Here is a 111,048-nt window from a genome sequence, read left to right as displayed (position 1 = left end):
GCTCCTGATGAAATGGGCGAGTTGAAAGATATCCAGAAGGTTCTGGGCACGACCATTCCGGTTGCCTCTGGCCGTCCGTGGGAAGTGTTGCCAGATCCGAAATCGCCCAAGCCCGCATCTGCGCGCGGCGGTCCGCGTCGTCGCAGTGGCGGCGGTGGGTTTGGCGGCAGTGCACAACATGGCAAGCCGCAAGGCAAACCCAGTGCCGGTGCCGGTCGTCGGCGCAAGCCGGGTGGCGGCGGCAGCGGTGCGCGGTCGAACGCGGCCTGAATAAGACAAGAACGCCGGGGCATGCCCCGGCGTTTTTTTATGTGCCGCAAAAGGTGTTCTCAACGACCTCTGCCGGCGTGGGCGGACGTTTGAGGTCGGCGGCCTCGGGTTGATCCACGTAGGGATGCGCCAAAACGCTGAGCAGTCGGTGAAATGGCGTATAATCGCCTGCGACGGCGGATTCGATCATTTGCTCGACCCGGTGATTGCGTGGGATGAGGGCGGGATTTGCGGCGCGCATCACGGCCTCGGGGTCATCCTCTTGCGCGATGCGGGCGCGCCAGAGCGGCTCCCATGTATCAAAGGCGGTGCGGTCGAGAAACTGATCGCGCGCGGTGCCGTCGATGAGGCCGCGGAAGGTATTGGTGAAATCTGCACGTCCCTCGGCCATGCGCGCGAGCAGGTCGGCAATCAGGGGGGCGTCTTGGGCGTTGGCCTCGGCAATCCCGATCTTGCGGCCAAAGGCACGGCGCCATTCAACTTCGATCTGGTCGGGCATGGCATGAACCAGCGCGGTGAAATCCTCGATCGCCTCGTCCTGATCGGGCATGAGCGGCACCAGTGCGGTGGCCAGTTGCGCCATGTTCCAGACGATCACATGCGCCTGATTGTCATAGGCATAGCGGCCACGCGTATCAATCGAGCTGAACACGGTCTGCGGATGATAGGTATCCATAAAGGCGCAGGGACCATAGTCGATGGTTTCGCCGGAAATCGACGTATTGTCGGTGTTCATCACACCGTGGATGAAGCCGACGGACAGCCAGCCCACCACCAGTCGCGCTTGCCTTCGGATCACTTCGGCCAAGAGATGCGCAGGGCCCTCGATCAAGGGATAATGCCGCGCGACGGTATAGTCATAGAGCGCTTTCAGCCCCTCGACGTCGCGGCGGGCCGCGAAATATTGGAAGGTGCCGACGCGCAGGTGGCTGGCCGCAACCCGTGTCAGCACCGCGCCGGGCAATCCACCGGCCTCGCGGTAGACTGGTTCGCCAGTCTCGACGGCAGCGAGCGCGCGCGTCGTGGGCAATCCAAGGGCGTGCATCGCCTCGGACACCAGATATTCGCGCAGGACCGGACCGAGCCAGGCGCGTCCGTCACCCATTCTGCTATAGGGGGTGGGACCCGAGCCTTTGAGTTGAATGTCCCGGCGTTGTCCGGTCCGGTCAATCACCTCGCCCAAAAGCAGGGCACGTCCATCACCCAACTGCGGAGAAAAGCCGCCGAATTGATGCCCCGCATAAACCTGCGCCAGAGGTGCAGCTCCTTGGGGCACGTCATTGCCCGAGAACGTCCGTGCAAGATCGGCGTCGGGAGTGTCTGGAATACCAAGCTCCGACGCCAGTTCCCGGTTGAACTGGATCAGGCGTGGGGCGCGCACGGCTAGGGCCGATTGCCGGGTGTAGAACCGCGCTGGCAATTGCGCGTAGCTGTTTTGGAACGGAATCTCGAGTGTCATGCAGGTTACCTAGGGTCAAGCGGGGAAAAGTCTACATTTCCCGCGTCAGAAGGCTGTACGCGTCACGCGGCAGAAACCTGAGTTTCTGATAAAGCTTTAACGCCTTCTCGTTGTCACGCCGCACTTCAAGATGCAATGCCTTCAATCCAGCACCGGCAAGGGCTTTGGGAAGGCTGATCATGACCTCGGTGCCGATGCCGCGCCCGCGCACGCCCGGACGGATGTAGAATTCATCAACGTAGCCATCAAGCCCGCCAAATTCGACCGACCAGCCAAAGCTCAAGACGATATAGCCAATGGGCGCACGTCCGGGGCCAATCAGATAGACCACGCCATGCGGGCTGCCTTCGAGCATTGGCAAAAGTGCTGCGCGGCGCGTGGCGTCAGCCTGTGAGATGCCGGCCTCGTCGTGAAAGGCGGCCACCAGCGGCAAAAGTCGGTCCAGATCGTCAGGCCGTGCGAGGGTGAGGGCGGTCATAGCCGAGCCAGCCTTTCGGTGAGCAGGTCAAAGAAGGCCTGTGCGTTGATATCGTGGACGAAGGTTGCATTGGCGGGTCGTCCTGTCACGCCCCACCAATCCACCACCGTCATACCCATCGTCAATTCCGATTGTGTTTCGATTTCGACATTCACCTTGCGCGCCGTGAAAAGGTCAGGCCGCAGGAGCCAGCAGATTGTGCACGGATCATGCAGCGGAGCAACGTCCGCGCCATGGCGTTCCGGATGATATCGCTCGAAAAAGCCAGTCAGGGCAGCAACAGCGCGACCAACCCGTGATCCGATGGCGCGAAACGCTGCGTTGCGGGCGGGTGTCACCAGCGCTTTGTGCGTGACATCGAGGGGCAGCATGGTCAGGGGCACACCCGAGGCCAGCACACGGGCGGCCGCCTCGGGATCGACATGGATGTTGAACTCTGCCGCCGGGGTCACATTGCCATGGGCCGTATGGGCGCCTCCCATCAGCACGATCTCTTGCACCCGCGCGACGATGTCGGGCGCCTTGGCAAAGGCTGTGGCAATATTGGTCAGAGGGCCGATGGGCACCAGCGTCACTGTACCCGGTGGCCTCTCGCGCAGCGTGTCGATGATGAAATCAACGGCGTTCCGGTCCTGCACGGGGATCTGAGGATCAGGAAGATCCGGGCCATCGATGCCTGAGCGGCCATGCACATGTTCTGCCGTTACCAGATCGCGGCCTAGTGGGCGGTCGCACCCAGCAAAGACAGGCAGATCGGGACATCCGGCCAATTCGCAGATCATGCGTGCATTCCGGGTCGTCTGCGCAAGTGACACATTGCCTGCCACGCAGGTGAGGCCCAGCACATGAAGCGTCTCGGGACAGGCCAGCGCCAAGAGGATCGCCACCGCGTCATCCTGTCCGGGATCGGTGTCGATGATGATCTGCCGTGCCGTCATGCGTGTCTCCGTCGCGCCGCGCGAACCATGCGGCGGATGCGTCCAAATGTCCACCAAGACTGTCAGGGTAATGCGGCGGATCGCCGATCCGAATCAATGGGCCTCCAGAGAGATGCCGCGTCGCAGCAATTCAGCGCATCCAGCAAACCGGCCCCATTGAGCCGCGAAGACCGCGTGAAAATCCGTGCGACCGGCAAAAAATCGCATAGATTTCCGCCTCTTGACCCGGCTTTCTGTTTGGGTTTCGCGGCATTCTGGCTATAGTCCCCTGCAACTGCCACAAAGTTACAAACAATAAGGCCGGGGGAGAGACCACCGATGATCCGATCGGAACTGATCCAGAAAATCGCTGACGAAAATCCGCATCTCTATCAGCGCGACGTCGAGCGTATCGTCAATACCATCTTCAACGAGATCACGGACGCGCTTGCCGAAGGCAATCGGGTCGAGTTGCGCGGGTTTGGTGCGTTCTCGGTGAAAAAGCGGGATGCGCGCACGGGTCGCAATCCACGCACTGGCGAAAGCGTGCATGTTGAGGAGAAATACGTACCCTTCTTCAAGACCGGCAAGCTCTTGCGTGACCGGCTCAACGGAAAGTAACTCATGCGCTATATCCGCTATGCCTCGATTGCCATCTTTGCCCTAGCGCTCGTGCTGATTGCATTGGCCAATCGCGGGGTCGTAACCCTGCGGGTGCTGCCTGACGAGTTGGCAGGCTTTGCCGCGCTCAACCCAACCTATGATGTGCCGCTCTTTATCGTGATATTCGGCGGCATTCTTATGGGGTTGATCGTCGGGTTCATCTGGGAATGGATCCGCGAGGCTGGGGAACGGGCGGCAGCGGCAAGGCAGGCGCGCGAGTTGGCAAGCCTGAGAGCCGAGGTCAAGCGTCTCAAGGGTGAGCGGCATCAGGGCAAGGATGAAGTTCTGGCGCTCTTGGATCAAGCAAGCTAAACCGCGCGCATGACCAGAGATGTTCGTGTCAAGATTTGCGGCCTGACCGCCGCCACCGACGTGTCTGCGGCGGTGGAAGCGGGGGCCGCGTATGTCGGGTTCGTTTTCTTTGAGAAATCGCCGCGTCATGTGACCCGTGCGCAGGCGCGTGGGCTCGCGCTTGACGTGCCTTCGGGCATTGCCAAAGTGGCGCTGACAGTGGATGCAGATAACGAAGCGCTGGACGCTTTGACGGAGCTCGTGCCGCTCGATTTCCTGCAATTGCATGGAAACGAGAGCCCGGCGCGGGTGGTCGAGGTCAAGGCGCGCTACGGCCTTCCGGTGATCAAGGCCATCGGGATTGCCGAAGTGGCCGATCTCGCGCAGATCGACTCTTATAGCGGCGTGGCTGATCAATTGCTGATCGACGCCAAGCCACCACCGGGGGCGACACGACCGGGGGGCAATGCGCTGGCCTTTGACTGGGGCTTGATCGCGGAGCGTGACTGGTCCTTGCCCTGGCTCTTGGCGGGGGGATTGACCCCCGACAATGTGGCCCTAGCGGTGGCGCGCACGGGCGCGCGGCAACTCGATGTCTCGACCGGGGTCGAGGCCGCGCCGGGGATCAAGGATGCGGGTCTGATCCGTGCCTTTATTGACAACGCCCAAGGCTAGGTCATGCTGGCCCCGCAAGTGGAGGCCGAGATGATGGACGATTTGAGCGACGTTTACGGGGCCAAGACGCCCGAGCAATCCCGCACGATCTATAACGGTTGGGCGCAGAGCTATGATGCCGATAATCTGGCGCGGGGGTTTCGGTTGCCCGCCCTCGGGGCCGCGATGTTTGCGCGGTTCATGGGAACCAGCGAAGGTCCGGTGCTGGATGCCGCCTGTGGCACGGGGCTGGTGGGCGAGAGCCTGACAGTTCTGGGCTATGGGCCGATTACAGGCTGTGATCTGTCGCCCGGTATGTTGGCGGCGGCGCAGGCAACCGGGCATTACGCCGATCTGGTCGAGGCGGAGATGGGCAGCGGTCTGCCCTTTGCCGATGACAGCTTTGCCGGGTTTGTTTGCGTGGGTGCCTTTGGCCCCGGTCATGCCCCGCCCGAGAGCCTTATTCATCTGGCCCGCGTGACGCGCCCCGGCGGTTTCGGGGTCTTTAACCTGCTGGAGGCGACGTGGAAGGCGCAGGGGTTTCAATCGGTGCTGGAATCGCTGGTCGACAGCGGCCAGATCCATATCGCGCAGCGCTCGGAGCCGTTTTTGCCCTTTCTGTTGGCCGAACCGGACCTCTGGTCGCGGCTCTATGTGATCCGCCGGCTCTGAAGGCCCCGCTTTTCGCTGGAAAATCCCCCGCGCGTCCCATATTCAACGTCAGACTTTCCCGAATGACAAAGGCCCGAGACAATGAACGATCTCTTCAACAGCTTTATGACCGGTCCTGACGAAAAAGGCCGGTTCGGCGATTTCGGCGGGCGGTTCGTGTCGGAAACCCTGATGCCGCTCATTCTGGAACTGGAAGAGCAGTATGAGCACGCCAAGACCGACCAGACCTTCTGGGATGAGATGCACGATTTGTGGACGCATTACGTGGGCCGCCCCTCGCCGCTCTATTATGCCGACCGGCTGACACAGCATCTGGGCGGGGCCAAGATCTATCTCAAGCGGGATGAGCTGAACCACACGGGCGCACACAAGATCAACAACGTGCTGGGCCAGATCATCCTTGCGCGCCGCATGGGCAAGAAGCGGATCATCGCGGAAACGGGCGCGGGGCAGCATGGGGTTGCCACCGCGACCGTCTGTGCCAAGTTCGGGCTGCAATGCGTGGTCTATATGGGCGCGCATGATGTCGAGCGGCAGGCGCCGAACGTGTTCCGCATGCGGCTCTTGGGGGCCGAGGTGGTGCCGGTGACAAGTGGGCGTGGCACGCTCAAGGATGCGATGAATGATGCGCTGCGCGACTGGGTCACGAATGTGCGCGACACCTTCTATTGCATCGGCACCGTGGCAGGGCCGCATCCCTATCCGGCGATGGTGCGCGATTTCCAGTCGATCATCGGCAAAGAAACCAAAGAGCAGATGCAGGCCGCCGAAGGGCGTCTGCCCGATACGCTGGTGGCGGCGATTGGCGGTGGGTCGAATGCAATGGGGCTGTTTTATCCGTTCCTTGACGATCCGACCGTGAATATCATCGGGGTCGAGGCCGGGGGGCATGGGGTTGACGACCGGATGGAGCATTGCGCAAGCCTGACCGGTGGGCGGCCCGGCGTCCTGCATGGCAATCGCACGTATCTCTTGCAGGATGCCGACGGGCAAATCCTGGAGGGCCATTCGATTTCGGCGGGGCTCGATTATCCCGGCATCGGCCCCGAGCATAGCTGGCTGCATGAGACGGGGCGGGCCAAATATGTCTCGATCACCGATGTCGAGGCACTGGAGGCGTTTCAACTGAGTTGCGCGCTTGAAGGCATCATTCCGGCGCTGGAGCCGAGCCATGCCTTGGCCCATGTGATGAAGATCGCACCGACACTGCCCAAGGATCACCTGCTCGTGATGAATATGTGCGGGCGGGGCGACAAGGACATCTTTACCGTCGCCAAGCATCTGGGCTTTGACATGAAGATCTGACGCGTCGCGCGGGGTTCAGACCTTGAAAGTGTCGTCCACCGGCACCTGCAGGGCTGTGGCGAGCGCGTTGGTCTGAGAGGCCATGCCGATCACCGCGAGGAATTCGCCGTGCTGGGCGGGCGTCATGCCCTTGGCGCGGGCGGCGGCGGTGTGGGAATGGGCGCAATATTCGCAGCCATTGGCGACCGACACGGCGATATAGATCAATTCCTTGGTCAGCGGATCGAGGGTGCCGGGGCCCATCACGATTTTGAGCCTCTGCCACGTGGCGCTGAGGAGCGCCGGGTCATGGGCCAGCGCGCGCCAGAAATTGTTGATGAAATCGCTGCCACGCGTGGCGCGGATGTCATCGAATATGGCGCGCACCTCGGGGCTGGCCTCGGCATCGGTGATCAGGGTTACGGTGGCCATGCTCTTAGCTCTCCGGGGCGGCATGCTCTTGCAGCGCTTCGAGCGGGACGATTTCGAGGGCGCGCACATGGGTGGCATCAAGCCGCACCATCGGCGCGCACCCCTCGTCATGGGCCTGAAGAAAGCGCGCGGCGCAGAGGCACCATTGATCGCCCGGCTTCAGGCCGGGGAACTGGAATTCCGGGTGTGGCGTGCTGAGGTCATTGCCTACATATTTGGAAAAGGCCAGAAACTCGGCGGTCATCAGGGCGCAGACCGTGTGGCTACCGTGATCTTCGGCGCAGGTGTTGCAATGGCCGTCACGGAAATAGCCGGTCAGCGGCTTGGAGGAGCACGGCTCCAGCGCCTCACCCAGAACATTGCGGGCTTCATCCATGATGGTCATTGGCGTGATCCTTTCATTCCTAGGCTGAGAGTGGCGGGTTTCTGGCGTAGTTACAAGCGGTTGTCAGGCGCGCTCCTCGGCTTTGGCCTGATCCCAGAGTGTGTCCATCTCAGCCAGATCCGACTCGGGTGGGGTTTTGCCGCGTTCGGCCAAAAGCGCTTCGATCCGCTCGAATCGGCGGGTGAATTTGGCGTTGGCGCGGCGCAGGGCAGTTTCGGGGCAAACCTTCATATGCCGGGCGAGATTGGCCATGACAAAGAGAAGATCGCCGTATTCCTCTTCGACTGCGTCTTGGGTCAACTCGGTCGCAGCTTCATGAAGTTCCTCAACTTCTTCGCGTATCTTATTGAGAACATGAGAAGAGTCCGGCCAGTCAAAGCCCACACGCGCGGCGCGTTTCTGGAGTTTGACGGCGCGCAAGAGCGCAGGCAGACCAAGGGCCACACCGTCCAGCGTGCCGGTCTTGGCCTCGGCGGCGCGTTCGGCGGCCTTGACCACCTCCCAGTCGCGGGTTTGCTGTTCGGCCGTCTTGTCGCGGCTCTCGGACCCGAACACATGCGGATGCCGTGCGACCATTTTATCTGAGATGGCGTTGGCCACGTCCTGAACGTCAAACAGGCCCCGGTCCTGCGCAATCTGGGAATGGAACACCACCTGCAACAAGAGATCGCCCAATTCTCCGCGCAACTCTTGCCAGTTTTCCTGTTCAATCGCGTCGGCCACCTCATAGGCCTCTTCGATCGTGTAGGGGGCGATGGTGGCGAAGTCCTGCTCGATGTCCCAAGGGCAACCCGTCTCGGGATCGCGCAGGCGGGACATGATGGCGATGAGGCGGGGCAGTCCGCCACGGGGATCGTGAATGAGCGTGTCGTCAGGCATTGCGGCGGCCTCGTCTTTGGGGTTGAGTGGACCCTGACGCGAGAATGAAGGGATGTCCAGAGATGGCCGTGATCAACCGAATTGCCGGATTCTCAGAGGATATGACGGCATGGCGGAGGCATCTGCATGCCAATCCCGAATTGGGGTTCGATTGCCACAAAACGGCGGCCTTTGTGGTCGAGCGATTGCGTGACTTTGGCATCACGCAGATCGAGACCGGGGTGGCGACCAGTGGGGTTGTCGCGGTGATCGAGGGCCAAGGCGAGGGGCCGTGCATCGGGCTGCGCGCCGATATGGATGCGCTGCCGATGACCGAAATCACCGGGCTTGAGTATGCCAGCCAGACCCCCGGCAAGATGCATGCCTGCGGCCATGACGGGCATACGACCATGCTGCTTGGCGCGGCTAAGTACCTTGCAGAGACACGGAATTTTGCCGGTAAAGTGGTCCTGATCTTTCAACCTGCCGAAGAAGGTCCGGGCGGGGGACGCATCATGGTCGAGGAGGGCGCGCTGAGCCGCTATGGGGTGGAGCAGGTCTATGCGCTTCATACTCTGCCGGGGGTGCCTGCCGGCACGTTCGAGACCACGCCCGGGCCAATCATGGCGGCGGTGGATACGCTGCATATCGACGTGATCGGGCGGGGCGGGCATGGCGCCATGCCGCATGAGACACGCGATCCGGTGGTGGCGGCCGTGGCCATTGTGCAGGGCATCCAAACGATTGTCAGCCGTAACCGTAACCCGCTGGATGATCTGGTTATTTCCGTGACGCAGATCCATACTGGCACGGTCGATAACGTCATCCCCGAGACCGCCTATATCAACGCTACGATCCGCACCTTTACGCCCGAAGTGCAGGAGATGGTGCATCGTCGGTTGCGGGAGGTTACAGAGGGCGTGGCCGTTGGATATGGCGTGCGGGCGGAGGTGCGGATTGATCTGGGATACCCCGCCACCTACAATGACGCAGACAAGACCGCCTTTGCCGCAGAGGTCGCGCGGGAGGTTGTGGGCGAAGGGTTGGTCATCGCGGATCGCCCGCGTGAAATGGGGGCCGAGGATTTTTCCTATATGCTACAAGAGCTTCCGGGGTCTTATCTGTTTCTTGGCCAAGGTGTAGGGCCGGGGCTGCACCATCCCGGGTTCAATTTCAACGATGCGGTGGCACCAATCGGGGCCTCGTTCTTTGCGCGGCTGGTCGAGCGCGCGCAGCCTCTTGGCTGAAGGAGACAAGCCATGGCACTGGAAGATGCGAAAACACAGATAGATCAGGCGTTTACGCGCGAAACATCACGTGGACTGAGCTTTGAGAACGCTTTTGGTGGGGCGCTGTCCTTTGCGCGCCGTCGCTATACCAAGGATCTGACGGATATCGATGTGGCGATCACTGGGGTGCCGTTTGACCAATCCGTGACCAACCGGACAGGCACCCGCATGGGGCCGCGCGCGGTGCGCGAGGCCAGCGCATTACAGGTTTATGATCCGCCCTATGGCTGGGATGGCTATGATCCGCTGTCGCATTTGAGCATCGTGGATTATGGAGATTTAGCGTTTGATTACGCACATGTAGCGGCCTTTCCTCATGCACTCTATACGCATGCCAAGGGCATTCTGGACGCGGGTGCCGCCTGTTTCGCGATTGGCGGCGATCACTATATTACCTTGCCGCTGTTGCAGGCGCATGCCGAAAAATACGGACCGCTGGCGGTGATTCATTTTGATGCCCATTCCGATACCTGGGTCGATGATGATCTCACGCGCATTGACCACGGCACGATGATGTACAAGGCGGTGAAGCAAGGCTTTGTCGATGTGGCGCGCTCGGTGCAGGTGGGGATACGCACCACCAATCCCGACACGATGGGTTTTACCACGCTCGACGCGCGGCAGGTGCATCTGGAGGGGCCGGTAGAAATTGCGCGCAAGATCAAAGAGATCGTGGGTGATGCTCAGGTGTATATGACGTTCGATATCGACGCACTGGACCCGGCCTTTGCGCCCGGCACCGGAACGCCGGTTTGGGGTGGGCTGAGCTCGGCGCAGGCGGCGATCATCCTGCGGGATCTTGCGGGCATTAATCTGGTGGGGGGCGATATGGTCGAGGTGTCGCCGCCCTATGATACCACAGGCGCCACTGCCATCGCTGGGGCGCATGTGGTCATGGAAATGCTGTGCCTCTGGGGCTGGACCCGGAGAGGCTGAGCCGTACGAATGTGCGGTCAAACCGTAAGGTTTGACCGACCCTTTGGGTCAGGCGTTCGCTTCGCGGATTTTCTCGGCGGCGTCCTTGTCATAGGCGACGCCGGATTTCGCGAACAGTTCGTCGAGTTCGCCGGAGAGGGTCATCTCGGTAATGATGTCGCAGCCGCCTACGAACTCTCCCTTAACGTAGAGTTGAGGAATGGTGGGCCAGTCGGAATAGTCCTTGATGCCCTGACGGATGTCTTCGTCGGCGAGGACATTCACGTCCTTGAAGTCGACGCCCATGTAATTCAGCACACCCGCGACGCGGGAGGAAAAGCCGCATTGCGGCATGTCTTTGGTGCCCTTCATATAGAGCACGACATCGGCGGATTTCACGGTCTCTTCGATGCGGGTCTTGGCGTCAGTCATGGCTTGTCCTATCGGTCTGTCTATCGGCTTTGGCCGAGGGGTCTGTCTCTTCGGGGTCATACCCGGTTTCGTCGTCGCCCAAAAGAGTTACATGGGTGCTGTCGGTTTCTTCGCAATAGCTGAGGCCGTATTCGGCCCGCCCATCGCGGCGGTAGCGCCGGATCTCATGCCACATCGTATAGGCAAAGATCACAGCAAAGGGCAGAAGCAGCAGGGCGACGATCAGTCTGGGTTCCATTCACTCAGTCGGGGGCCTTGGTTGTCAGCGCCAGGGCATGCACGGCGCCGTTGGGGCCGTCCATCTTGCCTTTGATTGCGGCATAGACGGCGCGTTGCTGTTGGACCCGGTTCATGCCGCGGAAACTCTCGTCGATGACTTCGGCGGCGAAATGCACGCCGTCTTCGCCATCGACGGTGATCTTGGCATTGGGCAGGGCTTGGCGGATCAGGGCTTCGAGGTCAGAGGCGAGCATGGCCATTGGGGCGTCTCCTTGTCACGTCTTGCCCAAGATGTAGAGCCCCATCGGCATGAGTGCAAGGGAGCGCGGGATGGCTTGGCTGTTCATCTGGCTCAAAACAGTTGAGGGAGCAGCGCCTAATGACTGAGGTCAGATCTCTTCGCCTTTCTTGAGCAACTCATCAATCAGCGCGCGTTGCAGCGCGCCGCTGTCGCCTCCGCCGTAGTGCAGCGCGCCGCCGGAATAGAGCGTGCCATAGCTCTGGGCGAGGTTGACGACCTGGCCCAAGCCCGAGATGAACTCGTCCTTCTCCAGCGGTTTCAGCGGATGGATGAAGGCGGCCCACAGAAGATCCTTGGCGATGGCGTAGCGGGCATCGAGGGCGGTGTCGAAATTGGCTTGCAGGATGCGATTGAGGTCTTCGGGTGTGAGGTCTTCGGCCTTGGCCACAGGGGTCATGGCGCGCATGCGGTCTGCGGATTCGTCGGTGACGATGAGCACCTGCACGTCGTTCACGGTCAACTGCCAGACGCTGCCGTTGCTCTCTGCCTCGGGATCAAGGGCTCTGATGATGGTATCGAGCCGCTCCAGCGTCATCGGCGGCTCTGGCGCGGGCGGGGTGTCCTGTGCTGTGAGGGGGGTGGCGAACAGGACAAGGCTGAGGGCGAGCAGGCGGCGGAGCATGGGCGATCCTTTCATGGCTGGTGTCAGCCTGCCACGGGGCTAGGGTCCGCGCCATGGGGCTCCGGAAAACGTGATGGGGTGTGGGGGGCGGTCGGGCGCCGCGCGGCGGTGCCTGCGGCGGTGCCTGCGGCGGTGCCTGCGGCGGTGCCTGCGGCACCTTGTTCCGCGCATTTGCAATTGGGACCAATGTCGGCTCTAGACAAAAAGCCCCCTCTGCGCCCGTTCCCCTTAGTCGAACGTCGTGCCGAAGGTGCTACGGAAGATGTTCGACAGGTCGGCGAGCGGGACCTCGGATTTGCCCAGACGCACGGTGTCGCCGGTGAAGCGGCCCACGGAGGTGAGGGGAAGGCCCGCGTGGCCTGCGGCGGTCATCAGCGCCTCGGCCTGATCGAAGTTGCAGGCGATGAGGTAGCGCGCCTGATCTTCGGCAAAGAGTGTGGTCGTGTCGTCCGCATCGAGATGGATGCCAACGCCTGCCGCCTCGGCCATTTCGAAGGCGGCCAAGGCCAGACCGCCATCGCTGAGGTCGGTGCAGGCCTTTATCAGCGCATGATTGGCGCGGATGAAATCGCCGTGGCGTTTCTCGGCGGCGAGGTCAACGGGCGGCGCGTCGCCTTCGACCCGGTTGAACACCTCTGCCAGAAGGGCCGATTGGCCCAAGTGACCGTGGGTTTCGCCCAAGAGCAGTGCCACATGCCCGTCGCGCGCCTGTCCGGTGATGGCGGTCGCGGGATCACGGATCAGGCCCACGGCGCCGATGGTGGGGGTGGGCAGAATGCCGGTGCCGTCGGTCTCGTTGTAGAGCGAGACATTGCCTGAGACGATCGGCATGTCGAGGGCCGCCACGGCCTCGCCGATACCTTTGATGGCACCGACGAACTGGCCCATGATCTCGGGCTTTTCGGGATTGCCGAAATTGAGGTTGTCGGTGGTGGCAAGCGGGACGGCGCCCAAGGCGGAAAGATTGCGGTACGCCTCGGCCACCGCCTGTTTGCCGCCCTCAAAGGGGTTGGCCTTGACGTAGCGCGGGGTCACGTCGGAGGTGAAGGCCAAGAGTTTGTCGGTGCCATGCACGCGGATGAGCCCTGCGCCTTGTCCCGGCGTGCGGGCGGTGTCGGCCATGACCATGGTGTCATATTGCTCATAGACCCAGTGCCGGGCGCAGTAGTTGATCGAGCCAATCAGCGCCTTGAGACCGTCGATGGGATCGACACCGGGCACGGTCGCGGGGTCGAGCGGCGTGGCAGGGGTGGTTTCCACCCAAGGGCGGTCATATTCGGGAGCTGAGCCTGAGAGGGTGGCCAAGGGCAAGTCAGCTTTGACGTCAGTGCCATGCAGGATGAGAAAGCGGTCTTCGGCGATGGTTTCGCCGACGATGGCGAAATCGAGATCCCATTTCTCGAATACGGCGCGGGCCTCGGCCTCAAGCTCGGGGCGCAGGACCATGAGCATGCGTTCCTGGGATTCCGAGAGCATCATCTCATAGGCGGTCATGTTCGCCTCGCGTTGCGGCACGGCGTCGAGTTGCAGTTTGACGCCAAGTCCGCCCTTGTCACCCATCTCCACGGCCGAGCAGGTGAGGCCCGCCGCGCCCATGTCCTGAATGGAAATCACAGCACCGGTGGCCATCAGTTCGAGACAGGCCTCCATCAGGCGCTTTTCGGTGAAGGGATCGCCCACCTGCACGGTGGGGCGCTTTTCCTCGATGCTGTCGTCGAATTCGGCGCTGGCCATGGTGGCGCCGCCGACGCCGTCGCGGCCCGTTTTGGCCCCGAGATAGACCACGGGCATGCCGACGCCAGAGGCAGCGGAGTAGAAAATCTTGTCCGCGTCGGCCAGACCTGCGGCAAAGGCGTTCACAAGGCAATTGCCGTTATAGGCCGGGTCAAACCGCACCTCGCCGCCCGCACAGGGCACGCCAAAGCAGTTGCCATAGCCGCCAACACCCGCCACCACGCCATGCACAAGTTGGCGGGTCTTGGGGTGTGCGGGTTCGCCAAAGCTGAGAGAGTTCATCGAGGCGATGGGGCGCGCGCCCATTGTAAACACATCGCGCAGGATGCCGCCCACGCCGGTCGCGGCCCCTTGATAGGGTTCGATATAGGAGGGGTGGTTGTGGCTTTCCATCTTGAACACAACCGCCTGACCGTCGCCGATATCGACGACGCCGGCGTTTTCGCCGGGACCACAGATCACCTGCGGGCCGGTGGTGGGCAGGGTGCGCAGCCATTTCTTGGAGGATTTGTAGGAACAATGCTCGTTCCACATGGCCGAAAAGATGCCCAGTTCTGTGAAGGTCGGTTCGCGTCCGATGATCTCGAGGATGCGGTCGTATTCCTCGGGTTTGAGGCCGTGGGACGCGATGAGATCGGGGGTGATGGACGGTTCCTGCATGGGGCGGGCTCCTTCGGGGATGTGCATGCGGCGGTCTTTAAAGCAGGACTGCGGCGGGGGGAAGGGGCGCGTGATCGGGGGTGGGAGATTTTGCGGCATCACAGCAAAACGGCCCGGCCTTTGGGGGCCGGGCCGTTGGCGCGCCGGGAGGGAGGAGCGCGCCGTGGAAAGACGAACGGTTATTGCGTCATCGTCGCGACTTTTTCCGCCACGGCGGTGCGCAGTTGCTCGAGGGTCATGGCATATTCCAAGCCGCCGTTTTCGCCGACGCTGAGCGAGCCTGCCTCAAAGCCGATACGCTCGGCCGGGAGGTCGGCATCCGCGTTCACATCGACATAGATAACGTGCTCTGCGGTTTCGTCGCCCTCGTGGGAGACGACTTCGCCAATGACCTTGTCATCCACGGAGGTCAGCGTGGCCCCAGTCTCGGCCTCGGTGAGAATATTCTCGACCAGGGTGTTGCCGGCCTCGCGCTGGCCTTTGGCCGTCAGATCAAGATCGGTGGGTGCGTGGATTTCGCCATCCTCGGCAACGGTGGCCTCGGACCAACCGCCAGCCTGTGCGTCTGCGGCAGTGCCCTGGGTTTCTTCATAGACGGCGTCTGTGCCGCTGTTCTCTGGGGCCTGTCGTTCGGTGCCACCATCGTTTGCGGCATAGGCCGCCAGGGCCGAAACACTTGTCAGGGCAGTCGCGAGAGCCAATTTGCGGAACGTCATATCGTCCTCCGTTTCTGCAGGGTCCATCCTGCGGTTTGCATCAACGCGCCAAATGCGCGCTTGATGGAACAACGCCGGAGGTGGGGTGCGGTTCCAAATCGGATAGAAAAAAATGATCGTCTTGGTCGCGCCGGAGGCTGCGCCCCCGAAGCGCAAGGCGAAACGGCTGCGGTTACTGGCCTTCTGGCAGCAGGGTTGTGACGCCCACTGCCGCCGCGCGCGCGAGATCAGGATCAAGCGACATCGGGATATATTCGCCGCGCCGCCAGAGTTGCGACAGGTTGTCGTAATAGCGGCTGAGGAAATGCCCCGATTGGCCGGTGGCGATGATGAAGACGCTGCTGTCGGGATCGGCAAAGTCATAGACACCACGGTAACCGGCCCCGTGCACATTCTGGAACGGATCCGGGCCGTCGCCGCCGCGCGTGCGTCCGCGCAAGAGCGTGTTGTCGCCGCCCGAGGTGGATTGGCGGATGTTGACGAAATGGCGCAGGAGAGGCACAACGCCCAGCACCTGATGATCATGGGTGGCCTGATGCGCGTCACCCCAGCGCAGGCTCTCGAGGGACTTGCCATAGCGTTCTGAAATCCCGATCAGCGCATCGTCGAGCGCCATGCGGGCGGTGTCGGTGCAGGTCTCGACCGCCGCCGATTGCTTGACATCGCACCAGGCGGCGGCGCCATCGACATTGCGGAACACCCGTTCGATGAAGATCGGATCGGGGTGGTCGAATTCTCGCGAGAGCGGCCCGAGGTCATCGCGAATGAGGCGGTCCATCAGGGCGCGCATCCACGCGGCATAGAGGAGTGGCTCTGGCAGGTGCTCGTTCATTTCGCCGTTCCAGTCGGCGAGCATTGCGAGCGCACGTTGGCGCAGGCGTTCGGGCGTGCCGTCGGGAGCGGATTCGCCGGTGAACCAGAGATCGGCCCCGATCAGCGGCAAGAGGGAGCGGGCGGTAAAGCTGACGGTGTCGAGTTGCGCCTCAATAAAGCTGTCGCGGGTGTGCACCTCGCGCCCCTGCATGAGCCTGCGCCAGCGGTGGACACGCTGGGTGTCGCCCCAGAGGTGGCTGACATGCATGGGAAAGGGGCGGTCCACCACCTTGTTGTTGGTATTGCCGAGGATGCCGCCCGAGGGGGCCACGAATTCGGGGTTGGCGGCAAAGGGCAGCATGCCCTGCCAGCGGTTTTCCGTCAGCCAGCCGCGTGCGGGCATGCGCCCCTCGCTCTCGTGGCGGGCGTCGCGGCGGGGCATGGCCCCGACGGTGCGCATCGCGATTGTGGACTGGTCCACCAACGTGAGGTTCTGCGAGGGCGCAATGTAGAGGCGGCTGAGGTCAATCGCGTCCTGCACCGATTGCGCGCGCATGAGCCCAATGGCAGAGGACATGGTTGTGTCATTGGGGCTGAGGGCGGTCCAGTTGAGCGATGCGACATGGCCCGAAGGGGTCACTTCGGCCAGATCGTAATGGCTGCCCGGCAGGACGGGGCCGTTATCTGTCCAGCGCAGGGTGAGGGTGACGGGATCGGCATCCTTGATCTCGATGATAGATCGGGTGGTGCGAAACGGTTTCCAGCCCTCCGGCGTGCGGTATTCATCGGCGTTATCGGGATTTACTTCCTCGATATAGAGGTCCTGATCGTCGAGATAGGACGAGGTGATGGCCCAGCCAAGACGCGCGCTGCGCCCGGTCAGGATCGCCGGGATGCCGGGAATGGTGCCGCCGATCACGCCGCCCGATGTCAGATTCAGCCGGGCGAGATACCAGATACTCGGGGCGGAAAAGCCCAAGTGCGGGTCATTGGCCAGAAGCGTGCCGCCCGAGGCCGAGCGCGAGCGTGCGGCGGCAAAGGCATTCGATGCCCCGGCAAAGGCGCGACGTTTGAAGGGGGACAGCGGATCCTCTGTCTCGGGCGTGGTTTGGGCCATGCGGGACCAGTTGGCACCGGGAAAGAGTGCCGCATAATCGGGCAGGGCGGCGATACCGCTGCCGGGGGAAAGAGGCATGATGTCCGCGAGGCGGTCAGCGTCTTCGAGGGCCAGTGAGGTGCGGGCAAAGAGCACCTCGTTTTCAAGATGCGAGGAAAGCTGCACCGCCATCAGTTTGATCAGCGCAATGGAATCGGCCGGTTGCCAAGGGGCTATGGGCGCGTTGAAGAGGAACTGTTCGGGGGCACCGCGCCCCAGCGCTTCGCGGTTGATCTCTGTGATGCGGGCGTTGACGCCATCGGAATACGCCTTGAGCGCGGCCAATGTTTCGGCATCCTGAGCCGCGACCGACTGGCGCGCCAGCGTATAGAGGTCAAAGCGGCGCAGGGTGCTGTCGATCTTGACGGTGCGGGGGCCGAATATCTCGGAGAGCCGCCCCTGCACGGTGCGGCGCATCGTCATCATCTGCCAGAGACGGTCCTGCGCATGGACATAGCCCAGCCCAAAGAAGCTGTCGGCGTCGGTCTGACCCAGAATATGCGGCACATTGGCATTGTCGCGCACGATCTCGACCGGGGCGGCGAGGCCGCTCACGGTGAGCGTCGTGTCATAGTCGGGCAACGAGCGGGAGAGCAGGAAATACGCGCCAAGCACGGCCAGAACCGCCAGCAGGATTGCCCCGCCCGCCAGCCGCAACAACCATTTCACCACCCCTGACATGCCCCGGCACCGTCCTATTTTCCGCTTGCATCACCAGCCGGGGATAGTCAGAAAACCTCGGCAAGACAATGGCACAAGATTGTAGGAGAGGACAGGACTATGGCAAAATTGGCGTTTTTGGGGCTCGGAGTTATGGGCTATCCGATGGCGGGGCATCTGGCGGCGGCCGGGCATGAGGTCTGTGTCTATAACCGCACCGCGGCCAAGGCCGAGAAATGGGCGGCGGAGCATGGCGGGCGACACGCGGTCACGCCGCGCGAGGCCGCAGAAGGGGCCGAATTTGTGATGGCCTGTGTGGGCAATGACGACGATCTGCGCTCGGTCTGTCAGGGGCCGGACGGGGCCTTTGCCGGGATGGCGTCGGTCGCGGTGTTCGTGGATCACACCACGGTGTCGTCGAAGGTCACGACCGAGCTCTATGCCGAGGCCAAGGCGGCGGGGCTGAATTTTGTCGATGCGCCGGTGTCGGGTGGTCAGGCGGGGGCCGAAAAAGGCCAGCTCTCGATCATGTGTGGCGGCGATGAGGCGGCCTATGCGGCGGCCGAGCCCGTGATGCAGGTCTATGCCAAGCTCTGCCGTCGGATTGGCGAGAGCGGGGCCGGGCAGATGACCAAGATGTGCAATCAGATCGCGATTGCCGGTCTGGTTCAGGGTCTGGCCGAGGCGCTGCATTTCGCCGAGAAGGCAGGGCTGGACGGGCGCGCGGTGGTCGAGGTGATTTCTCAGGGGGCTGCGGGCAGTTGGCAGATGGCCAACCGCTATGAGACCATGATCGACGACAAGTGGGAGCATGGCTTTGCTGTAGACTGGATGCGCAAGGATCTGGGCATTTGTCTGAGCACTGCCGATGAGACTGGCGCCAGCCTGCCGGTGACGGCGCTGGTGGATCAGTTCTACAAGGATGTGCAGAAGATGGGCGGCGGGCGCTGGGATACCTCGAGCCTTTTCGCGCGTCTGCGCAAGCTTGGCTGAAAGTGCGGCTGTCAGGCGATCTTGCGGTCGCCTGACAGCCATTTACGGGTGTCGCTGACATCAAGGATCAGCGAGATCACATCGACCGCGAGCAGAATCACGAGATAGGTCCGAAAACCATCGGCGATGTCTTGGCTCAAGAGCCACAGGATCAGGCCGAGCATCGGCGTCCAGATCAGCACATGCGGCAGGGCCATCACCTTGGAAAAGCCGCGCTCGATCAGCATCAGCACGCCATTGCAGAGCATCGCGCCGACCGCCATAACGGCGAGCCACAAGCCAGCGGGATGCGGAATGTAGAACAATGAGGCTGCGTTGACCGGCACCAGAATGAAGGCGACCCAGAGTTGCACCCAGAGGGGGAGGCGGCGGTAACTCTGCCAGATCTCCAGTATCATGCGTGCCCCCTGCGTTTCATCGTTCCAAAAATACTCAAATCCGACGCTGCCGCCCGCGCTCAGGCGTCCTTGGGGCGCAGGGTCAGCCATATGAGGGCACCGCCTGCCAGCATCAGGAAGGGTGCCATGGCAAGGTTGACCGAGGCCCAACCGGCCTGAGGCGTGCCGCCCGAGCAGTTCATCAGCCCACCCGACGAGAGCGAGGCAAAGGTCACGCCGCCGAAGACGATGAGATCGTTGAGCCCCTGCATGCGGCCACGTTCATGCGGAGCATGCGACCCTGCGAGCAGGGTGGTCGCCCCGATAAAGCCGAAATTCCAGCCGATACCCAAGAGGATGAGGGCGACAAAGAAGTTTTCCAGATGCACGCCGTTCAGGGCCACAGCCCCGGCACCCGCGAGGATGACAAGGCCGGTCGCTACGATCTTTTCCACACCGAAACGGGCGATCAGGTGGCCGGTGAAAAACGACGGGATGTACATGGCCAATACATGCGCCGTGACCACATCCGCCGCATTGCCTGCGTCAAAGCCGCAGCCCACGACCGCGAGCGGAGTCGAGGTCATGACCAGATTCATCAACGCGTAGGACACGGTGGCGCAGATTACGGCCACGGCGATGCGCGGGGTTTTCAAGAGTTCCATCCGCGTGCGCCCATGGGGGGCATCTACGGCGGGCACCGGCGGTTTCGGGATGTCGAGCATGAGAAAGAGGAAGGCCCCCGCGATATTGAGGGCAATGACCGCGAGATAGGTGCCCAAGAACGGGATCACCATGGCCTGCGAGGTGGCCTTGACCAGTTGCGGGCCGATCACGGCACTGAGGAGACCGCCCGCCATGACGTAGGAGATGGCCTTGGCGCGGAACGCGTCGCTGGCGGTGTCGGCGGCGGCAAAGCGGTAAAAGCCTTGGGCGGACATATAGGTGCCGGTGATCAAGCTGCCCAAGAGAAAGATCGGGAAGGAGGCGGTATAGAGACCATAGGCGCCAATCGCCCCTCCGATGGCCCCTGCGCCCGCGCCGATGAAAAACCCGGTGCGGCGGCCATAGCGTTGCATCAGATGCGAAATCGGCGTGGCCGAGAGCATCGAGCCCAGCACGATCAACGATATGGGCAGCGTCGCAAAGCAGATGTTTGAGGCCAGCGACTGTCCGGCAAGCCCGCCCACGACGAAAATCATCGGCATTTGCGCGCCCAAAATGGCTTGGGCTGCGACCAGAACGGCCACATTGCGCCGCGCGCGGCTATCGTCGGGTTGGAGGGTGATATCGGTCATGGCCGAAGTGCTAGACCCGTCGCGTGGGCGCTGCAAGGGCAATTCAGGCGCGGTCGATGAGATGCGCGAAGGAGCCACTGACACGGCCCAAGTGGAGACCCATGGGTGGCAGGGCTGTGCCTTCGGCGTCCTGCGCGGCAAAGAGGGCGGGGCCGTCGGCGCGCAGGGTGGTGGCGTAGTGGAATTCATGCCCGGCCCATGTGCCGGGGAATGGACCTTGTGTCGCGGTCAAGGTGCGGTAGCCAAGATGCAGGCTGCGGGTGGCAAAGCTGGTCGCAAGCGGCAGCAGCCCGGCCATGGCATGTTGCGTGCCGCTAGCGTCTGTCAGCCCCTCGCCCAGCACCATGTAACCACCACATTCCCCATATATATCTGAGGAGTGTGCGGCGCTCTTGAGGCTTTGCATGAAGATGTGATTGGCGGCGAGTTGACCGGCGTGCAGTTCCGGGTAGCCGCCGGGTAGAAAGACGAAACCGGCCTCGGGCACCGCATCGTTGGCTAGCGGCGAAAAGGGCCGGATTTCTGCGCCCGCCGCGCGCCAATCGGCCAGCATATGCGGATAGGCAAAGCCGAAGGCGCGGTCCTGAGCCACCGCGATGACCTGCGCCGGGGGGGCGAGACGCGGGGCGGTTGTGGCCGGCGGCAAGGGGGCGGCGATGGCCAGAAGCGTGGCGCGGTCGACGGTTGTGGCCAATGCGTCGGCGGCGGTGTTGAGGAACTGTTCAAGGTCGGGGCGCTCAATGGCCTGCACCAGCCCGAGATGCCGAGAGGGTTGCGCCAGTGCCGGATTGCGGCGGAGTGCGGCCAGAACAGGCAGGCCAAGAGGGGCAAGGGCGCGGCGCAGCATCGCCTCGTGCCGCTCAGACCCTACGTTGTTGAGCATCACGCCGGACACGCGCACATTTGGGTCAAAGCTTGCAAACCCTGCGACCAACGGCGCGATGGAGCCTGCCATGCGGCCTGCGTCCACCACCAGCACCACGGGCAGATCAAGATGCCGCGCCAGATCGGCCACAGCGCCGCGCCCATCGGGGGGGGCACCATCGAAGAGGCCCATCGCGCCCTCGATGATCAGGAGGCCATCGCCAGACGCAAGGCTGCGCAGGCGCGCAGGTGTCATCGCCCAAGCGTCGAGATTGGGGCAAGGCGCGCCGCAAGCGGCCTCGTGAAAGCGGGGGTCGATGTAATCGGGGCCGGATTTCGCCCCACGCACATGCAGACCCTCGCGGGACAAGAGGCGCAGCAGGGCGAGGGTGAGCGTGGTTTTGCCCGCCCCAGAGGCGGGCGCGGCGAGGATCAGCCCCCGCATGCGGTCTCGGCGGGTAGGCCACGCCCGAGCGGGTCGAGATCGCGGGGGGCAGCACCGGCGAGCATACCCTGCCAGTCGAGCACCTGACGCATGAGCACCGAACGCCCGATGCAGAGGATCGCGGGCGGCTCGAAGCCGCTGGATTCGATATCGGCGGCGAGCCGTCCGAGCGTGGTTTCCAGCACGCGCTGATCCGGGGTAGTGGCGGAGGACACCACGGCGCAGGGTTCATCCACCGGGCGGCCTGCGTCAAGCAGCGCGGCGCTGATCTGGGCCGCATGTTTCATGCCCATGTAGATCACGATCACCTGACTGCCCTGCGCGATGGCCTGCCAGTTGAGCGACGAGGGTGTGAGGCCGGATTGGTCATGCCCCGTCACAAAGGTCACGGATTGATTGACGTCGCGGTGGGTGACGGGGATACCCGCATAGGCCAGCCCGCCGATGCCCGCGCTGATGCCGGGGATGATGCGGATGGGCACGCCGTGTTGCACCAGCGTCTGCGCCTCTTCGCCGCCGCGACCAAAGACAAAGGGATCGCCCCCCTTGAGGCGCAGCACGCGCAGGCCCTCGCGGGCGAGGTCGACCAGTTGCAGGGAAATGTCGCGTTGCTTGGCCGAAGGTTTGCCGCCGCGTTTGCCCGCGTAGATGTGGCGGGCCTGCGGTGCCCAGTCGAGGATACAGTCCTGCACCAGCGCGTCGTAGATCACCACATCGGCCTGTTGCAGGGCATTGAGGGCGTGCAGGGTCAAAAGGCCGGGATCGCCGGGGCCAGCCCCACATAGCCAGACCCAGCCGGGTTCAAGCCGGGGCCAGTCATTGCCCGGCAGGGGCGTGGAGAAGGGAGGGGGCGAGTCGGTCATGTCTTTGTATGCCGCGAGTTTTATCCAGAGGAAAGGCGGCAAACGACCATGCGTGTAGGTCGGAGCGACATGGTGGTGTGGCCGGGCCGTGGGAACGGCCCGGCGCGGGGTGTTACATCTTGCAGTCAACCGCATAGGCGTCGGCGTGATCTTCCAGCGCCACACCGATGATCTTGTTGGTGTAGATGTCGCCTTCCTTGATCACCTCGCGGACATAGATGTCCTGAATCGGGTGATGGTTATTGCCAAAGGCAAAATCGCCGCGCGTGCTGGCGAAATCGGCGGCCTTGAGCGCGGCGCGGAAGGCGTCGGCGTCAGAGGGTTGTGCCTGATCCAGTGCCGAGATCAGGAGGTTGGCGGTATCGAACCCCTGGCTTGCATAGAGCGAGGGCAGGCGGTCATATTTTTCCTGAAAGCTGGCAACGAAGGCCACGTTGGTTTCGTTGTCGATATCCTTGGACCATTGCGAGGTGTTGACCACGCCAAGGGCCGCGTCGCCCACCGCCTGAAGGATGCCTTGGTCAAAGCTGAAGGCGGGGCCGACCACGGGCAGGCCGACGCCGCTGTCGGCATATTGCTTGAGGAAAGAAATCCCCATGCCGCCGGGCAAGAAAAAGAACACGGAGTCCGCACCGCTTGCGCGGATCTGGGCGATTTCGGCGGCGTAATCGGTCTGGCCCAGTTGGGTGTAGATCTCGCCTGCCAACTCGCCTTTGTAGAACCGCTTGTAGCCGGTGAGCGCGTCCTGACCTGCCGGGTAATTGGGCGCGAGGATGAAGCTGTTTTTATAGCCTGCGTCATTGGCATAGGCACCTGCGGCCTCGTGCAGGTTGTCGTTCTGCCAGGCGACGTTGAAATAGTTGGGCAAGCAGCCTTGGCCTGCCAACGCCGAGGGGCCAGCATTGGGCGAGAGGTAGAATTTGCCTTGGGCGACTGCACCGGGCACCACGGCCATGGCGAGGTTGGACCAGATGATGCCGGTCATCACGTCGACCTTGTCGGATTGGATCATCTTGTCCGAGAGTTGCACGGCGATGTCGGGTTTTTGCTGATCGTCCTCGATGATCACCTCAATGTCGCTGCGCCCGGATTGTTCCAGCGCCAGCATGAAGCCGTCGCGCACGTCGATGCCGAGGCCAGCGCCACCGCCCGACAGGGTGGTAATCATGCCGACCTTGATGTCAGCTTGCGCGGTGACGGCGGCGAGGCTGAGCGCGCCGGCGATGGCCAGTGTCTTGAATGTCATATGTCATCTCTCCCTGATGTCGGGCGGTTTGTCCCGTCCCGGTTTGCCCTTGGTCCCCCAGAGGGCGGTGCTCAATCCTTTCCACAGCTTTGGCAAAAGGTCCAGATGGCAGCATCTCGGGTCAGGTGCTGGTGTGGCGCGCCATGAAGCGGTCGGTTTCGGCGGGGGCCGGGGGATGACCCGAGAAATTCTCGACATAGGCGGGCATGCGGGCGATGCGGATATCACGGGGTTCGGCCACCATCATCGAGATATAGCCGATCTGGGTGTAATAGACGGTATGGGCGCGGGTGTCGGCGTGATCGGGGGCATAGCCGAATCGCGCGAACATGGCGCGGATGGCAGTGATGCGGGTCTCATCCGTGCGTTGCAGCTTGGCCTTGATCGTGGGATCGCCAAGCGCCCAGTTGCGGATCGCGAAATCGAGGCGGGAATCAAAGAGATCGCGGGTGAGCCAGCAGTCGAAGAGGTTGTAGAGCGCCTCGTTTATGGATTCTGCATAGGCCTCGGTGCGGGCCACGAGATTGCCAGTGTTCTGCGCCTCCCAGCGGTCGAGCAGGGCGGCCAGCAGCGCCTCGCGGTCTTTGAAATGCCAGTAGAAACTGGTGCGCGAGAGGCCGAGCATCTGGGCCAGCGGCATCACCTTGACCGCATCCACCCCGGCGGTGACGAGCACCTCGTAGGCGGCATTGAGCCACAGATCCTCGGACCCGCGCGTGGCGGGGTCGGGGGTAGGTTTGGGTCGGCGGGTGGTTTGGGCGCTGTTCATGGACCAAGACTAGACGGTTTTGGCATCGGTGGCAAATCTCTTGACAGGTTGGTGGATTTTCTCGACAGTAGTGTCGATTACGTTTTCACACCACCGCCGGGTGCTGCCCGGCCAGCCCAGGATCAGGCCGATGCCGCACGCCGTTTCCACCGACAGTCTTCTTGATATGCCCGCTCCGCTGGCCCGCCGGGCGCGCGGCGGGCGCGCCGCCATGCAGGTGCGGCGCGGCACTGGCGCGGGGGCTGGGGTGAACCCGCGGCATGTGCCCTATATCACGCGCGGCATTCCCACCCATGACATCGCGTCGGAGGAGGGACTCGATGCGATCATCGCGACCGCCGACCGGATTCTGGCTGAAATCGGCATCGAGTTTCGCGAGGACCCCGAGACTGTGCGCCTGTTTCAGCAGGCGGGCGGCAAGGCGTGGGAAGTTGGGCCAGAGGCGTGGAATGTGACCTTTGAACCGGGGCTCATTCGTGGGCTTTTGGCCACTGCTCCGGCGGAATTCACGCAATATGCGCGCAACCCGGCCAAATCCGTGCGCATCGGCGGCAAGTCGATGGTGTTTGCGCCTGCCTATGGCTCGCCCTTTGTGATGGATCTGGACAAGGGGCGGCGCTATGGCACGATCGAGGATTTCCAGAACCTGATCAAGCTGGCGCAATCCTCGCCCTGGCTGCATCATTCGGGCGGCACGATCTGTGAGCCGACGGATATTCCGGTGAACAAGCGGCATCTGGACATGGTTTACGCGCATATGCGCTATTCGGATCGGGCTTTCCTAGGCTCGATCACCGCGCCGGAGCGGGCAGAGGACAGTATCGAGATGTGCCGCATTCTCTTTGGGTCGGAGTATGTGGACAGCCATTGCGTGATCATGGGCAATTTCAACTCGACCTCGCCCTTGGTCTGGGATGGGGTCAGCACGCGGGGCATACGCGCCTATGCCGCCGCTGGTCAGGGTTCCATCCATCTGCCGTTTCTGTTGGGTGGGGCGGTCTCGCCGCTGACCATGCCGGGGGCGATTGCGCAATGTCTGGCAGAGAGCATGGTGGGCTGTGCACTGACGCAGTTGGTGCGGCCAGGGGCACCGGCGATTCTGGGCAGTTTTCTGTCGTCAATGTCGTTGCGCACCGGATCGCCCACGTTCGGGACGCCCGAGCCTGCGCTGGGATCTTTGGTGATGGGCCAAATCGCACGGCGGCTGAACATGCCCTTGCGGTGCGCGGGCAACTTCAGCACCTCGAAGCTGCCGGATGGGCAGGCGATGACGCAGGCGATGATGTCGATGATGTCGGCAGTCAATGGCGGTGCGAATTTCATCCTGCATTCGGCGGGGTTTCTCGATGGATTGCTGTCGATGTCCTATGAAAAGCTGATGCTGGATATGGATATGTGCGGCGCGCTGCATGCGTGGCTGAAGGGGTTGGAGGTCAACGAAGATACGCTGGGCTTTGAAGCCTTGGCCGAGAAGGGGCCGGGCGAGCATATGTTTGGCTGCGCCCATACGTTGCGCCATTACGAGACCGCCTATTGGGATAGCGGGCTGGACGACAATAACACCTATGAGACATGGTCGGAGGCAGGTAGCGTCGATGCGATGACCCGTGCCAATGGGGCGTGGAAAGAGGTGTTGGCGAAATACGAGGCGCCGCCTATGGACGCCGGGATCGACGGCGCGCTCTGTGAGTTTATCGCGCGGCGCAAGTCCGAGATGGCCGACGCCTGGTATTGAAACGACTTAGACGAAAGGCAACGCCCATGTCGCGTGACCCGCTGCTGCAACCCTATCAGCTCAAGCATCTGACCCTGAAGAACCGGATCATGACCACGAGCCATGAACCGGCATACCCAGAGGATGGCATGCCCAAGGCGCGCTATACCGCCTATCACGCCGAGCGTGCCCGCGCGGGCGTGGCGCTGGCGATGACCGCAGGCTCGGCGGCGGTGTCCAAGGACAGTCCGCCGGTGTTCAACAACGTGCTGGCCTACAAGGACGAGGTGGTGCCCTATATTCGGCAATTGACCGATGCCTGTCACGAGCATGGCTGTGCGGTGATGATCCAGCTCACGCATCTGGGGCGGCGGACCGGCTGGGCCAAGGGCGATTGGCTGCCGTCTGTGTCCTCGACCAAGCACCGCGAACCTGCGCACCGGGCCTTTCCCAAGCTGGCGGAGGATTGGGATATTGCGCGCATCATCACAGATTTTGCCGATGCCACCGAGCGGATGAAAGAGGGGGGCATGGATGGGATCGAGTTGCAGGTCTACGGCCATCTGCTCGATCAGTTCTGGTCGCCGCTGACCAATGATCTGGACGGGCCTTATGGCGGGCAGAGCCTCGAGAGTCGGATGAAGCTGCTGATGGACGTGCTGGCGGCCATTCGCAAGCGGGTGGGGTCCGAGTTTATCGTCGGTCTGCGCTATACGGCGGATGAGGCCGAGGCGGGGGGGATCACGCCTGAAGAAGGCATCGAGATTTCCAAGCATCTGGCGGCGACCGGCATGGTCGATTTCCTCAACGTGATCCGGGGGCGTATCCACACCGACCCGGCGATGACCGATGTGATCCCGGTGCAGGGGATGAAGAACGCGCCGCATCTGGATTTTGCGGGGGCGGTCAGGGCGGCGACGGGCATGCCCACATTTCATGCCGCCAAGATCCCCGATGTGGCCACCGCGCGGCATGCGATACAGGCGGGGCTTCTGGATATGGTCGGCATGACGCGGGCGCATATGGCGGACCCGCATATCGTGAAAAAGATCATCGAGGGGCGCGAGGATGATATTCGGCCCTGCGTGGGGGCCACATTCTGTCTGGACCGGATCTATGCCGCTGGTGAGGCGCTTTGTATCCACAACGCTGCGACGGGCCGTGAATTGACGATGCCGCATGAGATTGCCCCGGCTGAGGCGCGCAAGAAGGTGGTGATTGTAGGCGCCGGGCCTGCGGGGCTGGAGGCGGCGCGGGTGGCCGCAGAGCGCGGCCATGACGTGACGGTGTTCGAGGCGCAGCCCGATCCGGGCGGTCAAATCCGCCTGACGGCACTCAATCCCCGGCGACGCGAGATGATCAGCATCATCGACTGGCGCATGGCGCAATGCGCGGCGCGCGATGTGGCGTTTCATTTCAATACCTTTGCCGAGGCCGAGGATGTGACCGCGCTCAACCCCGATGTGGTGATCGTGGCCACGGGCGGGCTGCCCAACAGCGAGCTGTTCGAGAGCGGCAAGGAGCAGGAGTTGGTTGTGACCGCGTGGGATTTGATCTCGGGCGATGTGAAGCCGGGGCAGAATGTGCTGATCTATGACGAGAGCGGCGATCATCCGGGGTTGATGGCGGCGGAAGTGGCAGCCAATGCCGGGGCGACGGTCGAGGTGATGACGCCGGATCGGGTCTTTGCCCCCGATATCATGGCGATGAATCTGGTGCCCTATATGCGCAGCCTTCAGGATAAGGACGTGATCTTTACGGTGACGCGGCGGCTGTTGGATGTGACGCGCGAGGGCAATCGGCTGAAGGCCAAGATCGGGACGGATTACAGCAAATTCACCTCTGAGAAGACCTATGATCAGGTGGTGGTGAATTATGGCACGCTGCCGCTCGATGATCTTTACTTCGCGTTGAAGCCGCTGTCGCGCAATCGGGGTGAGGTGGATCACGACGCGCTGATTGCGGGGCATCCGCAGGCGGTGGCGAGCAATCCGGAGGGGTCATTCCAACTCTTCCGGATTGGCGATGCGGTGTCGGCGCGCAATACCCATGCGGCAATTTATGATGCGCTGCGGCTGATGAAGGATATCTGAGGTGCGGCTTGGGTTTCTGGGCACCGGCACGATTGCTGAGGCGGTCGTGCGGGGGCTGGCACCGGACGGGCATCAGATCGCGGTATCGGAGCGGAGTGCGGTGCGAGCGGCGCGGCTGGCTGGGGAATTTGCCAATGTGACCGTCGCGGGCAATCAAGGCGTGGTGGACGCGAGCGAGGTCGTGTTTCTGGGGCTGATGGCGGAGCAGGCGGCGGAGGTTCTGGGCGGGCTGCGGTTTAGGGCAGATCAGCGGGTTGTGTCCTTTATGGCCGGGATGGCGATTGAGGAGGTCGCGGCGCTGGTGGCCCCGGCGCAGGCGGTCGCCGTGATGCTACCCTATCCGGGGATTGCGCAGGGCGGTTCTCCTATTCTGGCGCTGGGCGATGTTGGGGTTATCGAGGACCTCTTTGCGCCTGCCAACACGGTTTATGCGTTGCGCGATGCGGCCGACCTAGAGGCGTATTTGTGCGCGCAGGCGGTGTTGTCGCCGGCGGTGCAAATGGTCGGCGTTGCGGCGGAGTGGCTGGGCGGGGAGAACGCGCAGGGCGAGGCGTTCCTTCGGCATCTGGTGGGAAGCAGCCTGATGAGTGGGGCGTGTGCGCCGATGCTGGCGGCGCTCAACACGGAAGGCGGTTATAATCAGCGGCTCAGGCAGCAAATGGAGAAGACGGGGATGCGCGAGGCTTTGGTCGAGGGTCTGGACCGGCTGGCGGGTAAGGCATGAGCGCGTTTTCGCATGTGTTTCGCCGTGTCGTGATGGCGGGGCATACCCTGCGCAACCGGGTGGTGTTTGGCGCGCATACGACGAATATGGCCGAGGATGGCCTGCCAGGGGCGCGCCATATCGCCTATTACGAGGAGCGGGCCATTGGCGGGGCCGCGATGATCGTGGTGGAGCCGATGCCGGTGCATCGCACCGCGGTTTTGACGCGGGGGAATTTCCGGCATTCCTCGGATGCGGTGATCCCGGCCTTTGCCAAGCTGAGCCGAGCGGTCAAGCGGCATGGGGCGGTGGTAGTGCAGCAGCTCTATCACGTGGGCGCGCATGGCGATCAGGACAATAGCTGGCACGCGGCGTGGTCGCCCTCGGGGCGGCCAAGCTGGCATGACAGTGATGGCAGCCACGAGATGAGCGGAGCGGAGATCGAGGAGGTGATCGAGAGCTTTGTCGCCGCTGCGGTGCGCTGTCAGAAGGCGGGGTTCGACGGGGTCGAGGTCTGGGCAGCCTATCACTGTCTGCTGGATCAGTTCTGGACACCGATGTCGAACACGCGCGACGATGAGTGGGGTGGGAGCCTTGAAAACCGCACGCGGTTTTCGCGGGAAATCCTGCGAAGGGTGCGCGTGGCCTGTGGGCCGGGGTTTATCATCGGGCTGTCGGTGAGCGATGGATCGAGCGTGGAGGCGACACTGGGGCATGAGGCGATGGCCGAGATCGTGGCGCTGCATGATGCGGAACGGCTGATGGATTATGTCACCTGCGGCTCGGGCAGCTATCTGGATTATCATCCTTTGATGCCGACGTTTCTATATCCCGAAAAGCTGGGGGTTGATCTGGCGGCGCGGCTCAAGCGTGCGGTAACACATGCGCTGGTGACAGCCGAAAGCCATATTCGCACGCCCGAGAATGCCAATACGGTGCTGGGGGCAGGTGAGGCGGATATGGTCTCGATTGTGCGGGGGCAGATCGCCGATCCGCATCTGGTGGCCAAGGCAGAGGCGGGAAGGCCCGAGGATGTGCGCGGCTGCATTTCCTGCAATCAGCAATGTTGGGGGCGGCGGAGCCGGGATTACTGGATTTCCTGCCTGATCAACCCGTCTGTGGGGTGGGAGCATGTGTGGGGCGGGGATCGGTTCAGCCCGGCGGAGCGCACGCGCGATGTGCTGGTTGTAGGCGCGGGGCCTGCGGGGCTGGAGGCGGCGCGGGTGGCCGCCGAGCGCGGGCACCGGGTGCGTCTCTATGAGGCGGGACCGGAGATCGGCGGTCAATTCCGGCTGGCAGGGTTGCAGCCGAGGCGAGCGCAGATATTGGACCTGCTGGGCTGGTATGAGCGGCAACTGGCGCGGTTGGGTGTAGAGGTGCAGTTCAACAGCTATCTGGAGCCAGGCGAGATTGCCGCGCTGGGGGCGGATCATGTGATCCTCGCCACCGGGTCCCTGCCTGCCGGCACCGGATTTCAGAAGGCGATTCCGCATGTGGCGGAATTGCCGGGGCTGGATGGCAATGTCTGGCCGGTCGAGGACGTGATGGGACGCGCCGCGCGGCTGGGGCCTCGGGTGATCGTGCTCGATGAGGGCGGCAATTGGCGTGGCGGTGGGACCGCCTGGCACCTGGCCGAGGCGGGGCATCAGGTGGTGATCGTGACGCCGCAAGCGGTGGTCGGGCGCGAGTTGGAACGCTCTGCTGCCGATGTGCCGCTCCGGCGGCGGCTGGCGGCGCTGGGCGTGCGCTTTCTGACTGAGAGTGCCATCACCGGCTGGCAGAACGGCGGGGCAGAGGTGGTGGACCTCTTGACCGGCGCACGGTCGCATGTGGCAGCGGATAGTCTGGTGTTGGCCACGACCAATCGGGCGGATGTGAGCCTGCGCCAAGAGTTGGCGGATCTGGGCATTGAGGCCACGCTGATTGGCGATGCGCATGCCCCGCGACTGGCGGCGCAGGCGTTTCACGACGGGCGCAAGACGGCGCTGACGCTCTGAGGTCAAGATCCTTGTAAGGCGAGCAGGGGCGAAATACGATCCGAAGGCAGGGGAGGCAGAGCGCGGCGGGAAGGCCGCTCTCTTGCGGTTTGCTCAAGCCGTTGGATCGACATGGAATTTCTGGAGTATTCGCATAACCTCTGGCTGGTGGTGGCGTCGCTGAGTGTGTCGCTCGTGGCGGCCTTTACCGGGTTCTCGCTGACCCGTGGCATCGCCGCGCAGCCCGTGGCCTTGCGTAAACTTTCTGTGACCTTGGCGGCGGTGGCGCTGGGCGGGGGCATCTGGTCGATGCATTTCGTGGCGATGCTGGGGCTGCAACTACCTATTCCGATTTATTACGATGCGATGATCACGCTGGGATCGGCGCTGATTGCGATCCTGATGGTGGGCGCGGCGCTGCTTCTCTTGCATTTTTATCCACGCACGCGGGCGAGCCTGACGGCGGCGGGCTGTGTCATTGGCCTCGGTATCGTGGCGATGCATTATCTGGGAATGTCGGGGCTACAGCTATGCCGGGCGGTCTATACGCTGCCGGGGGTGGCGTTTGCGGTGCTGGCTGCCTGTGGGCTGAGCGTGGCGGCGATCTGGGTGGCGTACGGCCAACGGCGGCCGCGCAATATCCTGCTGGGCACGCTGGCCTTTGGCTCTGCCGTGTTCCTTGTGCATTTCGCGGCGATATACGGCACGCGGTTTGTGGCGGTGCCGACGGTGCAGGAAATCGGGCCGCTGATGGGCAATGAGGTGCTGGCACTGGGGGTGTTGATCAGTTCCTTCGTTCTCTGTGGGGCGTTTTTGTTGACTGGTGTCACGTTTCTGGCGCAGGGGGGCAAGGCAGAGGGTCTGGCGGCCAAGCCGTCTGAAGCAGTTTCGGTGCTCCAGCGGATACCCTACGAGCAGCACGGGCAAACGCATTTCATCGACGCGCGCGATGTGGCGTTTCTGCGGGCCGAGGGGCATTACACGCTGCTCTATGCCGGGACCAACAAGCATTTCTGTACCTGGTCGATCACCGAAGCTGAGCGGCGGTTGAGCCCCGGTCCGTTTCTCAAGGTGCATCGCAGCTATCTGGTAAACCCTGCGCATGTGTCGCATTTCGAGCGGCGCAAGGACAATGGGCTGTGCCATTTTCGCCTTGGCGGACAAGATGTTACCACGCCTGTCAGCCGCTCGCGTCTGGGGGAGTTGCGTGAGGCGCTGGGTCTGTGAGCGGGGCACGCGCGGTCTGATTTACTTTCCTTAAACCTTTGACGGTCTGATGCCTCTCAAGCGGGCAAGAGGCCCGGCATGAGCGGGATCAAGGAGAGCAGCGCGATGATACTGGATTTCTTTCGGCAAGGCGGCACTGCGCCGGACGCGGCACCCGAGCAGAAGGCAAGTGCCACGGGCCGCGTGATGGCCTGGCATGGCGCGGGGCGTGTGGCCTGGAGCCCGCGCGATACGGTCAGCCTGACGCGCACCGGGTTTGCCGGAAATCCGGTGGGGTTTCGCTGTGTCAAGATGATCGCCGAGGCGGCGGCGGCGCTGCCGCTTGTCTTGCAGGATTGCGAACAGCGCTTTGCGGTGCATCCGGTGCTGAGCCTGATCAAATGCCCCAATCCGGCGCAGGGGCGGGCGGAGCTATTTGAGGCGCTTTATGGCCAGCTTTTGCTGACCGGCAATGCCTATGTTGAGGCGGTGGGCGCAGGCGGCGTGCCGGTCGAGTTGCACGTGCTGCGCTCGGACCGGATGAGTGTGGTGCCGGGGTCGGATGGTTGGCCCGTGGCCTATGAATATGCCGTCGCGGGGCGTAAGCATCGGTTCGATGTACGCGAGGGCGTGCCTTGTGTCTGTCACATCAAGAGCTTTCATCCGCAGGATGATCATTATGGGCTGAGCCCGCTTCAGGCGGCGGCGCAGGCGGTGGATGTGCATAATTCCGCCAGCCGCTGGTCCAAGGCGCTACTCGACAATGCCGCGCGGCCTTCGGGTGCGATTGTCTACAAGGGCCCTGAGGGACAGGGCGCGATGTCGGGCGATCAATATGACCGGCTGGTGAGCGAGATGGAGGCGCATCATCAGGGCGCGCGCAATGCCGGGCGTCCGATGCTTCTGGAAGGCGGATTGGACTGGAAGCCGATGGGGTTCAGCCCGTCGGACATGGAATTCCAGAAGACCAAGGAGAGTGCGGCGCGCGAGATTGCGCTGGCCTTTGGGGTGCCGCCGATGCTGCTCGGCATTCCCGGCGATGCGACCTTTGCCAATTATCAAGAGGCGAACCGGGCGTTTTACCGGCTGACAGTGTTGCCGCTGGCGATGCGCGTGGCGGCGACGATCTCGGCGTGGCTGGGGCGGATGAGCGGCGAGGTGTTGGACCTTGCGCCCGATCTCGATCAGGTGCCGGCGCTTGCGGTAGAGCGCGATGCGCAATGGGCGCGGGTGAGTGCGGCGGAGTTCCTCAGTGAGGCGGAGAAGCGGAGCCTTTTGGGCCTGCCTGCTGTGGCGGCGGAGGGTGTCGATGGCTGAGCGGGGTGCGCCGCCGCCGCGCTACGGGTTCGAGGCGTTTGATTGCGCGCCGGGGCTCCGATTGGAGGCGCATGAGCGCGTCTCGGACTTGCAGACCCGCGCTATGACCGAGCGGTTGGAACGCACCGAAGCGGCACTGGAACGACTGGAGCGGCGGCTGTGGCTGGCGGTTTACGGCGTGGCGGCGGCGATATTGGCGCAGGCGTTTCAGCCACTCTTGGCGGTGTTGCCGGGGTGAGGCAGAGCGAAAGGATGAGGCGGATGGAAATGGAATTGGGACTGGAGCGCAAGTTCGCGCGGCTGGATGGCACGATGCTGAGCGTGAGCGAGGCGGGGCAGATCGAGGGCTATGCCAGCCTGTTTGGCGCGCCCGATCAGGGGGGCGATATTGTCGAGCGCGGTGCCTATGCGGCCTCGCTTGGGCGTTTGGCCAAGGAGGGGCGGCGGGTCAAGATGCTGTGGCAGCATGATCCGGCGCAGCCCATCGGTATCTGGGACGAGGTGCGCGAGGATGCGCGCGGTCTCTGGGTCAAGGGGCGGCTTTTGGACAGTGTGGAGCGGGCGCGTGAGGCGGCGGCACTGATCGCGGCGGGGGCGATTGATGGTCTTAGCATCGGCTATCGCACGCTGCGCGCGGCAAAGAATGACAAGGGCCAGCGGCTCTTGCGGGAACTGGAGCTGTGGGAGGTGTCGCTGGTGACATTCCCGATGCTGCCCAGTGCGCGGGTGACGGCCAAGGGCGATGCCCTCGACACCCAAACCCTGCGCGAGATGGCGGCGGCGTTTGACGCGGCCCGCCGGGAGATGGCGCAGGTGTAGCGCCCGACGACGACCCAAACCTGAAGGATGGAATGATGATGACCCAAGCAAAGGCTCGGGCCGGGGAAAATCTGTCTCCGGTGGCCGAGGTGAAATCCGCAGTAGCGGGGTTTCTGAGCGAATTCAGCGGCTTTCGGGCCGAAGTTCACAACCGACTGCAACAGCAAGAAGAGAAAATGATCATGTTTGAACGCAAATCCATCGCGCTTGCGCGTCCCCATCTCAGCGCCACCTCGGACGGGTCGGCACCGCATCGCAAGGCGTTTGACGCCTATTTGCGCGGCGGTGACGATGACGGGCTGCGTGGGCTGGAACTTGAGGGCAAGGCGCTCAATACCGCGATTGCGGGGGAAGGCGGCTATCTGGTTGACCCGCAGACCGCCGCGACGATCCGCTCGGTTTTGAGCACGACGGCGTCGATCCGGGCGGTTGCCAATGTGGTGGCGGTCGAGGCCACCAGCTTTGACGTGCTGGTGGATCACAGCGATGTGGGCCATGGCTGGGCCACGGAAAGCGGCACGGTGTCCGAGACCGACACGCCGGTGATCGACCGGATCAGCATCCCGTTGCATGAGCTGAGCGCGTTGCCCAAGGCCAGCCAGAGGTTGCTGGATGACAGCGCCTTTGACGTCGAGGGTTGGCTTGCGGGGCGCATCGCCGACAAGTTCGCGCGCGCAGAAGCGGCGGCCTTTGTGTCGGGCGATGGGGTGGACAAGCCGCGCGGGTTTCTGACGCATCCGAGCGTGGACAATGACGTCTGGGTCTGGGGCAATCTGGGCTATGTGCCCACTGGGGTTGCCGGCGCGATTGCCGGGCCTGATCCGATTGTCGATCTGGTCTATGCCTTGGGCGCGCAATACCGCGCCAACGGCACCTTCGTGATGAATTCCAAGACCGCAGGCACCGTTCGCAAGATGAAGGATGCCGATGGGCGGTTCCTTTGGTCGGATGGTCTGGCGGCTGGAGAGCCTGCGCGGCTGATGGGATACCCGGTGCTGATTGCCGAGGATATGCCCGATATCGCGACGGGGGCCAATGCCATCGCCTTTGGTGACTTCCATGCAGGATATACCGTTGCCGAGCGCCCGGATCTGCGGGTGTTGCGCGATCCCTACAGCGCCAAGCCGCATGTGCTCTTTTACGCGACCAAGCGGGTGGGCGGCGATGTGTCTGACTTCAAGGCCATCAAGCTCTTGAAATTCGCCGTCTCGTAAGGGGCCGCGAGGAGGGGCGGGGGTGTGGTGGCCCCCGTCCCGAGGCGCGTGCCGTTCGGGTGTGGCGTTGTCCAGCTTTCCCCTCCGTCCGTGCAACGCCGGATGGCGCGCGCCTGAACCACCGGAGGGGTCCGGGAATATGGAGTAGGTCCATGATGTTAATCGAAGAAACCGCGGCACCCCCGGCCGCGCTGCCGCTGGCGGAATTCAAGGCGCATCTGCGGCTGGGCACGGGGTTTGCGGATGACGATATCCAGGACCCGGTTCTGGAGAGTTTTCTGCGTGCGGCGCTGGCCGGGATCGAGGGTCGCACGGGCAAGGTGTTGCTGGAGCGTGAGTTTTCATGGGCGCTGCGCGTTTGGCGCGATGCTGCGGGACAAGCGCTTCCGGTCGCGCCGGTGCGTGCGGTTCTGAGCCTGAGCCTGCGGAACCGGGTCGATGAGGTCGAGGTGATTGATCCGGCGCTTTACCGTTTGGAGCAGGATGCGCACCGGCCGGTTCTGCGGCCCGTTGGGGCAGTTTTGCCCACGATTGAACGCGGCGGTGTGGCGGATATCCGGTTTCGCGCCGGTTATGGGGCGGCTTGGAGCGATTTGCCTGCCGATCTCGTGCAAGCGGTGCTGATGCTGGCGGCTCATTATTATGAATATCGGCATGAAACGGGTCTGAGCAGCGGGTGTATGCCGTTTGGCGTGGCGAGCCTGATCGAGCGCTATCGAACGGTGCGGCTGTTGGGTGGGGGCGCGCGGTGATGGCGCGCCCGAGGCTGAACCGGCCCTTGGTGCTGGAGGGCGCGGTGCGTCTGCCGGATGGGGCGGGCGGTTTCACGGATGTCTGGGAGGCGCGGGGCACGCTCTGGGCCGAGGTCAGCGCGCGTTCGGGCCGAGAGGCCGAGGCCGAGGGTTTGGCTGTAGCACGGGCGGGCTACCGGATCACGGTGCGGGCCGCGCCACAGGGGGCGGTATCGCGGCCAGAGGCCGGGCAAAGGCTGCGCGACGGGGCGCGGATTTTCGCGATCCTGTCGGTGACGGAGGCCGATGGCGCGGGCCGATACCTGACCCTCTGGGCGCAAGAGGAGGTGGTGCCATGAGCTATGCGATGGCGGCGGGATTGCAGGCGGCGGTGTATCAGCGGCTGGCGCAGGATGCGGCGCTGAGCGCGCTGGTGGGCGGGGCGATCCATGATGCGGTGCCACCCGGACGGGTGCCGCCGCTTTATGTGACGCTTGGTCCCGAGGAGGCGCGCGCGCGTAGCGATGGCACGGCGGGCGGGGCTTGGCATCGGTTCACTGTCACGGTGGTGAGCGAGAGCGCCGGATTCCAACAGGCCAAGGCGGTGGCGGGCGCTGTCAGCGATGCGCTGGTGGGGGCTGAGCTTTCCCTCGTCCGCGGACGGGTGAGCTGCCTGAATTTCCTGCGTGCCCGCGCGCGGCGCGAAACAGGCGGACAGGCGCGGCGGATCGACCTGACCTTTCAGGCGCGCGTCGATGAGGACGTGTAACTTTAATCTCTGGAGTGACGACAATGGCGGTACAGAATGGCAAGGACCTGCTGGTTAAGATCGACCTCAACGGCAGCGGCAATTTTCAGACGGTGGCGGGGCTGCGGGCCACGCGGGTGAGTTTCAACGCTGAGAGCGTGGACGTGACGAGCCTCGAGTCCGCCGGGGGCTGGCGCGAGTTGCTGGCGGGCGCGGGCGTGAAATCGGCGAGCATCAGCGGCTCGGGCATTTTCCGCGATGCGACAAGCGATGCGCGGGCGCGGCAGATCTTCTTTGACGGGGAAATGCCGGATTTTCAGGTGGTTATCCCGGATTTCGGCACCATCGAGGGGCCGTTCCAAGTGACGGCGATCGAATATGGCGGCACCCATGATGGCGAGGCGACCTATGAGTTGGCGCTGGCCTCTGCGGGGCAGTTGACCTTTACGGTGCTGTGATCTGATGGCCAACCCCTGGGCAGGTGAGGTGGCGTTGGTGATCGGCGGAGAGCGGCAAGTGATGCGGCTGACTCTGGGGGCTTTGGCCGAGTTGGAGGCGGGGTTGGACAGCGGCTCGCTCGTTGATCTGGTGACGCGGTTCGAGGGCGGCGCGTTTTCCACCCGCGATGTGCTGGCGTTGATCGTGGCGGGGCTGCGTGGCGGTCGCTGGCGCGGATCGACGGCGGATCTGCTGAGTGCCGAGATCGAGGGCGGGCCGCTGGCAGGGGCGCGGGCGGCGGCGGCGCTCTTGGTGCGGGCTTTTGCCTTGCCTGAGGTGAGTGGATGAGCGGGCGGTTTGATTGGCCCGCGTTGATGCGCGCCGGGCTTCAGGGACTTGGTCTCAAACCTGCGGAGTTTTGGGCGCTGACCCCGATGGAATTGCGCCTGATGCTGGGCGAGCGGCAGGGCGTGGCCCCAATGGCGCGCGACGGGCTTGAGGCGCTCTTGCGCGCCTTTCCCGACAGTGAAGGAGAGATGAGAGATGGATGATCTGGAGCGGGTCGATGAGCTCGAGGCGCAGATTGCAGCACTCGATGATGCGATGGGGCAGGCGACGGGGATGGCGGCTGCCTTTGGTGCGGAGCTGGCACGGGTAAAGGGTGGCTTTGCCAGTGCGGGGCAGGATGTGCAATCGCTCGAGCGGGGGCTGAGCCGCGGATTACGCGGGGCCATACGCGGCGCTGTGGTCGATGGCGATAGCCTGTCGGACAGTTTGCGGCGGTTAGCCCTGAGCATGGTCAATACCGCCTTCAACGATGCGACACGTCCGGTGACAGATCAACTGGGTGGCCTGATTTCGCAGGGGATCGGCAGCCTTGTGGGTGGGCTTTTCCCCTTTGCCAAAGGCGCGTCGTTTTCGCAGGGCCGGGTACAGCCCTTTGCCAATGGTGGCGTGGTGAGCGGGCCTGTGAGCTTTCCGATGCGCGGTGGCACCGGGTTGATGGGTGAGGCGGGGCCAGAGGCGATCATGCCGCTCAGCCGTGGCCCCGATGGGCGTCTTGGCGTGCGCGCGCAGGGCGGCGGGGGCGTGAGTGTGGTGATGAATATCCAGACGCCTGACGCCGAAGGGTTTCGCCGCTCTCAGGGGCAGATCGCGGCGCAGCTTGGCCGCGTGATCGGACGCGGTGGGCGCAATCGCTGAAAAGGAGCAGGACATGGGATTTCACGAGGTCAGATTTCCGGCGAGCCTGAGTTTCGGCTCGCTTGGCGGGCCGGAGCGGTTGACGGATATCGTCACGCTCGCCAATGGGTTTGAGGAGCGCAACACGCCTTGGGCGCAGGCGCGCAGGCGGTATGACGCGGGCGTGGCGCTTCGGTCGCTCGACGATATCGAGGCGCTGATCGCGTTTTTCGAGGCGCGGCGTGGGCAACTTTTTGGCTTTCGCTGGAAGGACTGGACCGATTTCAAATCGGGCCGGGCCAAGGCCGCGCCGGATTACCGGGATCAGGAGATTGGTGTGGGGGATGACGCGACGGTCGCCTTTCAACTGCTCAAATCCTATCGGTCTGGCGATGAGGTCGCGCTGCGGCCAATCGTCAAGCCGGTCAAGGGCACGGTGCGCATGGGTCTTGATAATGTCGAGATGCAGGAGGGCGTGCATTACGAGGTAGATACTTTCACTGGCGTGGTCACGTTCTCGGAGCCGCCCAATCGCGGCGTGCCGGTCACGGCGGGCTATGAATTCGACGTGCCGGTGCGGTTCGATACGGACCGGATTCAAACCAGCCTTGCCAGTTTTCAAGCAGGCGAGGTGCCCAATGTGCCGGTGGTGGAGATCCGGGTATGAGCAGCCTTCTGGAGCATCTCAAGTCGGGTGTTACCACGACCTGCCGGTGTTGGGCACTGACGCGCCGCGACGGGGTGGTGATGGGGTTCACCGATCACGACCGGCTGTTGGCGTTTGAGGGCGTGGCGTTTCGCCCTGATACCGGGCTGAGTGCCTTGGCCTTGCAGCAGACAACTGGGCTGTCGGTCGACAACACCGAGGCCTTGGGCGCGCTGAGCGATGCGGCCATCCGCGAAGCGGATATCGAGGCCGGGCGATATGACGGCGCGGAGTTGCGCGCGTGGCTCGTCAATTGGCAGGATTTGACAGCGCGCAAGCTGATCTTTCGCGGCACGATGGGCGAGTTGCGGCGCGCAGGCGGGGCGTTCGAGGCCGAGTTGCGCGGGCTGACCGATGCGCTCAACGTGCCGTTGGGGCGGGTCTATCAAAAGGCGTGCAGCGCCATTCTGGGGGATCGGAGCTGCACCTTTGATCTGGATACGCCGGGGTATGTTGCGGAGCGCCCCGCCGAGACAGTCGACGACAACCGCGTGTTTCGCTTTGCCGAGATGAGAGGGTTTGAAGACGATTGGTTTCGGCATGGGGTGATCCGGGTTTTGAGTGGGGCTGCGGTGGGGCTTATCGGATTGATCAAGCGCGACCGCAGCGATGGCGCGGGGCGGGTGATTGATCTCTGGCATCCGTTTGGGGCGACGGTCGCGCCGGGGGATGCGCTGCGGATCGAAGCGGGCTGCGACAAACGCAGGACGACCTGTCAATTCAAGTTCGACAACCTTCTGAATTACCAAGGGTTCCCGGATATTCCCGGCGATGACTGGACGATCACGGACCCGACCAAGAGCCCGCGTCTGGATGGCGGGAGTCGCAGATGAGCGAGCAGGGAGCGCGGATTGTCGCGGCCGCTCGGGGCTGGATCGGCACGCCCTATCGGCATCAGGCGGCCTGTCGTGGGGCGGGTTGTGATTGTCTGGGTTTGGTGCGGGGGCTGTGGCGCGAGGTGTGCGGTGCTGAGCCGGAACGCCCGCCCGCCTATTCGATGGATTGGTCCGAACCCGCGCGGCAAGAGGCGCTGTGGCAGGCAGCGGCGCGGCATTTGCTGGCCAAGGATTTGGCCCGAGAGGCGGTCGGTGATGTGATCCTCTTTCGCATGCGCGAAGGGTCGGTTGCCAAGCATCTGGGCGTGGTCGCTGAACTGGGCGCGCGCGCCCGTTTCATTCACGCCTATTCGGGGCATGGCGTGGTCGAAACCGCGCTGAGCGCCCCTTGGCGACGGCGCATCGTGGCGCGATTTGCATTTCCCGAGGAGGGCTGACTCATGGCAACCATTCTGTTATCCGCCGCAGGGGCCGCGATTGGCGGGGCCGTGGGGGGCACCGCGCTTGGCCTCTCGTCGGTTGCGATTGGGCGATTTGCCGGGGCCGTGATCGGCCGTTCGATTGACCAACGATTGTTGGGACAGGGATCGGAAGTGGTCGAGACGGGGCGCGTCAGCCGGTTGCGCCTGACCGGCGCAGGGGAGGGCGATGCCATCCCGCAGGTTTACGGGCGCATGCGTGTGGGCGGTCAGGTGATCTGGGCGACCGAGTTTCGCGAGAATGTGACCGTGACCCAAGGCAGCCGGGGCGGCGGCAAGGGCACGCCGCGCCCCGCGACACCAGATACGCGGGCGATCAGCTATTCGCTAAGTCTGGCGCTTGCGCTCTGCGAGGGCGAAATCACCCGTGTGGCGCGCGTCTGGGCGGATGGGACCGAGGTGGCCCCAACCAGCCTCAACATGCAGGTCTACAAGGGCACGCGCGATCAATTGCCCGATCCCCGGATCGAGGCGGTGGAAGGGGCAGGCAACGTGCCCGCCTATCGCGGCACCGCCTATGTGGTGATCGAGGATCTCGACATCAGCCAGTTCGGCAATCGCGTGCCGCAGTTCAGTTTCGAGGTGTGCCGCCCGTCGCAAGCGGGCAGTCCGGGTGCGGATCTTGATCCTGTGCGGGCGGTGCGGGGCGTGGCGCTGCTGCCCGGCACGGGCGAATACGCGCTGGCCACGACGCCGGTCACGATGAATTTTGGCCTTGGGTCGAGCGGGATTGCCAATATCAACAGCCCCTCCGCACGCGCGGACATGGCTACGGTGATTGAGGGACTTGTCGAGGAATTGCCGGCCTGTGGGGCGGTGTCGCTGATTGTGAGCTGGTTCGGTGACGATCTGCGCTGCGGGGTTTGCCAGATCAGGCCACGGGTGGAGCAAAAGCAGTTCGAGGCGTCGAACATGCCATGGCAGGTTTCGAGCCTGAGCCGTGCAGAGGCAGGCGAGGTGCCGATAGATACACAAGGCCGCGCGGTCTATGGCGGCACGCCGACCGATCAGGCCGTGATCGAGGCCATTTTGGCGCTGCAACAGGCGGGGCAAGAGGTGCTCTACTATCCATTCATCCTGATGGAGCAGATGCCGGGCAATGGCCTGCCCGATCCGTGGAGCGAGGCCGAGGATCAGGCGGTGCTGCCGTGGCGAGGGCGCATCACGACTTCCAAGGCACCGGGTCAGGCGGGCAGTCCTGATCGGACGACAGAGGCTGAGACCGAGGTTGCGGCGTTCTTTGGCACCGCGCGGGCTGCGGATTTTATCGTGACACCGATTGCGGCGCAGGTGGTGGAAAACCCTGGCACCGGCGCGCTGGATCTTTTGAGTTTTGGTGGTGCGGTCAAGCTGAGCCCGGTGGCCTATCATGGCCCCGATGAGTGGTCCTATCGCCGCTTTATCCTGCATCAAGCGGCGCTCTGTGCCGCCGTAGGCGGGGTCGAAAGTTTCTGTATCGGGTCGGAAATGCGGAGCCTCACGCAAATCCGGGGGGCGAACAACAGTTTTCCGGCGGTGGCGCAGTTGATCGCCTTGGCGGCAGAGGTGCGCGCGTTGTTGGGGCCGGAGGTCAAGATCAGCTATGCGGCGGATTGGTCGGAATATTTCGGCTATCAGCCGGGGGATGGGGATCGGTTCTTTCATCTCGATCCTCTGTGGGCGGATGGCAATATCGACTTTGTTGGCATCGACAATTACATGCCACTCAGCGATTGGCGCGAGGGGGACGATCATCGCGACGCGCGCGATTGGCGGTCGATCTACGATCTGGGCTATTTGCAAGCCAATATCGAAGGGGGCGAGGGCTATGACTGGTTCTACCCCACTCCCGAGGCGCGCGCGGCGCAGCGGCGGGTGCCGATCACCGATGACGCTTACGGCGAGCCGTGGATCTGGCGGTTCAAGGATCTGCGAAGCTGGTGGGAGAACCGGCATTTCGAGCGGGTTGGGGGCCTGCGTGCGCCGGAGCCAACCGCTTGGGTGCCGCAATCGAAGCCGATCCGCTTTACCGAATATGGCTGTGCGGCGGTGGACAAGGGCACCAATGAGCCGAACAAGTTCCTTGATCCTAAATCATCGGAGTCAAGCCTGCCGCGCCAGTCCACGGGGCAACGCGATGAGCTGATCCAGTTGCAATATCTGCGGGCCATGGCGGGCTACTGGAGCGATCCTGTCCACAATCCTCTCTCGGAGGAGTTCGACGGGCGGATGGTTGATATCGATCACGCCTATGTCTGGGCTTGGGACGCGCGCCCGTTTCCCTATTTTCCCGGCAATCTCGACCTCTGGTCGGATGGCGCGAATTATGCGCGGGGCCATTGGATCAATGGCCGCGTCAGCGGGCGGCGGCTGGCGGATGTGATTGGCGAAGTGGCGGCGCGCGCGGGTTTGCGTGAACTGGATACAAGCCGCGCCGAGGGGTTCTTGCGCGGCTATCTGGTCGATCAGGTCAGCGAGGCGCGCGCGACGTTGCAACCTTTGATGCTGGCCTATGGTCTTGATGCCATCGAACGGGACGGTGTGTTGCAGTTTCGCGGGCGCAATGGGCGGGTGGATCATGCGGTTGATCTCGATCAGGTGGTCCGCGACCCGGAACTGGGGGGCGTGATAGAGGAATTGCGTGGCAGCGATCTGGAACTTGCGGGCCGGGTGCGGCTGCGGTTTCTCGAGGCGGATGCGGATTACGAGGCGATTTCGGAAGAGGCGATCTTGCCCGATGAGGCGACGCATGCGGTGGCGGCGTCAGAGATGCCGCTGGCGCTGACGCGGGCCGAGGGGCGGCAGGTGGTGGAACGGTGGCTCTCGGAGGCGCGGGTGTCGATTGATACGCTGCGCCTGACGTTGCCGCCGTCGCAATTGGCTGTCGGGGCAGGTGATGTGCTTGCGCTGCCAAAGGGCGAGGGCGGTGCGCAGTTTCGCATCGACCGTGTCGAGCAGATGGGCAATGCCCAGCGCGTCGATGCGGTGCGGATCGACCCCGAGAGTTATCGGCCTATCCTGATCGAGGATAACCCGGCGCGGCTGCGCCCCTTTGTGGCGCCGGGACCGGTGACGCCGCTTTTCCTCGATTTGCCTCTGCTGACCGGCGGGGAGGTGCCGCATGCGCCGCATATCGCGGTGCTGGCCAATCCTTGGCCCGGTACAGCGGCGGTCTATTCTTCGTCGGAGGATGCCAATTACCGGCTCAACACCTTGATTGCAGCGCGCAGCACAGTGGGGGTGACGCAAACGCCGCTCTTGCCAGCACCCATGGGGCGGATCGACCGGGGAGATGGGTTATTCGTGCGGATGCGGTTCGGGGCGTTGGAAAGCGTGGGCGATGCGGCGCTGTTGAACGGTGCCAATCTCTGCGCCATTGGCGATGGCACGCCGGGGGGCTGGGAATTGTTCCAGTTCCGCGATGCAGAGTTGGTGGCACCGGAAACGTATGTTCTGCGCCATCGGCTGCGTGGGCAGGCGGGAACGGAACGGGCAGGCGGTGGCGTCTGGCCTGCAGGGTCACTCTTGGTGCGGCTCAACGGCGTGCCGCACCAGATCGAATTGACCGAGGCGCAGCGTGGACAGGCGCTCCATTACCGGATCGGGCCGGGGGGACGGCCAGTGGATGACCCGAGTTTTTCGCATGCTGTGATTGCCTTTGACGGGGTGGGTCTGCGCCCTTATGCGCCGGTGCATCTGCGGGTTGTCGGGGCGGGGGGGGATCTGGCGGTAAGCTGGATCAGGCGGACGCGGATCGGCGGGGATCGTTGGGATACGCCCGAGGTCCCGCTTGGCGAGGAAAGCGAGCGCTATCTCTTGCGGGTGACGCGGGGGGCGCAGGTCTTGCGCGAGGTCACTCTTGACCGTCCCGACTGGATCTATCCGGCAGCGGCGCGCGTGGCCGACGGGCCGGACGCTGGCAAGCAGATCGACGTCGCGCAGATGTCGGCCATGTTCGGGATTGGCACATTCGCAACCCGTGATCTCTGAGGCGCGCGTGGCCTATTTGAGTATTTAGAGAACGGTGAAGCAGGGGCGGGGAGTGATCCCGCCCCGTTTTCACATCAGCTTGAGGTTTGCGGAACGCAGCTATTCGTTGAGGCATCCCACGCGGTGCCCGCAACGCAGGAAATCGCCTGTTTCTGTTTGCTGTAGTTACAGCCCCCCGTGGCCAAGGCCAGACTGGGTGTGACGACAAGCGCGAGGGCGGCCAATCCGAATTTCAACTTCATCATACGTCTCCCTGTTGGACAGGGGGTCAGGCTATCACGATTCCCCGAAAACCCGGGCAAAAATCGTATTCACATGCTTGGTGTGATAGCCCAAGTCGAATTTTTCATCAATTTCCGCCGGGCTGAGGGCGGCAGTGACCTCTGAATCATTCAGCAATTCGGTTTTGAAGTCGCAGCCGGTTTCCCAGACCTTGAGCGCGTTGCGTTGCACGAGGCGATAGGCATCCTCGCGGCTGACGCCCGCTTGGGTCAGGGCCAGGAGAACGCGCTGCGACATAACGAGGCCGGGAAACTTGTTCATATTGGCCATCATGTTGTCAGGGTAGACCAAGAGTTTGTCGATCACATTGGTCAGCCGCGCGAGGGCGAAATCAAGGGTGATGGTGGCATCCGGGCCGATCATGCGCTCGACAGAGCTGTGCGAGATGTCGCGCTCGTGCCAAAGGGCAACGTTTTCCATGGCGGGCACCACCGTCATGCGCACAAGGCGGGCAAGGCCCGTCAGGTTCTCTGTCAGCACCGGGTTTTTCTTGTGCGGCATGGCGGACGAGCCCTTTTGCCCCATCGAGAAAAACTCGGCGGCTTCCAGCACTTCGGTGCGTTGCATGTGGCGAATTTCGATGGCGACATTTTCGATGCTGCTGGCCACGACGCCAAGCGCGGCAAAGAACGCGGCGTGGCGGTCGCGCGGGATCACTTGGGTGCTGATTGGCTCGGGTGTCAGGCCAAGCTGGGAGCAGACATGCGCCTCGACGCGTGGGTCGACATTGGCAAATGTGCCGACGGCGCCGGAAATCGCCCCTGTCGAGATCTCTTCGCGGGCGGTGTGCAGGCGGCGCAGGTTGCGCTGCATTTCGGCGTAGAAGCGGGCAAAGGTCAGGCCCATGGTGGTGGGTTCTGCGTGGATGCCATGGCTGCGCCCGATGCGCAGCGTGTCCTTATGCTCGTAGGCGCGGCGCTTGAGCGCGGACAAGAGCCCTTCCATATCCGCAATCAAGATATCGGCGGCGCGGGTGAGCTGGACATTGAAACAGGTGTCGAGCACATCCGACGATGTCATGCCCTGATGCACGAAGCGTGCCTCGTCAGAGCCCACATGCTCGGCCAGATGGGTGAGAAAGGCGATGACGTCGTGCTTGGTTTCGGCCTCAATCTCGTCGATGCGGGCGACGTTGAACTCCACCTCCCTGGCTTTCCAGACCGCCTGCGCATTCGCGCGCGGGATAACACCGAGATCGGCCATGGCGTCGCAGGCATGCGCCTCGATTTCGAACCAGATGCGGAATTTGGTGGCGGGTTCCCAGATGGCGACCATGTCGGGGCGGGAATAGCGGGGAATCATGCGGCGATCCTTGATCTGTCGGAAATGAGGGTTCGCCGCGCTTGTAATGCGTGCAGAGGAGGGCGGCAACCCGCGCCGCTCTGTCGTGACTGGATCAGGCCGCGAGCAGCAGGATAGGCAAAAAGGCAAGCGCCAGTGCGCCAAAGCCGAAGTCACCGCCGCCGCCGCCGCTGTCATCGTCGGAAATGGCTGCGTGTTCTGGTCCTTCGTTCTGATCTTCGGTGGCGGGCAAAGTGGGGATCAAGCTGTCATCGGCATCCGGCGACGTGCCATTGGACTGCACGATATCCGAGATGGTGAGGATAGTTTCGGGCGTCTCCGCGTCCACGAAATCGGGGATTTCTGTGGCGTCTTGGGTCAGGTTGGCGAACTCTGCAGTAAAGGTCGGATTGTGCATCTCGATCATCAGAATTTCATGGGGTGCGAGGTCGGCGATGAGGATACCATCCTCGATCAAGTCGTTCGGGTTTTCTTCGGTCACGACCGGCTCTGCGGTTGACAGGCTGGGGTTTTCGCCGTCGGCCACGCCCAGGCGTGTGATGGAAACATCTCCCAGATCCCGAAGGATATTCATGAAATCCACGACTTCTTGGCTCGATTCATCGCTGGTGGAGGCAATGAAGGTCACCATCCGGTCCGGCGCAAAGAAGACATGCACATCAGCGGTTTCGCCAACGACCTCTGTCTCGCGGCCCACGCTATCGGCCAGCGCAAGCGGGCGGGTGCCGGGCAGTGTCTCTTGCATCATGCGGAACATTTCGCCGGGAACGCGGATATCGCCCTCGCCCTCGCCATCGGCCAAGCCGGTGCGACTGTTCATCTGGAGTGGCCAGACATGGGCGGCGTCCACGCCCCCCCAAGAGAACGCTTCGAGGACGTTCAGCATCTCATGCGCTTGTTTCAGCCCGAAATCCGACTCTTCATCCTCGGAGACACTCCGTTTCAGGTTCCATTCCGTCGCGTAGATATCAAGTTCCGGCATTTCTTCGAGCCAAGTGTCCTGAATTTGCGAAAGTTCGAAATAGCGGCTGCCCGGCGTGTCGATCCCTTTGGAGTAAATATGCCCGACCACACCGTCGATTGCCTCCTGCTCGGTGGTCGTATCGAATTCACTCATGATGATCGCATTGGCGACTTTGGTCCAAGCGATGTTGCCGGACGAATAGATATACTCTTCGGCGGAGAGGTTCAGACCGTGGATTTCGTTCAGCGACGCCAACTGCTCTTCGGGTGTGCCAGAAAAGGTCTGTGAGAGACTGTCAGCTCCGTAGTTCATGCCCATCTGAACGAGAACATCGGTTTCGGAGAATCGTTCCGCTTCGGGATGGCTGGTCATCTCGTCCTTGACGATGACGGCCATATCGGCGGCAAGACGCCCGTACTCAAAGGTATTCATGCCGCCGCTGCCCCAGTATTCGTTGCCGAGCTCGATGGCTTGAATGTCAGGCGAGCCATAACGTCCGTCGAATACGTCCCGCAGAAACCCGCGCAATGCAGGCTCGTCGATTTCGGGCAGGCGATTGCCTTGGGCATCCACCTCGTCGCTCAACAAGCTACGGGTTGGCAGTACGATGGTCACCGAAATCCCTTCATCCTCGGCAAAGCCAAGGGCATCACTTATCGCCAGAAACGGCTTCTCTTGGCCGGTCAGGTTGTCGATGGCAAAGTCTCTGTCGGGATTGTTGATGTCGAAGTAATATTCCGTGAGGCTGCCACCCGGATACCGCAGGTGTTCGACGCCAAGCGTGCGGACCACATCGTCAAATGTTCCATCTGAGCCGACGCGGTCCTTGATGCCCAGAATGTTCGCACCGAAATGCGCCTGCGAAAAGGCGGTGTCAGACAAGGACCCTGCTGAAAGTGTAAATGGCATCGCAACCCCCGGCATCCTACAGACTGCAATAGGGGGGCGCCGTTCACCTTTGACGGGTGGGTCGAACCTTGGTGGCGTAGAACCCTACTTGCCAAGGAATTTCTAAGGAAAACAGAGATTTATGATACTATTCAGCCGGATAGCCAATGCTTCCGTATAGGGTGTTAACCATGTCTCAAATCTTGGTCTGGAAGTTGCAATTTCTGACCCGGTTTCATCCTCGGAATGTGAGGTGGCACGATTCGTTTCTGGCAAATATGGATGAAAAACAACGTGCTATTTGAGATGATGCACATTGGATGATGGTAAATTCGGCACAGGTTTTCGCAGAGGTCACAACGCGGCAAAGTAGCACGGAGCTCGACCAGAGGTCAGGCAGATGTCGACGCATCCGGGTTGAGGGCGGTCCGTCTGGGCGATTCGGGTGCGGGACCACTCTGCGGGAGGAGAGTCGGGCTATGGTCTGACGCAAATTCCCTGGGTGGGCACAACGCCGATGGCGTTTGATGCGACCGTGACTTGTCCCGAGCGTCAAGCGTCAAACGACAAGGAGCAAAAGCGGAAGCAAGGCCAAAGCGATTGCGCCGAAGCCAAACTCAAAACCGCCTCCGTGTTCGTCGGTTGAGGGCTCAGGGTCCGCGTCCAGCGGCTCGTCCTCGGGGGATGCCGGCAGGGTCGGGGGCAGTTCGGGATCGGGATCTTCATCCGTTCCAGCGGGAGAGGCCGTCGTGTCACCCAAAGGCTCATCCGGGTCCGGATCAGCCCCTTGCGTGATCTCTGGAATGACTGGCAGGGTTGCGGCCAGCGCCTCCACAGGGGACGAATAGGTCGGATTGGACATTTCGATCATGAGTATCTCATGGGGTGCGAGATTGGCGATTAGAATTCCGTTCTCGATCAGGTCTGCCGGGTTTTCTTGGGTCACCGAGGGAGTGGCTGCCGAGTGTGTGGGAGACTCACCCTCGGCCACTCCGAGGCGGGTTATCGTAACTTCACCCATCGTCGTGACCAGCTCTGAAAAATCCACAGTCTCTTGGCTCGCTGTGTCGCTTGTGGAGGCCAGAAATGTCACCAGCCGATCTGGAGAGTAGAATACATGGGCATCGGCGGTCTCGTCCTCGATCTCGGTCTCGCGCCCTTGGCTGTCTGTAAGCGTCAAGGGGCGCATACCGGGCAATGTCTGTTCCATCAGGCGGAACATTTCGCCGGGCACGCGGATATCGCCATCGGTATTTGCAAGGCCGGTGCGGCTGTCCATCTGGAGCGGCCAGACATTGGCGGCGTCAACACTACCCCAGGCAAAGGCCTCCATCAGATTGAGCATTTCATGCGCCTGCTTGAGGCCAAATTCAGTCTCTCGCTCTTCGGACACGCTGCGCTTCAGGTTCCATTCGGAAATATAGATGTCGAGTTCCGGGAATTCTTCGCCCCAGGTGTCGGATATCTGCGACAGTTCGAAATAGCGACTGTTTGGGGCGTCGGCCCCTTTTGAATAAATATGTCCTACGACGGCGTCGATGGCGTCTTGCTCTGCGGCTGTATCGAATTCGTTGACGATAATGGCGTTGGCCACCTTGGCCCAAGCGACATTGCCAGAGGAATAGAGATAGACATCTGGCGCAAGGGTCAGCCCGTAGGTCTCGTTCAAGGCAGCCAGTTGCTCTTGGCCCGAGCCATCAAAGCTGTCGGAGAGGCTGGCGGAGCCATAGTTCAAACCCATCTGGACGAGCACATCTGTTTCGGTGAACAGCTCGGCATTCGGGTGGGCTGTGATCTCTTCGTTGACGATGACGGCCATGTCTGCGGCCAGACGCCCGTATTCGAACGAGTTCATCTCACCGCTGCCCCAGTATTCGCTACCGAGCTCAATGGCCTGCAAATCTGGCGAACCGAATTTTCCGTCGAACAGATCGCGCAGAAATCCGCGGAGCGTTTCCTCGTCAATGTCCGGCAGGCGGTTGCCGTGAGCGTCGACCTCTTCGCCGATAAACATACGCGTGGGAAGAACCAGTGTCATTCCAAGCCCCTGAGTCTCGGCAAAGCCAAAGATCTCGCTGATGGGCATGATCTCGACCTCTTCGCCGGTCGTGTGGCTGGTCGCGATCTCGCTGTCGGGGTCGGAGAGGTTAAAGAGATCTTCGGTCAGACTGCCGCCGGGATAGCGGAGGTGATCCACAGAGAGGTGGTCGACGACATCATCGAAGGTGCCGTCCTCGCCAATGCGATCCCGAAGACCCAGAACATTCGCGCCAAAATGCGCCTCAGAATAGGTCTCGTCGGATAATGATTTCGCCTTGAGCTGAAAACTCATGGTGACTTCCTCCAACTGTCAAATGTCTACGGACGTGAGGCAAATTCCCCGGTTGCCTCGCACAATCTGCGCGGGACACGCGTCAGCCTTTTGACCCGTTAGATTTAGTCAAAACACGAAAAATGAACTATTATCCGGTTGGATAGCCTATCCAGAGGGATATATCGGCCCTGCGCGAACAGACTTTTGTTCCGGATTGGGCGGTGGATTGTCATGTGCCTAAGGGTATTGGACGCGGTCCTGTCAGAAATCCGCACTTGCTGGCCTCAGCCACAGATGTCTTGTCCTATGGGTGGTTGGGTGAGTTTGCGACTGGGGCCAGACATGTCCCGGTAAATGCGGCCTTTACGGTCTGGCTTGCGAATCGTGCGGCGCTGTCGCAGGGGTGACATATGAGAAAATCTGTCATCCTGAACGATTTTGAAGGTGTCTGGCTCATTGAGCGGGATATCCGGCATGCGGATGGCACGACAGCGCAGTTCACGGGTCGCGCGGTCTGGAGGCCTGATGCAGCAGGGGCTCTGGCCTATCACGAGTCCGGGCAGATGCTGCTTGAGAGTGGTCTGCGTTTCGAAGGCGAGCGCCGCTATGTCTGGACCCACGATCTCTCGGTTTGGTTCGCGGATGGCCGGTTTTTTCATGCCGTGCCCGCATCGGGGGGAGACACCGGGCATTGGTGCGATCCGGATCAGTATGAGGGACATTATGATTTTACCGAATGGCCCGCGTTCAGGGTCACGTGGCATGTGCGTGGGCCGCGCAAGGATTACCAGATGGTGACGCGCTATCGCCGATCGGATGATTTAGCGGATGCAGCACATGGGGCGCTTGGCTAAAGTCCTGCCATGACAGAGATTCTCCAGACCCGACTGCCCTATGATCCCAAAGGACCACATGCCTTGCCGGGGGTTTCTCCGCTCGACATGGCCGATTGGCTTGTGGTTGATGAGGCTTTCTCTGGCCAAATGGCAGAACGGGCGCGTTTGCTCGCCGCCGCGCGCTCAGAGGTGCTCGCGGTCACGGAAGGGGCTGATCCCGCTGCGTCGGAGCTATTGCAGTTTGTGTTGGGCTGGCTGGATCAATATGCTCAGGGCTACGAGATTTCTGCAAAGCATGTGCGCCGCCCGGATGGCGCGGTGGTGCCGATTGATCGCGGCGACCCGATGGGCACGCTGGGGCATCTGGTGCAAGAGGATCTGTGCATCCTAGAGCGGCGTGGCGATGAGCATGTGCTCACGGCGGCGGTCCTGTGCTTTCCGGCGAGTTGGCATTTGGCGGATAAGATTGGCCGTCCGTTGACGACAATTCATGTGCCGGTCAAGGCCTATGATCAGGGGCTCGCGCGTCGGGTTCAACGGCTCTTTGACGGGGTGCAAGCTGGGCGACCGCTCTGGCGGTTTAACGCGCTGCGCTATGCGGATGCGACATTGCATCAGCCACGGGCGCGTGTGCAACCCAGTGCCAGTGCCGATTACCCCTATTTGCGCAGTGAGCGGCAATGCGTATTGCGGCTTCCTGAAACGCGGGCCCGCGTGTTTTCGATTCACACCTATATCCTGTCCCGCCGCACGGTCGACGTTTGACGGCGCACGCGCGGCGCGCGGGGGCTGTCCTTGGGTGTCTAGCTGAAGAGCGGCTGCGCCTCGCGTAGGGTGGTATACGTCAGCAGCGCCGCGCCAAGGGGGGGCGCATGCAGGAACAGAGTGAGGCCAAAGGTTATAATCGTCAGGCGCATGGGAACTGAGACACCGGGAACGGCCAACTGAGCCTCTTCGGCCTCGGCAGGAGTGCGGTGTGGCTTCGGTCTGAATTCTGTTTCCGGGTCTTCGCGTTTGCGCCTTACGGTAGATTTCCCCACACCATGGGCTGGACGGCGTGTGCGTGCGGCATCGCTCGCGCCGCCCGCCAGCAGCTCGAAGGTCATGTCAAGAAGGGTGCTTCCAACGGGGCGGTTGGCCGCCCCATGCAGAACCGCGTCAAACGGCAGATAGCTGCGCACCCGCTCAACCAGCCGTCGCGTCAGCATCTCATAGGCTTCGGGGTCAAGATGAACCTCGCGCTTGGTGTTGCGCGGACCGACTGCCAGCACCAGATAGCTTGGCCGGTCCTCGGTCGCGGCAGGTAGCCAGCCGAGCGCTATGCGCACGGCGTCCCGGTCGATAAGCGCGATGTCTTCGCCATCCCACGTCAAGCGGCGCAGCTGCGGCGCAAGGCGTTGGGATGCGATGTCAAATTCCTCGACAATGTCCGGAAAGGCCATTTCTGGCGGGTCGAAGAATTCCAATGCAGCAATCTGGCCGAAACTCTGTCTGCTCATTTCATGCCCCGTTCTTGAGAGGGTTCAGATGAAACCGGACATACTTGGCACGTTTACAGTGAGAGAGGGGAGAGCGCGATAGCGCGTCACCCTCCATCGATTTGCGCTGCCATGAGGGCAATCGCCTTTTGGTAGACGCTTGCAGCGTTCCATTGTTGGATGACTGCGAAATTTGGTTGGCCTTCCTGGTACCCCTGTCCGGGTTGCCATCCCTTTTGGCGCAGGAAATTGGCGGTGGAGGCCAGCGCGTCGGTGAGGTTGTAGAAATCAACCCGGCCATCGCCATTGGCGTCGACACCGTAGCGCAGCGCATTGCCCGGCAAAAATTGTGTGTGACCGAGTTCGCCGTGTTTCGCCCCTTTGGTCTGAGCCGTGATCGCTCCCTGATCAACGAGCTGTAGCGCGCCGAGGGCGTGCGGTCGAAAAAAGTCCGAACGTCGGCAATCATAGGTCAGCGTCACGATAGCCGAGACCACCGCACTATCGCCCATAAAGCCGCCAAAACCGGTTTCCATCCCATGAATGGCAATCAGGACACCGGCTGGCACGCCATATTGCCGTTCCAGCGCGTCGTAAAAGGCGGCGTCATTCACGCGTCGCTTGCGGCCCTGTGCCACAATGGTCGGACCGCCACGGACCTGCAGGAACTTTTCGAGACTGTACTTGAAACTCTTCTGGTTGCGATCGGCCGCGATGGTACTGCTGGCGTATTGTGAGCCTGCCAATGCGTCGAGACCGCGTTGCCCCACGCCTTCGGCGGCGGCTTCTCTGGCAAAGGCAGCCTTCCATGCCGAAAACCCGTCGGCGCTGTTGCCGCAAGGGGCCGCCGCTGCACCGGTCGCGGCAAGGCTCAGCCAAAGACCAAGTGCCATAGGCCGCAGTCGGCGGTTATCAGTGTTGAACATTACAAATCTCCCGTAAAACAGCTTTCGGGTAGAGTGTAACGCCCCCCACGCGCACCACAAGAGCGGTGCGGGTGGGAATTTACGCTGATGCGTCATCCCAGTAGATCCTGAACCGCTTGGAGCGCCTGTGCCGTTGCTCCATGCACCTGCAACGTAAGAAAAAAACCGCTCAGGGCCGCAGCCTGCGAGGCCAAGCGCAGGTTCTCGCCGCGTAGCAGATTTACGACAGCGAGGGCCGCCGCCACGGGCAACGCAAAGAGGGCCAGGGTGATCGTCATCATCCAGACGGCCAAACGCAAAGGTGCCGTGCTTTCGCGAACTCCGTCAGCCGTAGGATTGTCGGCATCATTCTGCTCCAACGTCTCGCGGAATACGGACCGTAGCGCCCCCGTCACGTGGGCATCCGGATCGCTCTGCCGCTCAGATACAAACCGAGCTTGCAGCGCATGATTGGTGGACTCAATGTCCGGGAGACGGGAGCGGGCGGCTTGCGCCTTTGGATAAGGAATGATCTCGGCCTGTGGCGCAGCCTCTTCTTCTTCTTGCAAGGTGACCGCTTCGAGAAACTCAGCGTGGTTCAGCAGCGCCAGGGGATGAACCCATTGCACATAATCCGGGGCAAGTGTGAAATGCAGGGACCGCAGCACATGCGCCATGACCGATAGCGCCAGATCTGCATTCGGCGGGGCCTCGGGATCAATCTGGGACAGGCTGAGCGCAAGAAAATGCTCAACCCGCTGGTCAAGCCTGACAACTTTGTGGTCTGGCTTGATTTCAATTCTGAGGATGAAGTTATCGGAGTGCAGATGTGCCGTGCTGTCAGACAGCACGCGCAGCCGTGTTGTCTGCTCGTCCAACCAGTCCAAAGTCATACCGATCCGGTTTCCGATCCGGACAATGTCGAAGGTTCTCGTACCGAGAAATACTAGCCCTGCCGTAACCCTGTGAGTGGAATTGGCCATGGGATTTTCCATTATCAACGTTGTGATTGATCCCGTTATGACAACTGAAGGAGGAGCTAGTTTGTTTCAAATGAGGATAGATTGGGGCAATTGCTCAAAAATCGTAGCATTGATGCCAATCACGCAACGGTGATCTGGGCGTGAAGAAGGGCACCCCGATTGGGGTGCCCTTGATCTTTTACACAGGCCTGATGGCTCAGCAGCTGTAATACATGCCGAATTCGACCGGGTGAGGCGTGTGCTCGTATTTGTGGACCTCGTCAAACTTGAGGGCGATGTAGGCCTCGATCTGATCCTTGGTGAACACGTCGCCAGCCAGCAGGAAGTCATGGTCTGCCGCGAGACAATCCAGCGCTTCGCGCAGGCTACCGCAGACGGTCGGGATGTCCTTGAGCTCTTCGGCGGGCAGGTCATAGAGGTTCTTGTCCATGGCCTCGCCCGGGTCGATCTTGGACTTGATACCATCCAGACCGGCCATCAGCAGAGCCGCGAACGCCAGATAGGGGTTGGCGCTCGGGTCGGGGAAACGGGCCTCGACGCGCTTGGCTTTGGGGCTCTCTGTCCACGGAATACGCACGCAGCCCGAGCGGTTGCGGGCCGAATAGGCGCGCAGAACGGGGGCCTCAAAGCCGGGGATCAACCGCTTGTAGCTGTTGGTGCCGGGGTTGGTGAAGGCGTTCAGCGTCTTGGCATGTTTGAGAATGCCACCGATGAAATAGAGCGCCTCTTGGCTGAGGTCGGCATATTTGTCACCGGCAAAGAGCGGCTTGCCGTCTTTCCAGATCGACATATTCACATGCATGCCAGACCCGTTGTCGCCATAGATCGGTTTGGGCATGAAGGTAGCCGACTTGCCATAGGCATGCGCCACGTTGTGAATGATGTATTTGTATTTTTGGATCTCGTCGGCTTGCTTGGTCAGCGTGCCGAAAATCAGGCCCAATTCGTGTTGGCAGCTTGCAACTTCGTGGTGATGCTTGTCCACCTTCATGCCGATGCGTTTCATGGTCGAGAGCATTTCGGCGCGCAGGTCTTGGGCGTCGTCAACCGGGTTCACCGGGAAATAACCCCCCTTGAGTCCAGGACGATGGCCGGTATTGCCCATCTCGTATTCGGTGTCGCTGTTCCAGGACGCGTCAACGGCGTCGACCTGATAGGAGACCTTGTTGATCGTGTTCGAGAAACGAACATCATCAAAGATGAAAAATTCCGCTTCGGGACCGAAATAGGCCACATCGCCGATCCCTGAGGACTTGAGATAGGCCTCGGCTTTCTCGGCCGTGCCGCGCGGGTCACGGTCATAGGATTCGCCGGTATCGGGCTCAACCACGGAGCAATGAATGCAAAGAGTCTTTTCCGCGTAGAACGGATCGACATAGGCGCTTTCAGTGTCGGGCATCAGCTTCATGTCGGAGGCTTCGATCGACTTCCAGCCAGCAATCGACGAGCCGTCGAACATAAAGCCTTCTTCGAGGAAATCTTCATCGACCAAATCGGCGACCACGGTCACATGCTGCAACTTGCCACGCACGTCTGTGAAGCGGATGTCGACATAGTCGATATCCTCGTCTTTGATCAGCTTGAGAACTGCGTCGTTGCTCATTCTCTTGTCCTTTTCTTGTTGGAGTAGATATTAGAGCGCGTCTGAACCGGATTCACCGGTACGGATGCGAATGGCTTGTTCGACGGGGCTGACAAAAATCTTGCCGTCGCCAATCTTGTCGGTTTTGGCCGCGTCGATGATTGCTGCGATGGCCGCGTCCACCTGATCGTCATCGAGCACGACGTCGATTTTCACCTTGGGCAGGAAATCAACCACGTATTCAGCGCCGCGATAGAGCTCGGTATGGCCCTTCTGGCGGCCAAACCCCTTGACCTCGATGACCGAAAGGCCCTGAATGCCAGCTTCCTGAAGCGCCTCCTTCACCTCGTCGAGTTTGAAGGGCTTGATGATCGCTTCGATCTTTTTCATCGGCTGGGGCCTCCCGCGGTTACGTTTCGGAACGTGCAGACCACTTCTCAGCGGGGGTCTCAATCGGTTACGCTCTGTGATGTGGGCAATCCCGGCGCGAAGGTTAAGTGTTGCCTAAATAATAGGCGCTTAGGTGCAAAATTCAGCGAAATTGAATCGCGAAACGGCCGGTAAGGGGCAGAACATGGTGAACCTTCTGACATCCGCGCAAATGCGCGCTCTCGAACAGGCGGCGATTGAGTCGGGCGCTGCCTCTGGGCGTGACCTGATGGAGCGTGCCGGACGAGGATTTGTCGCGGCGGTCTTTGAAACGTGGCCGGACTTGGAGCGCGCGCCTCACAGGGCGGTTGTGGTCTGTGGGCCCGGCAACAATGGCGGCGATGGGTTTGTAATCGCCCGCCTGCTGCACGACTGGGGCTGGGAGGTCGCGGTGTATTCATTGGGGACTGCAGACCGCTTGCCGCCTGATGCGCGGATCAACCATGATCGCTGGCGCGAGATTGGGGCGATTTCGTCCTTGAAGGCAGGAGCCGGGATCGAAGCGGATCTGCATGTTGATGCGCTCTTTGGGATCGGACTGACTCGCCCCCTTGAAGGGGTGGCGCTGGACTGGGCGCGGTGCCCGCGCAGTGGCAGGGTGGCGGCGGTTGATGTGCCGTCGGGCCTGTGTTCCGACAGTGGGCGGGTTCTAGGCGCGGGGGCTGTCCATGCCGATCTGACCGTCACCTTTCACGCTGCGAAAGCTGGCCATCATCTGGCGGAGGGTCCAGAGCATTGCGGACGGCTGGTTCGTGCCGACATCGGTTTGCGCGTTTGTTCGGTGGAGGGAGCGGTCAGGCTGATCGAAGCGCCTGTGCCGGATATGCTCAACAAGACGGGCCGCGCACACAAATACTCCAATGGCCACGCTTTGGTTCTGACCGGCGGGGCAGGGCGCACGGGGGCTGCGCGTTTGGCGGCGCGCGCTGCACTGCGCATCGGGGCGGGGGTGGTGACATTGGGCGCACCACCCGCCGCTCAGATGGAGGTCGCCTGTCAGATTACGGCCTTGATGGTGCGGCGGATCGGGACGGTCGATGATCTGGCCGAGATGATTGAAGACCCTCGGATTACGGCAGTATGCCTTGGGCCGGGGTTGGGTGGGCGTCGCGCGCGTGAGTTGGTTCCGGCGGTCGTGGGAGCGGCGCGCAACCTGGCCGTTCTGCTGGATGCGGATGCGCTGTCGGCCTTTGAGGATGGGCCGGAGGCTCTCTTTGGCATGCTGCATCCGGCGTGTGTTCTGACGCCGCATGCCGGAGAATTTGCGCGGCTCTTTCCGGATATCGCTGAACATTTGGCCGCGCCCCCTCTAAACGGGCCGGTCTATTCCAAAGTGGATGCAACGCGTGCGGCGGCCAAGCGCGCAGGCTGTGTGGTGCTTTACAAAGGCTCCGATACGGTGATTGCCGATCCTCATGGCCGATGTGCGGTCAATTCCACCCATTACGACAATGCAGCCCCCTGGTTGGCGACGGCCGGATCAGGGGACGTGCTGGCGGGTTTCATCACGGGTCTCATGGCGCGCGGTCTCGACCCTATGCAGGCCGCAGAAATGGGCACATGGCTTCATGCCGCCTGCGCCCGAAGCTATGGCCCCGGGCTGATCGCCGAAGATTTGTCCGAGGAGTTACCCAAGGTCTTGCGCGCAATGGTCGATTAGGCGGCGCGGGCGTCGAGACGCATTTCGGGGCTGCTGGCCAATTCCAATCCATCGACATAGAGGATGTGGGGCACAGTAAAGTCGAGCACGAAGAGGGTCATATCCTGCGCCGGCTCCAAAGTTACAAATTCGCCATCCACCAGACGTTCAGCGGGCACAAGGACCTGTGCATCACCAAAGAGCGCCTTTGCGCGCCAGTCACGCACGAGCATAGGTTGGTCGGCCGGCAAGGTCACATCCTGCTCGGGCCGCGTATGCCCAAGGGACCCGGCCATGATCCGTACCGCAGGGGTGTGCCGCGTATGCCGGGCGATGCCAGTGAGAACCGCCGTACCGCTGTCACGGGTTATGACACGGTCGCCCACCCGCAGATCGGCCACCCGACGTTCGCCGTCGAGGGTAAGAATGATGCTGTCAGCCCAAAGGCCGCATGCGTCCACAGGGGGCAAGACGGTCAAGCCGCCGTCTGTCCGCCCGACCGTTTTCGGTTTCATGGCGTGTCTCACTTGTTATCTGCCTCAAGATTACAATCACAATATGGCAAGATTGGGTTAATGTCCTACCTTTTTTTCAATGGGATCCGCCGATCAACGCCTGAATTTTCCGCTCGCATCTATCCCAACGCTTTGCTAGAGAACGCGCCAGCGACCGGCAACGGGACGCGGATTATGCGGGTGTGGCGAAATTGGTAGACGCACCAGATTTAGGTTCTGGCGACTTAGTCGTGGGGGTTCGAGTCCCTTCACCCGCACCACTTTGATTTGATTGTATTTTTCTGAATTCATGCTGCTCATTTTCCTTTCTACTTTTTGGGGTTTCGCGGTTTGTTTCGCAGGTTCCCGTTCCGATCTTGTTCCGTTCTCAGCGACTCCTCTTTTCTTGGGCACGCTTCGAGGCTGCGCGCTGATCGCGCTTGGCGCGATATTTGCGGACCATTTCCATGGTCTTATGACCGGTAACGGCTTGCACCTCATCATCGCTGCAACCTGCATCAGATAGCTGCACCGCAGCCGTGTAGCGCCAGCCGTGCGGGACAAGGCGCGCTGAACCCTCCATAATGCCCAACGCGCGGCGAACCTCCTCAACGGCCCTCTGAGCGGCGCGCTTGGCGATATGCTGGGTCAAGTTCTTCGCGAGGATATGACGCCCGGTTTTGGGCAAGCTGTTCAGGTAATTTTGCAGCCGTTCCGGGCAGTAGATCGAGAGCTTTGTCCCGGTCTTGTCCTGGACAACGTCCATGTATTCCCCATCGAAATCAGACCACTCCATACCGACGCAATCGCCGATCCTTTGGCCTGTTCCTACGCAGAGTTCGTATATGGTCCTTGCCGTGGTAAGGGCGTTCTGGTCACAGTAGCGTTCATACGCGGCAAGCTTGTCCTCGGGCCATGGCTCGTATTCTCCGCCAGTCAGCTTGGTAATATCAACTACGGGGTTGCGGTCGATCCACTCCAGATCGACGGCGAATTTGCAGAGGATAGACAGGACGGCGAGACGCTCGTTTGCCTTGGACCAGTTTGCCTGTAATGCCTGTTGAACCTTGATAGCATCCTTGCGCCGGAACCGCGTCATATCCTTGTCGCCGTTCTTCTCCCGGATCGCTTCACAGTGGCGGCGATAGTTCTGCCGGGTGCCATTGGCCTTGCTGCGGAACGCGGGGGACTGGTAGTAGGCGACGATCAAGTCATTCCAAGTTGTCTTGCACATGCGCTTTGAGCGCCCGGCACGAATTGCCCAATACTCGCGCGCAAACTCCTCGGAGTCGGGGTTGTTTGGCAATCGAACGCGGGTGACTTTGCCGCCTCGATCAAGGCGAAAATAGATATATTGCCGCCCCTTTATGGTCTTGAATTCGAGATATGGCAGGTCTGGCTTTTTCATGCCTCAAATTCCCCATCAAGTGTATCGCCGCTCGCAATGGCCTCCAGATCTCTTACCCTCCAGCGCTGAAACCCATGAAAGTTTTCGGGCGGCGGAAGGGCCCCAGACTGCACCAGCGAACGGAATTCAGAGGGCTTCATATCAAGAAGCGCCGCCGCCGTCTTTTCGCTGGCCAGTATGGGGGACGGGGGACGGGGCATTTCTGGTCTTACATCCCTCTTGATTGGGAAGGGGCGCTGCTATTGATCTCCCCGCACCTGTGGTTGCTTCAAGTGCGGGGAGAGGCTGAGGGGAGAACTTGACAAACTACCCTCAGAATTCGGGCGCGGCCCGGAAAGGATACAAGCCGCGCCCCTTAAGGCCGGGCAGGGGCAACCCGGCCCAAAGATCAAACGCCCGGATTCTTATACCAGGTCGCCGTTTCGATGAACGTGGCGTCCAGCGCCCACACAAGCCGGAATTCCATACCAAGCGTTGTCCAGCCGGGTTTGCTTTCGACAACCGGGAAGGTCATGTCATCCTTTGTCGCCCAAACCAGACCATCAAAGCGCGCTGGGTCTGCCGCGATATACCAAGCGGCGGGGTCGGTAAGGCCCGGCTCAACAAGAACCTCCAGCTTTCCGGCCCAAGGGTTCACCTCGCCAACCGTCGCAGGGGTAAGAGCCGCGACCACCTGTTGTGCGACGGTTTCCAGATCCGGGGGCACGATCAGGAAAGCTGGCGCGATTGCCAGAACCTCGCCAAACGGCCCTTTCTGGGTTCGCATGGCCTTGACGGCTGCACCCACGGTCGTAACACCCGGCGCACCACCAGAGGCGGCGAGATTCCCATGATCGGCATGGAACATCGCCAAACCGTCTCGCATGACCATGTTCGTCTCGATCGGCTCAAGCATCACGATACGCTTGCGGACATTTGCCGCGCGAAGCATGGCGTCGGCCACCCCACCGAGAAGGTCAATCCGGTCGTTTGCAATCGCTTTGTTGGATACCGCCAAGCCGGATGCAAAATCGCGCAGAACCGGGTTCTTTTCGCCCTTCTCATCGACAGTCACATATTTGATCTCACCTGCTTCCGCGACTTCTTGCGGCGTCGAGCTTTCGGTAAGGCTCAGAGAAAAGCTTTCCCGGTAATCTGGACGTGTGGTGAACCGTGCGGCGCGCTCGATTTCAGGGGTGCGGGCTTCGAGGCCGCGGGCCAGCACGTTTTCGAGACTTCCTTGGGTCGCAAGAACAAAATCGCTGGTGGAGTGCGAGCCGACGGCCATGCGGATCGCCTCGCCGTGATTGATTGGTCGTGCGCCGGTTGCGCGCACCATCTGCATGGCCATCTCGCCCATTTGCATGGTAGCAAACTCGCGCCCCACGGTCGGCTCATGTTTGAGGCCCATCTGCTGCGCAAGGCGCGCCGTGAGACCATCCTGCACTTTTTGGCGCAACCCCTCGCCGTGGTCCCATGAGGTACCGACGTTTGAGGAAAGGCGCGGGCCACCGACCCCGTGAATTTGCCTCTGGGTTGCCTCGCCCACCTCACCGAGAGCCGCATTGACTGCCTGCGTGACAGCAGTGGCGCCATCGTTCCCGGCCGCGAGAGCTTGGGCATAATGCTGCCGGGCATGGCGCCGCATTGCATCGTTCAAGGTGCCAGAGGCATCAAGCCGATGTTCGAGGTCCTTCGTGTGGGTCATCGCTACACGCGCTGCCTCGACGGCAACGCCGCGCTCGGCCATCACGTCAGCCAAAGCACTAGGATATTCACCAGATGTAGCGATCTGGCGATGCTGCGCCAGAATTCGCGCACTTGGGATATTCAGGTTTCCGTCAGCCATCTATCGGCCTCCTTTGGTCACGCCATTTTGGCAGGTTGAATGTTCGGATCACTTTGGGCCATGCCTTCGACAATGGCCTTAAGGTCGGTTGGAACGTGCCGGAACTTTGACAGAAGTTCCCGCTGTGATTTTGCGACCGGTGCAAAATCGGCGTGGTCAGAATCGATGATCTCATCCGCGAAATTGAGATCAACCGCCTCTTGTGGCGTCAGCCACGTTTCATCCTCAAGCCAAGAGCGGATACGCTCCTCCGGATGCCCGGTAAGACTCGCCACCATCTGAACGTGAAGATTATCCAATTTCTCCATCTGAGCTGCTGCATGCCGGTGTTCGGCCGCGCCTCCGAAGGTGAGGGAACTTCCCATGTGGTGCATCATCATAGAATGTCGGCACATGCGGATTTTTGTACACCCGAGAGCAATAGTTCCGGCTGCGCTTGCTGCGAGGCCGATAACCGTGCAGGTCACTTGCCCATGTCTCCGTATGGCGTTGAAGCACGCCACCCCCTCGAACGCATAGCCTCCGCCGCTGTTGATCTCGATATGTACTGGCTGGCCTTTGCTGCGCCGCAAGACCTCTAGGACTTGTCGCGTCGTCTCACCGTTGATTTCGCCGATGATGCTCAGGTCTGGGGGGGTCACAGGCCGATCTCCCACACATCATCGTCGCTGAGGTCAACACCCAACGCCCGAGCGCGGGCGTAGGCCTCATGGTATGCTTGCGACAGGCTGACAGAAATCAACCCTGTGCAGAAAATGTGCGGGGTAGAGTTTCTGTCGTTCTCACGCTGTTGTCGCCCAAACGCAGCGGCGGCGATCTCCTCGATTCTGCCTCTGAAGACCACTTCGGACTTGTGGATAAGCGGCGAGTTGCCGTCCGAATTGCGAAAAGAAGCCTTTGCAACATGAATGTAATCCACTGTCCACGGGTGAGGGTCACGTCCCAAATGGAGCGCTTTTGCCCGCAAGATTTCCGTCGCGCTTGACCAGAGAATGCCTTGATCAGTGAAACTGCGCGCTGCAATCAGAAAGGCGGCATCATGAATGTCATACCGCACCCACGTTCTGCCGCCGCCATCAACCTCAGCCACAGCCACCTCGAAAGGCAAATTGCCGTTTGCGCGATGCGTCATGAAGGTTTGAGCGGACATCTGCGCAATCGCGCAAATTTCGGAACGACGCATGATTTACACCTCTTCGTGAATGTATGGTTCAGTAACTCATTTTTTTGTATTACTGAATAGCTCAAAAATGCAAGAGGAATTTTTGAAGTGCCGATCAACTATCCCACTTAGCCCTTGGCTCCTTCGATCTGGTCCAGCTCTTCACGAACCTCGTCCGCCAAGCGCGCCATCACCTCGAAGAGGGCAGAGAATGCAGCATCAGGATGCGCCAGTGCGACACCGGATTCAGTGGCGGCAATTCCGATCTTGGCGAGTTGGTGAAGCTGGTTTGCCTTGTCCAACGGGGTGTTATCCGATGAATGGGTATAGCAGGATTGGGCGATGTAGGTCATTGCGATGTGCTCCGATTGTGGTAATTATAACTGGGTTATGCTTTTCACACGTTTGGCGGCACGTCAAGAAAAATAACAGGGTTATAAAAATGAACGACACTCAATGCAAAATGGCCCGCGCCGCACTCGGCCTCGGTGTTCGCGAACTTGCTTCCCTTGCAAATGTTGCTCAGGCGACAATTTCGCGTCTTGAGCGTGGTGAGCAACTGAAGGCTGGGACCGTTGCAGCAATCCGAACTGCGCTAGAACGTGCGGGCGTTGAATTCATCGCAGGGAACGGAGGCGGGCCGGGGGTTCGCCTCCGAAAGAAGGAATAGAAGGCCTTTGCTAACCACGCCTCCGGGGGTCTCTGTTGATCCGGTCAACCGATTGTGGCAGGCCAGATCGCGTAAACTGCTCGATGCCAGCCTGTGTAACTTGCAGGGCTATTCCGGCAACTTTGCCTTCCTGCGCAACGCTGAATCCCTCTGGCGCTATCAATCGAATTGTGGCCTGCCCGCCGACGCTACCACCGCCACCGCCCCGCATGAGACGTGCGGTTTCAGCGCCGCCGATGATATTGGCCGGGCCGGTAACTATCTCCGGGCGGCGCTCTCCGACCACGGCAAACTCGCCAGCCTTGATCGGTCCACCGCCGTCCAGAAAGCCCAGAAACCCGCCCAGACCCAGCAGCCCCTTGCCGCCGCCCCCGCCCGCGCTCGGGAAAATGCTATCGAACAGGGTGTCAAACCCGCGCGACAGCAAGCGACTACCCAACTGGTCCAGAGCATCGCCTAATCCGTCGATATCGGTGAGGGCACTTTTGGCAAACTCTTTGAAATCGTCGCGCGCCTGCTTTGCCCCTTCGCCGACCTTGTCAAATCGCTCTTTTGCGAGATCGAGCGCGCGGTTGTAATCGTCCTGAGATATCTTGCCAATGCGCAGCGCCTCATCGAGCACCGAGACAACATCAGCGTATCCCACCGCAGCCTGGCGCGCCTGATTGATGATCGACTCGGTCTGCCGTGCGGCCTCGTTTAGCTCTTTGAGCGACCTGCCAGCCCCGCCGCCGCTGCCCCCTTTGCCGATGTCGTTCATTTCCTTAAGGGCAGAGGCCCGGCGCTCATCGAGGGCTGCGGCCTCGCGCGTCAGCTCGATCTCACGTTGCAGCCCCTGAAGCGCACTCTGACGCAGGCCCTCAGGCCCCTGCAACGCGGTCTTGAATTCATCCGATGACCGGATTTCCGCCTCGCGCCGGGCCACGCGCGCGTCAGTGCGGCTACCGCCGCCCTCAAGCGCCGCAACCTCTGCCCGAACCCCGGAAAGACTGGCAGAGCCAAGGTTGCTCACGAACCGCAGCGCCTCGTTGGCCGCGCGGCTCATTTCATTGGCCATAGAGGCCACATTCTCCGCACCGCCGCGCGCACTTTCTGCAACCTGATCGGTCCCGGCTATGACCCGCAAAAGGGATTCTTCGAGGTTAAAAAGCGCGTCAAGTGTCGCGTTTTCTTCGGCGCTCAGCTCGCCATTAGCCTTCGCCGCCTCGAAATACAGATCTCGTAGGCGCCCTACCGCCCCAAGCTGCTGCTGGGGTCCCTGCGCCGCGTTCAGTTCAAGAAAGTTGGCGAGTAGCTCACCCGCTTCGGCATTGGAGACGCCCAGCTCCTCGGTGATGCGCTGAATGGGCTGTAGCACCCCGAAAAGCTGGCTACGGACCTCATCCAGTCTCACAAATGCCTGGTCAATCTGCGCTACCGGAGTTCCAGGCGCGGGCCTGAGTATCTCTTTTTCAAGCCGCTCCTTTTCGGCAATAAGCGCGTCGATGTTCCGGGCCGCATCCCGACTTGCGCGCGAAATGTCCCCGAACTGTCCGGTAATGGATTCTCGCGATTGAAGCAGTGCTGTTAGCGCATTAATTTGAGCGGCCTCCGCCTGAACCTTCAAGAAGCCACGCATGGCCTCAGCGTTCTGCCCGAATTCCTCGCGCAGATCAGCAAGCGGGCTGCGTAGCCGTTCGACGGCTGCCTGATATTGTTTCGTTGCGGCCCCGAGTTCGGTCATGCGGTCTTTGAGTTCGCCGCCCTTTTCCTCGGTGTCGAACAGAGCGTTTGCGACCAGAGGCAGCACGGCACCCGCCACGACACCGGCAGCGATCCCGACCGCGCCGAAGCCCAAGGCTAGGTCCGGCAACTGTATCGCCAGGGACCTCACAAAATCGCCTGTCGCGATAGTCTGCTGCCCGACCTGGCTCAGCTGCAGCGCGACACCGCGCATACCGCCATTGAAGGCGGTCGATTGCGTCCGCGTCTGCGCCATAGAGCGCCCAAGATTGTCAAACGACTGCTTCTGCGAATTGGCGGCCGTGCGGATTTGCCCAAGGGCGCGCTCTCCCTCTGCCCCCATGAGGCGGAAGGTCTGCACAATATTGCTGCCGTCCGCCCGAACTCGAATTGTAACCTGTCGTTCGGCCATCGGATCATCTCCTATTTTCTGGAATTGTTCGGCCCGTCAGGCCAGGTTGAATTGCATCATGCCGTTGCGCGGGGGTGTTGCAGGGTTGCGAGCGTTGCACCCTCGCGGCACCCTGCAACTGAGAAAATAACACGCGTAGCAGCACCGTATACATTTGCTGCCGGGAAGGACCCGCGACCACCAAAGCCAGGCGATTTCTCAGCACAGGACCGAGCGGCGCAACCCGCGCTCTCAAGGTTGTTCCAACCCCCCTCCCTTTAGGGAGGGGGGTTGGAACACACCAGTTGGAAGGCAGTTGGAAGGCAGTTGGAAGCCAGTTGGAAGGCAGTTGGAACGCCCAAAAAATGCACTGGAAGGCAGTTGGAAGCCAGTTGGAAGCCAGTTGGAAGCCAGTTGGAAGGCCATCAGACCACCTCCGACAGGCAGCTTCTGCGCTTGCTTGGTGGCCCGTATTCGGCAACTTCCACCTTCCCAAGTCGTAACAAGTTCTCCATTGCCACGCTGAATGCTCGACTTGTCACCCCCTCGGCATTTGGGTGAGCCTCGAACACCTTGGGGGCAAAACTTGGCCCTCTTACTGCGCTGACCTTGCGCCCCTGTTCAGAATGTAAACGCAGAAGATCGAGGAACACTCTTTGCGCCCGTGATCCTGCCGCGCGATGGTCAAGCGCGTCCTCGCCGCCCTCTACTGCAAAAACCCCGTCCTGCCACCTCATTGTGATCTCAGCGCCCCGTGAGGCATAGTTAGCCTTGCGAACTACGAGTTTGCGCCGGTCTGGGTCAGCCTCATATCCATCCTGTGCAATCCGCTCTAAGGTGAGGCGTGATCGAACCGAGTTACTCCATGCGGTCGAGCCCGATAGCCCGGAACCATTGGCCATGCCGGTAAGCGACGGATGGGCCAAGAGAACCACTGCGCATCGGTAGCGGATCGCAATCGAGCGCAACATGGAGACGAACTGGCGCGCCTGCGCGCGGTTATTCTCATCACCCGACCAGAGGTCCGATAATGTATCCAGCACCACCAACGCAGGCTCATCCTGTGCCACCCGCGCCTCAAGGTCAGCAAAGCGCGAGGTTGGGGATAGCAGGTTTCCTCTTGGCTGCGGCACGGCCAAGACCGCCCCGCTTCCCGCAAGTGAGACGACAGACAAATCACTCAGGGCGGCTAAGCTTTCTCTCTCCGATCTTGTGATCGCATCAAGTCGCCGGTGAAGCTCGCTCACATCATCTTCGGCTGACAGGTACATGGCAACACCACCAGATACGTCCCGACCAAGCCACGGCCTGCGCAGCGCCACAGCGCACGCCAGGTGCAGGGCGAGGAGGCTCTTACCCGTTCCACCATCGCCCCCGAGAAGGGTTATGTCACACGCGGGGATAAGGTCCTTCACAAGCCAAAAGCGCTCTGGAACATCAAGGCCAGCCAGAGAAGCCCCAGAGAACCAAGGCAAGCCGTCTCCAGATTTTGGAGTCGGGTCGGGTGCGTCAATCTGATCGCGAATTCGCCCAAGACTGGCAAATGCGTCTTGTGTCATGCATCACCCCCGACCGGAAATCCGGAAAACTGAAGGTGCTTGTATAGTTCGGAGAACATCACCGATTCCGCGATAGCACGATCCGCTGAACTGTTTCCGGTGGATACCTCAAACCATCTTAAGACGTATGTGGCATAGCTCGACTTATCCGCCCCAACCGCTATCCATGGCGTTGCGCTTTGCGGAATTTCAGACGGCTTCTGCCTCGGGAACGCGAGTCCTTCGGCGCGCGAGAGTTTGAGAACCTGAGGCGTAAACTGCGATTGAAGCAGTCGAGAGAATCCCCGTTCAAGCACGGCTTGTGCCTTCGGGTGATTGACCGCCACGAGGTCTCCATTCTCGTTGTAATCCCTAAAATGGCGCGCTAACTGGCGTGCGGTCTCATCAACCAACTTTCGAAAGCGCCGGCGCTGCTGCTTTGTATCAGTTCTGGGCATGGTCACGCGCCTCGATCTCGTCACCAAACAGCACGAGAGAGGCCACCATGTAGCCGTCATCATCATCGAGCGAAGAAAGCACAGCATAGGCAAGAGCTGCGCGCTCCGCCCGAGATAGCCGGGCCATTAGGATGAACCGGAAACCTGCCCAAGCCCAAAATTCAGACAATGTCAGGGTGTAGTAAAGCATTCGCGAAATCGCCTTGTGCGACGGCTTGCCTATTTTAGCCATTGCCGCGAGGACATTCCGGGGGGTATCATTATTCAGAGACTGACCAGTTTCATTTACCTCGTTAGCCCCGGTTGCGCCCGCCAGCGCGCCGGGGTTTTCGTTTGCCGTGGTCTCAATCCCGAGTTTCGCGGATTCACCTTCCGTTTCTGCTTTGTCCTGCGAAATATTTTTGCTAGACGGTTGAAGCGCCAAAACATTCGCTGAATTTAGGTTCTGGCGCCGCAAGGCGTGGGGGTTCAAGTCCCTCCACCCGCACCAGACACACGGCAGGTTGGACCATGCCGGATTTCACTTGCAGGTTTGTGGGTGCCTCAATAGAACACGCGTGATTTTGACCGCCGCGGACGCCTCCGCGGCCCGATGCATATGAGAGGACGAACATGCAGGTCACCGAGACCCTGAACGAAGGGCTTAAGCGCGGCTACAAGATGACCTTGTCGGCCAAGGATTTGGACGAGAAGGTGAATGCCAAGCTCAAGGAAGCTCAGCCCGATATCGAGTTGAAAGGCTTCCGCAAGGGCAAGGTGCCGCTGCCGCTGCTCAAGAAGCAGTTTGGTCAGCGCGTGCTGGGCGAAGCCATGCAAGAGAGCGTCGATGACGCTATGAAGGCCCATTTCGAGGCCAAGGGCGAGCGCCCCGCGTTCGAGCCTGACGTCAAGATGGCCAATCAGGAATGGAAAGAAGGCGACGATGTCGAGATCGAGCTGAGCTACGAGGCTCTGCCCGCGATTCCCGAGGTTGACCTCAAGTCGCTCAAGCTGGAGCGTCTGGTCGCCAAGGCTGATGATGCGGCAGTCGATGAGGCGCTCAAGAACCTCGCCGAGAATGCGCAGGATTTTAAGGATCGCAAGAAGGGCACCAAAGCCAAGGACGGCGATCAGGTCGTGATCGATTTTGTGGGTAAGGTCGATGGCGAGCCGTTCGACGGCGGCAGTGCCGAGGATTATCCGTTGGTCTTGGGCTCTGGCAGCTTTATTCCCGGCTTTGAAGAACAGCTCGTTGGCGTCAAGGTCGAGGAAGAAAAGGCTGTCACAGTCACGTTCCCCGAAGCCTATCAGGCTGCGCATCTGGCGGGCAAGGAAGCGGTGTTCGATTGCACAATCAAGTCTGTGCGAGAGCCTGTCGCGGCTGAAATCAATGACGAATTGGCGCAGAAATACGGCGCCGAGGATCTGGCCGCGCTCAAGACGCAAATCGGTGAGCGGCTGGAAATGGAATATGCCGGGGCAGCCCGCGCGATCCTCAAGCGTCATGTGCTGGATCAGCTGGATGAGAAGGTCAGCTTCGAGCTTCCGCCGAGCATGGTCGAAACCGAGGCCAAGCAGATCGCACATCAGCTCTGGCACGAGGAAAACCCCGATGTTCAAGGCCACGATCACCCCGAGATCGACGTGACCGACGAGCACAACAAGCTGGCCGAACGCCGCGTGCGTCTAGGTTTGTTGTTGGCGGATCTTGGGCAAAAGGCCGAAGTGCAGGTTTCAGATGCCGAGATGACCCAAGCGGTGATGAACCAAGCGCGTCAATATCCGGGCCATGAGCGGGAATTCTTTGAATTCGTGCAGAAAAACCCGCAGATGCGTCAACAGTTGCGCGCGCCGATCTTTGAGGACAAAGTCATCGACTACGTGGTCGAACTTGCCGATGTGACCGACAAGGAACTGTCCAAAGAAGAATTGGAAAAGGCCATCGAGGCAATGAACGACGAGTGATCGTTGATTTCGTATCCTGAATAATGAAGGGCCGCCCCGGGGAGAAGTGGGGCGGCCCTTTTCGTTCGAGCGCAAGTGATGCGGCGATAGTGCCAATCGCCGGTCAGGATAGCGTGCCCCTGGGGGTCAGGCTCGCATGTCCATGCGCGAACGAATCTTATCCTCAAGGGCTGCCTTGAGGCGCAGAGCGGCGAGCCGCTCCTTGTGGGTGGAGGCTGAAGAAATCTGCTCGTCGCAATAGTCTTCGAGCGGTGATTTCGGTTTCACATGCGCAGCGATTGCCGGCAGGGCAAGCGCTGCGTCATCGGTGATAAAAACATCCCCTTCAACTCCGCCAAACTCGCGGATGCGGTTGATGCGTTCATCGGTGCAATCCAGCAGGGCGGCGAGCGCGGGCACTTTGCCCATATCGGCAATCTTGCCAACATAGTCATAAGGTGCATTGCCCGAACGTTTCAGAACACGGTCCATGACGGGGTCGATCACCGTCACGATGTCACTGACACCGGCCCGCTTTGCCGCCTCGAGCGAGGCAATCATCAGTTCGCAGGTGGCATAGGACACCGAGTTGCGGTCACGCCCGCGCCCCAAACGGCGGGTGTCAACGCAAAACCGGGTGGATTCCCACAGGGTCGCACTGCGCAGCGGTGGTTCTCCGTTGAGAATATCGGAAAACACGTCTGAGAGCATATGCGGCCCGGTTGTCTGAAGGGCGCGCACGCAAGAAACTACGTTCCCCTCGTCGTCAAGGCCTACGGCATAGGCCGGATTGAGATCGTCAAAGAGGTCGCGTTCACGTCCGTCCTTGACTTCGACCTGCCAGCCCAGACGGTCCCCAAATACCCGTGCGCGCAGTTTGAACATCTCATCCAGTACATGACCGAATCGGTCTTTGTTTATAGCGTCAATTACCAAGATCATCTTTGTTTCTCCCCAAAAGATGCGTGTTCCGTGTGAGTGGTGGCTTTCGCAACTCCATGGTTAGTAAAATCCACGCGTTATACCATTGGGGAAATCCCGTACTGCCGTGCACGTTCACACACCAAAGCGTGATTATCGTCTTGGAAAAGATAAATATTTCTGGAGTTCGATCATAACTTGCACGAATTCAGCGCGGGTAAATCAACCCAAGGTTGATCGCGCGGCCAATGGCCTGCGGAGTCGTCAGCGCATTCAGTTTTTGTCGGGCAGAGCGTAGGTGCACTTCGACGGTGCGGTGAGAGATCGAAAGGATGTCGCCGATGTCCTGTTGGGATTTCCCTGCTGCGGTCCATTGCAGGATCTCGATCTCGCGGGTCGAAAGGGACGGAGAGTTGAGCATGCGGGTCAGGGGATCGGCTTGGATCACCATGTCATGCATATGCACTGCGGCTGATTGTAGATCTCCGATGATCTCGGAAATAAGGAGATGCCATTCGCGGTCGGAACAATCGCGGTTGATGCTCAGCCCACCGACATCGCCGTAGGGACCATGTATTGGAATCGTCAGGCCTCGGTCGCTAATTCCAAAGTCGCGCGCGTCGCGAAAGATCGTCTGGAACTCCGCCCCGCGTTCCAGTCGGTGCCAATCCACGGGCGCTATGCTGTGCCGCGCCTTGAGCAAGGTCGGATCAATCTCATAATACTTGTTCTGGAGGTAATGGGCGGTCCAGTCCTCGCCATAGGTCATGTGGCCGTGAGACGCACCACTGATCGGATTCATACCTGCGTAGGCTACATGATCGAGTTCAAATCTGTCACGCAAGTCGTCGAGAAACTGTCGGAAAGGGTTCTTCGGGGCCATCTAGCGCCCCCCTTCGATCATCTTCGAAGGGCGTGTCGCTCGTGCAATGGATGGAAATGCCGTGTCCCCTGATCGCCCCGTCGATCGGCTACGGTTCAGACAAACGAAATTCGACCGAGCCAAACGGACGTTCGTCGTCGAAATGATATGTGTATTTTCCATGTCAGGGCAGGCCCAGGTGCTATCGTGGCAGTAATGCCGACTATCCCGCACAGTGCAGGGACGACCCGGCGGGGTGTTGACGGCGTTTGAACCACACGGACTATAGAAAAAATAATACTAAACGCCAGACTATCACTGAGTGGCGCGTTTTGTCGACAGTCTTGTCAATAGCGTATGCCGCACAGCAGGCTGTGCGGCATTGCTTTGGAAACAGACGCTGATATCAGGCGTTATTGTCGTCGTCGTTGCGACGATCCGAATAATCGTCTTCGTCGCCAGCCGCGCCACCGATGTCATCGAACAACTCGGCAATCTCGAAGTCGGCAGCCTGATCGGCCTCGGCGGCGGCATCCTGGATGCTCTTGCCGGAGGCTTGCAGGGCCGCTTCCTCGACCGAGCGGGCGACGTTCAACTGAATCGTCGCCACGACTTCGGGGTGCAGCGTGACAAGCACGTCATGCAGACCGAGGTCTTTGATCGGACGGGTCAGGGCAACCTGCTTGCGCTCGACGGTAAAGCCGTTCTCGGTTGCGGACTCAGCCGCATCTCGAGTGCTGACCGAGCCGTAGAGGGCACCGCTGTCAGAGGCCTGGCGGATGACGATGAACTGCTGACCATTCAGCTTCTCCGCCATTGCTTCGGCTTCTTTGCGAGTCTCGAGGTTTTGCGCCTCAAGCTGGGCCTTGCGGCTTGCGAAATCGGAAATGTTCTTTTCCGACGCCGAAAGCGCCTTGCCCTGCGGCAGCAGGTAGTTGCGGGCAAAGCCGGGCTTGACGTCGACGACGTCGCCCATCTGGCCAAGCTTGGCTACGCGTTCAAGAAGGATCACTTGCATCTGAGGTCTCCTTATTTCACGGCATAGGGCAGAAGGGCGAGAAAGCGGGCGCGCTTGATTGCACGGGCCAGCTCACGCTGCTTCTTGGCCGAAACGGCGGTGATGCGCGACGGGACGATCTTGCCGCGTTCGGAAATGTAGCGTTGCAGCAGGCGCGTGTCCTTGTAGTCGATCTTGGGCGCGCTATCGCCCGAGAAGGGACAAACCTTGCGACGGCGGAAAAACGGTTTGGTAGCCATGATTTATATTCCTTTGCTCAGGTGACGGATCAGCGACGCTCGCGGCGTTCGCCGCGGTCAGCCCGATCCCCACGATCACCCCGGTCACCACGATCTCCGCGGTCGCCCCGGTCACCACGATCTCCGCGGTCGCCACGATCACTGCGCTCATCGCGCTTTTGCATCTGGACGGACGGACCCTCTTCATGGGAATCCACCTTGATGGTGAGGACACGCATGACGTCGTCATGCAGACGCATCAGGCGTTCCATCTCCTGGACCGCACTCGAGGGTGCATCGGTCTTGAGAAAGGCATAATGGCCTTTACGGTTCTTGTTGATCTTGTAGGCCATCGTCTTGACGCCCCAATACTCGTGCTCGACGAGTGTGCCGCCATTGTCGGTCAGCACGGCCCCAAAATGTTCGATAAGGCCTTCAGCCTGCGCGCTGGACAGGTCCTGACGCGCGATCATCACATGCTCATAAAGCGGCATGTTCACTCCATTTCTATCAAGGCGCATTTCATAGGACGGGCTTTGGATCTTTCGCGCCCCATCCACGAGAGACTGCGCGGTTCATAACAATTGCGAAAGACTGGGTGCGTATACATCGCCCTAGGGAGCGGCGCAAGCCGCATTGATCCGGCCCGCAGATTGCCTTTGGTCTGCCGCAATCTGGGCGTTTTTGGCAGGCAAATTCGAGGTGTTCGCGGAAATAGGGAGTATGACGATGGTTGCCTTGCCGGATTTTGAGCGTGAGTTCACCCATGCGCCGCTTGATTACCACGAGACGGCTTCTGCCCAACTGGCAGAGGCGTCGGCCTTTGATCTTGGCCGGGCAACGCAGGTGCTCTGCGGCAGCGCCTTGGTTTGCTCTTCCATGGGGCTCTGGCTTGTGTCGATCGGTGCACAGGACGCGGCGATGATGATGATCAAGCTGCTGTTTTCGGTGACCCTCCTCTTTGCCGGCCTGATGTGCCTCAGCCGGGGGCGCCCTGATCAAACTGAGCCAGATATTCAGGTTGATGTCATGAACCGGCGGCTGCATGTGATCGCCCCGGTTGCGGGCGGACGTGCGGCGCGGGTCGCGGTACATGATCTGGACACTTTGAGCGAACTTTCGATGCGTGATCGGGTTTTGACGGCCCGCGATGCCACGGGTCGACAGATTGTCGCAATGAAGATCGAGGATCGGGCAACCGCGCGTGCGCTGCGCCGTGCCTTGGGATTTCCGGCCTGACCAAAGGTGTCGCCGGCAGGTGTTCGCCAATCCACACAAGCTGTTTGAAACTACGGGATTGTGATTTGGACCCAGAGCGCCAAATGTGATCAGGTAAGTCACATTTCACCCTCTGGAGGTTTCCAATGAAGAATATCCTGCTCGCTGCGGCACTTGCCGTCACTGCAACAGGCGCCGTTGCCGCGCCCGAGAAATACGAGCTGGACCCCAGCCACAGCCAAGTTTTGTTCTCCTATAACCACCTGGGCTTTTCCACTACCCACGGCATGTTCTCTGGTTTTGAGGGCGAGATCATGTTTGACGCCGAAGATCCTGCCGCCTCTTCGGTCAGCGTGTCGATGCCTGTGATGTCCATGCTCACTGGTTGGGAAAAACGCGAAGAGCATTTCATGTCCGAGGATTTCTTTGGCGCGAGTGAGGGGGACATGGTCACCTTTACCTCGACCGGCATCGAGGTCACGGGCGACACCACCGCCAAGATTACCGGTGATCTGACCATGAACGGTGTCACGAAGTCCGTGGTGCTGGATGCAAGCCTCAATCAAAAGGCCGAGTCGCACCCGATGAACAACAAGCCGTGGCTCGGGTTTGACGCCACCACAACCCTGTTGCGCTCGGATTTCGGGGTGGACAAGTTCACGCCCTTCGTCAGCGACGAGGTTGATGTTCGGATTTCGATTGAGGCGGGCAAGGCGGAATAAGCCGCAAGCAGAAACAAATGAGGGCCGTCTGCCGGTGGCAGGCGGCCCTTGTTGTCTCTTCGATCAGGTGCCGTAGGCGCGGTTGTGGCCCATCACATCCTCGGCGGCCAGCACTAGCGCATCGGCGATCAGGTCGAGATCGGAGCCGGTCAGGCGCGCGGGCAGGCGGGTGTCGCAGGCGCGCATCAGCATCTCGCGCGTTTTCGGCAGGACAGGTGCCTCACCCGGCAGGAATTGCCAATTCCAGAAGGCGCGCGCATTGTCGGTGCTCAGGCCAAACACCTGCACCTTGACGCCGCGCATAGCCACCGCTTGGGCAAAAGCGCGAGTATCGTCTTCGGTCATCCCCACCAGATTGAACTGGATCGAATCCGGGGCACGCTCTTCGGGGGGCAGCTTGGCCGGAACGCTCATCCACGGCGAGGCATCGAGCCGCGCTGCGACATAATCATGGTTGGCGCGTCCGTCGCGGACCCGCCGCGCCACTTCGGACAATTGCGGGCGGATGATCGCCGCCGACAGGTTGTTGAGCCGCAGATTGTAAAGCGGCAGTTGGTTCTGCGCGCGCGCAAACGCGGCCTCAAGGGCGGCATCGGGGGCTGTCAGATGTTTGGTCCAGTTGTGTTCATAGGCGCCGGACATGATCACGGCGCGGGCAATCAGATCGGCGTCGTCGCTGACCATGATACCCCCTTCACCAGCATTGACCAGCTTGTACGACTGAAAGCTGAAACAGCCGATTTGCCCAATAGTGCCGATATTTCGCCCGGCCCAAGTGGTGCCAAGAGAATGCGCGGCATCCTCGATCACCGGAATGCCGCGCGACATGCAGAGCGCCATGATGGCATCCATATCCGATGTGTGGCCGCGCATGTGGCTGATGATGACCGCTTGCACCGTGTCCATCCGCTGCTCGAAATCTGTCAGATCAATCCGGTAATTCTCGCCGACCTCGCAGAGGACGGGCACACAATCGGCATGCAGGACCGACGAGGGCACGGCGGCAAAGGTAAACCCGGGGATCAGCACCCTCGCATCGCGTGGCAGGCCAAGCGCCTTGAGCGACAGAAAGAGTGCGGCAGAGCAAGAGGAAACGGCAAGTGCGTATTTCGAGCCCAGTAAGTCTGCGAATTCACGCTCGAGCAGCGTCACGGGGGCGTTTTCCGGCGCGGTATAACGAAACAGATCGCCTGATTGCAGCATCCGGTCGATTTCGGCGCGGGCGGCCTCGGGGATGGGTTCCGCGTCATAGACATTGGGTGCAAGTGCCATGTTTTCGGATTTCCTGAAGTTATGTTTCGGCTTTTCAGAATACATAGGCCTGAATTATGACAATTTGTCAAAGAAAACCCGGTTGTTTTTAGGCAGTGGGTGAAATCCCGCGCATCGTCTGGAGGTCAGAGGCCCAGCCGGTCACGCAGCGAAAACCAAGTCATCGCCAATACCAGAAGCGGATTGCGCAGAGCGGTGCCGCCGGGAAAGGCTGTGGCTGGCACGCGCGCCATGCAATCAAAGCCCGCGGCCTGACCGCGCACCGCCTCTGCCATCAATCGTCCGGCGTGGGTGGCCGTACCCACCCCATGCCCCGAATAGCCAGAGGCCGACAGGATATTAGGCGCAAGGCGTGCGAGATACGGCATGCGCCGCATTGTGATCGCCAGCGTGCCACCCCAGGCATAATCAAGCTTAACATCGCGCAAATGCGGGAATATCCCGAGCATCGGTTTGCGCACCGTGGCGCGGATATCCTTGGGAAAGCGGTAGCCATAGCTCTCGCCGCCGCCAAAGAGCAGGCGCGTGTCATGGCTGAGGCGAAAGTAATTGACCACGAATTTCGTATCTGCGACCGCGACATCCTGCGTCAAAACGCGGGCGGCGTTATCCCCCAACGGTTCCGTGGCCACGATGAAATTATTGATCGGCATGACGCGCGCGGCGACCTTGCGTTCGAGCCCGCCGAGGTAGCCGTTGCAGGCGAGGATGAGGTGATCCGCCTCAACCGCGCCTGCATCCGTGGCCACGCGCAGCGTGGCGCCGCGTGCGATGTTGTGCACCGCTGATCCTTCGTGGATACGCACGCCCGCCGCCGCCGCCGCGCGCGCAAGGCCAAGAGCATAGGACAGGGGGTGCAGATGCGCCGCCCCTCTATCCAGCGAGCCGCCATGATAGGCCGGCGAGGGGCAGAGCGCGGTAAACGCCTCTGCATCCAGCTTTTCGATCTGATCATAGCCGTAGCGATTGGTCAGATGATCGGCATACGCATGCTCTGCCGTCATTTCGCGAGCCGAGAAACAGGCATGCGCCACGCCGGGTTTCAGGTGGCAGTCGATACCATGCCGCGTAATCAGAGATTTGACCAGATCCTTGGCTTCTTCGGCCAAGTGCCACAGATGCACGGCATCATCCGCGCCCACCAGACGTTCGAGCGCGGTTTGGTCCATCCGCTGTCCGCTGCCCAATTGCCCGCCATTGCGCCCCGACGCACCAAAGCCCACACGCTGCGCCTCGAGCAGCACAACATCCAATCCTGCCTCTGCCAGGTGGAGCGCCGCCGAAAGCCCGGTATAGCCTGCGCCCACCACACAAACGTCGGCCCGCGTGCGCCCGCGCAGGGGTGCGAACTTCGGCAGCGACGCGGTGGTGGCCGCATACCAGCTTGGCGGATAGATGCCGCGCTGGTCGTTGGAGTAGAGCAGGTTCATGGTTTCTTCTTGGTGCAAATACTCAATCGCACGCCCATGCCGCGTGGCTCAGACATTGAGGAGGAGATGCTCACGCTCCCATGGGCTGATCACCTGGAGGAATTCCTCGTACTCGGTGCGTTTCACGATGGCATAGACACGGGCGAATTCCGGTCCAAGGATCTCGTGCAGCGCCTTGGCCTCTTCAAACATATCAAGCGCGTCGCCCATGACGTTTGGAATGTCCGGCTCGCCTGAATAGGCGTCGCCCTTGAACTGTTTGTCGGGCCAATCTTCGTTGAGGATGCCCAAGAGTCCACAGGCGAGGCTCGCCGCAATGCCGAGATAGGGGTTGCAATCCATGCCTGCCATGCGGTTTTCCACCCGGCGCGACTCGGGGCCCGAGAGTGGCACGCGAATACCGGTGGTGCGGTTGTCGCGGCCCCAAGCGAGGTTTATTGGGGCGGCGTGATCCTTGACGTAGCGGCGGTAGGAATTGACATAGGGGGCCAGCACGGCGATCGCCGAAGGCAGGTGTTTCTGCAAGCCACCGATGAAGTGAAAGAAAGCATCGGTCTCGCCGCCCTGTGGCCCGGAAAAGATGTTGCGGCCTGTCTCCATGTCGAGGATCGAGTGGTGGATATGCATGGCGCTGCCCGGTTCGTCGGCAATGGGCTTGGCCATGAAGGTGGCAAAGCAGTCGTGGCGTAGCGCTGCCTCGCGAATGAGACGCTTGAAGTAGAACACCTCATCGGCCAGCTTGATCGGATCGCCGTGGCGCAGGTTGATTTCAAGCTGCCCGGCCCCGCCTTCCTGGGTGATCCCGTCGATCTCGAAACCCTGTGCTTCGGCGAAGTCGTAGATATCGTCGATCACTGGGCCGAATTCATCCACGGCTGTCATCGAATAGGCCTGACGTGCGGCCGCCGGTCGACCAGAGCGGCCCATCATCGGCTTGATCTCATGCGCCGGGTCGAGATTGCGCGCCACGAGGAAGAATTCCATTTCCGGGGCAACGACAGGCTTCATGCCATGGGCGTGATACATGTCCACCACCCGACGCAAAACGTTGCGCGGGGAAAAGGGGATTGGCGCGCCTTCGCGGTCAAAGGCATCGTGGATCACTTGCAGCGTCCAGTCGGCGGTCCAAGGTGCCGCGGTTGCGGTGGACATGTCGGGGCGCAGGATCATGTCGCGCTCGATGAACCCACCTTCGCCCGCAGCCTCGCCCCAATCGCCGGTGATGGTCTGGAAAAAGATCGAATCCGGCAGGTGAAAATACTTTTGCCGAGCGAATTTTGTAGCCGGAACCGCCTTACCGCGTGCGATGCCGGGCAGGTCGGAAATGATGCACTCGACCTCGTCAAGGCGGCGGTTCTCAAGATAGGCCTGCGCAGAGGCAGGCAGGGAATTGGTCAGTTCACTCAGATCGGCCATGGCTGGCACCTCGTTTGAAAAACTCCGCCATGCGGGCGGCGATTGTGGCGTTGGCGGTGGGCTGGTCAAGTTTTGCCACCGCGTCTTTTAGCAGATCGTCAGGCACCACGCCGGGGGCGCGGTGATGGATGAGGCGGTCCACCATGGTCGCGGTGAACTCTGGATGGGGTTGGATTGTATAGATCTTGTCGCCGTAAAGCAGAGCGGCATTCTCGCAAAAATCGCTTGTGCCGACGACATCGGCCCCCTCCGGCAGTTGGGTCACCTGATCCTGATGCCACGCGTTGAGCGGCAGGCGCTGACCTTCGATGTCGTAGTCGGTGACCCCTACTTGCCAGCCACCTTTGAATTTCTCCACCTTGCCACCCATGGCCTGCGCGATGATCTGATGACCAAAGCAGACGCCGACAAGCGGCCGGCTTGCGGCGGCAATGTCACGGATCAACTGTTCAAGCGGGGGTATCCACGGGTGATCCTCATAGGCTCCGTGTTTCGAGCCGGTGATGAGCCATCCGTCGGCAGCGTCCGGTCCGGTAGGAAATTCTTCATCCACCACGTTGTAATGTTCGAACTCAAAGCCGTGTCCGTCCAGCAACTGCGCGAACATCACCTCGTAATCGCCCAACTCGTTCAGAACGATGTCGGGGGCGTGGCCGGTTTTCAGGATGCCGATTTTCATGGCGCTCTCTCGATTTGATCAAATTGGGGCGGTGTTGCTGCTTCAGGCTACACCGTTTCGAGATAGGTCTTCCAGTGGTCTTCTTTGGGGATGGGTGCCATATACGCCAGCTCCTGACGCTTGGTCATTACCAGATTGCGGATCAGGTCTGCATGAAAAATCTTGGCAATCATCGGATCTCTTTCGAAAATGTCGATGGCCGTGCCCCAGTCCGGGGCAAGCTGCGGCATCCGGACCTCGTAGGCATTGCCGTTGATGGGCGGTGGCGGGGTCATGCTCTCTTCGATCCCGGTGATGGCGGCACCAAGGATGGCGGCAAAGCTGAGGTAAGGGTTGATATCGCCGCCCGCAACGCGGTGTTCGATCCGGCGCGCCGAGGGGGGGCCACCGGGAATGCGGACCGCTGTGGTGCGGTTCTCATAGCCCCAGCCCGCGCCGGTCGGAGCATGGGCGCCGGGCACCAGCCTTGCATAACTATTGGCATGAGGGGCGAAAATCAGTGTTGAGGGTGGCATTGCTGCAAGACAGCCAGCCACAGCGGCCCGCAGAATATCCGTGCCCGCCGCGGTTCCGTCGTTGAAAACATTGGTGCCTTTCTCGTCCATCACCGAAAAATGCATATGCATGCCGTTGCCGGTGTCATCCTCAAAGGGCTTGGCCATGAACGTGGCAACATAGCCGTGTTGCCGCGCCAATCCCTTGATCAACGTTTTGAAAAGCCATGTGTCATCGGCGGCGCGCAGGGCGTTCTGATGGTGCAGGGTCAATTCGAACTGACCGACGCCAGCCTCGCTGACAGCGGTTTCGACTGGCAGGCCCATTTCCAAGCCAGCAACGTAAAGCGCGCTCAGAAATCCGTCGAAGGCATCCATCTGCCCGAGCGATAAAATGCCCGGAGCCTTCATCCGGCGGCCATTGCGCGGATCACGTACAGTTTTGAGTTCGTTGCCTTTTCCGTCGACCAATGTGAATTCCAGCTCAGTCGCGGCCTCGACATGCCAGCCGTAGGCGGCGTAGCGGCCGAGCACGCTTACCAAGGCGTGACGCGGGTCGCCTGCGAAGGGGGTGCCATCTTCATGGTGCATGACCATGGGCACAAGCCCCTGTGGCACCTCGAGCCATGGCAGGGGAACAGGGCCACGGTCGGTGGGATAAAGCACGCCATCGACATCTCCGGAGTCGAACACAAGCGGCGAGTTTTCGATATCCGCGCCGAAAATATCCAAGTTCAGCGAGGACAGTGGCATGCGCACGCTCCCGCTGCTGAGTTTGTCGGCATGGGCGGCAGGAAGCCGCTTGCCGCGCATCCGGCCATTCAGGTCGCAGGCAGCCACGCGGAAGGTCTGGAACTGTGTAAGGTCCATTTGAAGAAAGTCCTGATCGTGATTTGTAACAGCCTAGCCCGGCCTTGGGGGGCTTGCCAAGATAATTTGATCAAAAAACCCGCTGAATGATGGATGGTAAGCTCTGTAAGGTTTGTCAGGTGATTTTGTAAGCTCTTGGGAGCTATGTTGAGAGGTCCTCGGGTCAGGCCCGAGGATGACGGTTGGGGTGGGGGTGAGAGGTGCTCGGGTCAGGCCCGCGGATGACGGGGGATCAAGGGAGGCTCTGGTGCCAGCGGCTTTCGAGCTTTTCGATGGCGGTGATCCGCTCGGCGGTCTTGGGGTGGCTGAGCAGCCACGCGGGCATCTTGCCGCCTGCGCCGGTGGTCAGCGCCTCGAGTTTTTCGAAGAGCGATTTTTGCGGGCCGGTGCCGATACCGGCCTTGGTTAGCAGGGCGGCGGCATAGGCGTCGGCCTCATATTCGTCGCCGCGCGAGAGGCGGGCGGCGAGAAGGGTGGTGATGCCATTGGCGATCCAGACCCCGAGACCGGGCACGAAGCGCGACAGGATCATCGCGAGCGCCGTGCGCAGGGCGTTCTGTCCGGAGAAGTCGATCATCCGGCGGCGGGAATGGCCCAAGGCGACATGGCCTAGCTCATGGGCGATGACCGAGGCCATCTCTTCGGCGGTGACCTCATCGGTTTGAAACTTGCGATAAAAGCCGCGCGTGATGAAGATCCGCCCATCCGGGGCGGCCAGACCATTGACCGGGTCGATCTCGTAGATGTGCACGCGAACGCGGGGCAGGTCGAGGGCGCGGGCGAGGCGGTCTGTCATGGCCTTGAGCCTTGGATCAGCCAACTCGGTCGATTGCGCGTCAAGCTCGCGCGTCGTGCGCCAGACCGAGAAGCGGTACATCGCGAGGGCATAGAGCAGGGCAAGCAGGATTGGCGTGAATTTCAACATGGGTTGAATATGGGGCGGGGTGGGGCGGCTGGCAAGCGGCGTGTGGGGGGATTGGGTGAAGAGGACGTGTGAATTAGCCCCCGCGCGGAACAAGGCGCGGCACGCGCCGCCGCGCGGATCGCTGGGGCGTCCCGCGGCCTAGCGATTGTGAGAGGGAGCGCAATTCTGATGGGTCATACGGACTTTGCTGGCATAAAGTGGCAGCCACCGTCGTTGCTTCGCTAGTCCCCGGCCCAGCGACCGCGCGGCTCAGCATTTAGGGCGCAAGGCGCAGGCGAAAGCCATCCTTTCCCGGTGGACGCCGCTTGCCCCCTCGCATAAGTCTGGGGCCAATTGCCCAAGACCGGAGCGCGCGCCATGATCCCACAGGTCTATCTGATCCTCTTCCTTGCCATTTTGGCCGAAACCGCTGGCACCACGGCCCTGCAGGCAAGCCAGCAATTCACCCGGTTCTGGCCTTCGGTTCTGGTGGTGATTGCCTATGCGATCAGTTTCTATCTGCTGGCGCAGACACTCAAGGTGATGCCGGTGGGCGTGGTCTATGCGATCTGGTCGGGGCTGGGGATCGTGTTCATCGCCTGTATCGGCTATGTGATCTTTGGCCAGAAACTCGATCTGCCTGCCATCATCGGCACGGGCATGATCCTTGCGGGGATCGTTGTCATTCAGCTATTCTCGCGCACAGCACCGCATTGACCGCGCAGGCAGGGCGGCAAAGGGGCTGGTCAGCACCGCCCCTTGCCGTTATGGCACCGCCGCAAGACAAGACGAGGCCGCCCATGACTGAGACCATCACCGAGCGTTGCGAGGCCAAGGGGCTGCGCATGACCGATCAGCGCCGCACCATCGCGTCGGTGCTGGAAGGGTCAGACGATCATCCGGATGTCGAGGAACTCTATGCGCGCGCCTCGGGGCGTGATCCGCGGATTTCGATTGCCACGGTCTATCGCACCGTCAAGCTGTTCGAGGAGGCGGGCATTCTCGACAAGCTGGAATTTGGCGACGGGCGCGCGCGCTATGAAGATGCCGAGCGCGACCATCACGATCATCTGATCGACATGAATTCGGGCGAGGTGATCGAATTTGTCGATCCCGAGATCGAGGCGTTGCAAGAGAAGATCGCGGAAAAGCTGGGGTATCGCCTGATCGGGCATCGGCTCGAACTCTATGGCGTGCCGATCAAATCCAGTGAGTGAGTCTGGGCGCGCCCATGCGCGGGTGATGCGTCTGGCGATTGGCAGCGTCGTTGTCGGCCTCTTGGTGATGGCGCTCAAGGCCTTAGCCTGGGCGCTGACCGGGTCGCTCGCGCTCATGTCGGATGCGCTGGAAAGTGTCGTCAACCTTGCCACGGCGCTGGCGGTGATTGTGGCGCTCAAGGTGGCGCGGCGGCCTGCGGATGACAATCACCCCTTTGGGCATCACAAGGCAGAATTTTTCTCGGCGGTGCTCGAGGGGGTTTTGATCGTCATTGCGGCGCTCTTCATCCTGCGCGAGGCCTATGACGGGTTTCAGGCCCCGCGCGCGATGGAAGAACCGTTTCTCGGCATGGCGATCAACATGGCGGCGGGGGGGATCAATGCGCTCTGGGCGCTGATGCTCATTCGCAACGGGCGGCGCTATCGCTCGCCCGCGCTGGTGGCGGATGGCAAGCATCTGATGACCGATGTGGTGTCGTCGGTGGGCGTGCTGATCGGGGTGGGGCTGGCGCTGGCGACGGGCTGGCTCTGGCTTGATCCGGCGATGGCGGTGCTGGTGGCGTTCAACATCCTTTGGTCAGGCAGCATGGTGATCAAGGCGTCGCTGAGCGGGTTGATGGACGAGGCGGTCTCTGAGGTGGAGCTGGCTACGATCCGGCGGGTGATCGCGGCGGCAGCCAGCGACGATACCGCCCTCGAGGCGCATGATCTGCGCACGCGCCATGCCGGGCCTGTGACCTTCATCGAGTTTCATCTGGTGATGCCGGGGGAGACCACGGTCGAGGCGGCGCATGACCTCTGCGACCGGATCGAGGCGGCGCTGATGGCGGCGTTGCCCGGCGCGCGCGTGACGATCCATGTGGAGCCCGAGCACAAGGCGAAGCATAGCGGTCATGTCGTGCTGTCATAGCTCTGCCGCTTTTTTAGGCGGATGATCCGGGCTATCAGGGGCGCTCATGGTTGAGAAAGTCTGAGATGGAAAACCTGCGCGGCAGTATTCTGATGGTCCTCTCGATGGGCGGTTTCGCGCTGGAGGATATGTTCATCAAGCGGCTGGCCGATACCTTGCCGGTGGGCCAAATCATCCTGCTGATCGGGATCGGGGGGGCGTTGATTTTTGGCACGATCACGCGGGCGCAGGGCAGGCGGCTCTGGTCGCGGGATCTGGTGTCGCGGCCTGTGATCCTGCGCAATTTCGGGGAATTGCTGGGCACGCTCGGCTTTGTCATGGCGATTGCGCTGACGCCGCTCTCGTCGGCCTCGGCCATTTTGCAGGCGACACCGCTGGCGGTCACGCTGGGGGCCGCGCTTTTCTTGGGCGAGACGGTGGGTTGGCGGCGGTGGGCGGCGATCCTCGTGGGGTTCTGCGGCGTGCTGATGGTGATCCGGCCGGGGATGGCGGGATTTGAGCCGGCGTCGCTCTTTGCGGTCTTGGCGGTCTTTGGGCTGGCGGCGCGCGATCTGGCGACACGGCGGGTGCCGCGCACGATTTCGTCCATGCAGCTATCGACCTATGCCTTTGCCACGCTGGTGCCGACGGGGGTGATCCTCTTGGCGTTTCATGGCACGCCCGCGTGGCCCACGGCGGTGAACTGGCGTGATCTGGCGCTGGCGCTTTTGTGCGGGGTGTCGGCCTATTATGCCATCGTGGCCGCGATGCGGCTCGGTGATGTGGCGGTGATCACGCCGTTTAGGTATTCGCGGCTGGTGTTCGCGCTGATCATCGGGGTCACGCTCTTTGACGAGCGGCCCGATGTCTGGACGCTGGCGGGGGCGGGGATCATCATCGCCTCGGGGATCTATACGTTCTGGCGCGAGCGTCGGTTGGCGCGGCGGATGGCCTTGGCGTGAGGTTCAGCTTGCGGCGGCCGTCAAGTCGTCGATCACCTTGACCCACATCTCGGCGGGCTGGCAGCCGGGCACGGCATGTTGACCCCCGACGATGAACGTGGGCACGCCTGAAATTCCCATCTGGCGGAACTGTGCGTCGCGGGCGCGGATGTCCTCGCGGTCGGCTTCTGTTCCCAAGAGGCGCTGGATCATCGCCCCGTCAAGGCTGAGGCTGTCGGCGAGATCGGCCAGAACCTCTGCATCACCAATATCGCGGCCCTCGTTGAAATAGGCCTGAAAGAGCGCCATGGCCATGCGGTCCTGACAGCCCTCGATCCCGGCCCAATGCAGCAGGCGATGCGCGTCGAGCGTATTGGGCGTCCGCTGGATGGCGGCAAAATCAATGGTTAGACCGGCGGCCTCGGCGCGCTCCAGCACCGGGGCATAGGCGCGGATGGCGCCCTCTTTGCCGCCAAATTTTGTCTCCAGATAGGCGCGGCGGTCCATGCCTTCGGCGGGCATGTCGGGGTTGAGCTGGAACGGGTGCCATTCGATCTCGAATGGGTGATCGGGGCGCAGGGCCAAGGCCTGATCCAGCAGCGTCTTGCCGATATAGCACCAAGGGCAGATCGGGTCGGAGATGATATCAAGCTTGACCATGAAGGCCCTCATAAATCGGCCGCAGAGCGCGGCGCAGGATTTTACCATTGGCCCCGGTGGGAAGGGCCGCGATGTGGTGATAGGCGCGCGGGGCCTTGTAGCCCGCGAGCCGTGCCCGCGCGAAAGCATCAAGCGTGGCGGGATCGAGTGTCTCGGGGCCAGTATAGAAGGCCATGATCACGCGCGCATCCTCTTTCACCTCAATATCGGTGACAGCCACTGTGGTGATGCCGGGATAGGCGCTCAGCGCCGCCTCGACCTCCATCGGAGAGACGCGGTAGCCGCCCGCGTTCATCATGTCGTCGGCGCGGCCCAGATAGGTGATCTGGCCCTCGGCATCCATCATCCCCTGATCGCCGGTCAGGAACCAGTCGCCGGCGAATTTCTCTGCCGTGGCCTCGGGTGCGCCAAGATAGCCCAGCATGAGACCGGGATCGGAGCGGTGGACGGCGATGGTGCCCTCGGTGCCATGAGGCACGGGGATGTTGGTGCCGATGATCGCGACGCGGCGGCCTGTCTGGGGACGGCCTAGCGTGCCGGGGGCGGCGGGGTGAGCGGGGCTGCCGGAGATGAACGTCGAGCATTCGGACATGCCGTAGGCCTCATAGATCGGCGTCCCGGTGGCGTCCTGCCAGTGCTGGCGGATGGTGTCCGAGAGCTTTTCGCCCGCGGCCAGCCCGTGCCGCAGATGCGGCAGGGCAAGGGGCTGACCGGGTCGGACCAGCTTGCGATACACACCCGGTGCTGCGGCAAAGATGGTCGCGTCATGGCGTTTGAGCAGCGCGGGCAAGTGCTCGGGCGCTATACCCGGCGCGGGGATGAGCGCGGTCGCGCCCACAGTCCAAGGGTCCATCAGGCCGGTGCCAAGGGTGAAGGTCCAGTTGAAGGCGCCCGCATGGCAAAGGCGGTCGTCGCCGCGCAGCCCATACCAGCCGTCAAACATCATCTGCCGCGCCCAGATGGCGCGGTGGGCATGGACCACAGCGCGCGGAATGCCCGAGGTGCCGGAGGTATAGATGATATAGGCGGGGCGGTCTGGATCGCCCATGTCCCAATCGGCGGGCGGCAGATCGCGCATCGCCTCAAGGGCGCGTTCGTCGAGTGTGGGACTGTCTGTCTCGGGGCAGGCCACGCCTGCGGCACGCAGGATGAGGGCCGGTTGGGTGGTTGCGATGATCCCGGCCACCTCTGGTTCGGTCAATTGACTTGAGGTGGGAATGGGCACAAGGCCCACGGCGATAGCGCCCAGGTAGGCAATCGGAAATTCGACCGTATTGCCGAGCCGCATCAGCACCCGGTCGCCGGGTTTGAGGCCTGTGCGCAAGAGGCCGGTGCCGGTGCCGCGCACGGCGGCCAACAGGCGTCCATAGCTCCAGCGGTCGGCGGTGTTGAGACCGAGAACCGCCAGCGCGATCTTGTCGTGATGCGTTTCGGCCCGGCCCAGAACATGGGCCGCGAGGTTGAAGGGGCTGGGGCAGGGGGCGCTTGGCCCCTGATCGAATATGGCGCTCATGACTCTCGCTTAGGGGGCCTGCGCGGCGGTTGCAAGTGGCTCTGCGCTTGGCCTATAGCTTTGTGCAATGACGGATCAAGCCTTGTCCCCCCTGCTGCGCGTCACGCGCGAAACCGGCGCTGAAACTGGCGCCGAGCCGCTCGATCTGGGCGTGCGGGTGCGTGGACTACGCAAGGCGCGGGGCTGGACGTTGGAACAGGCGGCAAAGCAGGCGGGGCTGGCGCGCTCGACCCTGTCGAAGATCGAGAATGGTCAGATGTCGCCGACCTATGAGGCGCTCAAGAAGCTGGCTCAGGGGTTGGAAATCTCTGTTCCACAGCTCTTTACGCCGCCGTCGCGCGACCGGATCAACGGGCGCATGGCCGTGACGCGGGTGGGTGAGGGAACGCCCAAGGCCACGGCAACCTACGAACATGATCTCTTGGCCGATACGCTGAGCCAAAAACGCATGATGCCCTACCGCGCGCGCATCCGTGCCCGCGCGATGGAGGAATTCGGCGGTTGGGTGCGCCATGACGGCGAAGAGTTTCTCTATGTGCTGACCGGGGTGGTGCGGCTCTATACCGAGTTTTATGAGCCAATCGACATGCGTCGCGGCGACAGCGCCTATTACGACGCGACCATGGGGCACAATGTGATCTCGGTCAGTCCCGAGGATGCGACGATCCTGTGGGTGACATCGCTCGGTTGAGCCGGACCGTGTGGGAGTAAATGGCCCGGCCATGCTGGAGGCTTTGGCCGGGCCTTGCGCCCCGTGAGTGTGAGTTTGGCCGTTACTCGGCCGGGGCGGCAGGGGCTTGCTCCGCAGCAGAGCCGTCGATCACGCTTGCTGGGGCGGTTTCGGCATCGGGGTTCGTGCTGTCGCTCGTGGGGGAGGGGGACAGCATGCTGAAGGCGATCAAGCCGCCCATAAGGACCACGATGACCAGAAGGCCAACCAGCCCGCCGCGCGTCGAGGCGCCAGCATCATAGCCGGGAGGGCCGTATCGGTTGAGATCTCGGTTGGCTTGGCGTTGAATGTCGTCATTTGGGGTGTACATGGCGGTCTCCTTTCGCTCTGCCTGTAACTTTACCCCAGAGCGGTGCATCTGCCTGAGCCCTAAACGGACGGACGCGTTTTCGGGCGTCTTTCTGCCATTATCGAGTGAGTCGCAGGGCGGGTTCCCGCCGTCGGTCTATGACATCCGTCGAGAACGGGGAGTTTCGGCAAGGCTTTGCCGAAGTCAGCGCAGTTTGGGGATGCCGCCGGCATGGGTGCTTCGGTCCACGACGCCGGCGCGCAAGGACCGTCCGATGCGATGCGCCAGCGCCGACCATGCGGCGGCCTGATCGGGGGAGAGTTCGCGCAAGAGCACCGCATCGAAGAGGGCCAGCCAGGTCGAGAACATACCCGGCTGCACATTGCGGGCGTTGACATGCGCGGCCATCGGGCTGCCGTCATAGACGCGTTCATGCAGGATGGAATTGGCCCAGAAATCCGCCACCTTCGCCTCATGCGCGGGCCAGTCGGTGACATGCACCGCAAAGATCGGCCCAAGGCCGGGATGCGCGCGCACCGCTGCGTAGAATTCGGTCACGACCCGCTCGATCTCGGGGCGGGTGATGGGGAACCGTGGGGGCAGGGTGGTGCTCATGGCCTCTATGTGGCGCGGGATGTCGTGAGAGGCAATCCCCCGTTGTGACGCGGAGACCCGCCGCAATTGAAGCAGAAGGCGGGCGGCGAAACCGGGTTATCCGGTGCAGGGACAAGCATGAGCGCTAAACACAGGTGTCGCGGCGTTGCGCCTCAACTTGCCCGACTACAGCCGTTTGCCCAACGACGCGCAACCCTTTAGAGTGAAAGACGCTTGAACAGATGACACGTTCACGCGATCGTTTCGTCGGGGGATGAGCGTTTGAGAAACAGCAGGGTGGGTGCCGTCGGAAATGGGGATCAGATGCCCGCCTATTCGGAGTGGCAGGACGGCAAGAGGCAGATACTCTGGAAGGAGAGACAACCGGGGTTCATTAAGCCTTGCGTAAAATGAAGGAAATTCAGATGAAAGACACCGAATGAATGGGGACACAGTTGAATAAGCCAGCTCCCCTTGACCCCCAAGCCCTGCGCCGTATGCGGATCACCGCCGGAATTGATCCAGAGTCGTCTGGCATCGAATACGGCCCTTTGCACCGCACCATCATGTCGCGGTCGATGTGCAAGAATATCCGCTATGTGGATTTCAAATCGCGGGACGAACTTGTCACGGATTACATGAAAAATCCGAATGTCGATGTGTCCCTGATCCCCGAGATCGACATTGTGACGGGTGGAGCGCTTATTTCTGACTTCGTGCCGGATGACAGCCTCGATTTTGTGATCGCGTCGCATGTTCTGGAGCATGTGCCGGATTTCATCGGCTGGCTTGAAACCAACCTGCGCCTGTTACGGCAAGGTGGGCGCATCGCGCTGGCCTTTCCAGACCGGCGTTACTGCTTTGACATGGCCAAACAGCCAACCGGCTTTCACGAGGTGATCGCCGCCTATTTCGAGAAACGCACGCAGCCTAATTTTACGCAGATCTGCGACCACATTCTGAACAGTCGCACGGTCAACACCGCAGAAATCTGGGACGGCAGGCAGACCGTGAACAACGCACCCTCTGTGCGTACCGCGAGTGCAGCTTTGGCCATCCTCAAACAGCTTGTGGCCAAGACGGACTACCATGATGTGCACTGTTGGAAGTTCTCGGATCAGGAATTCATCGACATTCTGACCCGGATCAAGGCCGAGTTGCATCTGCCGTTTGAGGTTCTGTCGCTGTTTCCAACCAGACGCAACACGCTGGAGTTCTTTGCGGTTCTGGTCAAGGTCTGACAGGAGCCAGCGAAATGCGAGCGGTGGTTGGCCTCACCTGTGGCCCCACAGGCTGCGGTTCGAGGCACTCTTGCCTTGTCGTGAGGGGGGAGCGAAAACTTGAAAAGGTTTTGGGGCGCTTTCTTTTCAAGAAAGCGGGCCACCGCCCTCTGGACGCTTGGCAGGTGCGCGCCTATAAGGCGGGCCATGATGAGACGCAGAGCGATCATTATTCGAATTACATGCCCGGCGCTCTGAGACAATCGAGCTGCCGGGACAAGGCGTACGAGCAATCGCGCCGCTGCACCCCCCAATTTCCAGACCAGTGACAAGGACGCAAACCATGTGCGCCGACACGACACAGACGCCGGATTATAAAGATACGTTGAACCTGCCCGAGACCGATTTCCCGATGCGCGCGGGATTGCCTGCGCGCGAGCCTGAGTGGCTGGCCCGTTGGGCGCGGATCGGGGTGTATGAGAAGCTGCGGGAGAACGCGGCGGGGCGTGTTCCCTTTACGCTGCATGATGGCCCCCCTTATGCCAACGGGCATCTGCATATCGGGCATGCGCTCAACAAGATTCTCAAGGATATGGTGGTGCGGTCCCAACAGATGATGGGCCGCGATGCGCGCTATATCCCCGGCTGGGATTGCCACGGTCTGCCGATCGAGTGGAAGATCGAAGAGCAGTATCGCGCCAAGGGGCTGGATAAGGACAAGGTGGATGTGGTCGATTTCCGTCAGGAATGCCGCAAGTTCGCCGAGGGCTGGATTGATATCCAGCGCGAGGAATTCAAGCGGCTGGGGATCACCGGCTGTTGGGATCGCCCGTATCTGACGATGGATTTCCGCGCCGAGCGGATCATCGCGGAGGAATTCCAGAAGTTCCTGATGACCGGCGTGCTCTATCAGGGGTCAAAGCCGGTGATGTGGTCACCGGTAGAGAAAACCGCGCTGGCTGAGGCGGAGGTGGAGTATCACGACAAGGAAAGCTTTACGGTTTGGGTGAAGTTTGCCGTGACCAAGGGCCACGGCAACCCCGGTCTTGAACCGGGGTCTCGTGAAACCGGGACAGAGGTCCCGGGGCAAGCCCGGGACGGGCTTGAGAATACTTCTGTCGTCATCTGGACCACAACCCCCTGGACCATGCCCAGCAACAAGGCTGTGGTTTATGGCGAGGGCATTTCCTATGGGCTCTATGAGGTGACCGCGACGCCGGGTGAGTGTTGGGCTTCTGTGGGGGAGAAATTCATCCTTGCCGATACCCGTGCCGAGGATGTGATGACGCGCGCGCGGCTGGAGGCGTCGATGTATCGCCGGGTTCGTGATGTGCCGACGGAGGAATTGGCGGGCCTCAGTCTTGAGCATCCGCTGAAAGGCGCCGAAGGCGGGAATGGCGAATGGGATGATCTGCGCGATTTCCGGGCCGCTGATTTCGTGAGTGACGAGGAAGGCACTGGGTTTGTCCATTGCGCGCCGTCGCACGGGATGGAGGAATTCGAGCTTTACCGTGATCTGGGGATGCTCGAGCAGGTGATCACCTATAACGTGCTGGAAGATGGCTCTTTCCGGCCTGATCTGCCGTTTTTCGGCGGCACGTTCATCCTTGATCGCAAGGGCAAGGAGGGCAATGCCAACAAGGCGGTGATTGATAAATTGGCCGAGGTGGGCGGTTTGCTCGCGCGGGGCAAGATCAAGCATTCCTATCCGCATAGCTGGCGCTCCAAGGCACCGGTGATCTATCGCAACACGCCGCAGTGGTTTGCGGCGATTGACCGCGCGGTGGGTGACGGACAGGACGACTATGGCACCACCATTCGCGAGCGCGCGCTGCGCTCGATTGACGAGTTGGTGACATGGACGCCCAAGACCGGGCGCAACCGGCTCTATTCGATGATCGAGGCGCGGCCCGATTGGGTGCTGAGCCGTCAACGCGCCTGGGGCGTGCCGCTGACGTGTTTTGTGAAGAACGGCGCGCAACCCACGGATTCGGATTACCTTTTGCGAAATGCCGAAGTCAACGCGCGTATCCTTGCAGCCTTTGAGGAAGAGGGCGCGGATGCGTGGTACAAGGAGGGCGCGAAAGAGCGGTTCCTGTCGGGCATCGTGAACCCGGACGAGTGGCGCAAGGTCGATGACATTCTCGATGTGTGGTTTGATAGCGGCTCGACCCATGCCTTTGTGCTGCGCGACCGTGCGGATGGGTCTGAGGATGGCTTGGCCGATCTTTACCTTGAGGGCACCGATCAGCATCGCGGCTGGTTCCATTCCTCGATGCTGCAAGCCTGCGGCACGCGCGGGCGCGCGCCCTATCGGGGGGTGCTCACGCATGGCTTTACCCTTGATGAAAAGGGCAACAAGATGTCCAAATCCTTGGGCAACACCGTGGCCCCCGAGGAAGTGGTCAAGCAATATGGCGCGGATATTCTGCGGCTCTGGGTGGCGCAGGCGGATTATACCGCTGACCTGCGGATCGGGCCGGAAATCCTCAAGGGTGTGGCCGATGGCTATCGCCGCTTGCGCAATACGTTGCGGTTCATGCTGGGGGCGCTGGCCCCGTTCACCGAGGCGGATCGGGTGGACCCGGCAGAGATGCCCGAGTTGGAACGCTGGGTGCTGCACCGTCTGGCAGAGCTGGATCACAAGGTGAAGAAAGGCTATGAAACCTATGATTTCCAAGGGGTTTTCCAGCAGATTTTCAACTTCTGCACGCTCGATCTGAGTGCCTTCTATTTCGATATTCGCAAGGACGCGCTCTATTGTGATGGCGATACCGCGCGGCGGCGGGCGGCGCGCACGGTGCTCGATCTGCTGTTTCACCGGCTGACAACATGGCTGGCCCCGGTGCTGGTCTTCACCATGGAGGAAGTGTGGTTGTCGCGCTTTCCCGGCGAGGACAGCTCGATTCACCTCACGGACATTCCCGACACGCCCGCTGATTGGCTCAATGAACCCTTGGCGGCGAAATGGGCGATGGTGCGGCAGGCGCGGCGCGTGGTCACGGCGGCGCTAGAGGTGCAGCGCACCGACAAGGTGATTGGTGCAAGTCTGGAAGCGGCGCCGGTGGTGCATATCCGCGATGCCGAGATGCTGAAGGCGCTGAAATCGGTCGATTTTGCGGATATCTGCATCACCTCGGATCTGGTGTTGACCGGCGATCCGCGCCCTGATGAGGCGTTCCGTTTGCCCGAGGTTGACACCGTTGGCGTGGTCTTTGAGCGGGCGGAGGGCGAGAAATGCCAACGCTGCTGGAAGATCCTGCCGGATGTGGGCCAGCACAAGCATCCGGGCACCTGTGGGCGCTGTGACGCGGCCCTGGGATAAGCGCTTCGTATACTCCCCGTCCCGGGCTTGACCCGGGACCTCTTGCCTTGCGGGTAAGAGGCCCCGGCGCGGGGGCCGGGGCGGGGGAAGGGTGGGGCGGCGGTCTTTATGCTTCGCGTCCCGGGCTTGGCCCGGGACCTCTTGCCTTCCCGATAAGAGGCCCCGGCGCGGGGGCCGGGGCGGCGGTTCCTATTTTGCACGTTCAGGTCTTGACACGGGACCTCGCGTCTCAAGCGAAGAGGCCCCGGTCGAGCCCGGGGCGGGGTTTGGCGCTTAGAGCGCCCCGGCGATCTGGCGTAGCACGGCGATGTTGCCATGCTTGACGCCCGGTTCGCGAAAGGCGCGGTCGGCGGAGGTGGCGACAATCACCACATCGCGGGCGCGGTCGATATAGATATATTGGCCGTAAATGCCGTGGCCAAAGAATTCGCCCGGTTGCGCATCGGCCGGCATCCACCATTGAAAGCCATATTGCAGATCACCCGGTCCTGTGGGGGCGGTGGGCGTGGTTGCGGCGCGCATCCAATCCTCTGGCACCACCTGTTGCCCGTTGTAACGGCCCAGATTTGCCGCCATCAGGCCAAAGCGGGCATAATCCCGCGTGGTCACGTTGAGACCGCCAAGCGCAAAGGCCACGCGCTCTCCATCGCTGAGGTAATAGGGTTCCGCCTCGAACCCGAGCGGTTGAATGATCTTTTCCGACAGGAGGTCTGGCAGGCTGCGGCCGGTGGCACCGCGCAGCACCATGGCGAGGATATGCGTGTCGATCGAGACATATTTCCAGCGTTTGCCGGGGGCGGCGTCCTGCACCGTGAGGCCTGCGGCAAAGCCATCCATCGTGCCGCCAAGCGCCAGAACCCGACCCATGCGGTTGATGTCTGAGTCGTAGTCGAGATAATCCTCATTGAAGGCCACGCCGCTCATCATCAAGAGCACGTTGCGGATCGTGGCACCGTCATAGGCGCTGCCCGCGAGGCCGGGGGCGTAGCGTGTCACCGGATCATCGAGCGAGGCAATATGCCCTTCGTCCATGACCACGCCGAAGAGGGCTGAGAGAAAGCTCTTGGCGACGGACCAGCTGATGCGGCGGTCCTCGGGGCCTGTGCCCTGGTGATAGCTCTCATGCACCACAGCGCCCCGGTGCAGCACCATGAGCGAGGTCACGGTGCGGGCGGTGATCCAGTCGGTTGCGGCCTCGGGCAGGGTCATGGCCGGGCCTGAGGGCAGGGGCGAGATGGGGCCGGTCCCACGCGACACCGGCACATGCAGAAAGGCACGGTCCATGTTCGAGAAATTATAAACGATGCGCTCCGCGTCAAACAGGCCGTTGACCGCCCAGAGGCGCGCGATCTGGTCGCGTTTCCAGAGGCCAACCGCTGCTGTCGCAAGGGCCAGGACCACCACGATACGCACTAGCCATTTCAATCCGCGCCGCATCCCATACCCCCACTCTTACCTTTGGCCTGCACCACAGCACTGGACCCCTGTCAGATCAAGTCTGACGTTGGGGCCATGGTGCGTCAGCGGAACCGGTCGACCAGTTTTTGAAGGGCTGAGCGCGTCTCGTCCGGCGTCTCTTCTGCGGGTTTGGGCGGCCTTTCGGTCTGCATGCTCTCGGGGCGGGCGGGTTTGGGCGCGGGGGGCGTCATCGCCTGTGCCACGGCGTTCTGAAAGCGGTCGGGCTTGCCCAAGGCCAGCCACGGCGCACCTTTGGCGATGCCGCGCAGCAGATCATCAAGCCAGTCGGCCTCGGATTTCGCGAAATCCTGCAAGACATATTGCGCCACGCGATCCTTGTGTCCGGGATGGCCGATGCCAAGGCGCACGCGGCCATAAGCCTCGCCGATGTGCTGATGGATCGAGCGCAAGCCGTTGTGGCCCGCATGGCCGCCACCCGTCTTGCAGCGCAGCTTGCCGGGGGCGAGGTCCAATTCGTCGTGAAAGACGGTGACATCGGCGGGGGTCAGTTTGTAGAAGCGCAGCGCCTCGCCCACAGATTGCCCGCTGAGGTTCATAAAGGTCATGGGTTTGAGCAAGATGACCTTGTCGTCGCCCAACTCCCCCTCAGAGACCATGCCCTGAAACTTGGACCGCCATGGGCCAAAGCCATGATCCGCCGCAATCCGATCGACTGCCATGAAGCCGATATTGTGTCGATTATTCTCATATTTTGCGCCCGGATTGCCGAGACCCACAAAGAGCTGCATTGCCGATGCCCCTATCTTGGTTGAGGATGGTCTAGGGCCTTGGGGCCGCGGAATCAACGGGGGCAGGGCGCCGGATGGCCGAATACGAGGTGGAGGGGCTAAATCTGTCGGTGCCCGACAGCATCCTGAATGACCGGATCGCGGCCAAGCTGGCCTCGGGTGGCTATGAGGCCGATGAGGCGCGGGCGGCCGCCATGCGGCTGCGACCGGGGCAACGGGTGCTGGAACTGGGGGCGGGGATCGGATACATCGCTTCGATTTGCGCCCGTATCACCGGGCCGCAGAATGTGACGAGCGTCGAGGCCAATCCCGGCATGTTGCCGGTGATCCGGGCCAATCTGGAGCGCAACGGATTTGGGGCGGTGACTCTCCTGCATGGTGCGGTGGGTGGCATGGCGGGCGAGACCGCGCCCTTGGCCTTTGACGCGGCTCAGAGTTTCTGGGCGGCGCGGATCGCGGATGAGACCACCGCGCTCGACCGCATGGTCGAGGTGCCATATCTGGGGCTGAACGATCTGATGGCGCGGGCGCGTCCGCATGTGGTGATCATGGATATCGAGGGGGCGGAGCAGCATCTTTTCGATCACCCCTGGCCTGAGCATGTGCGCAGCGTGATGATGGAACTGCATCCGACGCGCTATCCTGACACCGTCATTAAACGGATCGTTGATTGCATGTCGGTCTCGGGCCTGACCTATGATCCTGGCCCGTCGCGCGGGCGCATCCTGTGCTTTCGCCGGGTACGCGAACGGTGATAGAAAAAACGCGACCCCCGATTGGAGGCCGCGCTCTTTGGGGTGGGCGTGGGAGGTGAGGATTATTCCTCGTCGCCCTCGTCCTCTTCTTCTTCCTCGCCCTGCGAGCGCAGCGCCGAGGGGGCCGAGATGTTGCAGATCACAAAATCGCGGTCCTTGATCACCGGCTCACTGCCTTCTGGCAGATCAATCATCGAAATCGTTACCACGTCGCCGATCTTGGAGATCTTGGACAGGTCCACGGTCAGGTGATCGGGGATGTCGCCCGCAGTCACGGTCAGCTCGACCTCGTTGCGCACGACGGTCAGAACGCCGCCTTTGCGCAGGGCCGGGCAATTCTCGTGGTTGATGAAGTCAACGTGAATGAACAGGTTGATCCGGGTGGTGCGACGCAGGCGCATAAGGTCGACATGAGTCGGAAGATCCTTGACCACATCGCGCTGAACGTCACGGCAGATCACGCGCACATCGTCGTGGCCCTCGACCTGAAGATTGAACAGGGTCGATTTGAAACGGCCCTTCTTCAGGCGCTTGAGCAGCGCGTTGAACGGAATGTTGATCGGCAGCGGCTCTTTGTCGCCACCGAATACGATACCCGGAACCATGCCCTCACGACGAGCTGCGCGAGCGGCGCCCTTGCCTGTCCCCGCACGTTCCTGGGCCTGAAGATCAGGAATTTCTCCAGCCATTTGATTTCTCCATTGGTTAGGGCGGGGCTCCTCCAAGGCTGTAGACCCCGCATGAAGCTGCGCCAATAGCCGGGTTTTGCCGGTTTGAAAAGCGGAATCTTGTTGCCCGGCTGAGGCGCGTGGCCTATCCGTCGGTCCCGTGACGCAAGAGGAGCCCGACCGAAATGCCACGCCGCGTTTTCCTGCATGTTGGCATGCCCAAATGCGCGACCTCCACTATACAGGCCGCTTTGGTGCAACAGCAAGACCGTCTGCGGCATCTTGGCATCGCCTATGACATGCCCAAGGTCCAGTCGGCGCAGGGGCAGGGCAATGCGGCAGATCTGGCCATTGCGGCCTATCGGGAAAGATCACAGGTTGTCGCGGAGGCGCTGGATTTCTTCACGCGCGGTGACGGGGATGTGGTGCTGAGCGCCGAAAGCCTGTCGGGTCTCTATAAATCTGCGGTGGCCATCAAGCTGGTGGAGGCGCTGCGTGCGCGGGGATTTGAGGTCACTGTGCTTGCGGTCTTGCGCCGGCAGGATCACTGGCTCGAATCCGATTTCAAACAGCATGTCAAAGGCGGTCAGAAATGGAGCGGCAGCATCGCGGAGTTGCTGGAAAAGCGCACGCAGCAAGATGTGCTGAACTATGCGCTCTTCACGCTCTACTGGGGGAAATATGTCGGCCGGGATAGGGTGTTCAGCACCGTGATCCTGCCGGGCAGTGATCGGCGGTATCCGGTCAATTTCGTGCTGGAGCAGATCGGTGCTTCCAGCCTGTGCTACGGCGATGACGCGGCGGTACCGATGGCGAATGTCAGCCCGCCCACGGGTCTGATCGAGCCTGCGCGCCTGCTCAAGCGCGAGATGCAGGCGGCTGGGTGTTCTTTGGCGCAGATGGATGTGGCGCTGGATCAGTTCTTTGCCGAAGCGCCGGGTGTGGTCGAGGTGCCAAAGCGGCGGTTTTTGATGCCTTTCACGGACCGTCAGCAGCTCGTTGAGCGGTGGAAGGGGAGCAATCGCGATCTGGAGCGGCGGGCGGGGCACCATCTGGCGTTCGATGTTGAGGTGGCTCACGATCCGGCGTCCGAGATACCGCTGGAGGACGAGGCGCGCGCCATTCTGGCCGCGTGGAAGGCCGCAAGGGGGCCAGCACCCACACCAGTGGTGCAGGCGCGGCGCGGGTTGTTGCGGCGGTTCTTGGGGCGGTAAGGCGCCTCAGTCCATCCAGCGGCCGGTGAAATCCTCGGGCACCATCAGGATGTCGCGGTCGAGCGTCTTGACGTCGCGGCGGCCGCAGAGGCCCATGCTGCTGTCGAGTTCCTTGTGGATCACCTCTAGCGCGCGGGTGACGCCTGCTTCGCCCATGGCACCCAGACCGTAGACAAAGGCGCGCCCGATATAGGTGCCCTTGGCCCCCATCGCCAAAGCCTTGAGCACGTCTTGGCCCGAGCGGATGCCGCTGTCGAGATGCACCTCGATCTTGTCGCCCACCGCATCCACGATGGCGGGCAGGGCGCGGATGGCCGAGAGTGCGCCGTCGAGTTGCCGTCCACCGTGGTTTGACACGATGATGGCATCGGCCCCGACATTGAGCGCCTCACGCGCGTCGCGCGGGTCCATGATGCCCTTGATGATCAGCGGGCCATCCCACATCTCGCGGAACCGGCGGATGCGGTCCCAATCGAGCGCCTGATCAAAGGCCTCGGAGGTCCATGTGCTGAGCGAGGAGGGATCGGTGACGCCCTTGGCATGGCCCACGATATTGCCGAAGAACCGCCGCTTGGTGCCCAGCATGCCAAGGCCCCATTGCACCTTGGTCATCATGTTGGCGACGCTCTTGGGCGTCAGTTTGGGCGGGGCGGAGAGGCCGTTTTTCAGGTCCTTGTGGCGTTGTCCCAGCATTTGCAGATCAACGGTGATCATCGCCGCCGAACATTTGGCATCGCGCGCCCGGTCAAAGAGGCGCTGCATGAAATCGTCATCTTTGAGGGTATAGACCTGCATCCAGAACGGTTTGGTGGTGTTCTCGGCCACATCCTCGATCGAGCAGATCGACATGGTGGAGAGGGTGAAGGGCACGCCGAATTTCTCGGCGGCGCGGGCGGCTTTGATCTCGCCATCCGCGTGTTGCATCCCGGTGAGACCGACGGGGGCGAGGCCCACGGGCATAGCCACATCCTGCCCGATCATCTTGGTCGCGGTGCTGCGCCCCGTCATGTCGATGGCGACACGCTGGCGCAGGTAGATCTTGTCAAAGTCGGTGGTGTTCTCGCGGAAGGTCTGTTCTGTCCAACTGCCGGATTCGGCGTAGTCGTAGAACATCTTGGGGACGCGGCGGCGGTAGATCTGTTTGAGATCGGCGATATTTGTGATCACGGGCATGGCGTCCTCCGGAATTGGTCAAGTTCGTTTACCAACGGAAGGGCTGTCGCGCAATCACCCCTGTTACCGCATCTGAGGGGTTTGTGCGGGAATCTGGCGCACCGACCAGCCCCAGAACCGCACGAGCATGAACACCCCCGCCAGCGCCAGCCCGGCTGCGAGGCCGAGCCAGATACCCGGTCCGCCAAATCCAAGCGTGAATCCCAGAAGGTAGCTGACCGGCACGCCCACCACCCAATAGCTGAGTGCCGCAATGACCATCGGCACGCGGGTATCCTGCACCCCGCGCAAGAGGCCCAGCGCCTGCACTTGGGCGGCATCGACCAGTTGAAAGAGCGCGGCGGCAGCAAGGAGTTGCCGCCCGATGGCGATCACCTGCGCCCGGTCGGGATCGTCGGGCGCGAGAAAGAGGCCCACCAGCGGGTCAGGCAGGAGCAGGAGCAGCGCCATTGTCGCCAGCGCCACAGCGGCGGAGAGGCCGAGGACCACGCGCGCACCGTCGCGCAGCCCCGCGCCATCGCCGCGCCCATGCGCCTGACCGGCGCGTACGGTGGCGACGTTGGACAGCCCGAGGTGGATCATGAAGATCACCGAGGTGATCTGGAGGGCGATGCCATGGGCGGCCAAAGGCAGCGTGCCCAGCCAGCCCATCATGATCGAGGCAGAGGCGAAGAGGCCGACCTCCGCCAGATTGGTGAGGCCGATGGGCCAGCCCAACCGAAAGACGCGGCCCAGCGCCTCGGGGTCGGGACGCCAGAAGCGTTGAAAGAGCGCGTGGTCGGGGGCGGAGCGGTGGACATAGACGCCAAGCACCACAAAAGAGGCTGTATTGACCCCGAGCGAGGCGATGGCCGCCCCTTGCACGCCAAGTTCGGGAAAGCCGAAATGCCCGAAAATGAGCAGATAGTTGACGCAGGCATTGAGCGCCACAGCACCCAGCGTGATCCAGAGCACCACGGCCGTGCGCTCCAGCGCCGCAAGATAGGATTTGAGCACCATCACCATGAGCGCGGGCAGGATGCCGAGCCCGGCGATTTCGAGGTAATCGGCGGCGAGCGCAGCGGTGGCGGGCTCTTGGCCCATGCGGTCGAAGAGCGCGCCGGAGCCCAGCATCAGGGGCAGGGTTGCCAGCCCAAACAGGATCGAGGCCCAGAGGCCCATGCGCGTGACGCGGCGCACTTGGGTAATCGCGCCCGAGGCTTGGGCCGAGGCCACCATCGGCATCACCGCCCAGGCAAAGCCCGAACCCATGATGAAGAGGACAAAGAACATGGTGCCGCCCAGCACTTCGGCGGCCAGCGCCTCGACCGAATACCAGCCCAGCATGAGCGCATCGGTGAAGGTGATGGCGAACTGCGCCACATGGCTGCCGATGAGCGGCAGGCCAAGACCCAGCACCGCGCGGGCATGCTGGCGATATGTGAGGCGAGGTTGCATGGATCTGGCGTTAGACGTGCGCCGAAGTTTGCGCAACCCTCGTCAGAGCGTGCCCAGCATCAGATGCGTCGAGAGTGCCGCAATGAGCACGCCTGCTGCAATCTCGAAGAGGGGCAGGGCGCGGGCGGTGCCGCCGGTGGTGGCCAGCCGCGCCAGTGCCCCTTCGCGCAAGGTGACAGAGGCGATGGCCACGGCGAGGGTGACGCTGGCGGTGCCAAGGCCCATGGCAAAGGCGCCCATGATGCCCGCCAGATCAAGCCCCATGCGCCATGTGAGGATCAGGAGGAACAGCGCACCGGTGCAGGGGCGGATCGCCACAGCCCCAATCAGGGCAGCGGCGTCTCGCCAGCCGGTGACAGCCTCGGCCTCGGCCAAGGTCGGCCCGTGTTTATGCCCGCAAGAGGCGCAGGGGGCGTCATGGTCGTGATGATGATCGTGATGATGATGGTCGTGGGTGGCGCGGGTTTTGCGCCAGCGACGCAGGCCGCGAAAGGCCAGCCAGAGACCCACGAGGGCGATGGCCGCGAAGCTGGCGGGGGCCATGATGTGTTCGGCCAGATCGGTCATGTGTTGGCGGGTGAGATCGAAGAGGAAGACGCCGGCATAGACCAGCAGCACCGCCGCCGCGGCCTGCGCAAGACTGGAGGCCAGCGCCAAGAGCGACAGCCGGAATGCGCTGACGCGCGCGGCCATGCCGTAGCCACCGATCAGGATCTTGCCATGGCCCGGCCCTGCCGCGTGAAAGAACCCATAGGCAAAGCAGAGGCCCAGCAACCCGGCCAGCGCCCCCGGTTCGCCCGCGCTCAAGCTGCGCAAGAGGCGCGCCATCGCCTGTTGCGTTTCGGCCTGTCCGGTGCGCGCCCAGTCAGAGACTTGCGCGGCCCCGCCAAAGCCCCAGAGCCAGATCACAAGGGCGGCAAGGGCCAGCGCGGCGAGGCTCAGGACGGGGCGGCGCATGTGACCGAAAGGCTCTCGGAGAAAAGATTGCCGATTTCGACGCCGGTATATTGCTCTTCGGCGGTCATGTCGCCGAGCATCTCGCGGAACTGTTCCTGGCTCTCGTCAAGGTCCGGCTTGGTGATCGTATAGACGCAACCCTTTGGTAGGGTGATCGGCCCCGCAAGGCTATGGGCCACGTAATAGGTGGGATCATAGGCCTCGATGCGCAGACCATCGGCTTTGACAGGGCCAAAGGTGCGGGTATGGGTGGCAATGATGCGGCCATTCGTGAGGGCAATGTCGGTTGGGACGGGGTGATCCAAGGCAATCTTGGTCTCGCCCTGATACATATAGAGATCCCCCTCGAACCCCTCTGGCCATTCGACCAAATCAAAGCCCTTGAGCTTTGCCAATTCCGCCTCGGTCAGGGTGCCGTCGCCATCGGGGTCAAGGCCCATGTCGGTGAGGATCAGAAGAGAAAAGAAATCGTCATAGCTCCATGTCACTTCGACCTCGGTCAAGCGCCCCGCAGCATCGGCGGTAAAGTGCAGGGCGACATCGACAAAGACATGCGGATGCGCGCCCACGGGGGCTGTAGGCAGGCAGAGGGCTGCGGCGAGGGCCAAGGGGCGGAGCGCTGTCATGCCGCCAGATTTAGGCGCAGCGCGCGCCTGCTGCAAGGCGCGTTTGCTGCGGCCAAGCGGCTCCGCGCGAAAGCGCGCTCAGGCCTTTATCACCAAGGATTGCCCGCTGGTCAGGGACATGACGTTTTCGGGCTTGTCGGCGAAAAACTCGTCAATCGCCTTTTTTGCGCCGGGGCAGTCGCCAGAGCCGTAATCGTCGCAGAGGATGACACCGCCCGATTTGACCCGCGGATAGAAGAATTCGACCGAGGCCAGGGTCGGCTCATAGAGGTCCACATCGACATGGACGAGCGAGAATTCCTGATCCGCGACATCGTTGAAACGGTCGGGAATCCAGCCCTTGTGCAGGTCCACGCGGTCGCCAAAGGCGCTGAGGTTCTGGCGCACGATGTCTTGGGGGACAGCCAGATCGCCCTTGGACCATTCCGATTTGCCGCCCGATTGCACATCGGCGTCGCTGGGCTCTGACAGGCCTTGGAACGAGTCGAAGATATGCAGGCGCTTGGTGCTCTGCATGCCCGCGCCGGTCAGCAAAAAGAGCGAGGATTTGCCATAGCGCACGCCGCATTCGGCGAAATTGCCCTCGATCCCGCGCACCATGCGGGCGGAGGTCAGCAGCGTGAAGCAGCGGTCATAGGGGCTGCCCTCGATGCCGCGCGCCTCAGCCATATCGCGGGCGGCGATGAATTCGGGATCGGTCAGCCAGATCAGATGCGGTTTGTAGACCTCGTAGCGCTGCCGCGCGGCCAGACGCTTGGCCAGCTTGTAGTAGCTGCGCCGGTATTTTTCGCGCCCCAGAAGAAGCCCGCCGAGAGAGTCGAGTGCTTTGATGATCACGGTTTGCCCCTTGTCTGACGCCGCAGGCGGACCTGATGGCCACGCCTGCGGGTTCTTGGCCCAGACCGGGGCGCCGCGTCAAGAGCGCGTGCGCAGGCCTTAGCGTGCCTTGCGATCCTCGGGATGCAGGGATTTGCCCAAGATGTGATCGCTCTTGTGCAGCACATGCTGCGCAGTCGAGACGATCAGCGGATCGGGGGCATCGGCGATGTGGCGATCCTTGCCGGGGTAGTCGAGCGAATTCAGGAAGTGCCGCATGCAATTCAGGCGGGCGCGTTTCTTGTCATTCGACTTTATCACGGTCCACGGCGCATCGGCGGTGTCGGTGTAAAAGAACATCGCCTCTTTCGCCTCGGTGTAATCCTCCCATTTATCAAGGCTGGCCTTGTCGATGGGGCTGAGTTTCCATTGCTTGAGCGGGTCGGTTTCACGGCTGGCAAAGCGGGCGCGCTGTTCGCCTTGGGTCACGGAAAACCAGTATTTGTAGAGCCGGATGCCTGAACGCACCAGCATACGCTCCAATTCGGGCGTCTCGCGCATGAATTCGAGGTATTCATGCGGCTGGCAAAAGCCCATCACCCGCTCGACCCCGGCGCGGTTATACCACGAGCGGTCATAGAGCACCATTTCGCCCGAGGTGGGCAGGTGTTGGACATAGCGTTGAAAATACCACTGGCCGCGTTCCTGATCGGTGGGCTTGTTGAGGGCCACGACCCGCGCGCTGCGGGGGTTGAGATGCTCGGTAAAGCGTTTGATCGTGCCGCCCTTGCCCGCTGCATCGCGCCCTTCGAAGATGAGCACGAATTTTGCCCGGTTTCTTGCGCCCAAAGCTGCACCTTGAGCATTTCGGCCTGAAGATGCGCCTTTTGCGTCTCATAGCTGCGGCGGCCCATGGGCGTTTCATAGGGGTAATCGCCGATTTCGAAGGCGTGGCGCAGGGAGTTGGGATCGGTCTCGGAGGGTGCTGCGGCGGGCTGGGCCTGATCCGGCGCCGGAGCGATGGCTGCGGCCCCGGCATCAGGCTGCGCGGCGGGGATGGCCGGAGTTTCGGGCGTGGGCAGGGGGGAGAGAGGGGATTCGCTCATACGACACTCCGGACTGGTCTATTGATCACTCCGGGAATGATATTTGAACTTTTTGTGACAGACTTTGAGCGAGGTCAAATTTCGTGAGAAATGCGGGTCTGCTCTCTTGCCTTGGGTCAGACCCCTGCGGCGCGGGCGTAGGCCACGAGGGCTGCGGTCGATCCGTCGCGCGTGAGGGTGGTGTCGCCGGTCAGCATGGCATCGACATCGACCGCCAGCACCTTGCCCAGTTCCACCCCCCATTGATCAAAGGAGTTGATCCCGAGGATCACGCCTTCGACGAATACGCGATGTTCATAGAGGGCGATGATCTGGCCCAGACGGCGCGGGGTCAGACGGTCGTAGATCAGCGTGGTCGACGGACGGTTGCCGGGAAAGACCCGGTGAGCGGCCTGCCGCTCAAGCTCTGCGCCGGTGTAGCCTGCGTCGCGCATCAGCGCGCGCGCCTCCTCCAGCGAGCGGCCGCGCAACAGCGCCTTGGATTGCGCGAGGCAATTGGCCACCAGCAGGCGGTGATGATGCGCAAGCTCTGGCTCATGCCCGGTTGCCGCCACGAGGAATTCGCACGGGATCACGGCGGTGCCCTGATGGATCAGTTGGTAAAAGGCGTGTTGGCCGTTGGTCCCCGGTTCGCCCCAGACCACGGGGCCGGACGGACGCTCCAGCCGGTCACCGGACATGCTCACGCGCTTGCCGTTGCTCTCCATCTCCAACTGTTGCAGATAGGCGGGCAGGCGGGCCAGACGCTGATCGTAGGGCAGGACCGCGCGGGTGCCATAGCCCATCCCCTGATGGTGCCAGAGACCGATGAGCGCCAGCATCATCGGCATATTCTCCAGCGGTGCGGCGTCTTGAAAATGGTGGTCCATCGCTTCGGCCCCCGCGAGGAACTCGTGGAACCGCTCCGGTCCGATGGCGATCATCAACGACAGACCGATCGGCCCCCAGACCGAATAGCGCCCGCCGATGTAATCGCCAAAGCCAAAGACAGCGCCTGCGTCGATGCCCCATTCTGCGGCTTTGGCGGCGGCAGAGGAGACAGCGGCGAATTGCGGCCCCGGATTTACCCCGGCGCGGGTCATCCAAGCCTGTGCCGTGGCGGCATTGGTCATGGTCTCGATGGTGGTAAAGGTCTTGGACGCGACGATCACAAGGGTCGTAGCCGGGTTCAGCCCGGCCAGCGTGTCCGAAATGTCGGCCCCGTCCACGTTCGAGACGAAATGACAGCGCGGGCCGTCGTGATAGGGACGCAGCGCGCGCACGGCCATCTCGGGGCCCAGATGCGAGCCGCCGATGCCGATGTTGACGACATCGGTGACCGATCCCTGCCGGATGTGAGTGGCAAACTCCGCCATGCGCGTTCGCGTGGCGGTGATTTCCGGCATAATGTCCGCGCCCTCGACCATCACCGCTCCGCCCGAAAGATTGCGCAGCGCACTGTGCAGCACGGGCCGTCCCTCGGTCTCGTTGATGGCGTCGCCTGCGAACATCGCGGCGCGGCGGGCGGCAACGCCGGAGGCCTCTGCAAGACCGGTCAGAGCGCTGCGGGCAGGGGCGGTCAGGGTGGTCTTGGAGTAATCCAGCAGCATGCCGTCGAACCGGGTCGAAAACCCCCCGGCGCGGTTTGGCTCGTCAAACAATCCGACAATGTCACATTCCCGCGCTGCCTGCGCGAAGCGCTCGACCTCAGACCACATCCTCTGTCCTTTCACGGGCTCCAATGGATTGTTGCTCCCGCTAGCACGGCGGCAATCGGTGCCTCAAGAGGGCGCATGTGCTGCGCGCGCTCAAAGGCCGCGCGTTTCTGTGCGCCGGTGATCACGACGTGCTTGCTGAGCGCGCCATCCAACACCCGCGCCGAGAGGGTGACGCGCGCCTCATCCAGACCCGGTGCGCGCATTGGCACAAGAATGGGCGCGTTGCGCTCCAGCGCCTCTTCCAGCCGGTCGGCACCGGGAAAGAGCGAGGCGGTGTGCATATCCGCCCCCATACCCAAGAGGCAGACATCAATCGGCAGGGCGGGCGCGATATTGGCCTCCAGTTCCGCCAGCACCGTTTCCGGCTCTTCGGCCTTGGCATAGAGCGGCAGATACCGGGCCGCCGCCGCCCGGTCCTTGAGCAAGTGTTCGCGGATCAACCGTGTATTGGAGCGGACATGCACCTCGGGCCGCCAGCGTTCATCGCTCAGCAGGATATCGACCCGGTCCCAGTCCAGATCGACCGCGCAGAGCCCGTCAAATATCGGCCCCGGCGTGGTCCCTCCCGGCACGACGAACAGAACCCGGTCCTGATTGCGCAACGCCTTGCGCAGATCACCCGCCAGAATACCAACCAGCCCCATCGCCAGCATCTCGTCATCGGCATATTCGACAAAGCTCATGGTCGTATCTCCCGCCAGCGTCGCCCGTCCCGATGCATCAGCATCAACGCGTCGTCTGGCCCTGAGGATCCCGTTGCATAGGGCAGGGGATCGCTTGTGTCTTCCTCCCATTCCGCGATGATCGGATCGGTCCAGGCCCAAGCCGCCTCGACCTCGTCCCCGCGCATGAAGAGGGTCTGATTGCCGCGTATCACATCCATGATCAGCCGCTCATAGGCATCGGGGAAATCCGCCTCTTCCGGTCCCAACGCCTCGGCAAAGGTCATGTCGAGCGGCACGTCGATCAAACGCATGCCCCCCGGTCCCGGTTCCTTGATCGTCACCCCTAATTCGATTCCCTCATTGGGTTGCAGGCGGATCGTGAGGATATTGCGGTGCCGCCCGGCATCCGCGCCAAAGATCGAATGCGGCGCATCCTTGAACACCACCGCGATTTCGCTGGCGCGGTCGCGCAGGCGCTTGCCCGTGCGCAGGTAGAACGGCGTGCCCGCCCACCGCCAATTGCTGATATGCGCCTTCAATGCCACGAAACTTTCGGTCGTGCTGTCGCGGTTGCCCACCTGATTGCGATAGCCGGGTTGTGTGCCATCGCCCTCATATTGCCCGCGCACCACATTCTTGCGCGCCACCGGATCAAGGGCGCGGATGACCTTGAGTTTCTCGTCGCGCACGGCGTCGGGTTCGAATTTGGCGGGCGGCTCCATCGCGATGAGGCACAAGAGCTGCATCATGTGGTTCTGCACCATGTCGCGCATCGCACCGGATTTGTCATAATAATCGCCACGCCCGCCCACGCCCACGGATTCCGCCACGGTGATCTGGATATGATCGACATATTGGCTGTTCCAGAGCGGTTCGAACAAAACGTTGCCAAAGCGGATCGCCATCAGGTTCTGCACGGTTTCCTTGCCGAGATAATGGTCGATCCGGTAAATCTGGCCTTCGGTGAAATGCCGCGCCAAGACCCGGTTGAGGTCACGCGCCGTTTCCAGATCGCGGCCAAAGGGCTTTTCCACCACGATCCGGCTTTGTTCATCCGCCATGCCATGTTTGTGCAGCCGCTTGGCCAGATCGCCAAAGAGCGACGGCGCCACCGAGAAATAGAACGCCCGAATGCGCTCGGGACGCATGAGCGCGGCCAGATCCTCCCAGCCATCCGTGCCACGGGCATCGAGCGTGACATAATCCAGCATGTCGAGAAAGGCCGTCAGGTCCTTTTTGCGGGCCGATTCCTCGCCGCCGAACTCGACAATCGCCTCACGTACCATGGCGCGATAGGCTTTGGTGTCCATCTCGCCGCGCGCCGCGCCGATCAGGCGCACATCGCCTTCGATCTGACCCGCAACAAAGCGGCGAAAGAGCGCCGGCAATATCTTGCGCCGCGCCAGATCACCGGTGCCGCCAAAAATCACCAGATCAAACGGATCGACCGGGATCACCCGAGAGGCCATGCCCCATCTCCTTTGCTCGTCGTCAGCCCGTTTTTCGGGCGCGCCGCATGTCGTGGCAACTCTAACATGTTGGGGCGTCTTCACAATGGCGTCAGAATGCTTCCCTTGCCAGACCTCGGGCGATAGGTGAGAAAAGACAAACAGAGTGTGGATCGCCCTATGAAAGATAACGTCACCGTCCCTGCGAATCAGGGCAAGTTTCAGGACCCGGAGCGCACCGCCAAGGGCGAGGCGCGCGCCTCTGTGCCGCTCAGCCACCCCGAAACGCTGTGGTTCAACACCGGCACGCTCTGCAATATCGAATGCCGCAATTGCTATATCCTCAGCTCGCCCAGCAATGATGCGCTGGTCTATATCAGCGAATCAGAGGTGCGCGACTATCTGGATCAGGTGCGCGACCGGGGCTGGCCGCTGCGCGAGATCGCCTTTACCGGCGGCGAGCCCTTCATGAACCCCGAAATGATCGGCATGGCGCGGGCGGCGCTTGAGGCGGGGTTTGAGGTGCTGATCCTGACCAATGCCATGCGCCCGATGATGCGCAAGACGATGCGTGCGGGGTTGCTTGATCTGGTGAAGGTGTGGGGTGAAAAGCTGACCTTGCGGATTTCGGTCGATCACTGGTCTGAGGCGCTGCATGACGAAGAGCGGGGGGCGGGGGCCTTTGCCAAGACGCTGGAGGGCATGTGCTGGTTGCGGGATCATGGGGTTCACATGACCGTGGCTGGACGCACCGTCTGGGGCGAGAGCGAGGCGCAATCGCGCGCCGGCTATGCGGCGTTTTATGCGGAGCATCGGTTTGAGATTGATGCGCATGATCCGGCCGCAACCGTGCTATTCCCCGAGATGGACGAGGGGGCCGAAGTGCCCGAGATCACGACGGCCTGTTGGGATATTCTGGGCAAGCGGCCCGAGGACATCATGTGCGCCTCGTCGCGCATGGTGGTGAAACGCAAGGGGGCGGCGCGACCCGCGGTTGTCGCCTGCACGCTGCTGCCCTATGCGCCCGAGTTCGAATTGGGCGAAACGCTGGCCGAGGCCGAGCGCGACGTGGCGTTGAACCATCCCCATTGCGCCAAGTTCTGCGTGCTGGGCGGGGCGAGTTGTTCACGGTAAGGGGGGCGCAGTGTGCTTGAGCTGGCAAGCGCTGAGCCGCGCGGTGCCCGACCGCCGGGTGGGCGTTGCAACACAAGTGATGGGCACTTTATGCCAGCCACACCTTCCGCGTTTTCAATCACATGAAACGTTGCAAAAGCGCCCGCCCGAGGGGGCGGTCGGGCGCTGCGCGGCGGTGCCTGCGGCACCTTGATTCCGCGCGGGAAGCGGCAATTCGTGGCGCGGTGCCCCCGCCACCTCACTCGTCCTTGAGCAGCCGATCCGCCTTTTTGCGCACCAGTACCGTGCGCAGGTCGTGCATCGCCAAGAGAAGCGCATCCGTTACCTGTTCGAGTTGCGCATCGGTCGCCTTGGACTGGACCCAATGCGTTGTGGTATTGAGATAATCCACCGCGCGCAGGATATCGTCGATGTCGCGGTATTCGACCAGTTTGAGCCGCTCTTCCATCCATGCGGTGATGGCGGCACTGTCGGCGTCGGTCAGGGCGCGTTCGCCATGCGGCTTGATTTCGGATTTGCGTATATTGACGGTGGCGATCTGTTCCATCTCGATCCGGCGCTGCCGGTTCTCGGTATCGACCCGGAACACGAAGGCCCCGTTTTCACGGACCCTGAAATAATAATCCGGCAGATCACCCGCCATCCGTCCCCCTAGCTCAGCCCTTTGCAGAACGTCTGAATCCGCGTGCAGGCCTCTTTGAGCGCGTCATCAGAGGTTGCATAGCTGATCCGGAAATTCGGGGATAGGCCAAAGGCCGCGCCGAACACCACCGCCACGCCGGTTTCTTCCAAAAGTGCCGTAGCAAAGGCCTCGTCATCGGCGATCACCGCGCCGCCTGCGCTGGTCTTGCCGATCAGCCCGGCAATCGATGGGTAGACATAGAATGCGCCATTGGGCGTGGGGCATTCCATGCCCTCTATCTCATTGAGCATCGCCACCACCAGATCGCGACGGCGGGCAAAGACGGCGTTGTTCTCGGCGATGAAATCATGGCTGCCGTTCAGCGCCTCGACCGCCGCCCATTGGCTGATCGTGCAGGGGTTCGACGTGCTCTGCGACTGGATCTTGCGCATCGCGGCAATGAGGTCTTGCGGACCCGCCGCATAGCCGATCCGCCAGCCAGTCATGCAATAGGCCTTGGACACCCCATTGCAGGTCAGGGTGCGGTCATAGAGCGCCGGTTCCACCTGCGCGGGGGTGCAGAATTCAAACCCGTCATAGGCCAGATGCTCATACATGTCGTCGGTCATGATCCAGACATGGGGATGTCGCAGGAGCACATCCGTCAGCCCCTTCAGTTCGTCCCATGTATAGCCTGCCCCGGTGGGGTTGGAGGGCGAATTGAAGATAAACCAGCGGGTTTTCGGTGTAATCGCGGCCTCGAGTGCCTCTGGCGTCAGTTTGAACCCGGTCTCGATGCCCGCAGGCGCAATCACCGGCTCGCCCCCCGCAAGCAGCACCATGTCGGGGTAGCTCACCCAATAGGGCGCGGGGATCAGCACCTCATCGCCGGGGTTCAACGTGGCCATGAGGGCATTATAAAGGATCTGCTTGCCGCCCGAAGCGACGCTGACCTGTGCCGGGGTATAGTCGAGCCCGTTGTCGCGCTTGAACTTGGCACAAATCGCCGCCTTCAACTCGGGAATGCCGTCAACGGCGGTGTATTTGGTCTTGCCCTCT

At 61.8% G+C, this 111,048-nt stretch carries 111 protein-coding genes, 1 tRNA gene and 2 pseudogenes (2 of these 114 running past the window's edge); 47 read left to right on the top strand and 67 right to left on the bottom strand.

From position 1 onward, the window contains the following. A protein-coding gene (locus ACSSVY_RS05355) for a DEAD/DEAH box helicase (protein ID WP_454268384.1) crosses the window boundary here: on the top strand, positions 1-270 show its final stretch. 1,047 nt of this gene lie to the left of the window's left edge; the window shows 270 of its 1,317 coding nt (coding positions 1,048-1,317); the start codon falls outside the window, past its left edge; it ends in the stop codon at positions 268-270. A gap of 37 nt (positions 271-307) precedes the next feature. Here the strand turns inward: ACSSVY_RS05355 and ACSSVY_RS05350 are convergent, their stop codons facing one another. Genes ACSSVY_RS05350 through ACSSVY_RS05340 form a run of 3 tightly spaced genes read right to left on the bottom strand, consistent with a single transcriptional unit; the run spans position 308 to position 3,145 of the window. Beyond that, complete coding sequence (locus tag ACSSVY_RS05350; protein WP_454268383.1) at positions 308-1,729, bottom strand: protein adenylyltransferase SelO; 1,422 nt, start codon at positions 1,727-1,729, stop codon at positions 308-310. A 31-nt stretch (positions 1,730-1,760) separates the two neighbouring features. Then, a complete protein-coding gene (locus tag ACSSVY_RS05345; protein ID WP_009818380.1) occupies positions 1,761-2,207 on the bottom strand; it encodes a GNAT family N-acetyltransferase in 447 nt (148 codons plus the stop codon). Beyond that, on the bottom strand, positions 2,204-3,145 hold the full coding sequence (locus ACSSVY_RS05340) for a nucleoside hydrolase (RefSeq protein WP_454268382.1): 942 nt from the start codon (positions 3,143-3,145) through the stop codon (positions 2,204-2,206). The genes ACSSVY_RS05345 and ACSSVY_RS05340 overlap by 4 nt, the downstream gene beginning before the upstream one ends. 318 nt (positions 3,146-3,463) lie before the next feature. On the opposite strand from ACSSVY_RS05340, the gene ihfB reads away from it, so the two are divergent. From ihfB to trpB, 5 genes are all read left to right on the top strand, one after another. After that, the gene (gene ihfB / locus ACSSVY_RS05335) at positions 3,464-3,745 is read left to right on the top strand and encodes an integration host factor subunit beta (RefSeq protein WP_045683341.1); all 282 of its coding nucleotides are present in this window, start codon (positions 3,464-3,466) and stop codon (positions 3,743-3,745) included. 3 nt (positions 3,746-3,748) lie between these two features. Further along, positions 3,749-4,099 (top strand): lipopolysaccharide assembly protein LapA domain-containing protein, encoded by a 351-nt coding sequence (locus ACSSVY_RS05330; RefSeq protein ID WP_009818384.1) that lies wholly within the window; start codon positions 3,749-3,751, stop codon positions 4,097-4,099. 9 nt (positions 4,100-4,108) lie between these two features. After that, entirely contained in the window at positions 4,109-4,753 is a 645-nt protein-coding gene (locus ACSSVY_RS05325; RefSeq protein ID WP_454268381.1) for a phosphoribosylanthranilate isomerase, read from the top strand. Between the two features lie 3 nt (positions 4,754-4,756). After that, positions 4,757-5,404 (top strand): class I SAM-dependent DNA methyltransferase, encoded by a 648-nt coding sequence (locus ACSSVY_RS05320; RefSeq protein ID WP_454268380.1) that lies wholly within the window; start codon positions 4,757-4,759, stop codon positions 5,402-5,404. Between the two features lie 81 nt (positions 5,405-5,485). Continuing rightward, on the top strand, positions 5,486-6,709 hold the full coding sequence (gene trpB, locus ACSSVY_RS05315) for a tryptophan synthase subunit beta (protein ID WP_454268379.1): 1,224 nt from the start codon (positions 5,486-5,488) through the stop codon (positions 6,707-6,709). Positions 6,710-6,724: 15 nt separating this feature from the next. Here trpB and ACSSVY_RS05310 read toward each other — a convergent pair whose 3' ends face one another. From ACSSVY_RS05310 to mazG, 3 genes are all read right to left on the bottom strand, one after another. Next, positions 6,725-7,120, bottom strand: a complete 396-nt coding sequence (locus ACSSVY_RS05310; RefSeq protein ID WP_454268378.1) for a carboxymuconolactone decarboxylase family protein — start codon at positions 7,118-7,120, stop codon at positions 6,725-6,727. A gap of 4 nt (positions 7,121-7,124) precedes the next feature. Then, the gene (locus ACSSVY_RS05305; RefSeq protein WP_454268377.1) at positions 7,125-7,505 is read right to left on the bottom strand and encodes a DUF2237 family protein; all 381 of its coding nucleotides are present in this window, start codon (positions 7,503-7,505) and stop codon (positions 7,125-7,127) included. A gap of 63 nt (positions 7,506-7,568) precedes the next feature. Next, positions 7,569-8,384, bottom strand: coding sequence for a nucleoside triphosphate pyrophosphohydrolase (mazG, locus tag ACSSVY_RS05300; RefSeq protein ID WP_454268376.1), 816 nt, complete (start codon positions 8,382-8,384; stop codon positions 7,569-7,571). 62 nt (positions 8,385-8,446) lie between these two features. On the opposite strand from mazG, the gene ACSSVY_RS05295 reads away from it, so the two are divergent. Together ACSSVY_RS05295 and speB are read left to right on the top strand one after the other, a co-directional pair. Further along, positions 8,447-9,610 carry a M20 aminoacylase family protein gene (locus tag ACSSVY_RS05295; protein WP_454268375.1) on the top strand — a complete coding sequence of 388 codons (1,164 nt, stop codon included), beginning with the start codon at positions 8,447-8,449 and terminating at the stop codon, positions 9,608-9,610. A 12-nt stretch (positions 9,611-9,622) separates the two neighbouring features. Next, positions 9,623-10,588 (top strand): agmatinase, encoded by a 966-nt coding sequence (speB, locus tag ACSSVY_RS05290; protein ID WP_454268374.1) that lies wholly within the window; start codon positions 9,623-9,625, stop codon positions 10,586-10,588. Positions 10,589-10,636: 48 nt separating this feature from the next. Here the strand turns inward: speB and grxD are convergent, their stop codons facing one another. The 7 genes from grxD to ACSSVY_RS05255 all read right to left on the bottom strand — a co-directional run bounded on the left by grxD (position 10,637) and on the right by ACSSVY_RS05255 (position 17,901). Then, complete coding sequence (grxD, locus tag ACSSVY_RS05285) at positions 10,637-10,999, bottom strand: Grx4 family monothiol glutaredoxin (RefSeq protein ID WP_454268373.1); 363 nt, start codon at positions 10,997-10,999, stop codon at positions 10,637-10,639. After that, complete coding sequence (locus ACSSVY_RS05280; RefSeq protein WP_454268372.1) at positions 10,992-11,237, bottom strand: hypothetical protein; 246 nt, start codon at positions 11,235-11,237, stop codon at positions 10,992-10,994. Before ACSSVY_RS05280 ends, grxD begins: the two co-directional genes overlap by 8 nt. A gap of 4 nt (positions 11,238-11,241) precedes the next feature. Next, entirely contained in the window at positions 11,242-11,478 is a 237-nt protein-coding gene (locus tag ACSSVY_RS05275; protein WP_009818395.1) for a BolA/IbaG family iron-sulfur metabolism protein, read from the bottom strand. A gap of 129 nt (positions 11,479-11,607) precedes the next feature. Next, positions 11,608-12,141 (bottom strand): hypothetical protein, encoded by a 534-nt coding sequence (locus ACSSVY_RS05270; protein WP_454268371.1) that lies wholly within the window; start codon positions 12,139-12,141, stop codon positions 11,608-11,610. Positions 12,142-12,369: 228 nt separating this feature from the next. Continuing rightward, on the bottom strand, positions 12,370-14,535 hold the full coding sequence (purL, locus tag ACSSVY_RS05265; RefSeq protein ID WP_454268370.1) for a phosphoribosylformylglycinamidine synthase subunit PurL: 2,166 nt from the start codon (positions 14,533-14,535) through the stop codon (positions 12,370-12,372). A gap of 179 nt (positions 14,536-14,714) precedes the next feature. Then, positions 14,715-15,251, bottom strand: coding sequence for a phosphoribosylglycinamide synthetase (locus tag ACSSVY_RS05260; RefSeq protein ID WP_454268369.1), 537 nt, complete (start codon positions 15,249-15,251; stop codon positions 14,715-14,717). 172 nt (positions 15,252-15,423) lie between these two features. Further along, entirely contained in the window at positions 15,424-17,901 is a 2,478-nt protein-coding gene (locus ACSSVY_RS05255; RefSeq protein ID WP_454268368.1) for a penicillin acylase family protein, read from the bottom strand. A 60-nt stretch (positions 17,902-17,961) separates the two neighbouring features. Between ACSSVY_RS05255 and ACSSVY_RS05250 the strand changes: the two are divergent. Then, positions 17,962-18,873, top strand: a pseudogene (locus tag ACSSVY_RS05250) (NAD(P)-dependent oxidoreductase); the annotation flags it as partial. Between the two features lie 11 nt (positions 18,874-18,884). Here ACSSVY_RS05250 and ACSSVY_RS05245 read toward each other — a convergent pair. From ACSSVY_RS05245 to ACSSVY_RS05220, 6 genes are all read right to left on the bottom strand, one after another. Next, the gene (locus tag ACSSVY_RS05245) at positions 18,885-19,271 is read right to left on the bottom strand and encodes a hypothetical protein (RefSeq protein ID WP_454268367.1); all 387 of its coding nucleotides are present in this window, start codon (positions 19,269-19,271) and stop codon (positions 18,885-18,887) included. Between the two features lie 59 nt (positions 19,272-19,330). After that, entirely contained in the window at positions 19,331-20,548 is a 1,218-nt protein-coding gene (locus ACSSVY_RS05240; RefSeq protein WP_454268366.1) for an MFS transporter, read from the bottom strand. Positions 20,549-20,591: 43 nt separating this feature from the next. Next, complete coding sequence (locus ACSSVY_RS05235; protein ID WP_454268365.1) at positions 20,592-21,857, bottom strand: cobyrinate a,c-diamide synthase; 1,266 nt, start codon at positions 21,855-21,857, stop codon at positions 20,592-20,594. Further along, entirely contained in the window at positions 21,845-22,720 is an 876-nt protein-coding gene (gene cobA / locus ACSSVY_RS05230) for a uroporphyrinogen-III C-methyltransferase (RefSeq protein WP_454268364.1), read from the bottom strand. The genes ACSSVY_RS05235 and cobA overlap by 13 nt, the downstream gene beginning before the upstream one ends. 112 nt (positions 22,721-22,832) lie before the next feature. Further along, on the bottom strand, positions 22,833-23,966 hold the full coding sequence (locus ACSSVY_RS05225) for an ABC transporter substrate-binding protein (RefSeq protein ID WP_454268363.1): 1,134 nt from the start codon (positions 23,964-23,966) through the stop codon (positions 22,833-22,835). A gap of 121 nt (positions 23,967-24,087) precedes the next feature. Beyond that, positions 24,088-24,735, bottom strand: a complete 648-nt coding sequence (locus tag ACSSVY_RS05220; protein WP_454268362.1) for a TetR/AcrR family transcriptional regulator — start codon at positions 24,733-24,735, stop codon at positions 24,088-24,090. A gap of 166 nt (positions 24,736-24,901) precedes the next feature. On the opposite strand from ACSSVY_RS05220, the gene ACSSVY_RS05215 reads away from it, so the two are divergent. The 20 genes from ACSSVY_RS05215 (at position 24,902) to ACSSVY_RS05120 (ending at position 44,866) form a co-directional block, all read left to right on the top strand. Next, a complete protein-coding gene (locus ACSSVY_RS05215) occupies positions 24,902-26,470 on the top strand; it encodes a trimethylamine methyltransferase family protein (protein ID WP_454268593.1) in 1,569 nt (522 codons plus the stop codon). 26 nt (positions 26,471-26,496) lie between these two features. Further along, positions 26,497-28,542, top strand: coding sequence for an FAD-dependent oxidoreductase (locus ACSSVY_RS05210; RefSeq protein WP_454268361.1), 2,046 nt, complete (start codon positions 26,497-26,499; stop codon positions 28,540-28,542). A gap of 1 nt (position 28,543) precedes the next feature. Beyond that, positions 28,544-29,266: an NAD(P)-binding domain-containing protein gene (locus ACSSVY_RS05205; protein WP_454268360.1), complete on the top strand. Its 723-nt coding sequence runs from the start codon at positions 28,544-28,546 to the stop codon at positions 29,264-29,266. Beyond that, positions 29,263-31,242, top strand: a complete 1,980-nt coding sequence (locus tag ACSSVY_RS05200) for an oxidoreductase (protein WP_454268359.1) — start codon at positions 29,263-29,265, stop codon at positions 31,240-31,242. Before ACSSVY_RS05205 ends, ACSSVY_RS05200 begins: the two co-directional genes overlap by 4 nt. A 111-nt stretch (positions 31,243-31,353) precedes the next feature. Then, positions 31,354-32,448, top strand: coding sequence for an MHYT domain-containing protein (locus ACSSVY_RS05195; RefSeq protein WP_454268358.1), 1,095 nt, complete (start codon positions 31,354-31,356; stop codon positions 32,446-32,448). Positions 32,449-32,553: 105 nt separating this feature from the next. Next, on the top strand, positions 32,554-33,744 hold the full coding sequence (locus tag ACSSVY_RS05190) for a phage portal protein (protein ID WP_454268592.1): 1,191 nt from the start codon (positions 32,554-32,556) through the stop codon (positions 33,742-33,744). Further along, positions 33,737-33,982 (top strand): GTA head formation protein, RCAP_rcc01685 family, encoded by a 246-nt coding sequence (locus ACSSVY_RS05185; protein ID WP_454268357.1) that lies wholly within the window; start codon positions 33,737-33,739, stop codon positions 33,980-33,982. Before ACSSVY_RS05190 ends, ACSSVY_RS05185 begins: the two co-directional genes overlap by 8 nt. Positions 33,983-34,005: 23 nt before the next feature. After that, positions 34,006-34,563: an HK97 family phage prohead protease gene (locus ACSSVY_RS05180; RefSeq protein ID WP_454268356.1), complete on the top strand. Its 558-nt coding sequence runs from the start codon at positions 34,006-34,008 to the stop codon at positions 34,561-34,563. A 32-nt stretch (positions 34,564-34,595) separates the two neighbouring features. Further along, on the top strand, positions 34,596-35,777 hold the full coding sequence (locus ACSSVY_RS05175) for a phage major capsid protein (RefSeq protein WP_454268355.1): 1,182 nt from the start codon (positions 34,596-34,598) through the stop codon (positions 35,775-35,777). Positions 35,778-35,929: 152 nt separating this feature from the next. Continuing rightward, positions 35,930-36,529 (top strand): head-tail connector protein, encoded by a 600-nt coding sequence (locus tag ACSSVY_RS05170; protein WP_454268354.1) that lies wholly within the window; start codon positions 35,930-35,932, stop codon positions 36,527-36,529. Beyond that, the gene (locus ACSSVY_RS05165; protein ID WP_454268353.1) at positions 36,529-36,867 is read left to right on the top strand and encodes a head-tail adaptor protein; all 339 of its coding nucleotides are present in this window, start codon (positions 36,529-36,531) and stop codon (positions 36,865-36,867) included. The genes ACSSVY_RS05170 and ACSSVY_RS05165 overlap by 1 nt, the downstream gene beginning before the upstream one ends. Beyond that, positions 36,864-37,277, top strand: coding sequence for a DUF3168 domain-containing protein (locus tag ACSSVY_RS05160; protein WP_454268352.1), 414 nt, complete (start codon positions 36,864-36,866; stop codon positions 37,275-37,277). Before ACSSVY_RS05165 ends, ACSSVY_RS05160 begins: the two co-directional genes overlap by 4 nt. Before the next feature lie 23 nt (positions 37,278-37,300). After that, positions 37,301-37,714, top strand: coding sequence for a phage major tail protein, TP901-1 family (locus ACSSVY_RS05155; RefSeq protein WP_008282342.1), 414 nt, complete (start codon positions 37,301-37,303; stop codon positions 37,712-37,714). Between the two features lie 4 nt (positions 37,715-37,718). Beyond that, positions 37,719-38,042, top strand: coding sequence for a gene transfer agent family protein (locus ACSSVY_RS05150; protein ID WP_454268351.1), 324 nt, complete (start codon positions 37,719-37,721; stop codon positions 38,040-38,042). Then, positions 38,039-38,245 carry a rcc01693 family protein gene (locus ACSSVY_RS05145; RefSeq protein ID WP_454268350.1) on the top strand — a complete coding sequence of 69 codons (207 nt, stop codon included), beginning with the start codon at positions 38,039-38,041 and terminating at the stop codon, positions 38,243-38,245. The genes ACSSVY_RS05150 and ACSSVY_RS05145 overlap by 4 nt, the downstream gene beginning before the upstream one ends. Further along, positions 38,238-38,897: a phage tail tape measure protein gene (locus tag ACSSVY_RS05140; protein WP_454268349.1), complete on the top strand. Its 660-nt coding sequence runs from the start codon at positions 38,238-38,240 to the stop codon at positions 38,895-38,897. Before ACSSVY_RS05145 ends, ACSSVY_RS05140 begins: the two co-directional genes overlap by 8 nt. 13 nt (positions 38,898-38,910) lie before the next feature. Further along, the gene (locus ACSSVY_RS05135; protein ID WP_454268348.1) at positions 38,911-39,543 is read left to right on the top strand and encodes a phage distal tail protein, Rcc01695 family; all 633 of its coding nucleotides are present in this window, start codon (positions 38,911-38,913) and stop codon (positions 39,541-39,543) included. Further along, complete coding sequence (locus ACSSVY_RS05130; protein ID WP_454268347.1) at positions 39,540-40,415, top strand: DUF2163 domain-containing protein; 876 nt, start codon at positions 39,540-39,542, stop codon at positions 40,413-40,415. Before ACSSVY_RS05135 ends, ACSSVY_RS05130 begins: the two co-directional genes overlap by 4 nt. Further along, positions 40,412-40,855, top strand: coding sequence for an NlpC/P60 family protein (locus tag ACSSVY_RS05125; protein WP_454268346.1), 444 nt, complete (start codon positions 40,412-40,414; stop codon positions 40,853-40,855). The genes ACSSVY_RS05130 and ACSSVY_RS05125 overlap by 4 nt, the downstream gene beginning before the upstream one ends. A gap of 3 nt (positions 40,856-40,858) precedes the next feature. Continuing rightward, positions 40,859-44,866: a baseplate multidomain protein megatron gene (locus ACSSVY_RS05120; RefSeq protein WP_454268345.1), complete on the top strand. Its 4,008-nt coding sequence runs from the start codon at positions 40,859-40,861 to the stop codon at positions 44,864-44,866. Between the two features lie 74 nt (positions 44,867-44,940). Here ACSSVY_RS05120 and ACSSVY_RS05115 read toward each other — a convergent pair whose 3' ends face one another. The 4 genes from ACSSVY_RS05115 to ACSSVY_RS05100 all read right to left on the bottom strand — a co-directional run bounded on the left by ACSSVY_RS05115 (position 44,941) and on the right by ACSSVY_RS05100 (position 50,634). Next, positions 44,941-45,108, bottom strand: coding sequence for a hypothetical protein (locus tag ACSSVY_RS05115; RefSeq protein ID WP_454268344.1), 168 nt, complete (start codon positions 45,106-45,108; stop codon positions 44,941-44,943). 34 nt (positions 45,109-45,142) lie between these two features. After that, complete coding sequence (gene purB, locus ACSSVY_RS05110; RefSeq protein ID WP_454268343.1) at positions 45,143-46,450, bottom strand: adenylosuccinate lyase; 1,308 nt, start codon at positions 46,448-46,450, stop codon at positions 45,143-45,145. 94 nt (positions 46,451-46,544) lie between these two features. Next, positions 46,545-48,323, bottom strand: a complete 1,779-nt coding sequence (locus ACSSVY_RS05105) for a type I secretion protein (RefSeq protein ID WP_454268342.1) — start codon at positions 48,321-48,323, stop codon at positions 46,545-46,547. Positions 48,324-48,861: 538 nt separating this feature from the next. Beyond that, the gene (locus tag ACSSVY_RS05100; RefSeq protein ID WP_454268341.1) at positions 48,862-50,634 is read right to left on the bottom strand and encodes a type I secretion protein; all 1,773 of its coding nucleotides are present in this window, start codon (positions 50,632-50,634) and stop codon (positions 48,862-48,864) included. A 392-nt stretch (positions 50,635-51,026) separates the two neighbouring features. Between ACSSVY_RS05100 and ACSSVY_RS05095 the strand changes: the two genes are divergently transcribed. Together ACSSVY_RS05095 and ACSSVY_RS05090 are read left to right on the top strand one after the other, a co-directional pair. After that, a complete protein-coding gene (locus tag ACSSVY_RS05095; RefSeq protein WP_454268340.1) occupies positions 51,027-51,470 on the top strand; it encodes a DUF6314 family protein in 444 nt (147 codons plus the stop codon). Between the two features lie 9 nt (positions 51,471-51,479). Next, on the top strand, positions 51,480-52,217 hold the full coding sequence (locus tag ACSSVY_RS05090) for a heme-dependent oxidative N-demethylase family protein (protein WP_454268339.1): 738 nt from the start codon (positions 51,480-51,482) through the stop codon (positions 52,215-52,217). Positions 52,218-52,255: 38 nt separating this feature from the next. Here the strand turns inward: ACSSVY_RS05090 and ACSSVY_RS05085 are convergent, their stop codons facing one another. The 5 genes from ACSSVY_RS05085 to ACSSVY_RS05065 all read right to left on the bottom strand — a co-directional run bounded on the left by ACSSVY_RS05085 (position 52,256) and on the right by ACSSVY_RS05065 (position 56,790). After that, positions 52,256-52,951, bottom strand: coding sequence for a hypothetical protein (locus ACSSVY_RS05085; protein ID WP_454268338.1), 696 nt, complete (start codon positions 52,949-52,951; stop codon positions 52,256-52,258). Between the two features lie 86 nt (positions 52,952-53,037). Beyond that, complete coding sequence (locus tag ACSSVY_RS05080) at positions 53,038-53,823, bottom strand: lytic murein transglycosylase (RefSeq protein WP_454268591.1); 786 nt, start codon at positions 53,821-53,823, stop codon at positions 53,038-53,040. Between the two features lie 125 nt (positions 53,824-53,948). Next, positions 53,949-54,818, bottom strand: a complete 870-nt coding sequence (locus ACSSVY_RS05075; RefSeq protein WP_454268337.1) for a hypothetical protein — start codon at positions 54,816-54,818, stop codon at positions 53,949-53,951. Positions 54,819-55,014: 196 nt separating this feature from the next. Next, positions 55,015-56,421, bottom strand: coding sequence for a type I glutamate--ammonia ligase (glnA, locus tag ACSSVY_RS05070; protein WP_454268336.1), 1,407 nt, complete (start codon positions 56,419-56,421; stop codon positions 55,015-55,017). Between the two features lie 30 nt (positions 56,422-56,451). After that, positions 56,452-56,790: a P-II family nitrogen regulator gene (locus ACSSVY_RS05065; protein ID WP_008282302.1), complete on the bottom strand. Its 339-nt coding sequence runs from the start codon at positions 56,788-56,790 to the stop codon at positions 56,452-56,454. 184 nt (positions 56,791-56,974) lie between these two features. On the opposite strand from ACSSVY_RS05065, the gene ACSSVY_RS05060 reads away from it, so the two are divergent. Further along, positions 56,975-58,489: an NAD(P)H-hydrate dehydratase gene (locus ACSSVY_RS05060; protein ID WP_454268335.1), complete on the top strand. Its 1,515-nt coding sequence runs from the start codon at positions 56,975-56,977 to the stop codon at positions 58,487-58,489. On the opposite strand, the gene ACSSVY_RS05055 is transcribed toward ACSSVY_RS05060, so the two are convergent. Beyond that, positions 58,486-58,983, bottom strand: a complete 498-nt coding sequence (locus tag ACSSVY_RS05055; protein ID WP_454268334.1) for a Hint domain-containing protein — start codon at positions 58,981-58,983, stop codon at positions 58,486-58,488. The genes ACSSVY_RS05060 and ACSSVY_RS05055 overlap by 4 nt on opposite strands. A gap of 176 nt (positions 58,984-59,159) precedes the next feature. On the opposite strand from ACSSVY_RS05055, the gene ACSSVY_RS05050 reads away from it, so the two are divergent. After that, a tRNA-Leu gene (locus ACSSVY_RS05050) sits at positions 59,160-59,243 on the top strand. Positions 59,244-59,350: 107 nt separating this feature from the next. Here the strand turns inward: ACSSVY_RS05050 and ACSSVY_RS05045 are convergent. The 5 genes from ACSSVY_RS05045 to ACSSVY_RS05025 all read right to left on the bottom strand — a co-directional run bounded on the left by ACSSVY_RS05045 (position 59,351) and on the right by ACSSVY_RS05025 (position 63,713). After that, positions 59,351-60,370 carry a tyrosine-type recombinase/integrase gene (locus ACSSVY_RS05045; protein ID WP_454268333.1) on the bottom strand — a complete coding sequence of 340 codons (1,020 nt, stop codon included), beginning with the start codon at positions 60,368-60,370 and terminating at the stop codon, positions 59,351-59,353. A gap of 388 nt (positions 60,371-60,758) precedes the next feature. After that, positions 60,759-62,198, bottom strand: coding sequence for a phage major capsid protein (locus ACSSVY_RS05040; protein ID WP_454268332.1), 1,440 nt, complete (start codon positions 62,196-62,198; stop codon positions 60,759-60,761). 17 nt (positions 62,199-62,215) lie between these two features. Further along, positions 62,216-62,839 carry a head maturation protease, ClpP-related gene (locus ACSSVY_RS05035; protein ID WP_454268331.1) on the bottom strand — a complete coding sequence of 208 codons (624 nt, stop codon included), beginning with the start codon at positions 62,837-62,839 and terminating at the stop codon, positions 62,216-62,218. Next, positions 62,836-63,381, bottom strand: coding sequence for a hypothetical protein (locus ACSSVY_RS05030; RefSeq protein ID WP_454268330.1), 546 nt, complete (start codon positions 63,379-63,381; stop codon positions 62,836-62,838). Before ACSSVY_RS05030 ends, ACSSVY_RS05035 begins: the two co-directional genes overlap by 4 nt. Positions 63,382-63,488: 107 nt before the next feature. After that, positions 63,489-63,713, bottom strand: a complete 225-nt coding sequence (locus tag ACSSVY_RS05025; protein ID WP_454268601.1) for a hypothetical protein — start codon at positions 63,711-63,713, stop codon at positions 63,489-63,491. Between ACSSVY_RS05025 and ACSSVY_RS05020 the strand changes: the two genes are divergently transcribed. Beyond that, a complete protein-coding gene (locus ACSSVY_RS05020) occupies positions 63,677-64,030 on the top strand; it encodes a helix-turn-helix domain-containing protein (protein WP_454268329.1) in 354 nt (117 codons plus the stop codon). The two genes, ACSSVY_RS05025 and ACSSVY_RS05020, sit on opposite strands and share 37 nt — an antisense overlap. A 10-nt stretch (positions 64,031-64,040) precedes the next feature. Here the strand turns inward: ACSSVY_RS05020 and ACSSVY_RS05015 are convergent, their stop codons facing one another. The 4 genes from ACSSVY_RS05015 to ACSSVY_RS05000 form a co-directional block, all read right to left on the bottom strand. Next, positions 64,041-66,164 (bottom strand): hypothetical protein, encoded by a 2,124-nt coding sequence (locus tag ACSSVY_RS05015; protein WP_454268328.1) that lies wholly within the window; start codon positions 66,162-66,164, stop codon positions 64,041-64,043. Between the two features lie 404 nt (positions 66,165-66,568). Further along, entirely contained in the window at positions 66,569-67,702 is a 1,134-nt protein-coding gene (locus ACSSVY_RS05010) for an AAA family ATPase (RefSeq protein ID WP_454268327.1), read from the bottom strand. After that, positions 67,699-68,139 (bottom strand): hypothetical protein, encoded by a 441-nt coding sequence (locus ACSSVY_RS05005; RefSeq protein ID WP_454268326.1) that lies wholly within the window; start codon positions 68,137-68,139, stop codon positions 67,699-67,701. The genes ACSSVY_RS05010 and ACSSVY_RS05005 overlap by 4 nt, the downstream gene beginning before the upstream one ends. Beyond that, positions 68,126-68,596 carry a hypothetical protein gene (locus ACSSVY_RS05000; protein ID WP_454268325.1) on the bottom strand — a complete coding sequence of 157 codons (471 nt, stop codon included), beginning with the start codon at positions 68,594-68,596 and terminating at the stop codon, positions 68,126-68,128. The genes ACSSVY_RS05005 and ACSSVY_RS05000 overlap by 14 nt, the downstream gene beginning before the upstream one ends. Positions 68,597-68,751: 155 nt before the next feature. Between ACSSVY_RS05000 and tig the strand changes: the two genes are divergently transcribed. Next, positions 68,752-70,083 (top strand): trigger factor, encoded by a 1,332-nt coding sequence (tig, locus tag ACSSVY_RS04995; protein WP_454268324.1) that lies wholly within the window; start codon positions 68,752-68,754, stop codon positions 70,081-70,083. 126 nt (positions 70,084-70,209) lie between these two features. Here tig and ACSSVY_RS04990 read toward each other — a convergent pair whose 3' ends face one another. The 5 genes from ACSSVY_RS04990 to rpsF form a co-directional block, all read right to left on the bottom strand. Beyond that, positions 70,210-71,004 carry an acyl-homoserine-lactone synthase gene (locus ACSSVY_RS04990; protein WP_454268323.1) on the bottom strand — a complete coding sequence of 265 codons (795 nt, stop codon included), beginning with the start codon at positions 71,002-71,004 and terminating at the stop codon, positions 70,210-70,212. Positions 71,005-71,191: 187 nt separating this feature from the next. Next, positions 71,192-71,866: a LuxR family transcriptional regulator gene (locus tag ACSSVY_RS04985; RefSeq protein ID WP_454268322.1), complete on the bottom strand. Its 675-nt coding sequence runs from the start codon at positions 71,864-71,866 to the stop codon at positions 71,192-71,194. 385 nt (positions 71,867-72,251) lie between these two features. Further along, positions 72,252-72,863 carry a 50S ribosomal protein L9 gene (rplI, locus tag ACSSVY_RS04980; RefSeq protein ID WP_454268321.1) on the bottom strand — a complete coding sequence of 204 codons (612 nt, stop codon included), beginning with the start codon at positions 72,861-72,863 and terminating at the stop codon, positions 72,252-72,254. A gap of 11 nt (positions 72,864-72,874) precedes the next feature. Next, positions 72,875-73,102: a 30S ribosomal protein S18 gene (gene rpsR, locus ACSSVY_RS04975; RefSeq protein WP_008282293.1), complete on the bottom strand. Its 228-nt coding sequence runs from the start codon at positions 73,100-73,102 to the stop codon at positions 72,875-72,877. Between the two features lie 29 nt (positions 73,103-73,131). Beyond that, positions 73,132-73,575, bottom strand: a complete 444-nt coding sequence (gene rpsF / locus ACSSVY_RS04970) for a 30S ribosomal protein S6 (protein ID WP_454268320.1) — start codon at positions 73,573-73,575, stop codon at positions 73,132-73,134. A 229-nt stretch (positions 73,576-73,804) separates the two neighbouring features. On the opposite strand from rpsF, the gene ACSSVY_RS04965 reads away from it, so the two are divergent. Both ACSSVY_RS04965 and ACSSVY_RS04960 read left to right on the top strand, forming a co-directional pair. Continuing rightward, the gene (locus tag ACSSVY_RS04965) at positions 73,805-74,320 is read left to right on the top strand and encodes a hypothetical protein (RefSeq protein ID WP_454268319.1); all 516 of its coding nucleotides are present in this window, start codon (positions 73,805-73,807) and stop codon (positions 74,318-74,320) included. A gap of 125 nt (positions 74,321-74,445) precedes the next feature. Continuing rightward, a complete protein-coding gene (locus ACSSVY_RS04960; protein ID WP_454268318.1) occupies positions 74,446-75,021 on the top strand; it encodes a YceI family protein in 576 nt (191 codons plus the stop codon). A gap of 63 nt (positions 75,022-75,084) precedes the next feature. Here ACSSVY_RS04960 and ACSSVY_RS04955 read toward each other — a convergent pair whose 3' ends face one another. The 6 genes from ACSSVY_RS04955 to ACSSVY_RS04930 all read right to left on the bottom strand — a co-directional run bounded on the left by ACSSVY_RS04955 (position 75,085) and on the right by ACSSVY_RS04930 (position 82,107). Continuing rightward, the gene (locus ACSSVY_RS04955; protein WP_454268317.1) at positions 75,085-76,293 is read right to left on the bottom strand and encodes a DegT/DnrJ/EryC1/StrS family aminotransferase; all 1,209 of its coding nucleotides are present in this window, start codon (positions 76,291-76,293) and stop codon (positions 75,085-75,087) included. 125 nt (positions 76,294-76,418) lie between these two features. After that, complete coding sequence (locus ACSSVY_RS04950; protein ID WP_454268316.1) at positions 76,419-77,723, bottom strand: NAD(P)/FAD-dependent oxidoreductase; 1,305 nt, start codon at positions 77,721-77,723, stop codon at positions 76,419-76,421. A 48-nt stretch (positions 77,724-77,771) separates the two neighbouring features. Next, positions 77,772-79,139, bottom strand: coding sequence for a glutamine synthetase family protein (locus ACSSVY_RS04945; RefSeq protein ID WP_454268315.1), 1,368 nt, complete (start codon positions 79,137-79,139; stop codon positions 77,772-77,774). Then, the gene (locus tag ACSSVY_RS04940; protein WP_454268314.1) at positions 79,123-79,818 is read right to left on the bottom strand and encodes a type 1 glutamine amidotransferase; all 696 of its coding nucleotides are present in this window, start codon (positions 79,816-79,818) and stop codon (positions 79,123-79,125) included. The genes ACSSVY_RS04945 and ACSSVY_RS04940 overlap by 17 nt, the downstream gene beginning before the upstream one ends. A 47-nt stretch (positions 79,819-79,865) precedes the next feature. Next, positions 79,866-81,182 carry a glutamine synthetase family protein gene (locus ACSSVY_RS04935; RefSeq protein WP_454268313.1) on the bottom strand — a complete coding sequence of 439 codons (1,317 nt, stop codon included), beginning with the start codon at positions 81,180-81,182 and terminating at the stop codon, positions 79,866-79,868. Positions 81,183-81,414: 232 nt separating this feature from the next. Next, on the bottom strand, positions 81,415-82,107 hold the full coding sequence (locus ACSSVY_RS04930; RefSeq protein WP_454268312.1) for a M48 family metallopeptidase: 693 nt from the start codon (positions 82,105-82,107) through the stop codon (positions 81,415-81,417). Between the two features lie 357 nt (positions 82,108-82,464). On the opposite strand from ACSSVY_RS04930, the gene ACSSVY_RS04925 reads away from it, so the two are divergent. The 4 genes from ACSSVY_RS04925 to ACSSVY_RS04910 all read left to right on the top strand — a co-directional run bounded on the left by ACSSVY_RS04925 (position 82,465) and on the right by ACSSVY_RS04910 (position 85,154). Beyond that, positions 82,465-82,803, top strand: a complete 339-nt coding sequence (locus tag ACSSVY_RS04925) for an SMR family transporter (RefSeq protein WP_083781547.1) — start codon at positions 82,465-82,467, stop codon at positions 82,801-82,803. An 83-nt stretch (positions 82,804-82,886) separates the two neighbouring features. Then, positions 82,887-83,303 (top strand): Fur family transcriptional regulator, encoded by a 417-nt coding sequence (locus ACSSVY_RS04920; RefSeq protein ID WP_454268311.1) that lies wholly within the window; start codon positions 82,887-82,889, stop codon positions 83,301-83,303. A 25-nt stretch (positions 83,304-83,328) separates the two neighbouring features. After that, complete coding sequence (locus ACSSVY_RS04915; RefSeq protein WP_454268590.1) at positions 83,329-84,213, top strand: cation diffusion facilitator family transporter; 885 nt, start codon at positions 83,329-83,331, stop codon at positions 84,211-84,213. A 65-nt stretch (positions 84,214-84,278) separates the two neighbouring features. Next, a complete protein-coding gene (locus tag ACSSVY_RS04910) occupies positions 84,279-85,154 on the top strand; it encodes a DMT family transporter (protein ID WP_454268310.1) in 876 nt (291 codons plus the stop codon). 3 nt (positions 85,155-85,157) lie between these two features. On the opposite strand, the gene ACSSVY_RS04905 is transcribed toward ACSSVY_RS04910, so the two are convergent. Next, complete coding sequence (locus tag ACSSVY_RS04905; RefSeq protein WP_009818484.1) at positions 85,158-85,793, bottom strand: DsbA family oxidoreductase; 636 nt, start codon at positions 85,791-85,793, stop codon at positions 85,158-85,160. Continuing rightward, the gene (locus ACSSVY_RS04900) at positions 85,780-87,306 is read right to left on the bottom strand and encodes a class I adenylate-forming enzyme family protein (RefSeq protein WP_454268309.1); all 1,527 of its coding nucleotides are present in this window, start codon (positions 87,304-87,306) and stop codon (positions 85,780-85,782) included. Before ACSSVY_RS04900 ends, ACSSVY_RS04905 begins: the two co-directional genes overlap by 14 nt. 67 nt (positions 87,307-87,373) lie before the next feature. On the opposite strand from ACSSVY_RS04900, the gene ACSSVY_RS04895 reads away from it, so the two are divergent. Further along, positions 87,374-87,997, top strand: coding sequence for a helix-turn-helix domain-containing protein (locus ACSSVY_RS04895; RefSeq protein WP_454268308.1), 624 nt, complete (start codon positions 87,374-87,376; stop codon positions 87,995-87,997). Positions 87,998-88,079: 82 nt separating this feature from the next. Here ACSSVY_RS04895 and ACSSVY_RS04890 read toward each other — a convergent pair whose 3' ends face one another. Further along, positions 88,080-88,346 carry a hypothetical protein gene (locus ACSSVY_RS04890; RefSeq protein ID WP_454268307.1) on the bottom strand — a complete coding sequence of 89 codons (267 nt, stop codon included), beginning with the start codon at positions 88,344-88,346 and terminating at the stop codon, positions 88,080-88,082. 183 nt (positions 88,347-88,529) lie between these two features. Further along, the gene (locus tag ACSSVY_RS04885) at positions 88,530-88,940 is read right to left on the bottom strand and encodes a group III truncated hemoglobin (protein ID WP_454268306.1); all 411 of its coding nucleotides are present in this window, start codon (positions 88,938-88,940) and stop codon (positions 88,530-88,532) included. Positions 88,941-89,374: 434 nt separating this feature from the next. Between ACSSVY_RS04885 and ACSSVY_RS04880 the strand changes: the two genes are divergently transcribed. Beyond that, the gene (locus tag ACSSVY_RS04880; RefSeq protein WP_454268305.1) at positions 89,375-90,160 is read left to right on the top strand and encodes a methyltransferase domain-containing protein; all 786 of its coding nucleotides are present in this window, start codon (positions 89,375-89,377) and stop codon (positions 90,158-90,160) included. 322 nt (positions 90,161-90,482) lie between these two features. Next, positions 90,483-93,464, top strand: a complete 2,982-nt coding sequence (ileS, locus tag ACSSVY_RS04875) for an isoleucine--tRNA ligase (RefSeq protein ID WP_454268304.1) — start codon at positions 90,483-90,485, stop codon at positions 93,462-93,464. A 273-nt stretch (positions 93,465-93,737) separates the two neighbouring features. Here the strand turns inward: ileS and ACSSVY_RS04870 are convergent, their stop codons facing one another. Together ACSSVY_RS04870 and pth are read right to left on the bottom strand one after the other, a co-directional pair. Next, positions 93,738-94,901 carry a serine hydrolase domain-containing protein gene (locus tag ACSSVY_RS04870; RefSeq protein WP_454268303.1) on the bottom strand — a complete coding sequence of 388 codons (1,164 nt, stop codon included), beginning with the start codon at positions 94,899-94,901 and terminating at the stop codon, positions 93,738-93,740. Positions 94,902-94,984: 83 nt separating this feature from the next. Next, entirely contained in the window at positions 94,985-95,671 is a 687-nt protein-coding gene (pth, locus tag ACSSVY_RS04865; RefSeq protein ID WP_454268302.1) for an aminoacyl-tRNA hydrolase, read from the bottom strand. A 74-nt stretch (positions 95,672-95,745) separates the two neighbouring features. Here pth and ACSSVY_RS04860 point away from each other — a divergent pair, with 74 nt between their 5' ends. After that, a complete protein-coding gene (locus tag ACSSVY_RS04860; RefSeq protein WP_454268301.1) occupies positions 95,746-96,426 on the top strand; it encodes an FkbM family methyltransferase in 681 nt (226 codons plus the stop codon). Positions 96,427-96,488: 62 nt separating this feature from the next. Here the strand turns inward: ACSSVY_RS04860 and ACSSVY_RS04855 are convergent, their stop codons facing one another. Next, positions 96,489-97,115, bottom strand: a complete 627-nt coding sequence (locus ACSSVY_RS04855; RefSeq protein WP_297775676.1) for a 50S ribosomal protein L25/general stress protein Ctc — start codon at positions 97,113-97,115, stop codon at positions 96,489-96,491. Between the two features lie 164 nt (positions 97,116-97,279). Between ACSSVY_RS04855 and ACSSVY_RS04850 the strand changes: the two genes are divergently transcribed. Then, the gene (locus ACSSVY_RS04850) at positions 97,280-98,308 is read left to right on the top strand and encodes a hypothetical protein (RefSeq protein WP_454268300.1); all 1,029 of its coding nucleotides are present in this window, start codon (positions 97,280-97,282) and stop codon (positions 98,306-98,308) included. Positions 98,309-98,314: 6 nt separating this feature from the next. Here the strand turns inward: ACSSVY_RS04850 and ACSSVY_RS04845 are convergent, their stop codons facing one another. From ACSSVY_RS04845 to zwf, 9 genes and pseudogenes are all read right to left on the bottom strand, one after another. Further along, positions 98,315-99,481, bottom strand: coding sequence for an alpha-hydroxy acid oxidase (locus ACSSVY_RS04845; protein WP_454268299.1), 1,167 nt, complete (start codon positions 99,479-99,481; stop codon positions 98,315-98,317). Positions 99,482-99,544: 63 nt separating this feature from the next. Further along, on the bottom strand, positions 99,545-100,918 hold the full coding sequence (locus tag ACSSVY_RS04840; protein ID WP_454268298.1) for an MATE family efflux transporter: 1,374 nt from the start codon (positions 100,916-100,918) through the stop codon (positions 99,545-99,547). A 42-nt stretch (positions 100,919-100,960) separates the two neighbouring features. Continuing rightward, entirely contained in the window at positions 100,961-101,875 is a 915-nt protein-coding gene (locus ACSSVY_RS04835) for a nickel/cobalt transporter (RefSeq protein WP_454268297.1), read from the bottom strand. Next, positions 101,857-102,501, bottom strand: coding sequence for a DUF1007 family protein (locus ACSSVY_RS04830; protein WP_454268296.1), 645 nt, complete (start codon positions 102,499-102,501; stop codon positions 101,857-101,859). The genes ACSSVY_RS04835 and ACSSVY_RS04830 overlap by 19 nt, the downstream gene beginning before the upstream one ends. A gap of 78 nt (positions 102,502-102,579) precedes the next feature. Next, entirely contained in the window at positions 102,580-103,338 is a 759-nt protein-coding gene (locus ACSSVY_RS04825; RefSeq protein WP_454268295.1) for a TylF/MycF/NovP-related O-methyltransferase, read from the bottom strand. Between the two features lie 99 nt (positions 103,339-103,437). Then, a pseudogene (gene ppk2, locus ACSSVY_RS04820) lies at positions 103,438-104,423 on the bottom strand (polyphosphate kinase 2). A 116-nt stretch (positions 104,424-104,539) separates the two neighbouring features. After that, positions 104,540-106,120 carry a glucose-6-phosphate isomerase gene (pgi, locus tag ACSSVY_RS04815; protein ID WP_454268294.1) on the bottom strand — a complete coding sequence of 527 codons (1,581 nt, stop codon included), beginning with the start codon at positions 106,118-106,120 and terminating at the stop codon, positions 104,540-104,542. Positions 106,121-106,131: 11 nt separating this feature from the next. Beyond that, on the bottom strand, positions 106,132-106,803 hold the full coding sequence (gene pgl / locus ACSSVY_RS04810) for a 6-phosphogluconolactonase (RefSeq protein WP_454268293.1): 672 nt from the start codon (positions 106,801-106,803) through the stop codon (positions 106,132-106,134). Further along, complete coding sequence (gene zwf / locus ACSSVY_RS04805) at positions 106,800-108,254, bottom strand: glucose-6-phosphate dehydrogenase (RefSeq protein WP_454268292.1); 1,455 nt, start codon at positions 108,252-108,254, stop codon at positions 106,800-106,802. The genes pgl and zwf overlap by 4 nt, the downstream gene beginning before the upstream one ends. Positions 108,255-108,413: 159 nt before the next feature. Between zwf and ACSSVY_RS04800 the strand changes: the two genes are divergently transcribed. Beyond that, positions 108,414-109,367 (top strand): radical SAM protein, encoded by a 954-nt coding sequence (locus tag ACSSVY_RS04800; protein ID WP_454268291.1) that lies wholly within the window; start codon positions 108,414-108,416, stop codon positions 109,365-109,367. 238 nt (positions 109,368-109,605) lie between these two features. On the opposite strand, the gene ACSSVY_RS04795 is transcribed toward ACSSVY_RS04800, so the two are convergent. Together ACSSVY_RS04795 and ACSSVY_RS04790 are read right to left on the bottom strand one after the other, a co-directional pair. Beyond that, complete coding sequence (locus ACSSVY_RS04795) at positions 109,606-110,010, bottom strand: hypothetical protein (protein WP_454268290.1); 405 nt, start codon at positions 110,008-110,010, stop codon at positions 109,606-109,608. 8 nt (positions 110,011-110,018) lie between these two features. Further along, positions 110,019-111,048, bottom strand: partial view of a pyridoxal phosphate-dependent aminotransferase gene (locus ACSSVY_RS04790; RefSeq protein ID WP_454268289.1) — the 3' portion only. The gene runs 173 nt beyond the window's last position; 1,030 of the gene's 1,203 nt are visible here — the last part of the coding sequence; the start codon falls outside the window, past its right edge; it ends in the stop codon at positions 110,019-110,021.

It is taken from the genome of Roseovarius sp. MBR-51 (genome assembly GCF_053628575.1).
Note: the sequence above shows the minus strand (reverse complement) of the source record. Positions and strands in the feature narration are given on the sequence as shown.

Bases quoted from the DNA above. Each gene is read 5' to 3' on its own strand.
- ACSSVY_RS05350 (WP_454268383.1), bottom strand. From the start codon at position 1,729: ATGACACTCGAGATTCCGTTCCAAAACAGCTACGCGCAATTGCCAGCG.
- ACSSVY_RS05345 (WP_009818380.1), bottom strand. From the start codon at position 2,207: ATGACCGCCCTCACCCTCGCACGGCCTGACGATCTGGACCGACTTTTG.
- ACSSVY_RS05340 (WP_454268382.1), bottom strand. From the start codon at position 3,145: ATGACGGCACGGCAGATCATCATCGACACCGATCCCGGACAGGATGAC.
- ihfB (WP_045683341.1), top strand. From the start codon at position 3,464: ATGATCCGATCGGAACTGATCCAGAAAATCGCTGACGAAAATCCGCAT.
- ACSSVY_RS05330 (WP_009818384.1), top strand. From the start codon at position 3,749: ATGCGCTATATCCGCTATGCCTCGATTGCCATCTTTGCCCTAGCGCTC.
- ACSSVY_RS05325 (WP_454268381.1), top strand. From the start codon at position 4,109: ATGACCAGAGATGTTCGTGTCAAGATTTGCGGCCTGACCGCCGCCACC.
- ACSSVY_RS05320 (WP_454268380.1), top strand. From the start codon at position 4,757: ATGCTGGCCCCGCAAGTGGAGGCCGAGATGATGGACGATTTGAGCGAC.
- trpB (WP_454268379.1), top strand. From the start codon at position 5,486: ATGAACGATCTCTTCAACAGCTTTATGACCGGTCCTGACGAAAAAGGC.
- ACSSVY_RS05310 (WP_454268378.1), bottom strand. From the start codon at position 7,120: ATGGCCACCGTAACCCTGATCACCGATGCCGAGGCCAGCCCCGAGGTG.
- ACSSVY_RS05305 (WP_454268377.1), bottom strand. From the start codon at position 7,505: ATGACCATCATGGATGAAGCCCGCAATGTTCTGGGTGAGGCGCTGGAG.
- mazG (WP_454268376.1), bottom strand. From the start codon at position 8,384: ATGCCTGACGACACGCTCATTCACGATCCCCGTGGCGGACTGCCCCGC.
- ACSSVY_RS05295 (WP_454268375.1), top strand. From the start codon at position 8,447: ATGGCCGTGATCAACCGAATTGCCGGATTCTCAGAGGATATGACGGCA.
- speB (WP_454268374.1), top strand. From the start codon at position 9,623: ATGGCACTGGAAGATGCGAAAACACAGATAGATCAGGCGTTTACGCGC.
- grxD (WP_454268373.1), bottom strand. From the start codon at position 10,999: ATGACTGACGCCAAGACCCGCATCGAAGAGACCGTGAAATCCGCCGAT.
- ACSSVY_RS05280 (WP_454268372.1), bottom strand. From the start codon at position 11,237: ATGGAACCCAGACTGATCGTCGCCCTGCTGCTTCTGCCCTTTGCTGTG.
- ACSSVY_RS05275 (WP_009818395.1), bottom strand. From the start codon at position 11,478: ATGGCCATGCTCGCCTCTGACCTCGAAGCCCTGATCCGCCAAGCCCTG.
- ACSSVY_RS05270 (WP_454268371.1), bottom strand. From the start codon at position 12,141: ATGCTCCGCCGCCTGCTCGCCCTCAGCCTTGTCCTGTTCGCCACCCCC.
- purL (WP_454268370.1), bottom strand. From the start codon at position 14,535: ATGCAGGAACCGTCCATCACCCCCGATCTCATCGCGTCCCACGGCCTC.
- ACSSVY_RS05260 (WP_454268369.1), bottom strand. From the start codon at position 15,251: ATGACGTTCCGCAAATTGGCTCTCGCGACTGCCCTGACAAGTGTTTCG.
- ACSSVY_RS05255 (WP_454268368.1), bottom strand. From the start codon at position 17,901: ATGTCAGGGGTGGTGAAATGGTTGTTGCGGCTGGCGGGCGGGGCAATC.
- ACSSVY_RS05245 (WP_454268367.1), bottom strand. From the start codon at position 19,271: ATGATACTGGAGATCTGGCAGAGTTACCGCCGCCTCCCCCTCTGGGTG.
- ACSSVY_RS05240 (WP_454268366.1), bottom strand. From the start codon at position 20,548: ATGACCGATATCACCCTCCAACCCGACGATAGCCGCGCGCGGCGCAAT.
- ACSSVY_RS05235 (WP_454268365.1), bottom strand. From the start codon at position 21,857: ATGCGGGGGCTGATCCTCGCCGCGCCCGCCTCTGGGGCGGGCAAAACC.
- cobA (WP_454268364.1), bottom strand. From the start codon at position 22,720: ATGACCGACTCGCCCCCTCCCTTCTCCACGCCCCTGCCGGGCAATGAC.
- ACSSVY_RS05225 (WP_454268363.1), bottom strand. From the start codon at position 23,966: ATGACATTCAAGACACTGGCCATCGCCGGCGCGCTCAGCCTCGCCGCC.
- ACSSVY_RS05220 (WP_454268362.1), bottom strand. From the start codon at position 24,735: ATGAACAGCGCCCAAACCACCCGCCGACCCAAACCTACCCCCGACCCC.
- ACSSVY_RS05215 (WP_454268593.1), top strand. From the start codon at position 24,902: ATGCCCGCTCCGCTGGCCCGCCGGGCGCGCGGCGGGCGCGCCGCCATG.
- ACSSVY_RS05210 (WP_454268361.1), top strand. From the start codon at position 26,497: ATGTCGCGTGACCCGCTGCTGCAACCCTATCAGCTCAAGCATCTGACC.
- ACSSVY_RS05200 (WP_454268359.1), top strand. From the start codon at position 29,263: ATGAGCGCGTTTTCGCATGTGTTTCGCCGTGTCGTGATGGCGGGGCAT.
- ACSSVY_RS05195 (WP_454268358.1), top strand. From the start codon at position 31,354: ATGGAATTTCTGGAGTATTCGCATAACCTCTGGCTGGTGGTGGCGTCG.
- ACSSVY_RS05190 (WP_454268592.1), top strand. From the start codon at position 32,554: ATGATACTGGATTTCTTTCGGCAAGGCGGCACTGCGCCGGACGCGGCA.
- ACSSVY_RS05185 (WP_454268357.1), top strand. From the start codon at position 33,737: ATGGCTGAGCGGGGTGCGCCGCCGCCGCGCTACGGGTTCGAGGCGTTT.
- ACSSVY_RS05180 (WP_454268356.1), top strand. From the start codon at position 34,006: ATGGAAATGGAATTGGGACTGGAGCGCAAGTTCGCGCGGCTGGATGGC.
- ACSSVY_RS05175 (WP_454268355.1), top strand. From the start codon at position 34,596: ATGATGATGACCCAAGCAAAGGCTCGGGCCGGGGAAAATCTGTCTCCG.
- ACSSVY_RS05170 (WP_454268354.1), top strand. From the start codon at position 35,930: ATGATGTTAATCGAAGAAACCGCGGCACCCCCGGCCGCGCTGCCGCTG.
- ACSSVY_RS05165 (WP_454268353.1), top strand. From the start codon at position 36,529: ATGGCGCGCCCGAGGCTGAACCGGCCCTTGGTGCTGGAGGGCGCGGTG.
- ACSSVY_RS05160 (WP_454268352.1), top strand. From the start codon at position 36,864: ATGAGCTATGCGATGGCGGCGGGATTGCAGGCGGCGGTGTATCAGCGG.
- ACSSVY_RS05155 (WP_008282342.1), top strand. From the start codon at position 37,301: ATGGCGGTACAGAATGGCAAGGACCTGCTGGTTAAGATCGACCTCAAC.
- ACSSVY_RS05150 (WP_454268351.1), top strand. From the start codon at position 37,719: ATGGCCAACCCCTGGGCAGGTGAGGTGGCGTTGGTGATCGGCGGAGAG.
- ACSSVY_RS05145 (WP_454268350.1), top strand. From the start codon at position 38,039: ATGAGCGGGCGGTTTGATTGGCCCGCGTTGATGCGCGCCGGGCTTCAG.
- ACSSVY_RS05140 (WP_454268349.1), top strand. From the start codon at position 38,238: ATGGATGATCTGGAGCGGGTCGATGAGCTCGAGGCGCAGATTGCAGCA.
- ACSSVY_RS05135 (WP_454268348.1), top strand. From the start codon at position 38,911: ATGGGATTTCACGAGGTCAGATTTCCGGCGAGCCTGAGTTTCGGCTCG.
- ACSSVY_RS05130 (WP_454268347.1), top strand. From the start codon at position 39,540: ATGAGCAGCCTTCTGGAGCATCTCAAGTCGGGTGTTACCACGACCTGC.
- ACSSVY_RS05125 (WP_454268346.1), top strand. From the start codon at position 40,412: ATGAGCGAGCAGGGAGCGCGGATTGTCGCGGCCGCTCGGGGCTGGATC.
- ACSSVY_RS05120 (WP_454268345.1), top strand. From the start codon at position 40,859: ATGGCAACCATTCTGTTATCCGCCGCAGGGGCCGCGATTGGCGGGGCC.
- ACSSVY_RS05115 (WP_454268344.1), bottom strand. From the start codon at position 45,108: ATGAAGTTGAAATTCGGATTGGCCGCCCTCGCGCTTGTCGTCACACCC.
- purB (WP_454268343.1), bottom strand. From the start codon at position 46,450: ATGATTCCCCGCTATTCCCGCCCCGACATGGTCGCCATCTGGGAACCC.
- ACSSVY_RS05105 (WP_454268342.1), bottom strand. From the start codon at position 48,323: ATGCCATTTACACTTTCAGCAGGGTCCTTGTCTGACACCGCCTTTTCG.
- ACSSVY_RS05100 (WP_454268341.1), bottom strand. From the start codon at position 50,634: ATGAGTTTTCAGCTCAAGGCGAAATCATTATCCGACGAGACCTATTCT.
- ACSSVY_RS05095 (WP_454268340.1), top strand. From the start codon at position 51,027: ATGAGAAAATCTGTCATCCTGAACGATTTTGAAGGTGTCTGGCTCATT.
- ACSSVY_RS05090 (WP_454268339.1), top strand. From the start codon at position 51,480: ATGACAGAGATTCTCCAGACCCGACTGCCCTATGATCCCAAAGGACCA.
- ACSSVY_RS05085 (WP_454268338.1), bottom strand. From the start codon at position 52,951: ATGAGCAGACAGAGTTTCGGCCAGATTGCTGCATTGGAATTCTTCGAC.
- ACSSVY_RS05080 (WP_454268591.1), bottom strand. From the start codon at position 53,823: ATGGCACTTGGTCTTTGGCTGAGCCTTGCCGCGACCGGTGCAGCGGCG.
- ACSSVY_RS05075 (WP_454268337.1), bottom strand. From the start codon at position 54,818: ATGGCCAATTCCACTCACAGGGTTACGGCAGGGCTAGTATTTCTCGGT.
- glnA (WP_454268336.1), bottom strand. From the start codon at position 56,421: ATGAGCAACGACGCAGTTCTCAAGCTGATCAAAGACGAGGATATCGAC.
- ACSSVY_RS05065 (WP_008282302.1), bottom strand. From the start codon at position 56,790: ATGAAAAAGATCGAAGCGATCATCAAGCCCTTCAAACTCGACGAGGTG.
- ACSSVY_RS05060 (WP_454268335.1), top strand. From the start codon at position 56,975: ATGGTGAACCTTCTGACATCCGCGCAAATGCGCGCTCTCGAACAGGCG.
- ACSSVY_RS05055 (WP_454268334.1), bottom strand. From the start codon at position 58,983: ATGAAACCGAAAACGGTCGGGCGGACAGACGGCGGCTTGACCGTCTTG.
- ACSSVY_RS05045 (WP_454268333.1), bottom strand. From the start codon at position 60,370: ATGAAAAAGCCAGACCTGCCATATCTCGAATTCAAGACCATAAAGGGG.
- ACSSVY_RS05040 (WP_454268332.1), bottom strand. From the start codon at position 62,198: ATGGCTGACGGAAACCTGAATATCCCAAGTGCGCGAATTCTGGCGCAG.
- ACSSVY_RS05030 (WP_454268330.1), bottom strand. From the start codon at position 63,381: ATGCGTCGTTCCGAAATTTGCGCGATTGCGCAGATGTCCGCTCAAACC.
- ACSSVY_RS05020 (WP_454268329.1), top strand. From the start codon at position 63,677: ATGAATGGGTATAGCAGGATTGGGCGATGTAGGTCATTGCGATGTGCT.
- ACSSVY_RS05025 (WP_454268601.1), bottom strand. From the start codon at position 63,713: ATGACCTACATCGCCCAATCCTGCTATACCCATTCATCGGATAACACC.
- ACSSVY_RS05015 (WP_454268328.1), bottom strand. From the start codon at position 66,164: ATGGCCGAACGACAGGTTACAATTCGAGTTCGGGCGGACGGCAGCAAT.
- ACSSVY_RS05010 (WP_454268327.1), bottom strand. From the start codon at position 67,702: ATGACACAAGACGCATTTGCCAGTCTTGGGCGAATTCGCGATCAGATT.
- ACSSVY_RS05005 (WP_454268326.1), bottom strand. From the start codon at position 68,139: ATGCCCAGAACTGATACAAAGCAGCAGCGCCGGCGCTTTCGAAAGTTG.
- tig (WP_454268324.1), top strand. From the start codon at position 68,752: ATGCAGGTCACCGAGACCCTGAACGAAGGGCTTAAGCGCGGCTACAAG.
- ACSSVY_RS04990 (WP_454268323.1), bottom strand. From the start codon at position 71,004: ATGATCTTGGTAATTGACGCTATAAACAAAGACCGATTCGGTCATGTA.
- ACSSVY_RS04985 (WP_454268322.1), bottom strand. From the start codon at position 71,866: ATGGCCCCGAAGAACCCTTTCCGACAGTTTCTCGACGACTTGCGTGAC.
- rplI (WP_454268321.1), bottom strand. From the start codon at position 72,863: ATGCAAGTGATCCTTCTTGAACGCGTAGCCAAGCTTGGCCAGATGGGC.
- rpsR (WP_008282293.1), bottom strand. From the start codon at position 73,102: ATGGCTACCAAACCGTTTTTCCGCCGTCGCAAGGTTTGTCCCTTCTCG.
- rpsF (WP_454268320.1), bottom strand. From the start codon at position 73,575: ATGCCGCTTTATGAGCATGTGATGATCGCGCGTCAGGACCTGTCCAGC.
- ACSSVY_RS04965 (WP_454268319.1), top strand. From the start codon at position 73,805: ATGACGATGGTTGCCTTGCCGGATTTTGAGCGTGAGTTCACCCATGCG.
- ACSSVY_RS04960 (WP_454268318.1), top strand. From the start codon at position 74,446: ATGAAGAATATCCTGCTCGCTGCGGCACTTGCCGTCACTGCAACAGGC.
- ACSSVY_RS04955 (WP_454268317.1), bottom strand. From the start codon at position 76,293: ATGGCACTTGCACCCAATGTCTATGACGCGGAACCCATCCCCGAGGCC.
- ACSSVY_RS04950 (WP_454268316.1), bottom strand. From the start codon at position 77,723: ATGAACCTGCTCTACTCCAACGACCAGCGCGGCATCTATCCGCCAAGC.
- ACSSVY_RS04945 (WP_454268315.1), bottom strand. From the start codon at position 79,139: ATGGCCGATCTGAGTGAACTGACCAATTCCCTGCCTGCCTCTGCGCAG.
- ACSSVY_RS04940 (WP_454268314.1), bottom strand. From the start codon at position 79,818: ATGAAAATCGGCATCCTGAAAACCGGCCACGCCCCCGACATCGTTCTG.
- ACSSVY_RS04935 (WP_454268313.1), bottom strand. From the start codon at position 81,182: ATGGACCTTACACAGTTCCAGACCTTCCGCGTGGCTGCCTGCGACCTG.
- ACSSVY_RS04930 (WP_454268312.1), bottom strand. From the start codon at position 82,107: ATGTTGAAATTCACGCCAATCCTGCTTGCCCTGCTCTATGCCCTCGCG.
- ACSSVY_RS04925 (WP_083781547.1), top strand. From the start codon at position 82,465: ATGATCCCACAGGTCTATCTGATCCTCTTCCTTGCCATTTTGGCCGAA.
- ACSSVY_RS04920 (WP_454268311.1), top strand. From the start codon at position 82,887: ATGACTGAGACCATCACCGAGCGTTGCGAGGCCAAGGGGCTGCGCATG.
- ACSSVY_RS04915 (WP_454268590.1), top strand. From the start codon at position 83,329: ATGCGTCTGGCGATTGGCAGCGTCGTTGTCGGCCTCTTGGTGATGGCG.
- ACSSVY_RS04910 (WP_454268310.1), top strand. From the start codon at position 84,279: ATGGAAAACCTGCGCGGCAGTATTCTGATGGTCCTCTCGATGGGCGGT.
- ACSSVY_RS04905 (WP_009818484.1), bottom strand. From the start codon at position 85,793: ATGGTCAAGCTTGATATCATCTCCGACCCGATCTGCCCTTGGTGCTAT.
- ACSSVY_RS04900 (WP_454268309.1), bottom strand. From the start codon at position 87,306: ATGAGCGCCATATTCGATCAGGGGCCAAGCGCCCCCTGCCCCAGCCCC.
- ACSSVY_RS04895 (WP_454268308.1), top strand. From the start codon at position 87,374: ATGACGGATCAAGCCTTGTCCCCCCTGCTGCGCGTCACGCGCGAAACC.
- ACSSVY_RS04890 (WP_454268307.1), bottom strand. From the start codon at position 88,346: ATGTACACCCCAAATGACGACATTCAACGCCAAGCCAACCGAGATCTC.
- ACSSVY_RS04885 (WP_454268306.1), bottom strand. From the start codon at position 88,940: ATGAGCACCACCCTGCCCCCACGGTTCCCCATCACCCGCCCCGAGATC.
- ileS (WP_454268304.1), top strand. From the start codon at position 90,483: ATGTGCGCCGACACGACACAGACGCCGGATTATAAAGATACGTTGAAC.
- ACSSVY_RS04870 (WP_454268303.1), bottom strand. From the start codon at position 94,901: ATGCGGCGCGGATTGAAATGGCTAGTGCGTATCGTGGTGGTCCTGGCC.
- pth (WP_454268302.1), bottom strand. From the start codon at position 95,671: ATGCAGCTCTTTGTGGGTCTCGGCAATCCGGGCGCAAAATATGAGAAT.
- ACSSVY_RS04860 (WP_454268301.1), top strand. From the start codon at position 95,746: ATGGCCGAATACGAGGTGGAGGGGCTAAATCTGTCGGTGCCCGACAGC.
- ACSSVY_RS04855 (WP_297775676.1), bottom strand. From the start codon at position 97,115: ATGGCTGGAGAAATTCCTGATCTTCAGGCCCAGGAACGTGCGGGGACA.
- ACSSVY_RS04850 (WP_454268300.1), top strand. From the start codon at position 97,280: ATGCCACGCCGCGTTTTCCTGCATGTTGGCATGCCCAAATGCGCGACC.
- ACSSVY_RS04845 (WP_454268299.1), bottom strand. From the start codon at position 99,481: ATGCCCGTGATCACAAATATCGCCGATCTCAAACAGATCTACCGCCGC.
- ACSSVY_RS04840 (WP_454268298.1), bottom strand. From the start codon at position 100,918: ATGCAACCTCGCCTCACATATCGCCAGCATGCCCGCGCGGTGCTGGGT.
- ACSSVY_RS04835 (WP_454268297.1), bottom strand. From the start codon at position 101,875: ATGCGCCGCCCCGTCCTGAGCCTCGCCGCGCTGGCCCTTGCCGCCCTT.
- ACSSVY_RS04830 (WP_454268296.1), bottom strand. From the start codon at position 102,501: ATGACAGCGCTCCGCCCCTTGGCCCTCGCCGCAGCCCTCTGCCTGCCT.
- pgi (WP_454268294.1), bottom strand. From the start codon at position 106,120: ATGTGGTCTGAGGTCGAGCGCTTCGCGCAGGCAGCGCGGGAATGTGAC.
- pgl (WP_454268293.1), bottom strand. From the start codon at position 106,803: ATGAGCTTTGTCGAATATGCCGATGACGAGATGCTGGCGATGGGGCTG.
- zwf (WP_454268292.1), bottom strand. From the start codon at position 108,254: ATGGCCTCTCGGGTGATCCCGGTCGATCCGTTTGATCTGGTGATTTTT.
- ACSSVY_RS04800 (WP_454268291.1), top strand. From the start codon at position 108,414: ATGAAAGATAACGTCACCGTCCCTGCGAATCAGGGCAAGTTTCAGGAC.
- ACSSVY_RS04795 (WP_454268290.1), bottom strand. From the start codon at position 110,010: ATGGCGGGTGATCTGCCGGATTATTATTTCAGGGTCCGTGAAAACGGG.